We start from the raw sequence: 113,596 nt of genomic DNA on the forward strand, positions 1-113,596 counted from the left end.
CTTCCAGGGCGGCGTCGTGCTCAATGCCGGCGGCCTGGTGGTGGGCAGCAACACTGCCCTGGGCCTTGGCACCCTGACCGTAGCCGGCGCTTCGATACTCGACAGCAGTGCCTCGATCATTCTTGCCAACCAGGTCGCCCTCAACAGCGACCTGACCATCGGCGGCAGCAACAACCTGGGGCTGAGCGGCACCCTCACCGGCACCGGCAACCTGATCAAGAACGGCGCGGGCAACCTGCTGCTGAACGGCACCAACACCGGCTTCACCGGCAATACCACACTCAACGCCGGTCGTATCGTGGTCGGCACCAACAGCGCCCTGGGTTCGGGCACCGTGACTGCGGCCGACGGCACTGCGCTTGATGCGGCGGGTGCGGTCAACCTCGCCAATGCGATCACCGTCAATGGCGCGTTGTCCCTGGGCGGCACCGGCAACCTCGGCCTGACCGGCGCCATCACCGGCGCCGGCAGCCTGGTCAAGACCGGCAACGCCACCCTGACCCTGTCCGGCAACAACAACTACGCCGGCGGCACCACGCTCAACGCCGGTGCCCTGAACATCGGCAGCGCCACCGCCATCGGCGCGGGCGACCTGACCGTCGGCGGCGCAGCCAGCCTGACCACCACGGGCGCGCAGAGTCTCGCCAACGCGGTGCACCTGAATGCCGGCCTGATCCTGCCGGGTAGTGCCAACCTGACCCTCAACGGTGTAATCGACGGTATCGGCGGCCTGACCAAGACCGGCACCGGCAGCGTCACCCTCAACGGCGCCAACACCTACGGCGGCGGCACCCTGCTGTCCGGTGGCACCCTGGTGGCAGGGTCGAACACTGCCTTTGGCAGCGGCACACTGACCGCGAATGCTGGCACTTCGTTGGACGCCAACAAAGCCGTGAGCCTGGCCAACGCCGTGGCCCTGACCGGCAACGTCAACGTCCTGGGCAGCAGCGACCTGGCCCTGACCGGCGACATCGCCGGCGCTGGTGGCCTGACCAAGACCGGCAGCGCCAAGCTGACCCTCTCCGGCAACAACACCTTCACCGGCCCGGTCAACCTCAGCGGCGGCACCCTGAGCGTGGGCAGCAACACCGCCCTCGGCCTCGGCGCGCTGAATGCCAGCGGCAATGCGATCCTCCAGGCCGCCACTGCCGCCAGCCTCAACAACCTGATCAACCTCAACGGTGGCCTGGTCCTGGGCGGCAGCGCCGCGCTGTCGCTGAACGGCCTGATCACTGGCACCGGTGGCCTGACCAAGCAAGGCACCTCGACCGTCACCCTGAACAGCGCCAACACCTACACCGGCGGCACCACCCTGGCCAACGGCACCCTGGTGCTCGGCAACAGCCTGGCCCTGGGCAACGGTGCAGTGACCGTGACCGGCCCTGGCACCCTCGACAGCCTCACCGCGATCAACCTGGGCAACAACATCACCCTGAACGGTGCCCTGAGCATGGGCGGCACTGCCGACCAGACCCTCAGCGGCGTGATCAGCGGTGCCGGCAGCCTGACCTCCAATGGGCAGAGCAACCTGACCCTCACCGGGGTCAACACCTACACCGGCGGTACCACCCTTAGCGCCGGTACCCTGACCCTCGGCAATGCCGGCGCCATCGGCAGCGGTCGCCTGAGCGTCACCGGTGCGTCGAGCCTGAACACCAACTCGGCGTTCGCCCTGGCCAACGCCATCACCCTCGGGGCCGGCCTGAACCTCACCGGCCACAGCGACCTGACCCTCAATGGCGTCATCGACGGCGCTGCCGGCCTGACCAAGAGCGGTGCGGGCAACCTGACCCTGAACGGCGTCAACACCTATGTCGGCGGTACCACGCTGGCGGGCGGCACCCTGACCCTCGGCAACGGCAGCGCCCTGGGCAACGGCGCCCTGAGCGTGACCGGCGCGGCGACCCTGGACAACAGCGCGGCCTTCGCCCTGGGCAATGCCATCGCCCTCGGCGCCGACCTGACCCTGGCCGGCACCAACGCCCTCAACCTGGGCGGGGTGATCAGCGGGACCGGCGGCCTGGTCAAGACCGGCGCGGCCGACCTGATCCTCGCTGGCGCCAACACCTTCAGCGGCGCGGTGGACATTCTCTCCGGCAGCCTGACCACCCTGAACACCGGCTCCCTGGGCAATACCTCGGGCGTCAACGTCGCCACCGGCGCGCTCTCAACCTCGGTGCCAGTTCCGCCATCGGCGGCCTGAACGGCGGCGGTGCGGTCGCCCTGGGCAACAACACCAGCCTGAGCGTCGGCGGCAGCAACCTCAGCAGCCTGTTCAACGGCGTGATCTCCGGCAACGGCAGCCTGGTCAAGGCCGGCAGCGGCAGCCTGACCCTGGCGGGTAGCAACACCTACACCGGCAACACCCAGGTCAACGGCGGCACGCTGAATGTCAGCGGCGCCCTGGCCGGCGGCCAGGTCCAGGTGAATACCGGCGCGACCCTGACCGGCGGCGGCTCCATCGCCGGTCCGGTGAACATCGCCGACGGCGGCCACCTGGCGCTGAACAGCGGCTTCAAGCTCAGCACCGGTGCACTGACCCTCAATGGCAACTCGAACCTCGACGTCGGCCTCGGCTCGCCGTCTACCGGCGGCAATGCGCTGCTCGCCGTGGGCGGCAACCTGACCCTCGACGGCAACCTGAATGTCAGCGATATCGGCGGCTTCGGCGCCGGTATCTACCGTCTGATCGACTACACCGGGGCCCTGACCGACAACGGTCTGGTGATCGGCTCCGTACCGGGCAGCGTCCAGCCGAGCGACCTGCAAGTGCAGACCGCGATCGGCGCGCAGGTCAACCTGCTGGTCGGCGGCGCCAACGGCAGCGTGCTGTTCTGGGATGGCAGCAGCACCGTCAGCGACGGCGTGATCCAGGGCGGCAGCGGCACCTGGGATGCGACCACCACCAACTGGACCACGGTCAACGGCACCGGCAACCGTGACTGGAGCAGCAACTTCGCGGTGTTCCAGACCCCGGCTGGCAGCGTCACCGTCAATGGCACCCAGGCGATCACCGGTCTGCAGTTCACCGTGGACGGCTATGTGCTCAACGGTCCTGGCGCCCTGGAACTGGTCAACAACGGCAACGGCACCGCGACCTTCCGGGTCGATCCGAATGCCACCGCGACCCTCAACCTCGGCCTGAGCGGCAGCGGCACGCTGAACAAGGTGGACAGCGGCACCCTGGTGCTCAACGGCGCCAACAGCTACACCGGCGGCACCGTGCTCAATGGCGGCACCCTGGTGCTCGGCAACAACGCGGCATTGGGTAACGGTACCCTGGTCACTGCGGCCAACACCACCCTGGACAGCAACACCGCCATCACCCTGGGCAACAATATCGGCACCTTCGGCGCCCTCAACCTGACCGGCAGCAATGCCCTGACCCTCAACGGTCTGGTCACCGGTGGCGGCAGCCTGGTCAAGAACGGCACCGGCACCCTGACCCTGAATGGCGCCAACGCCTACGTCGGCGGCACCACCATCAACAGTGGCGCGCTGGTCCTGGGCAACGACAGCGCCCTCGGCACGGGTGCCCTGCATGTGGCAGGCACCGGCATCACCCTGGACAACACCCCGGCACTGTCCCTGGCCAACGCCATCGACCTGGGCAACAGCCTGACCCTGCTGGGCACCAGCGACCTCGCCTTGAACGGCGTAGTCAGCGGCGCTGGGAGCCTGGTCAAGAATGGTCTGGGCAACCTGACCCTGGGTGGCCTCAACACCTACTCCGGTGGCACCACCTTGGCCGCCGGCAGCCTGACCGTCACCAATGGCGCGGCACTGGGTAGCGGCGCGCTGAACGTCACCGGCGCTTCCAGCCTGAACAACAGCGGCGCGGTGACCCTGGGCAACAACGTCAACCTTGGCGCCGACCTGACCCTGCCAGGCACCGCCAGCCTGACCCTGAACGGTGTGCTCGCCGGTACCGGCGGCCTGAACAAGACCGGCTCCGGCACGCTCACCCTCAACGGCGCCAATACCTACGGGGGCGCTACCAGCCTTGCCGGTGGCACGCTGGTGGTCGGCAACAACACCGCGCTGGGCACCAGTCACCTGACGGCTGCGGACGGCACCGCGTTCGACAGCAGCACAGCCCTCAGCCTGGCCAACGGCATCACCCTGCTGGGCGGCCTGAACGTCATCGGCAGCAACAACCTGACCCTGAGCGGTGTCATCGATGGCGCTGGCGGCCTGACCAAGAACGGCGCCGGTGTCCTGACCCTGACCGGCAACAACGGCAACACCGGCGACACCACCCTGAACGGCGGCACCCTGGTGGTCGGCAGCGACACCGCGCTGGGCGCCGGTGCCCTGAACACCGCCGATGGCGTGACCCTGGGCACCCTCGGCACGACGTCGCTGGTCAACGCGCTGAACCTGGGCGGCAACCTCAACCTGATCGGCAATTCCGACCTGACCCTGGCCGGCCTGGTCAGCGGCGCAGGCGGCCTGACCAAGAACGGCAATGGCAACCTGACCCTGCTCGGTGTCAACACCTACACCGGGCCGACCAACCTGAACGGCGGCACCCTGACTATCGGCAACGATGCCGCCATCGGCACTGGCGCCCTGAATGTCGGCGCCGCCTCCAACCTGGCCGGCACCAGCACCTTCAGCCTGGCCAACACCATCAACCTCGGTGCGCTGCTGACCCTCGGTGACAACAACGACATCACCCTGAACGGCAACGTGGCCGGTACCGGCGCACTGCTCAAGGGCGGCGCGGGCACCCTGACCCTGAATGGCGCCAACAGCTACAGCGGTGGCACCACCCTGGCCAATGGCAGCCTGCTGGTCGGCAACAACGCGGCGCTGGGCAGTGGCACGCTGAACATCACCGGGGCCGGGACCTTCCTCGACGCGGCCAACAACACCGGCGTGGCCATTGCCAACGCCATCGCCCTGGGTGCGAACACCCTGACCTATACCGGCAGTAACGCACTGGCCCTGAATGGCAACATCAGCGGCACCGGCAGCCTGCTCAAGAGCGGCCTGGCCACGCTGACCCTGGGTGGCAACAACACCTTCAGCGGTGGCGTGCGCCTGAACGCCGGGGTCCTGGTTCTGGCCTCGGCCACCGGCCTGGGCAGCGGCGCCCTGACCGCAGCGGGCGGCTTGCTCAACAACACCGTCAGCGCCAGCCTGAACAACGCCGTGCACCTGCTCGGCACCCTGACCCTGACCGGCGCCCAGAGCCTGGCGCTCAACGGCGTGATCGACGGCAGCGCCAACCTGGCCAAGACCGGCATCGGCAACCTGCTCCTGACCGGCAACAACACCTACACCGGCAACACCTTCCTGCTCGGCGGCACCACCACCGTCGGCAGCAACACCGCCTTCGGTACCGGCAACATCACCACCGGCAGTGCTGGCCTGGATAGCTCCACCGCGGTGGCCCTGGCCAACAACTTCAGCGTGCTCGGAACCCTGGTCATCGGCGGTACTTCCGACCTGACCCTGAACGGCGCGCTGACTGGCGCAGGCGGCAGCCTGATCAAGAACGGCGCGGGTACCCTGACCCTGAACGGCAGCAACAACTTCGCCGCCGGCGTCACGCTCAATGCCGGTACCCTGGCCGTGGGCCAGAATGGCTCGCTGGGCTCGGGCAACCTGACCGTCGCCGGATCGTCCACCCTGGTGGCGGCCAACAACGGCGTGGCCCTGACCAACGGCATCCAGACGGACAGCCGCCTGACCGTCGGTGGCGCCAACAACCTGACCCTGAACAGTGTCATCAGCGGCAACGGCAGCCTGATCAAGACCGGCACCAGCACCCTGACCCTGACCGGCGCCAACACCTACAACAACGGCACCACCCTCAACGGCGGCGTTGTGGTGGTCGGCAACAACAGCGCCTTCGGTACCGGTTCGGTGGTTGCCAACGCCGGCAACACCGCGACCACCGTGCGCAACACCGTGCTTCGCACCCTCAGCAACACCTTCGTGGTCGACGGCAACATGACCCTGGATACCCCTGCCGAGCTCCGGTTCACGGGCGCGCTCAATGGCAGCGGCACCCTGACCAAGACCGGCAGCAACGAAGTGCTGCTGCTCTCCGCCGGCAACTTCAACGGTGACATCGATGTACTGGCCGGTTACGTCACCGCAGTCGTTACCAATGCCCTCGGCGACCTGAGGTCCGCCAGCCTGGCGGCAGGGTCCGGGCTGACCGTCGATGGCAATATCAACATCGGCAGCCTGACCGGCCAAGGCGTCATGCGCATCACCAACGGCAATGTCAGCGTCGGTGGCAACAACCTCGATGGCGTGTTCGCCGGTACGGTGACCCAAAGCGGCGGCTTGAACAAGGTCGGCGCCGGGGTGCTGGAACTGACCGGCACCAGCGACAACACCGGGCTCAACACCGTCAGCGCCGGTACCCTGAAAGTCACCGGCAGCCTGAGTGGCAGCGGCGGCCTGAACGTCGACCCCGGTGCAATCCTGACCGGTAGCGGCAGCATCGGCGGCACCACCACCATCGCCGACGGCGCCACCCTGGTGGGCTACAGCGGCCAGAAGCTGACCTTCGACAACCTGGTGCTCTCGCAGGCCAGCAACGTCGACTTCAACCTGGGCTCGTTGACCACCAGCGCTGATGCGCTGTTCAACGTGAACAGCGACCTGACCATGGCGGGTACCTTCAACATCGCCGACTTCGGTGGCCTGGGCAACGGTGTCTATCGCCTGTTCGATTACGGCGGCGTCCTGATCGACAACGGCATGACCTTCGGCGACCTGCCCACGGGTGTGACGTACAGCGATCTGACCCTGCTCACGGGTACGAATAGCCAGGTCAACCTGATGGTGAGCTCCCCGAACCTGGTCATCCAGTTCTGGGATGGTGTCGATACCACCAGCAATGGCCTGGTCGAAGGCGGCAGCGGCGTGTGGGACAACACCACCGCCAACTGGGCCGAGTACGACGGCTTCGGCAACCTCGACTGGCAGGGCCAGTTCGCGGTGTTCCAGGGTGCTACCGGCACCGTTACCGTGGACGGCCAGCAGAACATCAACGGCATGCAGTTCATGACCGACGGCTACCAGTTGGTCTCCGGGACCAACGGCTCGCTGAACATCAGCAACCGTAACGGCTCCTACTTCGCCGTGCGGGTGGACAATGGCGTCACCGCCACCCTCGACCTGCCGCTGGAAGGCGACGGCATCCTGACCAAGCTGGACGTCGGCACCCTGGTGCTCAACGGCGTCAACAGCTACACCGGCGGCACCGCGCTGAACGGCGGCACCCTGGTGCTAGGCAATGACAGCGCCCTGGGCCAAGGTGCTCTGACCACCGCGGCCGGCACCACCCTGGACAGCAACCAGGCCGTGTCGATCGTCAACGACGTTACCGTGAACGGTGCGCTCAACCTGGCCGGCAGCAACGACCTGACCCTCAACGGCGTGGTCGGCGGCAATGGCAGCCTGGTCAAGAACGGCAACGGCTTCCTGACCCTGAACAACGTCAACACCTTCCTTGGTGGTCTCAACCTGAATGCCGGTCGCCTGATCCTGGGCGCCAACGGAGCACTGGGCGCTGGCGCCCTGACCGCTGCCAACGGCACCTCGCTGGACAACTCCAGCGCGCTGACCCTGGGCAACACCGTCAACCTGGCCGGCAACCTGCTGCTCGTCGGCAACAACGACCTGACCCTGAACGGTCCGGTCAACGGTGTCGGCAGTCTGACCAAGCAAGGCATCAGCACCCTGACCCTGAACGCCGTCAACGCCTTCACCGGCGGCACGAACCTGGCGGCCGGCAAGCTGAAACTGGGCAATGCCGCCGCGTTGGGCAGCGGCGCCCTGACCGTGAGTGGTGCGTCCGAGCTGGACACCAGCAGCGCCATGAGCCTGGCCAACAACATGCTGCTGAACGCCGCCCTGACCCTCGACGGCACGACCGACCTGGCGCTGGATGGTGCGATTTCCGGCGGCGGTAGCCTGATCAAGAACGGTCTGGGCAACCTGACCCTGAATGGCGTCAACGGCTTCGGCGGCGGCCTGACCCTGAACAGCGGCAACCTGACCCTGGGCAATGCGGGTGCGCTGGGTACTGGCCAACTGCGCGTTACCAGCAACTCGCGGCTGAGCAACACCAGCGCCATGGTGCTGGGCAACGATGTGGATATCAGCGGTACCCTGGCGATCGCCGGCAACAGCGACCTGACCCTGAACGGCGTACTCAGCGGCGTCGGCACCCTGGACAAGAACGGCCTGGCCACCCTGACCCTGGGCGGTACCAACACCTTCACCGGTATCTTCAACGTCCTGGCCGGTACCCTGAGAACCACCAGCAGCGGCGCCCTGGGCAACCCGACGCAGCTCAATGTCAGCAGCGGTGCCAACCTCGACCTGGGCGGCAACCTGGCGCTGACCAACCTGACGGGCAGCGGTGGCGTGGACGTCGACAGCGGCGTCACCCTGGCGGTTGCCGGCGGCACCTTCGACGGTGGACTGAGCGGTACCGGCAACCTGAACAAGGTCGGCAACACCACCCTGACCCTGACCGGCACCAACACCATCACCGGTGCCACCACCGTCAGCGGCGGCAACCTGGTGGTTGATGGCAGCCTGGCGAGCAACACCGTCAGCGTCGGCGCCAACACCGGCCTGTCCGGTACCGGCGACCTTGCCGGCGCCGTCACCGTGGCCAGCGGCGGCAACCTGAACCTGCAAACCGGCAATACCCTGAACGTCGGTTCGCTGGTGCTGGACAGCGGTTCCAACCTCAATACCAACCTGGGCGTGGCGCTTTCGGGCGATCCTTCGCTGCTGAGCGTGGCTGGCGACCTGACCCTGGGCGGCAACCTCAATGTGAGCGACGGCGGCGGTTTCGGCCGCGGTGTCTATCGCCTGGCCTACTACGCCGGCAACCTGGTCAACAACGGCCTGGTCATCAACTCCCTGCCGGGCACTGTCGATCCGAGCAACGTCGTGTTGCAGACCTCGGTCAGCAACCAGGTCAACCTGGTGGTGGGTGGTACCGACACCGTCTTGTTCTGGGACGGCAACCAGACTTCGGGCAACGGCGCCGTGGATGGTGGCTTCGGTGTCTGGGATAGCACCAACACCAACTGGACCAGCAGCGACGGCAGCATCAACCAGGCCTGGAATAACACCTTCGCGGTGTTCCAGGGCACTGGCGGCACCATCACCGTCAACGGCTCGCACGCCATCACCGGCCTGCAGTTCATGGACAACGGCTACACCCTCAACGGTGGTATCGGTGGCGAGCTGCTCCTTGGCACCAGCGCCGACATCCTGCGGGTCGATACCGGCGTGACCGGAACCCTGGGCCTGGCGGTCAATGGCACCGGGACCCTGAACAAAGAGGGGAACGGCACCCTGGTGCTCAACGGCGCCAATGGCTACACCGGCGGTACCGTCCTCAACGGCGGCACCCTCGTGGTGGGCAACGACGGCGCACTGGGCACGGGCGACCTGACCGCTGCAGCCGGCACCACCCTGGACAGCAACAGCGCGGTCACCCTGGCCAACAATGCCGTGCTCAATGGCGGCCTGACCGTCGCTGGCAGCAACGCCCTGACCCTGAATGGCGTGGTCAGCGGTGCCGGCAGCCTGACCAAGGCCGGCAATGCCAACCTGACCCTGAACGGCGTCAACACTTACACCGGCGGCACCGTGCTCAACGGCGGCAGCGTGACCCTGGGCAACAACGGCGCCCTGAGCAGCGGCACGGTCAGCGTCACCGGCGCCTCGCTGCTGGACAGCACCGGCGCCCTGCAACTGGCCAACGCCCTCAACCTGACCTCGCAACTGACCCTGGCCGGCAGCCAGGACACCACCCTGAGTGGTGTCGTCTCCGGCACCGGCAGCCTGGTCAAGAACGGCAACGGTTCGCTGCTGCTGAGCGGCGCCAACACCTACAGCGGCGGCACCACCATCAACGCGGGTAGCGTCACCGGTGATACCACCAGCCTGCAGGGCGCCATCCTCAACAACGGCGCGCTGACCTTCGCGCAGAACGCCGACGGCACCTACAGCGGCGCCCTGACCGGCGCGGGCACCCTGACCAAGTCCGGTACCGGCCAACTGTTGCTTACCGGCAACAGCGGCTTTACCGGCAACACCCTGGTCAGCTCGGGCAGCCTGGTCAACAACGGCACCCTGGCCAGCGCCAACGTGCAGGTCGCCAGCGGCGCCAGCCTCGGTGGCAGCGGCACCTACAGCGGTACCGTGACCATCGCCGACGGGGCCAACCTGAACGCCGGCACTGCGACCGCACCGCTGAGCGTGGGCAACCTCAACCTGTCCTCGGGCAGCAACCTGAACTTCGCCCTCGGCGCGCCAGGCGGTTCCACCACCGTGGTTTCGGTGGCAGGCAACCTGGTTCTGGATGGCACGCTGAACATCAGCAACGCCGGCGGCTTCGGCCAGGGGGTGTACCAGCTATTCAGCTACGGCGGCAGTGTCACCGACAACGGCCTGGTCTACGGCAGCCTGCCAACCGGTACCACGCTGGCGGACCTGACCCTGCAGACCGCCATCGCCAACCAGATCAACCTGGTGGTGGGTAGCGACCTGCTGTTCTGGAACGGCAGCAAGACCACCGGCGACGGCACCATCAGCGGCGGCACCGGCACCTGGGCCAGCGGCACCACCAACTGGACCAACACCGCCGGTACCGGCAGCAATGCCTGGAACAACACCTTCGCCGTGTTCGGCGGTGATTCCGGTACTGTCACCGTGGCCGGCAAGCAGTCCTTCACCGGCCTGCAGTTCCTCACTGATGGCTATACCGTGCAAGCAGGCACCGGTGGCGAGCTGGAGGCGGTCAACTCCGCCAGCGGTGACCTCGCGGCGGTCCGCGTCGGCACCGGTACCGCAGTCATCTCGGCGCCGCTGGTCGGCACCGGCGGCATCGAGAAACTGGATGCCGGCACCCTGTACCTCACCGGCGCCAACACCTACACCGGCGGCACCACCGTCAGTGGCGGCACGCTGATGGGCAACACCACCAGCCTGCGCGGCAGCATCACCAACAACGCCAACCTGGTGTTCGCACAAGGCACCAATGGGCAGTTCAGCGGCATCCTCAGCGGCACCGGCACCATCAGCAAGCAAGGTACTGGTGACCTGCTGATCGTTGGCAGCCAGCCGTTCAATGGCGCCTTCAGTGTCGACCAGGGCAGCGTGACCGTCGGCAACGCGGCCAACCCGGGTACGGTGTTCGGCGCCCAGGTCACCGTCGGCAGCGATGGCAGCCTGGCCGGCACCGGCAGCGTCGGTTCGCTGGTCAACAACGGCACCGTGGTCACCGGCCTGGATGGCGGCAACCTCTCTGTAGCCGGCAACTTCAGCAACGCCGGGACCCTGGCCATCAGCCTGGCCCCAAGCCTGACCAACTACCTCAACGTAGGCGGCACGGCGAACCTGGGCGGCACGCTGAACGTGGTCAACCTCGGCTCGTACACCGGCGACAGCCAGTACACCCTGGTCACGGCCACCGGTGGCGTCACCGGCACCTTCGCCAGCAATAACCTGGAGAGCCTGACGTTCCTCGACACCACGCTGAACTACGGCGCCAACAACGTGACCCTGGATGTGGCACGCAACGGCACCTCGTTCGCCAGCGTGGCGCAGACCGACAACCAGCGTGCGGTGGCGAATGCCCTGGACAGCGCCTCGGCGCCGGCCAGCTTGCGCAACACCATCATCAGCTCCACGGCCAGCAGTGCTGCGGCGGCCTTCGAAAGCCTGTCCGGCGAGATCTATGCCAGCACCGCGACCGTGCTGATCGAGGACTCGCGCTACGTCCGTGACGCGGTCAACGACCGTATGCGTGATGCCGGTTGCAGCGACGACCAGGACCCACGCCGTGCCCTGACGCCTAACAGCAACCAGCAGACCACCGGTCGCGGTTGCAGTGGCGAAGGGGTGGGCTGGATCCGTGCCGTGGGCGGCTGGGGTGATTTCGACGGCGGCCACAACGCGGCCAACGTCAAGCGTGACCTGTCCGGCTTCCTGATCGGTTTCGACAACCACCTCAACGACCAGGTGCGTGCCGGTATCGCTGCCGGTTACACCAACAGCAGCATCAGTGCCAAGGGTAAGCCGCAGGACGCCTCGGTGGACAGCTACCACCTGGCGGCCTACATGAGCTACCAGATGGACGCCTTCGCCGCACGGATGGGCGCCGGCTACACCTGGCACGACATCGACAGCAAGCGCTACGTCGAGGCCGGCAGCTACAACGAACGCCTGAAGTCCAGCTACAAGGCGCGTACCGCGCAGGTGTTCGGCGAAGTGGGTTATGCCATCGACGCGGGCGGCGTGGCGCTGGAGCCGTTCGCTGGCCTGGCCTACGTCAACTACGACAGTGATAAGGCCCGCGAGAAAGGCGGGGCAGGGCGTCTGGAGGCTGATACCCAGCAGGACAACGTGTTCTCCACCGTCGGTCTGCGTGCTGGCAAATCGTTCAAGCTGGACAACGGCAGCACCCTGACCCCGCGTGGCAGCATCGGCTGGCGGCATGCCTTCGGCGACACCAAGCCGGATGCGGACCTGCGCTTCATCGAAGGCGGTGCCGGGTTCAGCAACTCCGGTGTACCGATCGCCAAGGATGCGGCGGTGATCGAGGCCGGTCTGGACCTGAGCGTCGGGGCTGCCGGCAAGGTGGGCGTGGGTTACTCCGGCCAGTTGGCCAGAGAGAACCGCGACAACGCGGTGACCCTGAACTTCAGCATGGAGTTCTGATCCATCCACCCCGCCCGGGAGCGATGTTTTCTCGGGCGAAGTGGCTAAACCCCGGACAAAAAGAAATCCGCTTGGTGCGGATTTCTTTTTGTCCGGGGTTTAGTCGTTCAGCCCGTGGTGGACGCCTTATCGGCCGTGCCGTGCCTGCGCAATCTTGCGAGCAGACGCAGGGTCAGCTGCTTCGCTGGGCTTTCGAAGTAATTGAATATCAGCGCGCTGAGGGCCAAGGATATGCAGAAATAAAACAGACTGTAGTTGATATCATCTACCAGGGTTTGCGGAACTTCGGATTTGAAACGAATAAACTGACCGATCATGATCGAACTTTGATGGACCAGATAGAAGGCGAAGCTGGCCTTGCCAAGGTAAATCAGCGGACGGGTACTGATCGCCCGGGCCAGCGCGCCATTCTGGTACGCAAATGCAAAGATGATCAGCGCCAGCGGGCCGAGGTAGTAAAGGTCGAAACGATGGGCTGCGCTGACGCCGGGCGATAGCGCGATGAAAGCTGCCAACAATGCCAGCGACAGCGCCTGCAGGGCCGTTGCCTGGCCAGTCGACAGCGGCTTCAGCCCGTTGAACAGACGGTACAGAAGAATGCCCGCGAGAAAATCAGCCAGGCGCAGCGGCGCAAAGATGTACATGGTGAAGTGGTGAAGATGCTCGGGGAGTACTTCGGCAAGTCCCAGTTTACCGAGGATTACCACGCCCGCGACGAGCACCAGGACGCGGCTGCGCAACAATGTGAAGAGGGGGAACAGCAAGTAGAAGAACATCTCCACCGACAGACTCCAGGTTGGAGCGTTGAAGGAGAAGTAAGTCTTGGCTTCGGGGGAGAAGGCCTGGGTCAGGGTTACGTTGAACAGCAGGTTTACGAAATAGGCCAGGGTTCCGTCCGGCTCCGGGCGGATCAGGAACATGACATACAGTACGAGAACCAGAATATGCGCAGGATAGATCCTGGCGATACGTGAGGAAAGATAGCCGGCGTAGTTCGAACGGTTGATCTTCTGTCCAGCATGGGCGTAGGAAAGTATGAATCCGGATAATGCAAAAAAGAAGGTAACGCCCATGTATCCTTCATATAAAACATTGCTGTAGAGTGTCGATACTCCCGCGTTTGGGGTTGTTTTCAGAAAGTGCAGATGACTGAAAAATACAAATAGCGCGGCAAAGAATCGCAGCGACGTCAGAGCAGGTAATGGCGCTCGCATAGATGGACTCTGGAAGGTCTGGAAAGGAAAACATGGCAGCATACTTCAGGGTGCTGCTTCTCACAATGCATGTCGAGATTCTGGCGTCGCCTGTGTTGTTGCCGCGAGTTTCCAGGCAAAGAGGTCGCTAAATGGCGCGCTTGTACGTAACGCTCTCCCTGCTCCTTTATCTCCTGGCCCTGTGCCTCGACGCCGTGAACCTCAGCGGCGGCAATGTCGTGACTGCCCAGCAGGCGCTGTTCCAGGGACCCTGGGGCGTGGTCCTCGGCCTGTTCGGCTGGTTCGCCAATCCCCTGTTCGGTCTCGCCCTGCTGCTGCGTCGACGACTGCGCTGGCTGGCGCTGTTCCTCGGGGTCTGGGCCCTCTACCTGGCAGTCATGAGCTACGGCATCGAGCGCCTGCCGGACAACATCAACTACAGCTTCCATGACGTGATCGGCTTTGCTCCGGGCTATTACCTCTGGGCCCTGGCCATGGCCGCCTTCTGCATCGGCCAGGCCTGGTGGTGCAGCCGCGGGCGCAATGCCGAGGTGCCGCGCTGGAGCCTGCCGGAAGGCGCGCTGGCGTTGTTGCTGCTGGTGGTGATGGTGATCGGCCTGCGCGATGAAAACCTGCGCTTCGATCTCGACAAGCTGTTCGACATGCCGCCGTCGGTCTGGGAGATGCCGCCTCCAGCCCGGGACGAGTCGATCTGATGAGCCAGCTCACTGCCCAGGCCCTGATCGCGATGGCCATGAAGAACCCGCTCAATGCCCGGCTGATGGACATCTTGGTCGGTATGGAGTTGCCGCAGTGCATGCTCACCGCCGGCTGCCTGTTCCAGGCGCTGTGGAACCTGCGCATCGGGCGCGAGCCGGGCTGGGGGGTGAAGGATTATGACGTCATCTACTTCGACCACGACCTCTCATGGGAGGCCGAAGACCGGGTGATCCAGCGGGTCCGCGCGGCCTGTGGGTACTTTGCCGACAAGGTCGAGGTGCGCAACCAGGCGCGGGTGCATCTGTGGTACGAGGAGAAGTTCGGCGTGCCCTATGCGCCGCTGCGCAAGGTGACCGATGGCATTGATCGCTATCTGGTGCGTTCGACCTGCGTGGGCCTTGATGTGCGCAGCGGCGAGCTGTACAGCACCTGGGGGCTGGAGGATCTGCAGCACGGGGTGCTGCGCAGCAATCCGCTGAATGACCTGCCGGAGATGTTCCGGCGCAAGGCCGAGAGTTATCGTGAGCGCTGGGATTGGTTAAGGATCGAGGAGTGAGGGTGTTCTTTCGGGCCTCATCGCTGGCAAGCCAGCTCCCACAGGTCTCGCGTGCACCGCTGAACCTGTGGGAGCTGGCTTGCCAGCGATAGGGCCATCAGCTACATCACCAGCCTCAAGCCTTGCGCTTGAGCGGCTCACCCTCGAACTTCACCCCGGCCAGACCATGGGCGATCAGGGCGCGGATATTGCCGTGGTCGCTGCCTTCCGGCGTGGCGATTACCGAGCGGTAATGCTCGCCGAACGCCAGCAGTGCTTCCTGGTCGCTCAGGTCTTCCAGCAGGGCCAGGCCCAGGGTCTTGCACGAGCCTTCGTTCTGCCCGGCATTGCTCAGCAGGCCGCCATTGTCGAAGGCAGTCTGCTGGTAGTCGTAGTGCTCGGCAACGAACGCCAGGGTGTCGGCGAACAGGTGCTCGCCGCTGCTCAGGCTGGCACGCAGTTGAATCAGGTCAGTCATGGGTTTTTCCTTTGGCGAACGCGGCTTGCTGCTCGGCGCTGGCTTCTTTCTGGTATTGGCTTTTCCACTGGGCATAAGGCATGCCGTAGACCACCTCGCGGGCGTCATCCAGGCTTACCTCGATCTGGCGTTCGTCCGCCGCCGCCTTGTACCACTTGGACAGGCAGTTGCGGCAGAAGCCGGAAAGGTTCATCAGGTCGATGTTCTGCACGTCGGTCCGCTCGCGCAGGTGGCCGACCAGGCGACGGAAGGCCGCCGCTTCGAGTTCGAGTTGTTCTTGCGGGGTCATGGCGTTCTCGTTATCAGGCGATTCGGTTCTTCAGGTGGCGGCCACCGTTGATGACCACGTTGCTGCCGGTGCTGTACTGGCTTTCGAGCAGGAACAGCACCGCGTCGAGCAGCGGCTGGGCGCCGGGTTCGAACTCCAGCAGGGCCTTCTTCAGGGTCTGCTGGCGGTACTGTTCGTCGCCGCCTTCCTTGAGGATCAGCAACCCCGGGAGGATGCCGTTGACCCGCACCGACGGCGCGTACTTCTCGGCGAACGACAGCACCATGTTCTGCAGCGCGGCCTTGGTCGCGGCGTAGCCGATATGGCTCTTGCTGCCGCGGGACGAGGTTTCGTCGCAGATATGGATGATGTCCGACTTGTCCAGCTTCAGCAGTTGCTCGCCCAGGGCCAGGTTCAAGTGGTAGGGCGCCTCGACGTGCAGCTTGAACATCGTGTTCAGGTTGTCGAGGTCATCGTCCAGCCACAGCGAGGCGTTGTGGACGATGGCGCGCAGGCCGTCGTAGTGCGTGCGCAGGTGATCAATCAGCGCTTCGCGGTCGCGTTCGCTGCACAGGTCGGCCTGGAACGGGATGATGTTCGGGTGCGCCGGGGTGGTGATCTTGCTGCGGCTGGCGCTGACCACCGTGTGGCCGGCCTGCGCCAGTCGCGTGGCCAGCGCCAGCCCGACTCGCTGGCTGCCACCGGTAACTAGGATTGGGCTGTTCATATGCGGGGACGATCAACTTTTTCAGGTTCGCGGTCAGTTGCCAGCATACCCGAACTCGCCCGCGTTGGCCGCCCCCGGCCGGTCAGCGGCTTTCCAGGGATTCCCGGCGGTTTTCCCGGGTCGGGGATGGCCGCGCAGGTGCATTCAACCAGCCGGCCAGGCAGCGGGTCGACAGGGGAATGAAGAAATAGACCATCAATGGCGTCAGGCCGAGGGTGCTGAGGAGGATGCGCGGCAGCAGGCTCAACTCTGCCAGCCAGTGGCCGAACAGCAGGTTGAAGGCCAGCGACACCGGAAAGAAGGCCAGCCAGATTGCCACCGCCTGCTTCCAGCGCGGCGGGCGCTGTGCGGCATTGGCGCCGAACCAGCCTTCGATACCGCTGACGCGCTGCTCGGTGGGCTGCTGGAACAGGCCGTTGCCGCGGGCCAGCCAGGCGCTGCGCGAGGCGGAGAACTCCCAAGCGTGCAGGGTCTTTTCGTCGACGAAGCGGAAGATGATCTGGAATTCATCGCCCTGGGGCGGTGGCGCCAGTACGCCGGAGCCGAGGTAGCCGGGGAAGTCGGTGGCGAGCTGCTCGCCTTCGTGCAACCAGGCGATCATGTCCTGGTAACGACCTTCGGCAACGCGCCGGGCGACCATCAAGGTGACGGGATGGGTAGACATCGTGTATCTCCTGGCAAGCGGGTCGCGGCGGGTAGCCCCGACCCTTGGATGCCACCCGGGGTGTTGGGTGGCGTCCGAAATCAAGCAAGGATTATTCCGTAAATTATGTGACCCGTCAGTGTCAGTTTTTTCTGAAGTTGACCGGGCGGTTGGCTCCCGTCGTTGATCGACGGGTTAGAATGCGGGACTTTTTCCTACAACCCATAGCGTACACGGCGATGATCGAGCTTCCCCCGGCGTCACTCAGCGAACGCGGCCTGGACCACGAGGAACTGTTTCCCATCCGTGAAGTGGCGCGGCTGACCGGCATCAACCCGGTGACCCTGCGCGCCTGGGAGCGCCGTTATGGGTTGGTGCAGCCGACACGCACCGAAAGTGGGCATCGTTTGTACTCTCGCGCCGATATTGACGAGGTCCGCCATATTCTTGGCTGGATCGAGCGCGGCGTGGCGGTGAGCAAGGTTGGCAAGATCCTCGCCCGTGATCGCGCGGCGCATGTTCACCCTCCGGAAGTCGCCCAGCCCGAGGTGGCCAAGGACCACGAGCATTGGCAGCACCTGCTGCGCCAGGCCGTGCAGGGGTTCGACGAAGCGCGACTGGAGCGGGTCTACGGGCAGGTGTTCGCCAGTTATCCACTGGGCGTGGTATTCCAGGACATCCTCATGCCGCTGTGGCAGGAGCTGCGCATCGCCCATGACGGCTTTGGCCGCCTGAGCGACTGGCTGTTCCTCGACACCTTCCTGCGCGCCCGCGCCTGGCAGCGCCTGCAACTGGCCCGGGAAGAACAGGACACGCGCATTCTCCTGGCCGGATTGCCAGAGCAGTGTCGTGAGCTGGAGTTGCTGGTCTGCGCCCTGTTGCTGAGCAGCAGCGAGGTCGCGGTGTCGGTGCTGGGGACAGGGCAACCGCTGGAGGAGCTGAGCCTGATCTGCGAACGGGTGGCGCCGGATGCGCTGGTGCTGTTCTCCAATCACGCCCCGGCGACTGACCTGCCCAAGCGCCTGGCGCGACTGGCCCTGGGCCTGGACTGCCCGCTGCTGTTCGCCGGCGAAGCGTCGGAAATGGCCCATGACGCCCTGGTCGGTTCGCAGATCGTCTGTCTGGGCGGGGAAGGGCGCCTGATGCGCAGGCGCTTGCAGCAGTGCCTCGACGGGCACCTCGACACTTAGCTGGTGTGCACTTCAGGATGCGCCCGGCGGTGTTGCTGGAGCATGTACTGGCGCAGCCGCTCGATCTCTTCCGGCTGGCGCTGGCTCAGCTTGTAGGCCGCCAGACCCTCGGCGGTGATGCGTTGCAGGGTGCCGCGCAGGGCGATCGGGGCGATGCCGTCCGGCGCGAACCACAGGCTGAAGGACTTCGGCGCCTTCCTGCCTTCCGGTAGCTCCAGCAGCACACCCTTGAAGGAAATCTCCCGGACTTTCAGGCCGCTGCTCAGGCCCAACTGGTCTTCCAGCATCACCGGCTGGTCGAGGGTCATGCGCCAGGGCCGGACCACCGCCCCTTCTTCATAGATGCTCGGCGCGCCCAGTTGCAGGTGCAGGGCATGAAACTCGTCTTCCACCAGCAACAGCGGAAAACTCATCTGCTGATTGTCCAATTGCGCGTGCACGGTCACCTGCTCGCTGGCCACCAGCCGGGTGAGCAACTGCTGCAGGTCTCTGTGACCATTGAGGCGCAGGCTGGAGATGGCGTCCAGGCGGTTGAGCTGGGGCGAGCGGTGCACGCTCTGGATAAAGTCCAGTTCGTCCTGGGTCAGAAGGGCATCGGCTTGCATGATCGTGGATGCTGCGCGTTTCCGGGGGTGATGAGTGGACCGCGAATCGGTGCCTTTGTTAAGACCGCTGGTCGTTTTCCAGGTCGCGAATTCGCGCCCGGGCGTCGGCCAGTTCCCGCTCCAGCTCCGTGACCCGCTGTTCGGCTTCGACCTGGCGGGTGACATCCTTCTGGATACCGACGAAATACGTGAGCTGATCGGCCTCGTTGAACACTGGGGTGATCGACAGCTCGTTCCAGAACACGCTGCCGTCCTTGCGGTAGTTGCGCAGCACTTCGCGGCACGGCTGGCGGCTGTCCAGGGCCTGGCGGATCCGCGCCCGCGCCGGCTGGTCACGGTCGTCGCCCTGGAGGAAGCGGCAGTCGCGATAAAGGATTTCGTTGGCCTCGTAACCGCTCAGGCGCTCGAACGCCGGGTTCACGTAGATCAGGATGGTGTCTTCGTCGCCTTCCTGTTCGGCGACCACGATACCGTCGTTGGAGGCATCGATCATGCGTTGCAGCAGTGTGGCGTTGATCATCGGGGCAACCGGGGCGGAGACGACTGAGAGCGCGATTCTAGTGCATGTACGGCCAAGGGATAAGGCCTTTTGCCAGCCATCGATGCTAGTATCCTACGCTTTTGCTCAACTACGGAATCCGTCATGAAAGTGGTCATCCTGTCCGGTTCGGTCTATGGCACCGCCGAAGAAGTCGCCCGTCACGCCCAGTCGCTGCTCAAGGCCGAGGGTTTCGAAGCCTGGCACGCCGCCCGGGCTACCCTCGCCGACATCCAGGCGTTCGAGCCCCAGGCGTTCCTGGCCGTGACCTCGACCACCGGCATGGGTGAACTTCCCGACGGGCTGATGCCGCTGTACAGCGAAATCCGCGACATCCTTCCCGCTGCCTGGCGCGGCCTGCCGGGTGCGGTGATCGCCCTGGGCGATTCCAGCTACGGCGACACCTACTGCGGCGGCGGCGAGCAACTGCGTGAGCTGTTTGGCGAACTGGGCGTCAACGAAATCCAGCCGATGCTGCGCCTGGATGCCAGCGAAACCGTGACCCCGGAGGTCGATGCCGAGCCATGGATCGCCGAGTTCGCCGGCAAGCTGCGCGGCTGATTCACTCCGGTGGCTGCGGATATTCCTTCAGCAGTTCCAGCCAGGCCCGGGCCGCCGCCGACAGGTAGGCGCCCCGGCGCCAGATAAAGGCGATGTCCCAGCGCAGGTCCTGTGGTTCGCTCAGGGCCAGGCGCACCACGCCGGGGCGCTCCAGCGCCTTGGCCACGATTCTCGGCAACAGCACCACCCCTTGCCCGGCGGCCACCAGCGCGGCGAGGAAGTCCGCCTGGCCGCTGCGGCCGCCTTCCTTCGGGGTAAAGCCCAGGGCCTGGCAGGCACTCAACAAACGGTCGTTGAGCACGAAGCTGCGCTGATAGAGCAGGAAGGGGGTGTCCGCCAGTTCTGCCAGGTGCACGCTGGCCTTGCCGGCCAGTGGATGATCCAGCGGCAGCAGGGCGTCCATCGGCTCGTTGCAGAAGGGTTGCGAATCGAACGCCGGATCGTTCGGGGTCAGGCTGCCGCCCAGTTCCAGCTCACCGCTGAGCACCGCCTGCTCGATGGTGCGGCTGCCGCCTTCGAGCATCTGCACGCTGATATTCGGATAGCGTCGCCGGTATTCGGCAAACAGGCCGGCGAACAGCGCATCGCTGCCCAGCAAGGGCAAACCCAGGCTGAGTTCGCCACGGGCCAGCTGGCTGAGGTCGTCCAGTTCGTTCTGCAGGGCCTGGCGCAGATGCTGCATCGCCTCGCCACGCTCCAGCACCACCTTGCCGGCCGCCGTCAGGTGCAGGCGCGAGGCATGGCGTTCCAGGAGGACCACGCCAAGGTCCTGTTCCAGCTGGGCGACCTGCTTGCTCACCGCCGACTGGCTGATATGCAGGGTCTGCGCGGCCTGGGTGAAACCGCCGCGGTGCACCACTTCGATGAAACTGCGCAGTTGCTTGAAGTCCATGGTCTGGATTCCAGTTTGGAATGGAGTCCAGTCTAACAATTCGCTTTTTGCATGCGTGACCGAAATTTTACAATGGGCGCCCCTGAGGACCCCTTCGATGACCTTCGTGAACCTGAAATGCCTTGCGCGCCTGCTTGCCGAGCTGGGCGTGCTGCTGGCGCTTTACCTGCTCGGCGGGCAACTGGCGAGCTGGTTGGGCTGGCCGATCCCCGGCGGCGTGATGGGCCTGGCCCTGCTGCTGGTGCTGTTCGCTTTTGGCTGGCTCAAGCCCACCGCCCTGCAACGCGGCGCCGGGATCCTGATGGCGGAAATGCTGCTGTTCTTCATCCCGGCGCTGATGAGCCTGCTGGACTACGGTGCGCTGATGCGCAACGACGGCTGGCGCATCCTCCTGGTGATCACCGTCAGCACCCTGCTGGTGATGGTGGTCACCGCCTTTACCGTGGAATGGGTCTGCCGCCGGAGCCTGCGCCATGAGTCTTGAGCCGATGCCGCTGTTCTGGCTGGCCCTGACCCTGCTGGCCTACCTCGGCAGCCGCTGGCTGTACCGGCGCACCGGGCGCTATCTGCTGTCGCCGCTGATCCTGGTGCCGGCGGTGTTGCTGGCCATTGCCGTACCGCTGCACACCGCCTACGCCGAGTATTCCCGGGACACCCACTGGCTGATGGCGGTGCTCGGCCCGGTCACCGTGGCCTTCGCCGTGCCGATCTGGCAGCAGCGGCGCCTGCTGGCGCGGCACTGGAAGGCGCTGTGCCTGGGCATGCTGATGGGCAGCGCGGCGTCCATCGCCAGCTCCTGGGCCCTGGCCCGGCTGCTGGCGCTGGACAGTTCGGTGAGCCTGTCGCTGTTGCCGCGGTCGATCACCACGCCGTTTGCCATGCCGCTGGCCGAGCAACTGGGCGGGGTTCCGGAACTGACCGCGGTGTTCGTGATGTTCACCGGCGTGCTCGGCGCGGTGTTCGGCGGCGTGCTGCTGCGCTACCTGCCGCTGCGCACGCCGCTGGCCCGGGGCGCGCTGTTCGGCGTCGGCGCCCATGGCGCGGGCGTCAGCCGGGCGCGGGAAGTCGGTGGCGAAGAGGGCTCGGTGGCGGGGCTGGTGATGGTCCTGACCGGCCTGCTCAATCTCTTCGCCGCTCCGCTGCTGACGATGCTGCTGTAAGCCGTTCGGCGCGTGACCCGCAAGGTCAGCAAGCTGGCTGCCAAGGCGACTACCGCCACCCCAGCGGCTGGCTATGCTCTCCCACAGAGCACCGACAGGTGCCGACCGTGACCAACACCTAAAACAACCACCAGCCGAGATCTCGCTATGCCTTTGGCAGAGATACCTCTGTGCGTCTGGCGGACACGGAGCCTGGGATTCACGTTCCGCGGCCAGAGCATTCGCTACTGGACGGCAGGGCAAGGAGAGCCACTGCTACTTATTCACGGATTCCCCACCGCCAGTTGGGACTGGCACTACCTTTGGCAACCGCTGGCCCAGCGTTTCCGGGTGATCGCCTGCGACATGCTCGGTTTCGGCGATTCGGCCAAGCCGGCGGAGCACCGCTACAGCCTGCTGGAGCAGGCCGATCTGCAGCAGGCGTTGCTCGCCCACCTGGCTATCCAGGCGCCTGTGCATGTGCTCGCACATGACTATGGCGGCAGCGTCGCCCAGGAATTGCTGGCCCGGCATCAGGAAGGGCTGGTCGATATCGCCAGTTGCGTATTCCTCAATGCCGGCCTGTTTCCCGAGTGCCATCGCCCGCTGTTGCTCCAGCGTCTGTTGATCAGCCGCCTGGGCTGGCTGGTGGCGCGGATCTTCGATCGCGATGACCTGGTGCGCAATGTCGGGCAGATCTACGGGCCCGGCACCCAGCCCAGCGAAAGCGCGCTGGATGACTGCTGGAGCCTGATCGTGGCCAATCGCGGCAATCGCATCCTGCACCGTCTGTCGGAGTACCTGGTCGAGCGTCAGGCCCATCGCCAGCGCTGGGTGGGGGCCTTGCAGGACGCACGCCTGCCGCTGCGTTTCATCAACGGCGCGGCGGACCCGCTGTCCGGCGCACATATGGTCGAGCGCTACGAGCAACTGATTCCTGAACCCGATACCGTGCTGCTCCACGGCATCGGCCACTACCCGCATACCGAATCGCCGGCCCAGGTGCTGCGCCACTACCTGGATTTCCGCCATCAACCGCTGAGCTGGACTCCGCAGAAAGTCGCCTGGAACTGACCGCAGCGTCACTTATCACCTGCCATTCAGCGCCCGCCCGGTTCGTTGCCCGGGGCCGGGCGCTGGCCGACACTGGCCACTCCGTTCCCTGTTCAGTAGGAGTTGAGCCATGACCGATTCGGTGCGCCTGGAAGATAGAGTGGTGATCGTCACGGGGGCCGGTGGCGGCCTCGGCCGGGCCCATGCCCTGTTGTTCGCCCGGCATGGGGCGAAGGTGGTGGTCAACGACCTGGGCGGCTCGACCCACGGCGAAGGGGCCAATGCTTCGGCGGCAGACCGCGTGGTCGCGGAAATACGCGAGGCCGGCGGTGAAGCGGTGGCCAACCATGACTCGGTGACCGATGGCCAGCGCATCGTCGAGCAGGCCCTGGACAGCTTCGGCCGCATCGACGTGGTGGTGAACAACGCCGGGATCCTGCGCGACAAGACCTTCCACAAGATGGAAGACGCCGACTGGGAGCTGGTCTACAAGGTTCATGTCGAGGGTGCCTACAAGGTCACCCGCGCCGCCTGGCCGCACCTGCGCGAGCAGAACTGGGGGCGGGTGATCTTCACCTCGTCCACCTCGGGCATCTACGGCAATTTCGGCCAGGCCAACTACGGCATGGCCAAGCTCGGCCTCTACGGCCTCACGCGCACCCTGGCCCTGGAAGGGCGCAAGAACGGCGTGCTGGTCAACGCCATCGCCCCGACCGGCGGCACGCGCATGACCGAGGGCCTGATCCCGCCGCAGGTGTTCGAACAGCTCAAGCCCGAGCTGATCAGCCCGCTGGTGGTGTACCTGGGTAGCGAGCAATGCCAGGACAGCGGCAATCTCTACGAAGTCGGCGGTGGCTGGATCGGCCAGGTGCGCTGGGAGCGCAGCCTGGGTGCCGGCTTCGATCCGCAGGAAGGCTTCAGTGTCGAGGACGTGGCGGCCAGTTGGGGGCGCATCGGCGACTTCGAGCATGCCGTGCATCCCAAGGACAGCCTTGAGGCCCTGCAGCAGATGATGAGCAACCTGCAACGCTTCGCCCGGCGCTGATTCCGGTGGTGATCGCGAATCTGGCCTAAGCTGGCAGGCCCGTGATCGCGACAAGGAGTGCGCACATGTACGAATCGAAAACCGAAGAGGTCATCTCCACCGGACAGTTTCGCAGCCGGCTGCTGCTGCATGCGCTGGGGGCCGTGTTGCTGCTGCTGGGCTCGATCCTGATTGGTGTGGTCGGGCACCTGCACTTCGAGGAGGGGGTGGCGTGGTATGACGCGGCGTTCAATGCCACTTTGCTGCTGGGCGGAATGGGGCCGGTGGACCTGCCGCAGACGCCAGGCGGCAAGCTGTTCTTTGCGGTGTATGGGTTGTATGTGGGGCTGATGTTCGTTGCGTGTATCGGGCTGATCCTGGCGCCGGTGGCGCATCGGCTGTTGCACCGGTTTCATTGCGATTGATGAGGTTGGTCTTTCGGGCCTCATCGCTGGCAAGCCAGCTCCCACAGGGATCGCGTGCACCGCTGAACCTGTGGGAGCTGGCTTGCCAGCGATAGGGCCATCAGCAACACCACAAATAAAAAAGGCCGCTGCAATCGCAGCGGCCAACAAGACGCAGATCAAGGAGCTTCAAAATCAACGTCGGTAGAACTGAAGGGTACGCATCGGAACAACAATCGAGAGCACTCTAGGGGGAGAGCATTAACCGACCGTTAAGGGGTCCGAAGCGTCAACTTCGCGCCCTGGCGAACACCGGATCGTCAGGGCAAGAGAAGGGTAGTCAGACGCAACCCACGGAAAAATAGCGCTTTCTGACATTCACTGTTGCATCGTTAGCAACAGTGCACCAATTCAGTTCACTGATGGCTGATAGCCCAAGCGCCAGCTGATGGCCTGGGCGGTGGCGAGCAGACGCTGCGCCGCCGGGCCCTGTTCGTCGGCGTGGAAGATCGAGGTCGGGCCGACTACGGTGATCACCGCGGCAATCTGGCCCATGGCGTTGAACACCGGCGCCGACAGGGCATCGACGCCCGGCATCAGCAGGCCATGCACATGGTGCAGGCCGTGTTCGCGGATGCTGGCGAACAAGGCCTCGTAATGCGTGAGATCATGCCCGCTCTGCGCCAGCTCGCGGTCCCGCAGTTCCACGGTTTCCCGCGCCGGCAGGTAGGCGCCGAACACCAGCCCGGTGGACGAACTGAGCAGCGGCAGCACCGAGCCGATCTGGGTCACCACGGTTACTGCACGCACCGCCGGCTCGATATTCACCACGGTCGCGCCCTGGTTGCCCCACACCGCGATAAAGCAGCTTTCATTCAATTCGTCGCGCAGCTCCGAGAGCGGCAGTGCCGCCACCTTCAGCACATCCATACCGCCCAGTGCCGCCAGCCCCACGCGCAATGCTTCGCGACCGAGGCCGTAATGGTTGGTGGCCGGGTCCTGCTCGGCGAAACCACTGGCGATCAGCGCCTGCAGGTAACGGTGCACCTTGCTCGCCGGCATCTCCACGTGCTCGGCCAGGCGCGACAGCGAGGTGGCGGGGGAGAGCTCCGCCAGTGCCTTGAGGATATCGGTACCGACCTCCGCCGAACGAACCTTCTGTTTGCCGTTTTCGGCGCTGGACGTGGTCTTGCTCATGGGCGCTGTTTTCTCTGTGGGAGCGAGCTTGCTAAGGACGGCAGCCTTTATAGCTTGACGTCCTCATGCGAGCAAATTACGTTATGCGTAATCCGTTTACGAATTAAAACAACGCAGAAGCACTTCCCTCTTGCATGGGCGACAGGGCGGTCAATCTGTCACCCATGGAGGCTCAATGAACATCGACACCCGGTCCGATCTCGCTTACCAAAGCGGTTTCGGCAATGAATTCGCCAGCGAAGCCCTGCCCGGCGCCCTGCCGGTCGGCCAGAACTCCCCGCAAAAAGCCCCTTACGGCCTGTACGCCGAACTGCTCTCCGGTACCGCCTTCACCATGAGCCGCCACGAACAGCGGCGCACCTGGCTGTACCGTATCCGTCCGTCGGCACTGCATCCGGCGTTCGAGCGCCTGGAACGGCAACTGGCCGGTGGTCCGCTGGGCGCGGTGACCCCGAACCGCCTGCGCTGGAGCCCGCTGGACATGCCCGGCGAGCCCACCGATTTCATCGACGGCTGGGTGACCATGGCCGCCAACTCGGCGGGTGAGAAACCGGCCGGTATCAGTATCCACATCTATCGCGGCAACCGCTCCATGGAGCGGGTGTTCTTCAACGCCGATGGCGAGCTGTTGCTGGTGCCGCAGCTGGGGCGCCTGCGCCTGGTCACCGAGTTGGGCGTGCTGGAGGTGGAGCCGCTGGAAATCGCAGTCATCCCACGGGGCATGAAATTCCGCGTCGAACTGCCGGACGGCGAGGCCCGCGGCTATATCGCCGAGAACCACGGCGCGCCGCTGCGCATCCCGGACCTCGGCCCGATCGGCAGCAACGGCCTGGCCAACCCGCGTGATTTCCTTGCCCCGGTGGCGCACTACGAAGAGTACGAAGGCCCGGTGCCGCTGGTGCAGAAATTCCTCGGCGAACTCTGGGGCTGCGAGCTGCAGCATTCGCCGCTGGACGTGGTCGCCTGGCATGGCAACAACGTGCCGTACAAGTACGACCTGCGCCGCTTCAACACCATCGGCACGGTCAGCTTCGACCACCCCGACCCGTCGATCTTCACCGTGCTGACCTCGCCGACCAGCGTGCCGGGCATGGCCAATATCGACTTCGTGATCTTCCCGCCGCGCTGGATGGTCGCCGAGAAAACCTTCCGCCCGCCGTGGTTCCACCGCAACCTGATGAACGAGTTCATGGGCCTGATCAAGGGCGAATACGACGCCAAGGCCGAAGGCTTCCTGCCCGGCGGCGCCTCGCTGCATGGCTGCATGAGCGCCCACGGCCCGGACGCCGAAACCTGCGCCAAGGCCATCGCCGCCGATCTGGCGCCGAACAAGATCGATAACACCATGGCCTTCATGTTCGAGACCGGCCAGGTGCTGCGTCCGACCCGCCATGCCCTGGACTGCCCACAGTTGCAGAACGACTACGATAGTTGCTGGGCCACGCTGCCGAGCACCTTCACCCCGAACCGGAGACAAGCATGAACCAGACCGCCATTGCCCGCAGTTGGGTCGAACACGCCAACGGGCATAGCGACTTCCCGCTGCAGAACCTGCCGCTGGGCGTCTTCAGCCGCGCCGGCGGCGAGCGCCGCAGCGGCGTGGCCATCGGCGACGCCATCCTCGACCTCGACGCGGTGCTGGCTGCCGGCCTGTTCGAAGGCGAAGCCAAGGCTGCCGCCGAAGCGACCCGCGGCGGCGCGCTGAACGCCTTCTTTGCCCTCGGCCGCAGTGCCCGCGTGGCCCTGCGCGAACGCCTGCTGGCGCTGCTCGGCGAAGGCAGCGAGCACCAGGCCGCACTGAAAAGTGCCTTGTATCCTGCCAGCGACTGTGAACTGCATGTGCCGGCGAAGATCGGCGACTACACCGACTTCTACGTCGGCATCCAGCACGCCATGAACGTCGGCAAGCTGTTCCGCCCGGACAACCCGCTGCTGCCCAACTACAAGTACGTGCCGATCGGCTACCACGGCCGCGCCTCGACCATCCGTCCGTCGGGCACCGACGTGCGCCGGCCGAAAGGCCAGACCCTGCCGGCCGGGCAGAGCGAGCCGAGCTTCGGCCCGTGCGCGCGGCTGGACTACGAGCTGGAACTGGGCATCTGGATCGGCCAGGGCAACGACATGGGCCAGGCCATTCCGATCGGGGATGCCGCCGAGCATATCGCCGGTTTCTGCCTGCTCAACGACTGGTCGGCGCGGGATATCCAGGCCTGGGAATACCAGCCGCTGGGTCCGTTCCTGTCGAAGAGCTTCATTTCCACCATTTCGCCCTGGGTGGTCACCGCCGAGGCCCTGGCGCCGTTCCGTTGCGCCCAGCCAGCCCGTCCGAACGGCGACCCGCAACCGCTGTCGTACCTTCTGGACAAGCGTGACCAGGCCGGCGGCGCCTTCGATATCGAACTGGAAGTGCTGCTGATCACCGAGCGCATGCGCGAGCAGAACCTGCCGGCGCACCGCCTGGGCCTGAGCAACACCCTGAGCATGTACTGGACCGTGGCGCAGCTGGTGGCTCACCACAGCGTCAACGGTTGCCAGCTGCAGCCGGGCGACCTGTTCGGTTCCGGCACCTTGTCCGGTGCGGAGCCTGGTCAGTACGGCAGCCTGCTGGAGATCACCGAGGGCGGCAAGCACCCGGTGCAACTGGCGTCTGGCGAGGTGCGCAAGTTCCTCGAGGACGGCGACGAAATCATCCTGCGCGCCCGCGCCACGCGCGACGGCGTGGCCAGCATCGGCTTCGGCGAATGCCGCGGCAAGGTCGTTGCGGCGAACTGAGAGGTCTCTGACGCATGGAACTGTTCACCTATTACCGCTCCACCTCGTCGTACCGGGTGCGGATTGCCCTGGCCTTGAAGCAACTGGAGTTCCAGTCGCTGCCGGTCAACCTGCTCAAGGGCGAACAGCGCGACGAGCATTACCTCGCGCTCAATCTCCAGGGCCGGGTGCCGGCGCTCAAGGCCGATTCCGGCGAACTGCTGGTGCAGTCGCCGGCGATCATCGAGTACCTGGAAGAGGTGTATCCACAGCCGGCGCTGTTGCCCCACGATCCGGTACAGCGCGCAAAGGTTCGCGGCGTAGCGGCATTGATCGGCTGCGATATTCATCCCTTGCACAACGTCAGCGTGCTGAATCGCCTGCGCGAGCTGGGGCAGGGCGAGGAGGCGGTGAACCAGTGGATCGCCCACTGGATCAGCCAGGGGCTGGAGGCGGTGGAACAGTTGATCGGTGACCAGGGCTTCTGCTTCGGCGATGAGCCGGGGCTGGCGGATGTGTACCTGATTCCGCAGGTGTATGCGGCCAGGCGCTTCAATATCGAGCTGGGCGGGTATCCGCGGATCCTGCGGGTGGTGGGGCTGGCGGAGGAGCATCCGGCGTTCGTGCTGGCGCATCCTGCGCGGCAGCCGGATACGCCTGCTGCAGGTTAGTTCTTTGTTGTTCTCTCGGGCCTCATCGCTGGCAAGCCAGCTCCCACAGTGACCGCGTCGATCACAAATCCTGTGGTCAGCACAAACCCTGTGGGAGCTGGCTTGCCAGCGATAGGGCCCGAGAGAACAACATCAATGCACTGATCTTTTCCCACTGGGCAAATGCCCCAACCGCTCCGTCAGCCGCAAGCGCTGGATCGGATCATCGGTCAGCAGCAGCGCATGCTCCAGGTCATAGCGCTCGGCCTGCGGGCATTCCAGATGCTGGTACAGGGTGGCCCGGGCCAGGTAGTCACTGGCCAGCGGCGCTCCCAGCTCCATCACCCGCTCGGCATCCTTCAACGCCGCGATATCGTCGCCATGGGTCGAATGCAACTGCCTCAGGTTGCGTGACAGGCGCTGGATCATCTCCCGCGCACTGGCTGTCTTCAGATGCTCCGCCGTCAACGCCACCTGCGGCCCGAACTGGCGCCCGAGCAATTCCCGGCAATCCGCCGGATACAGACGCCGCCCGCCACAAGGATCGAGCAGATGATCCGCCCCCGGCACGCGCAAGAGGAAATGCCCAGGAAAATTCACCCCCTCCAGCGGAATCGACAACCCCCGCGCCAGCTCCAGGCTCAGCAGGGCCAGCGCCAGCGGCTGGCCGCGACGGCGCCGCAGCAGGTGATCGAGCAGGGCCGCCTGGGGCCGCAGCGGGTGGTATTCGTCTTCCTGGAAACCCAGCGAGCACAGCTTGCGCAGCAGCGGCTGGGCCAGTTCGTTCAGTGGCAGCAGCGGCAGGTCATTGCTGACCTCACGCTGCAGGTCCCTGACCTCGCGCATCACCTGCGCCGGATCGACCTTGGCATCGTGCTCGGCAGCGATCCACAAACCGGCCTCGAACAAGGCCGGGGGCGTGCGTTCCAGACAGGCCAGGCAGGCGAGGCGTGGGTTCATGGCGATCTCCGTCGAGAGCTTCTGTTTTAGCCCTGGCACGGCGTTTCGTCCAGTGCTCCGGCAGGCCCGAAGGGGACACCTATACTGGATGCAGCACTGTTCAGGAGGGCCCGCAGATGTTCGCTCTCATGCAAAGCAGCCGTACCGGTTCGCTGCACCTGTGCACCGACCCGGCCACCGGCCTCAAGGCGGTGATCGCGATCCACAACGAGCAATTGGGCCCGGCGCTGGGCGGCTGTCGCTACCTGGCCTACCCGGACGACAACAGCGCCATGACCGACGCCATCCGCCTGGCCCAGGGCATGACCTACAAGGCCGCTCTGGCCGGACTGCCGTTGGGCGGCGGCAAGGCAGTGATCATCCGCAACCCCCATGTGGAAAACCGTGCCGCGCTGTTCGAGGCGTTCGGGCGCTTCGTCGAATCCCTCGACGGTCGTTACATCACCGCCATCGACAGTGGCACCTCGACCCTCGACATGGACTGCATCGCCCAATCCACCCGGCACGTCACCAGCACCACCCAGGCCGGCGACCCGTCGCCGCATTCCGCCTTGGGTGTGTTCGCCGGGATCCGCGCCACGTCCATGGCCCGCCTGGGCAGCGACAACCTGGAAGGCTTGCGGGTAGCGGTGCAGGGGCTGGGGAATGTCGGCTATGCCCTGGCCGAACAACTGCATGCGGCGGGGGCCGAATTGCTGGTCAGCGACCACGACCAGGGCCGGGTGCAACTGGCCATGGAACAGTTCGACGCCCAGCCGGTGGCCGCCGAAGCGATGGTGGGCACGCCCTGCGATATCTTCGCGCCTTGCGGCCTGGGGTCGATCCTCACCGGGCAGAGCGTGATGCAGCTACGCTGCGCGGCGGTGGCCGGCTCGGCCAACAACCAGCTGACCAGCCTGCAGGTGGCCGACCAACTGGAGAACCGCGGCATTCTGTATGCCCCGGACTACATCATCAATTCCGGCGGGCTGATCTACGTCGCGCTGATCCATCAAGGGCTCGCGCCCACCGCCATCACCGCGCACCTGGCGCGGATCCCCAGCCGGCTGACCGAGGTCTTTGCCCACGCCCAGGCGGAAAAACGCTCGCCGGCGCGGGTCGCCGAGCAACTGGCCGAGCGGCTGGTATACGGCGGCGGCTGAGGCTTATTCCGCCTCGGCCGGTGCTTCCAGCAGTTCGGACAGGGCGTCCGGCTGGCTCTTGAAGGCCTTGGCGAACACATCGCGGTTCTTCGCCATGTAGATGCCGATATCGTCGAGCTGCTGCTCGTCCAGGGACGGCACGGCTTTCTTCAGGACTTCGGCCAGCATCTCCGCCAGCTCGAGCATCTTGTCGTGACGGTCTGCTTCGGCTTTATCCATGAACAAACGCTCCAGGTCGCGGCTGCTGCGGTACACCACTTCGACGGCCATTCATCACCTCACGCCTTTTTCGAAAATTGATTGAATACGAATACTGGGTATTTATACAGTAATCATCCAGCGTTGGATAGTGGCCTTTTTATAGCCCAGATTTTGCAACCTGATGGCGTGGCGCGCGTGCCTTGCGGCAATCGGTCGCCTTCTCAAGCGGGGGCGCTGGCCTTTTTACTGCATGCAGGCATAGCCGTCATATGCCTGGCGCATCTTCTTCCAAGCCGTATCAGGGAATCTGCAACGTGAACATCAAATGGGCTGAAAAACTGCGCAAGGGCCTGCACGGCACTGCCGACTCGCTGGGCAACCTGTGCGTCGAGGCGTTCCACTACCTGGCCCTGTTCGGGATCGGGGCGATCACCGCCTACGCGGCGGTGGCGACCTTCATGGACATGATCAGCAAGGGCGGGGTCAGTGTCGACGATATCCTGCTGCTGTTCATCTACCTCGAACTGGGCGCGATGGTGGGGATCTACTTCAAGACCAACCACATGCCGATCCGCTTCCTGCTGTACGTGGCGATCACCGCGCTGACCCGCCTGCTGATCGGCGATGTATCGCACCACAAGGCGCCGGACGAGGGGCTGCTGTACCTGTGTGGCGGGATTTTGCTGCTGTCGTTCTCGATCCTGGTGGTGCGCTATGCGTCGTCGCGCTATCCGTCGAGCCGGGCGATCGATGCCAATGGCAAGGATGTCGAAGAGGGCAGGTAATTTTGCTTTGTTCTTGAGGGCCCTATCGCTGGCAAGCCAGCTCCCACAAGTCCAGCGGCGCACGCGGTCACTGTGGGAGCTGGCTTGCCAGCGATGAGGCCCTCAGGAACAACAAAAGATCCTGCCCTTTATAACCAATCGATCTGCAAGATTTTCCCGTCTCATCCCACAAGGGGGTATCCGCCATTTCAGGACCTCCGCCATGCCCCATTACCTCGACGACGCCCAGCGTGATGAAGTGCTGCGCCTGCACGCCAGCTTCCTCGGGCGCAGCGAGTGGCCGACCTGGCTGCTGCTGATCGGGGTGTATGCCGGCTGGTTCGCCCTGTTGCTGGGCAGTTCGGTCCTTGGCGTCGGGCTCACCACGGTCCTGCTGGTCCCGCTGCTGGTGCTGTGGCTGTCGCTGCAACACGAACTGCTCCACGGCCATCCGACTCGATATCTCTGGCTGAACAAGCTGCTCGGCTACGCCCCGTTCGCCGTCTGGTACCCCTACACCCTGTACCGCGACAGCCATCTGCTCCATCACCGTGACGAAGACCTCACCCTGCCGGGCCGCGACCCTGAAAGTCGCTACCTCGGCCAACAGGCTTGGCAACGCACCCCGATAGCAAACCGGGCCCTGCGCTGGCTCGACAAGACCGTCCCTGGACGCCTGCTGACCGGCGCCCCGCAAGCCCTGTTCGGCCTCGCCCGGGAAGAACTGACCCGCCTGAAACAGGGCGACCGCCAGGCCTGGCGCATGTGGCTGACACACGGTTTCTGCACCCTGCTGATGTTCACCTTCATCGCCGAATACAGCGCCCTGTCCATTGCCCAGTACGTGTTCCTCGCCAGCGTGCCGGCGTTGTCGGTGGCCATGCTGCGCTCCTTCTACGAGCACCGCCCCGCCGAACGCCCGGAGCAGCGTACCGTGCTCAACGAAGCCGGCTGGCCCTGGACCTGGCTGTTCCTGCACCTCAACCTGCACCTGGTGCACCACGACCTGCCGGGTCTGCCGTGGTACTTCCTGCCCACCGTCTACCGCCAGCGTCGCGAGCAATGGCTGGCGCGCAGCGGCGGCTATCTGGTGAACGGCTATGGCGAGCTGATCCGTGAGCACAGCCTGCGTCCCATCGACAGCCCCGAACATCCTTTCGCCTGATCCGGAGTGCCCATGGCCTACGCCGAACTGCTTATGTACGTGGCCCCCTCGCGGGTTCGCGCGGCCAGCGAATCCTGGCTGCAACAAACGCTGGAACTGCTTGGCGCGGTACGCGAGGACGCCAGCACCCTCGACCTGCCCACCTTGTGGCAATCGCCGAACCTGCTGTTCGCCCAGACCTGCGGCTACCCGCTGATGACCCTGCTGCGCGGCAAGGTCCGGGTCATTGGCCGCCCGGTCTACGAACTGCCCCACGCCAGCGCCGGCAACCATTGCAGCCTGCTGGTGGTGCGCGAGGATGACCCGCGTCTCACCCTGGCGGACTTCTTCGACAGCCGGGGCCTGCTCAACAGCCCCGACTCCAACTCCGGCATGAACCTCTTGCGCCATTGCCTGGAGCCCTTGCAGCGGGACAACCGTTTCTTCTGCGCCATCCAGTACACCGGCAGTCACCGCAACAGTCTCAAGGCCCTGAAGACAGGGCAGGGCGATCTGGCGGCGATCGACAGCATCACCTGGGATTACCTGGCCCGCGACCACAGCGAAGAAGTCAGCGGCCTGCGCATCCTCGACATCAGTGCGCCGAGCCCGACCTTGCCCTTCATCGGCCCGGCCCGCCTCGACGAGGCCGGCGCCGAACGCATCCGCCAGGCCCTGAACCAGACGCTGCCCGCCTTCGCCGACACCCTGGCGATCCGCGAAGTCCTGCCTGCCAGCGAGGCCGACTACCAGATCCTGCTCGACTATGAGCGTTCCGCCGCTAATTTCAAATTCGAATAATCGAATGCTTTTTAAATATTTTTAAAGAATAAGCCGTCCCTCTAGCATGGCGTCACCGGACCACCGGACATCTCAAGCAATCCTCCTTCTGGAGTCATTCATGTCCGGTCTCGACCACGCCCACCGCGAATACGTGGGCTCGCTGTTCCGCAACCATTACCAGTGGCTGTGCCTGCGCCTGCGCCGGCACCTGGGGGATGGTGGCGCGGAAGATATCGCCGCCGACACCTTCGTGCAGTTGCTCAGTGCCCCGGTCGCCGAGCCGATCCGCCAGCCGCGGGCGTTGCTGACCACCATCGCCCAGCGCCTGATGTACCAGCTCTGGCGGCGCCGCGACCTGGAGCGCGCCTATCTCGATGCCCTGCACCTGGACGATGAGGCACAGGCACCCTCGCCGGAGGAACTGGCGCAGATGCTCGAAGCCCTGCAGATCATCGACGAACTGCTCGACGGCTTGCCGGCCAAGGTCAAGGCAACCTTCCTGCTGTCCCAGGTCAACGGCCTGACCTACCCGGAAATCGCTGCGCAACTGGGCATCTCGCAACGCTCGGTGAGCGACTACATGGCCAAGGCCATCCACCGTTGTCTCAAGGCCAGCCTGGAGTGATATGAGCGCCGAACAGGAACGCCTGCTCGAACAGGCCACCCGCTGGATCGTCCTGCTGCGTTCGGGCCAGGCCAGCGATGCGGAGCATCAGGCCTTTCTTGCCTGGCGCGCCCGCGATCCCCGCCATGAAGAACTGTGCCTGCGCCTGGAGCGCACCCTCGGCGTGTTCCAGGTGCCGATTGCCCAGGGGGTCGATGGCGGCGTGCTGCAACGGGCGCTGGATGCCCCGTCGAGCCGGCGCAAGGTGTTGCAGCGGGCCTTGCTCGGTGCTGGCTTGATGATCGGCGGCGGCTGGAGCCTGACGCCGTCGTTCGACTCGCTGAGCGCCGACTTTTCCACGGGTATCGGCCAGCGCCAGACCGTGCACCTGGACGACGGCAGCGAGCTGGTGCTCAACGCGCAAAGCGCCGCCGACGTGCAGTTCGACAGCCAGCGCCGCCTGCTGAAATGGCGGGGTGGCGAAGGGCTGCTGCAGGTCGCCGCCGATCACCGCCCGTTCGTCCTGCAAACCAGTGGCGGCGAGGTGTATGGCCGCGATGCGCGGATTCTTCTGCGCGACCGCGATGACCAGTGCCGGGTCGGCGCCATGGAGACGCCGCTGCAGATCGTTACCCGTGGCGGCGACCGCCTGCAGCTGCAGCCCGGTCAGGAAGTTACGTTCGACCGTTTCCGCTTCGGCGCGCTCCAGACCTTGCGCAGCGGCGACAGCGCCTGGGTCAATGGCCTGCTGGAAGTGCGTGGCAGCCCGTTGCGCGAAGTGATCGAGGCCCTGCGCCCGTATCGCCATGGCGTGCTGCGCCTCGACCCGGCCATTGCCGATCTGCGGGTCAGCGGCCTGTACCGCCTTGACCAGAGCGACGTGGTCCTCGAAGCCCTCAGCCGGACCTTGCCGATCCGTATCAATCGGCGCAGCGATTACTGGGTCACGGTGACTGGGGCATAAGCCCATAACCAAACGATCTGCAAGATTTCCCCGGCCTGCGCCACACCCTTCCCACAAGCGCTGCCGAGAGAGCAGCGCGTTTGGATTCCGTGGGGGGAATCGTTTTGCGCAAGCATCAATACAACACGCAACGCAACAAAACATCCGTGGCCATTGCCTTCAGCCTGCTGTTGAGCGGCGCGGCCTTCGCCGACGAAGCGCGCCAGGCCTGGCATCTCGAATCCGGCCCGCTGGACGAGGTGCTGCTGAACATCAGCCGACAGAGCGGCCAGGTGATTTCCTTCACTCCGGAGCTGGGGCGTTATTCCTCGGCGCGGGTCGACGGTAACCTGTCTGCCGCCCAGGCCATCGAGGCGGCGCTGCGGGGGACCGGGCTGGCCCTGGAAGTCAGCCCGACCGGCGCCTTCATCATCAAGGACAAGACGCAAACTTCGTCGGCAACCGGCACTGCCAGTACCAACCGGATCGCCAGCCGCGAAACCTCCGCCGCCAGTGCGCCGACCCTGGATCGCGTGGTCGCCCTCGGCACCCGCCGCAGCGACGCCACCGCCCTGACCAGCGCCGCGCCGGTGGATGTGATCAACAGCGAGGAACTGGTGCAGACCGGTGCCACCACGCTGAACCAGGCGTTGTTCCAGTTGCTGCCGTCGTTCAACTTCCCGCAGAACCAGAGCGCCACCCGCGGGCAGAACCCCAAGGGCGCTTCGCTGCGCGGCCTGGCCCCGGACCAGACCCTGGTGCTGGTCAACGGCAAGCGCCGGCATGCCTCGGCAGTGGTGAACATTTCCGGCGGCGTGCCGTTCATTGGCGCGCAGCCGGTCGACCTGGACATGATCCCGATCAGCGCCATCGACCATGTGGAGGTGCTGCGTGACGGCGCATCCGCCCAGTACGGTTCCGACGCCGTGGCCGGGGTGGTCAACATCGTGCTGAAAGAGCGCGACAGCGGCGGCCAGCTCAATACCCAGGTGGGCAAGTACGCCCAGGGCGATGGCTTCAGCAAGAGCGCCGATGGCTGGTACGGCCTTGGGCTGCCGGGCGACGGCTTCCTCACCCTGAGCTTCAACGGGGTCAATACCAAACCCACCGATATCGGCGACAAGTACGAAGCCGGCGGTGTGTTGCAGGACCCGCGCTGGGGCGGTGCGTCCCGGGACAAATACAACCTTGCGGCCAACGCCGAGGTCGGCCTGAACGACCAGTGGCGCCTGTACAGCTTCGCCACTTTCGGGCAGGACAAGTCGATCAACAACACGCCACCGCTGCTGGCGTCCAACCCGAACAACGTCGCTGCCCTGTACCCCAACGGCACCATTCCCAAGTACCGCTATCGCTATGAGGACGCGTCGTTCACCGTCGGCTCGCGCTTCGAAGACGAGGCCATCGGCCGCTTCGATTTCAGCGCCACCTACGGCCGCGACAAGCATGACGAGCTGGCCTTCGATACGGTCAACCCGAGCTACGGGGTCAACAGCCCGACCAAGTTCGATGTCGCGACCCTGGTCAACGAACAGACCAACCTCGGCATCGACTACGCCAAGGACCTGGCCGTGGCCTGGTCGGACAACCCGCTGACGGTATCTGCCGGCGTGGCCTACCGGCACGAGCAGTACCGCCTAGAAGACGGCGACTACGACTCCTATTCGTTCGGCGGCATCGGTGGCGTGCAGGTCGGCGCGGTGCAGGCCTCGGGACTGATGCCGGACGATGCCGGGACCTACAAGCGCGATGTCGGCGGGGTGTATTTCGGCCTGGAAAACCAGGTCACCGAGAAATTCCAGGTGGGTATCGCCGGGCGTACCGAGCATTACTCGGACTTCGGCTCGGCCACCACCGGCAAGCTCTCGGCGCGTTACGAGCTGACCCCGCAGTTGGGCCTGCGGGCCACGGTCAACAGCGCCTATCGCGCGCCGACCCTGGGCCAGATCGGCACCTCCTGGACCACCACCACCAACGTCGATGTCAACGGCAACCCGGTACTGACCCGGATTCTCCCGGTCGACCACCCGGCCGCCCAGGCCCTGGGCGCCGAGGCGTTGAAACCTGAGAAGTCGACCAACTATTCCCTGGGGGTGGTGTTCCGGCCGAGCGAGCAGGCCTCGCTGACCATCGATGCCTACCAGATCACCATCCGTGATCGCCTGCTCTACAGTGGCGGGATTTCCGGGCCGGACGCCGAGCGCATTCTCGCGGCGGCGGGCTACGGCCAGTACAGCTGGGCGCAGTTCATGACCAATGCGGCCAATACCCGCACCCGGGGCGTCGATATCGTCGGCAAGTACAACCTCGACCTGGAGCGCTACGGCAACCTGGCGCTGTCGGCGGGCTACACCAAGGCGCGCACCCGCATCGAATCGGTCAACGCCAACCCCTACGGCTTCGACGTGCTGACCCGCGAAGCCCGCGGTTTCCTCGAACACGGTTACCCGGAAGACAAGCTGGTGCTCGGCGCGGTGCATCGCTACGGACCCTGGACCGTCAGCCTGTCCCAGGTGCGCTACGGCGAATACCGCAAGTACGCTGCGTCGGCCGCCAACGCCCAGTACGACCAGACCTTCTCGGCGCAATGGAACACCGACCTGGACGTGAACTACGCCTTCAACAAGCAGCTCAAGCTGTCGGTGGGTGCCAACAACCTGTTCGACAGCAAGCCGGACGACTTCAACCTGCGCCTGCGCCAGACTCCGGGGCAGCAATACAGCTACCTCGCGCCTTCGGCGCCCGAGGGGGCGTTCTACTACACCAAGCTCACTTACGACTTCTGATTCTCTGGGGCCGCTTTGCGGCCCTTCGCGGGCAAGCCACGCTCCTACAAAGCAACGCGATACCTGTAGGAGCGTGGCTTGCCCGCGAAGGACCGCAAAGCGGTCCCAATGGCCCGCGAGATCGACCATGAAACTCCTGAAAACCCTGTTAGGCACCTCCCTCATCACCCTCTCATTGCTCACCCACGCCGGCGACAAACCCCAGCCCATCCACTTCGGCGACATCACCTGGGAAAGCGGCAGCTTCATCACCGAGGTCCTGCGCGTGCTGGTGGAAAAGGGCTACGGCTACAGCACCGACACCCTGCCGGGCAGCACCGTCAGCCTCGAAGCCGCGTTGGCGAAGAACGACATCCAGGTGATCGGCGAAGAATGGGCCGGACGCAGCCCGGCCTGGGTCAAGGCCGAAGCCGAGGGCAAGGTCTTCGGCCTCGGCGATACGGTCAAGGGCGCCACCGAAGGCTGGTGGGTGCCGGAGTTCGTGATCAAGGGCGACCCCGAACGCAACCTGCCGGCATTGGCCCCGGAGCTGAAATCGGTGGCCGACCTGCCACGCTACGCCAAGGTCTTCCAGGACCCGGAAGATCCGCAAAAAGGCCGTTTCCTCAACAGCCCCACCGGCTGGACCTCGGAAATCGTCAACAGCCAGAAACTCAAGGCGTACGGCCTGAGCGAGAGCTTCGTCAACTTCCGCACCGGTTCCGGCGCGGCCCTGGATGCCGAGGTGGCATCGTCGATCCGCCGCGGCAAGCCGGTGCTGTTCTACTACTGGTCGCCGACCCCGCTGATCGGTCGCTACAAACTGGTCAAGCTGGAAGAGCCGCCTTTCGATGCCGACGCCTGGAAGACCCTGGCCGACGCCAGCAACCCCAACCCGCGCGGCACCCGCTCGCTGCCGGCGCGCCTGGCGATCGGCGTTTCCGCGCCGTTTCGCGCGCAGTACCCGGAGCTGGTGGCGCTATTCAGCCAGGTCGACCTGCCCATCGACCTGCTCAACCAGACCCTTGCCGGCATGAGCGAAAAACGCCTGCAGCCGCGTGCCGTGGCCCAGGTCTTCCTGCGTGATTACCCGGACGTCTGGAGCGCCTGGGTGCCGGCCGATGTCGCGGAAAAAGTGCGTGGGAGCCTGTGATGATCAAGCGAATACTCTCCTGCGCCGTGCTCGCCTTGCTGGGTGCCCAGGTCTTCGCCGCCGAGCCGCAGACGCTGCGTATCGGCTACCAGAAAAGCTCGGTGAACATGGTCCTTGCCCGTGAGCACAAGCTGCTGGAAAGCGCACTGCCGGGCACCCGTGTCGAGTGGATCGAGTTCCCCGGCGGCCCGCAGTTGGTCGAAGCGCTGAACGGCGGCAGCCTGGACATCGGCAATATCGGTGATATCCCGCCGATCTTTGCTCAGGTCGCCGGCATTGACCTGCGCTACATCGGCGTGGAACCAAGTGACGGGCGCACCGAGGCGATTCTGGTGCCGACCACCAGTCCGGTGAAGACCCTGGCTGATCTCAAGGGCAAGCGCGTGGCGCTGCTCAAGGGCTCCAGCGCCCACAACCTGTTTCTCAAGAGCCTGCTGCACGCTGGCCTGGAACTGCAGGACGTGAACCTGGTGTACCTGGCCGCCGCCGACGCCCGTGCCGCTTTCGAGCAGGGCAAGCTGGATGCCTGGGTGATCTGGGACCCGTACTACTCGGCGGCCCTGCTCGATGGCAGCGCGCGCCTGCTAAGCGATGGCCAGGGCCTGAACCCGGCCGGCACCTTCTACATCGCCAGCCGACGCTTTACCGAAGCGCACGGCGCCACCATCGCCACCTTCCTCGATACCCTGCGCCATACCCAGCGCCTGTCCATCGACCAGCCCGACGCCAGCATCGACACCATGACCCGTGTGCTGGGCCTGCAACGGCCGGTGGTGGAGCGCTATTTCAGCCATCGCTACAGCGCGCCGATCCGCGCCCTGGATGCCGAGACCATCGCCAGCCAGCAGCGCACCGCCGACCTGTTCTTCGCCAACCACCTGATCCCGCGGGCAGTGCGGGTGCAGGACATCGTTTTCCAGCCTTGAGGTGATTTTCATGCAGCCGATTTACATCGATTTTCTCAATGGCCTGGACGTTGCCGAACTGAACCTGGGCAACGATGAAATTCTCGCCGCCGTCGAAGCCGGCCTGGCCTTGCAGGGGCAGGGCCAGGCGGTGATCGAGCCGCGTACCCACCTGATTCCCGGTGGCGGGATCAACGGCCATTTCAACGTGCTGCGCGGCGTGCTCGGCGGCGAGATCGGCCGCGCCGGGGTCAAGGTCGTGGGAGACTTCGTCGACAACTATCGCCAGGGCCTGCCGTCGGAGCTGGCGATTCTCAACCTGCTGGACCCGGCCACCGGTGTGCCCAAGGCGATCCTCGATGCCTCGGCGATCACCGATATGCGCACCGGGGCGCTGACTGCCATCGGTGCCCGGCACCTGGCCAGGCCCGGCAGCAAGGTGCTGGGGCATATCGGCGCGCGGGGCACGGCGTACTGGAATGTGCGCCTGCTGGATCATCTGTTCGACTTCGACGAGATCCGCGTGCATTCGCGCCGGGCGGAGAGCCGCGAAGCCTTCGCCGAACGCCTGCGCCGCGACCTGGGCAAGCCGGTGATCGTCACCGAGGACTGGGAAAGCACGGTGCGCGATGCCGACATCGTGGTCGAGGCGTCGCGCCTGGAACGCCCCGAACCCTTGTTGCGTACCGAGTGGATCAAGCCCGGTGCCTTTGTCGTGCCCTACGGCACCATGAGCGCGGTGGAGCTGTCGCTGACCGACATCATGGACAAGCTGGTGGTCGATGACTGGGGGCAATGCAAGGGCGGCCAGTTCGGCTCGTTGCGGGCCCATGTCGAGACAGGGCGTCTCAGTGATCAGACCCTGCATGCCGAACTCGGGCAGATCGTCGCCGGGCTGAAGCCGGGGCGCGAGCATCCGGGGGAGACCATCCTGTTCTGGCATCGCGGCCTGAGCCTGAGCGACATTGCCCTCGGCCATGCCTTGCTGGACAAGGCCCGGCACCTGGGGATCGGCCAGCGGTTGCGTTGGGCATGAAGCCTATCGAGCGTTTGCTGGCAGTAGTGGATGGTGAGCTGTCGGCGCGACTGGATGAAGAGAGGCGAGGGCACATCGACGCGGGGCATGCCCTGTTGCTGGAGTTGATCGCGGCGGGCGAGCCCATCTATGGCGTGACTACCGGGCTCGGCGCTGCGGTGGACCAGGCACAGGGCGATGCCGGGTTCCAGCAGCGCATTGCTGCCGGCCGGGCGGTGGGTGTGGGGCGGCTGGCGTCGCGGCGGGAGGTGCGGGCCATCATGGCCGCGCGGCTGGCCGGAGTGGGCCAGGGGCGCTCGGGCATTTCTCTGGCCAGTGCCCTGGCGCTTGGGGACTTGCTGGATCACGGTATTCACCCCGAGGTGCCGCTGCTCGGTTCGCTCGGTGAAAGTGATCTGGCGCCTCTGGCCCATGTGACCCTGGCCTTGCAGGGGCAGGGCTGGGTCGAGTATCGCGGCGAGCGCTTGCCGGCGGATGAAGCCTTGCAGCGGGCCGGGCTGAAGTCGCTGGTACCACGGGACAAGGACGGTCTGGCACTGGTCTCGGCCAACTCGGCAAGCATCGGGCTGGGGGCTTTGCTGGTCAGTGAGACGGAGCGTTTGCTGGACAGGCAGCGCGGTGTGCTGGCGCTGTCATGCGAAGGCTATCGCGCTGGCGTGGCACCCTTTCAGGCGGCGCACTTGCGGCCTGCGTCGGGGCAGGCGGAGGAGTCAGCGGCGTTGCTGGCCTTGCTTGACGGCGGTGAGCGGCAGGCGCGTCGGTTGCAGGATCCCTTGAGTTTTCGCTGTGCCACGGTGGTACTGGGCGCGGTGCGTGATGCGCTGGCGCGGGCCCGGGAGATCGTCGGGATCGAACTGCAGAGCGGTGCGGACAACCCGGCGCTGGTCGTGGAACGCCGTGAGGTGCTGGTGACGGCGAACTTCGACAGTACCCATCTGGCGCTGGCGTTCGAAGGCCTGGGGCTGGCCTTGAGCCGGATGTCGGTGGCCAGTGCCGAGCGGACGGCGAAGCTCTTGTCACCCTCTTTCAGCGAGTTGCCGCGCTCCTTGAGCCCGCGTCCGGGGAGTGTCGGGCTGGCCGCCTTGCAGCGCACGGCGGCGGCGCTGGTGGCGGAGATCGTGCATCTGGCCAATCCCTTGCCGGCGCTCAGCGTGCCGGTGGCGGACCGGGTCGAGGATTATGCGGGGCAGGGGCTGGCGGTGGTGGAGAAGACCGCGCGGCTGGTGCAGCGGGTGGAGTGGCTGGTCAGGATCGAAGCGGTGGTGGCGGCGCAGGCGGTGGATCTGCGGACGGGAATCACGCTGGGCTCGGGGGCGGCCGAGGTCTACCGGCAGGTCAGGCGGGTGGTAGCGTTTGTCGATGAAGACAGGGCTATCGATGTGACCGGGGAATTCTGGGGCCGCTAGCGCGGCCCATCGTTCAGGCCTGCGCGGGCCCTGTGGGAGCTGCGGTTCGGCGCTCCGACTTGCCAGCGATGAGGCCCCAACGGCCACCACCATTTTGCTCGGTCATCGCCGCCAGAATATCCACCGCGCTATGCCCCTGCTCGATGGCAATCCCGAACCTGACGCTGTCGATCAACCGCTCCAGCCGTTTCGGGCAACCCCGTTGTTCACGGCTGATCAAGCGCTTGGCCACCACCCGACCCTGTTCATTGGACAGGGTCAACATGATGCTGCCGTCCAGGCGCTCGATACTGAGGTTGACCCGGTACTCGTCCGAGAAGGCATCGCTGATCTGCTGAAAGGGCTTGTGCATGGTGCTCACCTGACAATGACAGTGCATCGGTTGACTGGGCGTTCGATGGCTAGTTCCACAGGGTTGCAAGGCTCGGGCCGAGTGGTCATGAAATATTCAAGCGAGGTGTGTCGCCCCCACCAGCACCGGACACCCCACCTGATCGATCACCTTCCCGCTCACCGACGGATCCAGCAACCGCCCCAGCCGCGACAGATGCCGGTGGCCCATCACGATCAGTTCCACATTCAACTCCCGTGCCTTGCCGACGATCACCTCCACCGGACCACCCGCCACTAGGCTCCCGGTGCAGTCGCCGAACCCGGCCTCGCGCAACGCCCGCACCGCTTCACCCACCGCCCGCTCCGCAAGCTGTTGCTCGTCACACGCCGCCGGATATTCCTCCAGCTCGCCCCGGGTATAAGGCGCCGGGTGGTCATGCACCGCGAAGGTGCTGTCGATCGCCAGCAGCACATGCAGCCGGTGCAACTCAGGGCGGCAGTAGCGCCGCGCCAGATCGAGCAGGGCCGTGCAGGCAGGAGAAGCATCGATAGCGATCAGGACCGGACTGGACATGCGAATACCTTGGGGAAAAAAGGACAAGGCATTCTCGGCGCATTCCCCTGCCCTGATAAATGGCCTGCCGTGCACTGGATCGTTGCGTCCGGCGCAATCCACTGAGCTGCTAAGATCGCGTTTCCATCATTCGCCAAAGGGAACCCGGCCATGCAACTCCCGGACATGAACCTGCTCGTCGCCCTCGATGCCCTGCTCGACGAAGGCAGCGTGGTCGGCGCCGCCCAGCGCATGAACCTGAGCCCGGCGGCAATGAGCCGGACCCTGAGCCGGATCCGCGAAGCCCTTGGCGATCCGGTCCTGGTCCGCGCCGGCCGCGGGCTGGTGCCGACCCCACGGGCCCTGGCGTTGCAGGAGCAGGTGCGGGTCCTGGTGGAGCAGGCCGGGCAAGTGTTCCGCGGCGGCGACGAGGTGGACCTGGCCAACCTCGACCGGGCCTTCAATATCCGCACCAACGACCTGTTTATCGCCCTCTATGGCGCGCAACTGCTGCGTGCCATGCACGAACAGGCACCTAACACCGTGCTGCGCTTCGTCCCGGAAAGCGGCGGTGACGACGATGCGGTGCTGCGCGACGGGCGCACCGACCTGATCATCAGTTCGAGCATCGACCTCGGTCCGGAGATCAAGGTGCAGAGCCTGTTCAACACCATCTATGTGGGCCTGGCACGGCGCGATCATCCGATCTTCGAGGGCGAGATCACCCCGGAGAGCTTCGCCGCCTATCCGCAGATCAGCGTGTCGCGCCGCGGCCGGGCCAACGGGCCGATCGATGTGGAACTGGCCAACTACAAGGTGCAGCGGCGGGTCGCGCTGATCACCCCGAGCTTCCACTCGGCGATGTTCTCCCTGCCGGCTTCGGACCTGATCCTGCCGATGCCGGCCAATATCCTCAACAGCGTGCACCGCCTCGGCCTGCCGCTGCGCTCCTTCGAGATTCCGCTGCCGATGGAGCGGGTCACGGTGATGCAGGCCTGGCATCCGCGCTTCCATAACGATCCGGCCCACCGCTGGCTGCGCCAGACCCTGAAAACCTGCTGTGAAGTCGACCCGTGAACCACGGATTGCGTCTGGCGCAATCGTAAACTGCCCATAAGTCAGTTTTCGTCAGTAGTCGGGGTTTTTAAACTCCCTCCAGTCAATTTGTTGCTGGAGATTTCTGATGACTTCCCTGTCCGCGCCCCTTGCCGCGCCAGTCGCCCCCCAGGCGGCCGCCCCCGCGCAGCCGGCGTTCGGCCTGCAGGTGGTGGTCGGTCTGTTCGGCGTGCTGCTGGCGGTGCTCTGCGCCGGGCTCAACGAGATGGTGACCAAGGTCTCCCTGGCGGATATCCGCGGTGCCATGGGCATCGGCGCCGACGAGGGTGCCTGGCTGGTGGCGGTGTATGCCGCCGCCTCGGTGTCGGCCATGGCTTTTGCGCCCTGGCTGGCGACCACCTTCTCCCTGCGGCGCTTCACGCTGTCGGCCATCGGCGTATTCGCCGTGCTCGGCCTGCTCCAGCCCTACGCCCCGGACCTGTACAGCCTGATGCTGCTGCGCATCGTCCAGGGTCTGGCTTCCGGGGCGTTGCCGCCGATGCTGATGAGCGTGGCCCTGCGCTTCCTGCCGCCGGGGATCAAGGTCTACGGCCTGGCCTGCTACGCCCTGACCGCCACCTTCGGCCCCAACCTCGGGACGCCGTTGGCCGGACTGTGGACCGAGTATGTCGGCTGGCAGTGGTCGTTCTGGCAGATCATCGTGCCGTCGCTGCTGGCGATGTTCTGCGTCGGCTGGGGCCTGCCCCAGGACCCGCTGCGCCTGGAACGCTTCCGCCAACTGGACTGGCGCGGCGTGCTGCTCGGCCTGCCGGCGATCAGTTCGCTGGTCCTCGGACTGAGCCTGGGCGACCGCTGGGGCTGGTTCGACTCGCCGCTGATCTGCTGGCTGCTCGGCGGTGGCCTGGTGCTGCTGGTGCTGTTCATGTTCAACGAATGGTCCGAGCCGCTGCCGTTCTTCCAGTTGCGCATGCTGGGTCGGCGCAACCTCAGCTTCGCCCTGGTGACTTTGGCCGGGGTGCTGATCGTGCTGTCGGCGGCGATCAGCATTCCTTCGGCGTACCTGGCCCAGGTCCAGGGCTATCGCCCGGCGCAGACCAGCCCACTGATGCTGCTGGTGGCCATGCCGCAACTGATCTCGCTGCCGCTGGTGGCGGCGCTGTGCAATATCCGCGCAGTGGACTGCCGCTGGGTCCTGGCCTGCGGTCTCGGCCTGCTGGCCCTGGCCTGCCTCGGCGGCACCCAACTGACCTCGGAATGGATCCGCGACAACTTCTACGTCCTGCAACTGCTCCACGTGTTCGGCCAGCCGATGGCGGTGCTGCCGCTGCTGATGCTGTCCACCAACGGCATGAGCCCGCAGGAAGGGCCGTTCGCCTCGGCCTGGTTCAACACGGTGAAGGGCCTGGCGGCGGTGATCGCCGGCGGCCTGCTGGATGCCCTCGGCACCCTGCGCCGGCATTTCCACTCCACCCACCTCACCGACAGCCTGGGCAACGCCCCCTTGCTCGACGACACCGCTGCCGACCTGGCCAAGCGCATTCATGAACAGGCCCTGGTACTGACTTCGGCCGACCTCTACCTGGTCATGGCCTGCATTGCCGTGGCCCTGATCTGCCTGATTCCTTTCGTGCCTACACGGGTCTACCCACCGCGCGCGGTGGCCTGAGCCCGGATGAATTCGAGAATTTTCGACATGACCAACACCCGCAAGAACATCCTGATCGGCTCGGTGCTCGCCATCGCCGTCCTCGCTGCCATCGGTGCCCCGCACCTGCTGGGCAACGACCACCGGCAGAGCACCAACGACGCCTACGTCAGCGCCGACTACACCGTGGTCGCGCCGAAGGTGAGCGGTTTCATCAAGGAAGTGCTGGTGGAAGACAACCAGCAAGTCCAGGCCGGGCAACTGCTGGCGACTCTCGATGACCGCGATTACCAGGCCGCCCTCGATGCTGCCCAGGCGCAGTTGCTGGTGGCCCGGGCGCAGAGTGCCGATGCTCGCGCGACCCTCGAGCGCCAGGCCGCGCTGATCGCCCAAGCCGAGGCGGCGGTGAAGGCGGCGCAGGCGGAAGCGGCCTTTGCCGATCATGAAACCACCCGCTACAGCCGCCTGGCCGAGCAGGGTGCCGGCACCGTGCAGAACGCCCAGCAGGCGCGCAGCCGGGTCGACCAGGCCCGCGCCCGCCTGGCCAACGCACAGGCCGCACTGCTGGCGACGCGCAAGCAGGTAGATATCCTCCAGGCCCAGGTGGCCAGCGCCGACGGCCAGCTCAAGCGTGCCGAAGCCGGACTGGAGAAGGCCAACCTGGACCTGTCCTACACGCGCATCCTGGCGCCGGTGGACGGCATGGTCGGCGAGCGTGCATTGCGCGTCGGTGCCTACGTCAACCCGGGTGCCCGCCTGCTTTCGGTGGTGCCGCTCAACCACGCCTACGTCGTCGGCAACTTCCAGGAAACCCAGCTTACCCATGTCCAGCCTGGCCAGCCGGTGAGCATCAGCGTCGATACCTTCTCCGGCGAAACCCTGCGCGGCCACGTGCAGAGCATCGCCCCGGCCACCGGGGTGACCTTCGCTGCCGTCAAGCCGGACAACGCCACCGGCAACTTCACCAAGGTGGTCCAGCGCATTCCGGTGAAGATCGTCTTCGACGCCGACCAGCCGCTGCTGGAGCGCCTGCGGGTGGGCATGTCGGTGGAAGCGGTGATCGATACCCAGGGTGACACCCTCAACGGCAAGGAGATCAGCGCGCGATGAACAGCCTGTTTCGCTTGAGCCCGTTGCTGCTCGGCGTGGTACTCGCCGGCTGTACCCTGGGCCCGGATTTCCAGCGCCCGGACAGCCAGGCGCCGCAGCAGTGGGCCGGGTTGCAGGGCGAGGCGGCTGCCAGCCAGCCGGTTGCCGAGCCGCTGGAACTGCGCTGGTGGGAGAGTTTCCACGATGCCCGTCTCAGCGCCCTGATCGAAAAGGTCGCAGCCAACAACCTCGACCTGCGCATGGCCAGTGCGCGGCTGTTGCAGAGCCGCGCCTTGCGCAGCAGCATCGCCGCCGATGAAACGCCATCGGTGGGCGTCAGCGGTGGCTACAGCCGGGCGCGCAACAGCGCTGAAGGGCTGAGCGATCCGTCCGGGAATTCGGGCAAGGCGGCCTACAACCTGTGGCAGGGTGATCTGGTTGCTGGTTGGGAGCTGGACCTCTGGGGTCGGGTACGGCGTCAGGTCGAAGCGGCCGACGCTTCGGTGGAAGTGGCCGAAAACGACCGCCGTAGCGTGCTCCTGGCGCTGCTGGCGGAAACGGCGGGTGACTATATCCAGCTGCGCGCGGTGCAGCACAGCCTGGCGGTGACCCGCGACAACCTCAAGGTCGCGCAGCACAGCCTGAAACTGTCCAATGACCGTCAGGCCCAAGGGGTTGCCACCCGTCTCGATGTGGCCCAGGCCAGTGCCCAGGTGGCGTCCATCGAGGCGCGTTTGCCGACCCTGGAAGCGCGTCAGGCCGATCTGATCAATGCCATCGGCCTGCTTGCCGCCGAGCCGCCGCGCACGTTGCAGAGCGAGCTGCTGGAAAGCGCCGAACTGCCGGCGCCACAACAGCGCTTCGCGATTGGCGTGCCGTCGCAGCTGGCCGAGCGGCGGCCGGATATCCGTCAGGCTGAAGCGCGCCTGCACGCGGCGACGGCGAGCATCGGCGTGGCCAAGGCGGACTTCTATCCGAGCATCCGCCTGTCCGGCAATTTCGGTTTCCAGGCCATGCAGCTCAGTGATTTCGGCGCCTGGGATGCCCGGCGCTTCGCCATTGGCCCGCAGGTTTCCCTGCCGATCTTCGAGGGCGGGCGCTTGAGTGGTGTGCTTGAGCTGCGTGAGGCGCAGCAGCAGGAAGCGGCGCTGAACTACCGCAAGGTGGTACTCGGCGCCTGGCATGAAATCGACGATGTGCTACGCCTGTACAACGCCAGTCAGTTGCGTCGTGATCATCTGGCCGAGGCGGTCAGGCAGAACAGGATCGCGCTGGAGACGGCGCAGCGGCAGTACGTCGAGGGAGCGGTGGACTTCCTCAATGTGCTGAGTGTGCAGGGGGCGTTGCTGGCCAGTGAAGAGCAGTGGATCGACAGCTCGGCGGCGGTGTCCCAGGCGTTGGTGGGGTTGTACAAGGCGCTGGGGGGCGGCTGGCAGGCGTTCGATCTGGCTGAAACACCCCAAATGGCCCAGCACCACTAAACCCTGTGGGAGCTGGCTTGCCAGCGATTGCATTAGTGAATTCACCATGGCAATCGCTGGCAAGCCAGCTCCCACAGTGACCGCGTTGCTCTTTCGATTGATTTAACTCCAGGAGGCCCACATGCAAATCTCCCTCAACGGCAAGCGCGCCATCGTCAGCGGTTCCACCGCCGGCATCGGCCTGGCCATCGCCATCGGCCTGGCCGAGGCGGGTGCCGAGGTGGTGCTCAACGGTCGCAGCCAGGCCCGGGTCGACCAGGCCCTGAAGCAGGTCCGCGACAAGGTCCCGGCCGCCCGCATCATCGGCGTGGCCGCTGACCTCGGCACTGCCGAAGGCGCCCGGCAACTGTTCGAGCAGGTGCCGCAGACCGATATCCTGGTCAACAACCTCGGCATCTTCGAACCCAAGGGCTTCTTCGAGATCAGCGATGATGAGTGGCAGCGTTTCTTCGAGGTCAATGTGCTCAGTGCAGTGCGCCTGTCACGCCACTACGCGCCGGGGATGAAGGAGCGCAACTGGGGGCGGGTGTTGTTCCTGTCCAGCGAATCGGCGCTGCAGATCCCCACCGAGATGGTGCACTACGGCACCACCAAGACCGCACTGCTGGCCGTGTCCCGCGGTCTGGCGGAAACCCTGGCGGGCACCGGGGTGACGGTCAACGCCGTGCTGCCGGGCCCGACCCGCTCGGAAGGCGTGGGTGATTTCTTCGGGCAGATGGCCAGGGACCAGGGCGTGTCGACGGCGGAACTGGAAGCCAGCTTTATCGCCGAGCACCGGCCCAGCTCGATCATCCAGCGTCTGGCGACGGTGGAGGAAGTGGCGAACCTGGTGGTGTACCTGGCGTCGAAGCAGGCCAGTGCGACCACCGGGGCGGGGATGCGGGTGGATGGTGGGGTGGTGCGGTCGATTGCCTGATTGTTTGTGGTGTGCTTGAGGGCCCTATCGCTGGCAAGCCAGCTCCCACAGGGTTTTGTGGAGGGCTTGCCAGTGATGAGGCCCTCGAGGTCACAAGGCTCTGTTGAGTCCGAACTTCTTCTTCAGCACCCACTGCAACAACCGCGAAGGCAGCAGGGTCGCCAGCAACGGCAAGGCCCGGCTGCCATTGCCCAACCTCACCAGCCCCGGCACCGGCGACTTGCCCACCGCGGCCAGTACCCCCGCGGCAAACTCGCTGGCCGGCGTCGGCCTGTCCTGCGACGCGCGAGCCCTCGCCCGAACATGCTCGCGCAACGGCCACCAGGCCGATTCCGCTGTCAGCACCTGCTCGGCCTCATGCCCGGCATTGCTGGCGAAACTCGACTGGATTGCCCCCGGCTGCACTTCCATCACGCGAATACCGAACGGCGCCAGCTCCAGGCGCAGGGCATCGCTCAAGGCATGCACCGCCGCCTTCGATGCGCAGTACGCCCCGGCGAACGGCGTGACCAGCACCCCCGAGACACTGCCGATATTCACCACCAGCCCACGACTGCGCCGCAGCGCCGGGAACAGCGCGCGGGTTACCCCGACGACGGCGAAGACATTGGTTTCGAACTGGCGCTGCATGGCCTCGACCCCGCCATCCAGCAGAGGGCCCATGGCCCCATAGCCGGCGTTGTTGATCAGCAGGTCGAGGCCGCCGTGGGCCGCTTCGACAGCCTCGGCCAGCTGTTGCAGGGCCTGGGCGTCATTGACATCCAGCGGCCAGGCGCGGAACCCGGCGGCGGCGAGTTTTTCCACGTCCCCGGCCTTGCGTGCCGTGGCCCAGACGGTATAGCCGGCATCGCGGAAGGTGTCGGCAAGGGCGCGGCCAATGCCGCTGGAACAACCGGTGATCAGGGCGACAGGCATGCTGGACGGTCCTTCGTGATGAGGGGGAAGGACCGATGATACGGGATGCCGCCCGACTCAGTAGAGATCCTTCAGCGCCTTGCAGATTTCTCCGAGGCTGGTCTTGTTGATCGCCACCGGCGGACGGTTGCTCGGCAAGAGAATCTGTGCGGGCAGACCGTCGGCCTGCCATTCGCTGAGCAGGCGGGTGACGGCGAGGTCCTGGCCGGGAGCGCTGTAGTCGTCGATGTTGAGTTCGTAGAACACGAACTGCGGCAGGGCTGGCGCTCGGGCACGGATGTTGGCTTGCAGTTCGAGGCTCAGCGGACAGGTGGTAGAGCCGACGAGAATCATGCCGGGTGTATCGCGTTCATCGGTTTCCAGTAGTCGGGTCAGTGAGTCGAGTCCTTTCAGGCAACGGACGTCCATGGGCTACCTCCTTGGTGGTGAGCCTTCATGAACTTGATTGAATACCCGGATACGGTTTTGCGCACCTGACAAAAATGCTAGTTCGCAAAGCTTCCTTGCAGATGTTCCGCGCGGAACTCGAGGGTTTGCGGGCGATAGCCGGCGCGCAGTGGTGGCAGCGGCAGGCAGTCGCTCCAGTCGGCGCCGGCCTGGAGTTCGCCGGGGCCGCGGTAGCGTGGCGCGGCGTAGGTGTTCTCGGCGAGGTTGACGCTGTCGCCGGGCGCATAGGCGGCGACGCGCCAGCGCAGTTCGGTCAACGGCACGCCGTTGCCGTTGTTCATCCGCACGCGCAGCGGGCGGCCGGCGGGGCATTCCTGCGGCAGGTAGTCCAGACGCAGTTCCAGGCGTGCCAACTGGCGCGCCTCACGGGTGTCCAGCCACGCCACCCAGGCGCCGACCATGACCAGCCCGAGCAGCGCCGCCAGCGAGACCGGCAGCGCCTTGGCCGGATAGCGCAGGAGCAGGATCAGCCAGGTGAGGATAAGCAGGATGCCGATGAGCATGGTGGAAACCCCGGGAAAAGACGACTCCACGATCCTAGCGGCAAGGGCCCGACCTGTCATTTTTGCCAGCTGTGCCAGTGCGGGTTTGCGGTTATGTTGCAGCGATCAAAGACCAGCGCAAGGATTCCCGGCATGTCCCTCGCTGTCCATGCATTGACGCCTGTTCTGGTAGTTCGCGATGCCCGCGGCCTGGGGCTGCGCGAGGTGAATTACTGTCGTCGTGCGCCCGCCGATCCGTTGCAGCCGCGCATTCAAGGCAGCCAGTACGATGCCGCTGGACGCCTGCGGGCGTGCCGCGACCCACGCCTGTGGGCGCTGCATGAACAGGACGCCGCGACGCCAGCCAACCTGGGCCAGGCGCATTCCTTGTCTGGCCGGGTGGTATGGCGTGAGAGCGTGGACTCGGGAACTGTTTGCAGCCTGTTCGGCGAAGCGGGACAGGTGGTGCGGGCCGAAGATGGCAAGGGCGTTTGCCGTGAGTTCGACTACGACGCGATGCTGCGGCCCACTGCGCTGCATGAGCAGGCCAACGGTCAACCGCGAGCCTGTCGCGAGCGTCTTGGCTATGCCGATGCCGCCCCTGAGCACGCTGCGCAGAATGCCTGCGGGCGCCTGCTGCGCCACGACGACACGGCGGGAACCCGCGAATTGCGGGGTTACGCCCTGAATGGTGAGGTCCGCAGCGAGGTCCGCCGTTTCAGCCGTGATGCGCAATTGCCGGACTGGCCGGTGCCGATTGCGGAGCGGGAGCTGCTGTTGGAGTCTGATACCGCAGCGGTTCTCTATTGTCACGGCCCGCTCGGCGAGGTGCTGGAACAGACGGATGCCAGCGACAATCGCCAGTCGCTCGGGCTGACCCTGTGCGGTGAGCTGCGCGAAGTGCGGGTGCAGCTCAAGGGTGGCAGCCAGCACGTGCTGCTGGTGGCTGCCCGCTACAACGCCTTCGGCCAGATGGAAGAGGAAATCCTGGGCAATGGCGTGCGCCTGCAACGTCTTTATCGCGAGGAAGATGGCCGCCTGTCGCAGCTTGCTGCCCGGCGCAGAAACGGCGACCTGCTGCAGGAGTTGCGCTACGAATACGACCCGGCAGGTAATGTGCTGTCCATCGAAGACCGGGCCATGCCGGTGCGCCATTTCGCCAATCAGCAGGTCGAACCGCGTTGCGAGTACGGCTACGACAGCCTTTACCAACTGATCGAGGCGAAAGGCTGGGAAGCCGGCGCGGCCAGCAAGGGACCAGGTTCGCTGCTCGATCCCGTAGCGGTGAGCAATTATCGGCAAAGCTATGAATACGACGCCGGGGGCAACCTCCTGCACCTGGTGCATGCCGGCGCCCAGGCCCACGGTCGCACGCTGGTTGCGGCAAGACACTCCAATCGCTGCCTGCCGGCCAATGAAGACTTCGAGAGAGGCTTCGATGCCAACGGCAATCTGCTGTGCCTGCAACCGGGGCAGGCGTTGTCTTGGAACACGCGTAACGAACTGCGCGAAGTCCGGCCGGTGATCCGCGCAGGCGGCTCCGACGATTGGGAGCGGTATCTCTACGACGGTGCCGGCCGGCGCGTACGCAAGCTCGGCAGAGCGCAAGCCGCGAAGCGAACCCACAGCCGCGAGGTGCGGTATCTCTCGGGGTTGGAGCGGCATGACAACGGTAGCGAGCGTCTTGAGGTCATCACGGTCCAGGCCGGGACCTGCAGTGTGCGCATTCTCCACTGGCTGCAAGGGCGGCCTGCCGGCGTGGCGCAGGATCAGGTACGTCATGCGCTTGGCGATCATCTCGGCTCCGTCTGCCTGGAACTGGATGGCGAGGCCGCGCTGCTCGGTCGTGAAGTCTTTCATCCCTTCGGCAGCACCGCCTGGTGGGCGGGGCGCAACGAGGTCGAGGCGGGCTACAAGACGGTACGGTATTCGGGCAAGGAGCGGGATGCGAGTGGGCTGTATTACTACGGTGCCCGATATTACCGGGCCGATTGGCAGCGTTGGTTGAATCCGGATCCGCTAGGAGAGGTGGAGGGTTTGAACCTCTTCCGGTTTGTGCTTAATACGCCGATCGGATGGGTAGACATCGAGGGATATAGTGGTTTTCCATTTCAAGCGATCGAGTCAAGCGAGGTCGTGGCCTTGGCCCGAGCAGGAAATTACCTGGGCGCTCAGGCAGCGGCTCGACGGAAGCCTTCCAGAGACATCAGGGTTATCAACAATTGGATCCTGTCCCAGGTTCCGAGCATCGATTTTCAATCAATGACACTGTTCGACAACCGCCTGAACAATAGCCTCTACAAGGCATCATCGAAAGTTGAAGGCATTGATTTCATCGTAAAGAAAATGCACTCGCCTGAGCGGGCCCAGCGCGAGGAACTGGCTTACCAGATCAGCGAGGCGCTCGGTTTCCATGTCGTGCCGCCGGCCAAGGCCCGGGCCAAGTCGTTGGTTCAGCAGATGGTACCGAACATCAAGGATTCCCGGCGAAGCGAGAGGACGCCTTCTGCCCGGGACAGACTGTTCTATTTCCTTATCAACGAGTTCGACGATAACTCCGGTAATCAGCTATGGGATGATTCGGGTGGCGTGCAGTTGATCGATCATGAGGCTGCGTTCAGTACCCGAAAGAATGCCGTGTACAACTTGTCCACTATCGATTTGACCAGCGCCTTCGACCCGAGTAGCTGGGTGCGATTCAAAGCTATCGATGACTTGGAATGGAAATCCATCTTGGGTGGTGATACGCCGAAAATTTCCAAAGTGGAAGCCAAGGCGTTTATCGCACGGATCCACGACACCAAGAAAGCGGTGCAAAAAGGGATCGACAAGGGCGTGATGGGTTTTTCCATGAAGCAAGGTGCATCCCAGGCAATACGCTCAACGACCAGCGCGAGTCTTGCTTGGCGAAACGGTCTCACCAGCCCGTCACGGGGCTGGTGAGACAGCATTTGAACTTACTGCGCAATGGTCTTGATCGAAACCCCACGCTCCACCGGCGTCGAGCGCCCGTAGATATCCTCGAAGCGCTCGATATCGTCCTCGCCGAGGTAGCTGCCGGACTGCACCTCGATGATCTCCAGCGGGATCTTGCCCGGGTTGCGCAGGCGGTGGATCGAGGCGATCGGGATGTAGGTTGACTGGTTCTCGGTGAGCAGGAAGACGTTCTCGTCACAGGTCACTTCGGCCGTGCCGGAGACCACGATCCAGTGCTCGGCGCGGTGGTGGTGCATCTGCAGCGAGAGGCTGGCGCCGGGCTTGACTGTGATGTGCTTGACCTGGAAACGCCCGCCCATGTCCACCGAGTCGTAGGAACCCCACGGTCGGTACACCTCGCAGTGGGTCTGGGTCTCGCTGCGGCCTTGGGCATCCAGGGTGTTGACCAGTTGCTTGACCCCCTGAACCTTGTCCTTGTGGGCGATCATCATGGCGTCCTTGGTTTCGACCACGACGATGTTTTCCAGGCCGATCACCGAGACCAGCTTGCCGTTGCCATGGATCATGCAGTTGTGGCTGTCCTGCACCACCACGTCGCCCTTGGTGACGTTGCCGTTGTCGTCCTTGGGGTGCACGTCCCACAACGACGACCAGCAGCCGACGTCGCTCCAGCCGGCGGTCAGCGGCACCACGCAGGCGCGCTGGGTCTTTTCCATCACCGCGTAGTCGATGGAGTTGTCCGGGCAGCAGGCGAAGGTGGCTTCGTCGATGGTCAGGCTGTCGCCGTCTTCCTGGCTGCGCTCCAGGGTCAGCAGGCAGGTGTCGTAGATGTCCGGGTCGTGCTTTTTCAGCTCTTCGAGGAAGCGGCTGGCGCGGAACAGGAACATGCCGCTGTTCCAGAAGTAACCACCGGCCTGGACGAATTCCCGGGCGCGTTTTTCATCGGGCTTCTCGACGAACTGGGCGACCCGGCTGACGCCTTCCGGCAGCAGCGCATCCTGGCTGGAGCGGATATAGCCGTAGCCGGTTTCCGGCTTGGTCGCGGGGATGCCGAACAGCACCATCTCGCCGCGCTCGGCGGCCACGGTGGCCAGGGCCAGGGCGCGTTGCAGGGCTTTCTGGTCGTCGATCACATGGTCGGCCGGGAGCACCAGCATCAGCTCGTCGCGGCCTTCGTTGACCAGCTTCATGGCGCTCAGGGCCACCGCCGGCGCGGTGTTGCGGCCGAAGGGCTCCATGAGGATGGCCTGGGTCTCCAGGCTCAGGTTGCCGAGCTGCTCGTTGACGATGAAGCGGTGGTCCTTGTTGCACACCACGATGGGCGCGTCCATGCCTTCGAAGACCAGGCGCGACAGGGTCTGCTGGAACAGGGTGTCGTCACCGGTAAGGGCGAGGAACTGCTTGGGGAACTGTTTGCGCGACAGGGGCCACAGACGCGAACCGTTACCGCCGGACAGGATGACTGGAATCATGGTTGTACTCTCCGAAATATAAAGTTGGGCAGTGGATTAACGGGTCGCTACCGGGCGCTTGACCCAGACCGGGGACAGATTGCTGCCGGAGCCGGTGACGTAGAGCACGGCTGCTTCTCCGCGCTCGAGGGCGACCGGTTTCAGGTCGCTGACTTTCTTGTCGCCTTCATACAGGGCCAGGTTGACCTTGACCGGGTTGATCTCGCGCTCGCCGCGGCCGGCGGCGGCCACCGGCTTGACCACTTCGGTCTTGCCGTCGGCGGTCTTCAGGGTCAGGGCCTGGTCGCTGAGGTTCTGCACCCGCACCAGGGATTTCTGCTTGTTGCGGAATGGCGGTTCTTCCACCAGTTGCGGCTTGCCGTCGGCGTGGTTGACCAGGGTGTAGTAGTGGTCGGCGGAGAGCTTCACCGGCAGGCTCGCGTTGCCCACCTTGGCGCTGTAGTCGCCTTGCGGCATGAAGCTGAAGTCGCTGCTGGCCTGGGCCCCGACCTGATTGATCGGGGTGTTGCCGACGCTGGCGGCGACCGGCTGGCTGGAGGCGTTGTACAACCGCACGAAGGTCGAACCCTTCGGCGCGCTCGGGCCATACAGTGCGGCGTCGCCGCCGGCCCAGGCTTGCAGCGAGGCGAGGGTGAGGCCGGCAGCGAGGGCGCAGGCTTTGGCGATACGGTGCTTGGACGTTTGCATGTGCATTTCCTCTTAGTGTTCGGTCCGGATGGACGTCAGGGCCAGCTCTTGATCGGAGTTGCGGGTTTTCTTCAGTTGCGCGATCCATTGCGGGTCGAAGCCGCTGAGGTCGTTCTTGATTGGCAGATAACGCTCGGGGAATTCCCAGACCACCAGTTGCGGCGGGCTGTTCTTGAACTCATCGCTTTGCAGGTACTTGAGCATCGGCAGGATCGGCCCGTGGCCGTCCTCGGCGTAGTTGGCGACATCGCTGTGCAGGGCCTGCTGCAGGGCGCCGAGGAAGTTCCAGTTGGGGTTGGCGCTGTAGCTGGTGCCGACCAGGGCCACGGGGATCTGCTTGTCGGCGAACAGGGCGTCGCCGCCGCCGTTGTCAGCCTCGACCGCGCGGGTGCTGCGTTTCTGCAACTGGTCCGGCTTGGGCAGCAGGTTGCTGAACAGCGGGTCCAGCGGCAGGAAGTTGGTCAGGTCGCCCTTGTACGGCGCCTGCTGCTGGTTCTCGGTGATGAAGGTCTGCGGCTCGCCGTTGAGCAGGGTCTGCCGGGCCACCGCCTCGGCCAGTTGCTGGGCGGCGACTTCGGCGCCCAGCGGCGTCCAGTGGCTGTCGGTCCGCAGGAACACCTGGCCGCGAGCCTTGGCCGCTTCCAGCGGGCCGAACAGGTCGGGGGCGAAGATGTTGGCCTGGCGCGCCTGGGCGTGGAAGCTGTTGTACAGATCATGGTGGACGCTGGCCGGGGCGCGCACGCCGATGTACTCGGGATACACCCGGGCCTTGGCCGGGATGATCGCCAGCACCAGTTCCACGCCCTGTTTGCGCAGGGTGTCGCGCACGCCGCGGAGCAGGGCCAGGTTTTCGTTGCGGGTCAGCTCGCCGTCGGCCGCCGGCTTGAACTCCTCGTCGCTGAACAGCCACTGGTCACGGCCCAGCACCACGCCGGGACGGCCTTCGTTGAACAGCTTGAAGTCCAGCGCCGCCCACAGGTTGGTGCCGATGCGCTTGAGCGGGAACTGCTCGTCGTAGTGGGTCTCGGCGGCCTTGGCCAGCTTGCCGTCGAGCAGGCTCATCTGCGCCGTGCGCTGGAACCCGGCGAGCCCGCCGAGGGACCAGATACCCAGCGCCGAAAGCAGGGCGAGGAACAGCAGCGAGTAGAAGATGCGAAGTGATCGGGTCATGGTCGGCTCGCTCAGAACTGGAAGTAGAGGAAGGGCGAGTAGCTCTGCGCGGAGAGCTTGAGGATCGACGCGACGAACAGCAGCAGGACCAGCACGCGGGTGGCGTACAGGCTCCAGTCGAGGCCGACGCTGCCGTCGTGGTGCACCACCACCGGGCTGGCCTTGGCGGTCGGCTTGGCATTGCGATAGAAGTCGCGCAGGCCGAACCAGGCCAGGGTGATGTAGGCCAGGATCAGGGTCGCCACCTGCAGGCCGGTGAGGCTGGCGCGGTTGAGCTCCGAGAGGTTCCAGTCACCGAGGCTGAACATGGCGGCGTACATGCGCCCGGCCACGTGCAGGTTTTCGGCGCGGAAGATCACCCAGCCGATCACCACCAGCAGGAAGGTGAAGGCCCATTTGACCGGGTTGAAGCGCTGCGGGTTGGTGTCCAGGCCCAGGGCCCGCTCGATCGCCAGCCACATACCGTGCCAGGCGCCCCAGATGATGTAGGTGAAGTTGGCGCCGTGCCACAGGCCGCCCAGGAGCATGGTCAGGAACAAATTGCGGTAGGTGGCGAAGGTGCCGCCGCGGTTGCCGCCGAGGGTGATGTACAGGTAGTCGCGCAGCCAGGTCGACAGGCTGATATGCCAGCGCCGCCAGAACTCGGTGATCGACTGGCTGATGTACGGCTGCTTGAAGTTCTCCATGAAGCGGAAGCCCATCATCAGGCCCAGGCCGATGGCCATGTCGCTGTAGCCGGAGAAGTCGAAGTACAGCTGCGCGGTGTAGGCCAGGGCGCCGAGCCAGGCGTCGCCGGTGCTGGGATTTTCCAGGGCGAAGCAATGGTCGGCGACCACCGCCAGGGTGTCGGCGATGAAGACCTTCTTGATGAAGCCCTGCATGAAGCGGGTGCAGCCCTCGGCGAACTTGTCGACGGTGTGGGTGCGGTGGTTGAACTGGTCGGCGAGGTCCTTGAAGCGCAGCACGGGGCCGGCGATCAGGTGCGGGAAGATCGCCACGAAGGCGGCGAAGTCGATCAGGTTGCGGGTCGCCGGGGTGTCGCCGCGGTACACGTCGATGATGTAGCTGATCGACTCGAAGATGTAGAACGAGATCCCGATCGGCAGCAGCACGTGGGTCAGGATGAACGGCTCCAGGCCGAACGAGGCCATGATCGCGTTGATGCTGTCGACGCCGAAGTTGGCGTACTTGAAGTAGCCGAGGATGCACAGGTCGACGGCGACGCCCAGCAGCAGCCAGCGCTGGGCCGATTTTGTGCGGACTCCGGCGGCACCGACCTTGAGGCCGATCCAGTAGTTCCACAGGGTGACCCCGGCGAACAGGGCGAGGAAGTCCACCCGCCACCAGGCATAGAACAGGTAGCTGGCCAGCAGCAGGAGCAGGTTGCGGTAGCGTTGCCCGCTCAGGTAGTACAGGCCGAGGAAGATCGGCAGGAACAGGAACAGGAACACGTTGGACGAGAAGACCATCCGGGTTCTCCTTGGTGGTCAGCTACGGGGCAACAGCGCCCCCCAAACCCCCCAGCCATCCGGTTGGGGGAAACCAATGAATCAGTGTCGCTGCGGTCCCTGTGGGAGCTGGCTTGCCAGCGATGAGGCCAGCAGGTTCAGCATCTGTGTCAGGTCTGGCCCTATCGCTGGCAAGCCAGCTCCCACAGGGGCCATGCAAAGGCTGCTATTTGCGCTCTGCCGCCGGGTCGTAGACCCGGGTTACATCCCCGCCGAGGCGGAAGCTGTTGAACGGCTGCATCCCGTGCCGGCGTTGCTGCACATCGCCACTGCACTGGTACAGGCTGCACCACGGCTCGAGCCAGGCGTACTTGCTGTCGACCTTGAGGTCGTCCATATCCTGCTTCTCGCCGTTCTTGCCCTTGAACGCCGAAGGATCCTTCGACCCACCCAGCACCCGCTCGCCCAGGCGCTTCAGGGCCTGGTGGTTTTCATCCTTCAGGTCTACGCCATTGACCTGGGCAAAGCTGGCGATCATCGCCAGCGGCGGCAGGGCGTAGTTGTGGTAGGCGAGGGCGCGCTGCTTGCGCTTGAGCTCGTTCGGCAAGAAGCCCTGGTCATCCACCTGGTTGGCGGCGACGCGGTACTCCTTCACCGACCAGTCGAACAGGTCGCGGCGGTCGGTGGCCACGGCCGTCGCCATCACCGACCAGGCCGCCCAGTAGCTGTGGTTGTTGATCTTCGCCAGCGGCAGATCGCTCCAGTCGGCAACCACCTGGTCGGCCACGCGGCCGAACCATTTCTCGATTTCCTCGGCCTGGGCCTGGTGCGCCGCCAAGGGCTTCGCGTTGGAGAACTTCAGGCGCAGCCACGAACCGCTGAGGCTGCCCAGGGCCCATTTGCGCATGGACTTGCCGGTGTGGTTGAAGTCCTTCGACAGCAAGGCATCGGCCCGCGCCCAACTGCCCATCCAGGTCAGGGCACAGTCGAGCTGCGCCGGACGCCCGTCGCGCATGTACTGGGTGACCAGCTTGGCCACCCCGCGCTCCAGGGTGGTGATGTCCTTGGTCGAGTCGCGGAAGGCCTGCTCGGACGCCTTGTTCAGGGTCGAGCGCGCCGAGTCCGAGCCCTCGTACTTGCTGCGGAATTGCAGGCTGCCGGTGTAGGGCGTCGGCACCGCTTCGCACTGGAAGTTGCCGTCGCCGGTCTTCTGTTTCTCGATGCCGGCATAGTAGCCCTGGGGCGGCACCAGCCCGGCGAACGCCTGGCTGGATAGCCCGAGCAATACCGCGCTGGCGAGCATGCTGAGTCTGTTCATGGGGTCCTCACAGTCCGGCCTGGGCGTTGCGCGGGGCATCGCCGACAGGGCCGCGTTTGCACAGGGTGGCCTGGACTTTCTGAGTGCCGTTCTCCGGACCTTGCAGCTCGACGGCGAGCAGGGTCTGGCTGGCCCAGTCCTCGTCTTCACGCAACTGGAAGGCGAAGCGGCCGTCGGTGTCGGAGGTGGTCGGCTTCTCGATCTTGATGTCCTCGTGGCGGCCATTGAGGTACCAGAGGGTGGCCTGCATGACCTTGACCGAGGTGTCTTCGAAGCGGATGTCGAGCTGGTGGTTGCGGTTGGTCAGGTCCTTGATCACGCCATCCCGGCCGTTGACCATCAGTTCGTTCTTGCCCGGCTTGATCGCGGTGCTGGCGCTCATCTGCGCCGGCTTGCCTTCGCAGCCGTTGTCGAGCAGGGCGAGCATCTGCCGCCAGATGGTTTCCTGGTTCAGCGGGTACAGCGGGGAGAATTCCCAGACCAGGATCTTCGGCGGGTTCTTCCTGAATTCCTCGCTGCCCAGGTACTGGATCATCGAGCCTTCCAGGCCACCGCCGGGGAAGGCGACGTTGAGCACGTCGGCGCCGATGTACTGTTCGAGGAAGCCGGAGAAGTTGTAGTTCTTGCCGCTGTGGCTGGTGCCGACCAGGGTGATCTGCGCATTGCCGGAATCACCGAAGAGGTCGTCGCTGCCGCCGCTGGAGCCCTTCGGTTCGGTGGCGAACTGATCCATGTACTGCACGGCGTAGCTGGTGCCGCAGAGCTGGCCGGCGACGTTGTGCAGGGTACCGGTCTTGCCCATGCGTCCGGATTTCTTCGTTTCGAACTCCTTGCGCGGAATGCCTTCGAAGGCCGGCATGGCGTGCACGGTGTCGGCGACGATCTTCGCCGCGCGCTCGGCGCCGTAAGGGGTCCAGTGCTGGTCGCCACGGAAGTAGAAATCCTTGCCCTGGTCGGCGGCGGCCAGTTGCTCGTTGGTCAGCGGCGACAGGTCGGGCACGTTGTAGCCCATGCCCTGGAAGCGCTTGAGCATGGCCTGGTAGTTGCCCAGGGCCTTCTGGTAATCGAACTTGGCTTTCTCTTCCGGGGTGAGCATGTTGCGGTTCACCAGGCCGCGGGTCGGCTGGTAGACGACGACCAGTTCGACGCCACGGGCCTTGAAGGCGTCGTGCAGTTGCTGCAGGCGCTTGTAGCCGGCGGGGGTGGTGTTGAACTCGGTGCGCAGGTCTTCCTTGGTACGGAACAGCCAGTCACCCTTGGCCTGCACCAGGGTGGTGAAGTTCTGCTGGTAGCGGGTGGTGTAGCGGCTGGCGTCGTGGGCCTCGGGGCACAGTTGGCAGCACGGTTCGGCGCTGAAGCTCGGCGCCGTGACCTGGTCGGCGCGCACGCCATTGCTGATCGCCAGCAGGGCGGCACTGAGGCCCAGGAGTTTGATCAGATGTGGAGTCATGTTCGGGCTTCCTCAGTCGGCCATTTCGGTCTGTCGTTCGACCGGGTCGATCAGCACGGCCTTCTGCTGGCGCACCATCAGGTCGAGGATCTCGTTCTGCCGTTCGCCCAGCACGCCGGACAAACTGATACCGCTGGCCTTGCTCGGCGCCAGCATCGATACGCGGTACAGCTCCACGCTCAGCGGCGAGTCGATGGACAGCGGGCCGCTGCCGTTGGCCGCCAGCTCGCCGCCGACCAGGATCAGCGAGACCTTGGTGTCGAAGGGGTCGAGGGCGATGTCGCGGTCGGTGTCGGAGAGGTCCTTGATATGGCCGTAGACGCCGACCAGGCCGTTGGCCATGGCGAGGTTTTCGTAGAGACGGATGTTCACGCTGTTGCGCACGCGGATGCCGTGGCGGCGGTTGCTGATCAGCTTGTTGCCCCAGATCAGGTTGTCGCCGCTTTCGTACAGGGTGATGCCGTCGGTGTGGTTGCGGTAGATCTCGTTGTAGGCGATCAGGTTGTTCACGCTGTTACGGTCGATCACCACGCCGGAGAGCTTGTTGTCGTAGCTCTTGTTGTTGATGATCCAGCTGTCGTTGACCTCGCGGGAAATGATGATCCCGTGCTTCTTCTTGGTCCCGTAGACCGTGTTGCCGGCGATGATCAGGCGGTGCGAACGGTCGTGGGGGTCGATGCCGTAGACGATGTTGTCGCTGTAGGTGCTGTCCTTGACCACGAAGTCGCTGGTCTCGTAGCAGTAGAAGCCGTACCACATGTCGCTGAAGGTCGAACCGATGATCCAGCCGGTGGGTTCGGCCCGGCCCATCTGCTTGGCCATGTTCGGCGTGTACTGCGAGATGCTGACCCCGTAGGACTTGCTTTTCGCGTAGCCGAAGTTGGCCATGGTGCTGTTGACGATGTAGGTCTCGGTACCGCCCCACGACAGCAGGAACGGGCGGAATTCATCCGGCTTGCGGAAGGTCGCCGGGCCGTTTTCCTTCTCGCGCCAGCCGATCACCCGGGTGTCGCTGACGAACAGCTTGCCGTCGTTGACCATGAACGAGCCGCCTTCCTGGGACAGGCGCAGTTCCTTGACCTTGCCGTCGATCTCCAGGGTCGCGCCGTGGCCGACCACGATCGGCAGGCGGGCCAGGTACACGCCGGGCGAGGTCTGGCGGAGGAAGCGCTCGGGGACTTTCTTCGCCAGTTCGGTGAAGTTCACATGGCCGCCATCGATGAAGATCGCCTGGGGAATGCCGCGCTGGCGGGCCACCCATTCGGCGCCTTTGTTGTCGCCGCCGATGAATTCCTTGAGCACGTCTTCCTGGAGCATGCGCCGCACCGAGACCTTGCCCGGCTTGCGGCGGTCGATCTTCTTCTGCACGGCCTCGGCGGTGTAGCCGGAGAGGTCAGGCAGCGTCGGCGGGTCGAGGTGCAGCGGCTCCACCGGCGCGGTGCTGACGGTGTAGGTCCTGGCCTGTTGCAGCTCCTTGGCCACCGACGGTGCCGGTTGCGGGTTGCTGGCCTGGGCGACGCTGGCGGCCAGCAGCAGGGCGCCGGTCAGCAGGGCGTGAAGCCTGTTCGCGTGAAGGTTCATGTCAGTGCTCTCCGCCCATCAGAAGCGCCAGACCACGTCGATGAAGGCGCGGTGCATGTACGAGTCGGCCTCTTTGCCGTAGGCGTCGCCCGGCTTGAACACGCCGCCGCGAAAACGCACCAGCGCCGAGGGTTCGTCGATGGATTTGCTCAGGGCTGCCGGCAGCAGGCCCTGCTTGAAGTACTTGGTGACCACCAGGTCCATCTCCTGCCCGACATCCTTCTCGCCCTGGACCAGCGGACGGTTGATGCCGCCGTCGTCGACCACTGCGTTGATGCCGCTGCCGCCAAGGTTCTGGTCACCGTCGACGCGCCAGAACTTGTGGTAGATCAGGCTGGCGTCGTAGTCGTCGCGCAGTTGCCAGGAGGTGAACAGGGTGGCCGCCTGCAGGTTGCCCAGCTCGCCGCGGAAGGCTTCGCCGAAGCGGTGCACGCGGGAGCGGGTGCCGGTCCAGTTGGAGCGGTTGGATTCCAGGCCGGTCTGCTCGTAGTTGTTCGAGCCGTCGCTGCCACCGCCGCCGCTGCCGCGGGCATAGGCCGCACCGACCTGCCAGTTGGGGTCGAGGCGCAGGCGGATGCCGAGGTCGGTGGCCCAGGCGTTGACGTCGCCGCTCTGCTTGCCGATGGCGACCTGGTCGCCACCCACCGTGGTGCTGCTCAGGGTGTCGCGGTCGCCGGTCAGCCAGGTCACGCTGCCCCAGTAGTTGAGGGTGTTCTGGTTGCGCCAGTTGTAGGCGTCGCTGTTGGCTTCCAGGCCCAGCCAGGTGAGGTCGCCGGTACGGGTCTTGTCGAGGGCGTCGAGGGTTTCGCCGGGGCTCTTGAGCTTGCCGTCGTCATGGGTATGGTGGGCGCGCAGGCCGACCCAGTGGCCCGGGGTCCACTGTGCGGCGATATCGCCGTAGACGTGCAGGCGGTCCTTGTCTTCGGCAGCCAGCTCGGTGAGGTCGGTGCGGTACTCGCTGAAGCGTTCGGCCACGCCCAGGTTGGCGCGCAGCAGGGTGGTGTCGAAGGTCCAGTTCAGCGCTTCGATATTGGTGTCGCGCCACATGCCGTCGTCGTTGCGCAGGCGTTGGCGGCCGAAGCGCAGCTCTTCGCCGGGGTAGGCGGTGAAGCCCTTGTAGCCGACCCAGAACTCGCGCATCGCCAGGTAGTTCTTCTTGGCTTCGCGGTCGTCATTCGAGCTGTTGGAGTCCTGGATCTCGCTGCCGTCGGCGGACTGGCGGCTGGTGTCGGTCTCGATGATGTCGGTGGCGGCCACCGCCTGGCCCATGGCGTAGGCGCTCCAGTCGCCGCGCTCGAAGTACACCCAGGGGCGCAGGTCGACACCGAGGCCGTTGACGTCGCCGCCATCGCGGGTGCCGAGGTCGCGGTCGTCTTCGGACTGGCCGGTGATCTTCACCTCCAGGCCGAAGTTCTTTTCAGCGGTTTCGGCGGCCAGGGTCGGGCACGCCCAGAACAACGCGAAACTCAGGCCGAGACCGGCTTTCATCCACGGGTTGAGCATCATAGGGAAGCGTCCTCACCTTGTTCTTCTTCAGGGCTTTTCACAGCTTGCAGGGCCAGCGCGCCAGGCCCTGGACCGAGGGCGCCACGGGCGGCGCGCTCCTGTTCCAGCAGGCGCTGGGCGGCGGCCTTTTGTTGCGGATTTAGTTGGGTGTCCAGCTCGCCGGCCAGGGCGGTGGACTGCTCGCTCGGGTTGGCCTGGGCCAGCTGGGCGAAGACCCAGGCATTCACCGGGTTCTGGCGGATGCCATGGCCTTCGCTGTACAGCTGGGCCAGGGCGTAGTCGGCGCTGAGCTGGCCACCGCGGGCGGCCTGGAGCAGGTGGTCGACCGCTTTCTGCGGCTCGACATTGCCCAGGTAGCCACGGCGATAGAGCTGGCCGAGGTAGTAATGGGCGCTGATCTCGCCGGCATCGGCGGCGGCCAGCAGATGGGTTTCGGCCTGTTTGGCGTCGGCCGGGAGGGTCTTGCCTTCGTAGTAGAGGCGACCCAGCAGCAGCTCGGCGCGGGGCTGTTCGGCGTCGCGGCCCTTGTCGATGTATTCCAGCAGCTTGTCGCTGTCGCCCAGCTCGGGGAAGTCGTAGAGCAGTTGCGCCAGGCTGACCCAGGAGGCCGGGTTCTGCGGGGCGATGTCTTCGAGCAGGGCCTGGGCGGTTTTTTCGTCGGTCTGGCCGAGGCTGCGGTCGGCGAGCACGCGGGCCACGCTGTCGACCCGGCTGGCGGGGATGGTGCCGCGCTTGTAGGCCGCTTTCAGCTGTTCCAGCAGCGCCGCCTGTTGTTCCGGCTGGGCGCGTTTCTGGTACACGGTGGCCAGTTCGACGTAGCAGATATCGGTGGTGTTCAGGGCGGCCTTACAGATCCGTTCGACCTCGGCCAGGTGCTGGTCGTAGGTGTTCTGGGTGCGATAGAGCAGGACCTGGGCCAGGCCGGCTTCCGGGTAACCGGCGGCGCGCCATTGGTCGATCTGCTGCTGGGCGTTGACCTTGGGGAAACTCTGCGGGTATTGCAGGTAGAGCATCGCCAGGGGGATCAGGGTGTTGCCTTCGCCGCTGGCGAAAGCCTGCTTGAGCAGGGCCTCGGCTTCGTGGCGTTCGGCTTCGCTGCTGTCGGGCTTGGCGACGAGCAGGCGGCCGAGGCGGGCCTGGGCGCGGGACGAAGTTGCAGCGGCATCACGGTAGGTGGCTTCGGCCTGCTTCAGCTTGGCCGGGTCGCCGGTTTCCACCTGGATATCGGCGAGGCCGACCTGGGCTTCGCTGTAGCCGAGGTCGGCGAGCTGCCGGTAGTTGCGCTCTGCGGTGGCGGTGTCGCCGTTTTTCAGGGCTTCGTTGGCCAGGCGCTGGTCGGGGAGGCCGGCGCAGCCGGTGAGGCTTATGGCCAGGGCCAGGGCACATATCAGGGGTGTGGCTGATGGCCTCATCGCTGGCAAGCCAGCTCCCACAGGGTTCGAGGCTGCCCACGATACCGAGTCCGACTCAGGTCCTGTGGGAGCTGGCTTGCCAGCGATTGCGGTCACCGCGGAATAACTGTTCATCAAGGAACCCTCTTCAGAGCCCATGCGCCATGGCGCTGTCGATCAGCCAGTCCAGGGACGGGCCGCGCTTGGCGTTGACGCTCGCCGGCAGGCCGACCATCTGGCTTGGCAGCGGTGCATCCGGCTTGATCTGCACGCGGATATCCGAGGACAGGTCGTCGCTGTTCAGGTTGGCGCTGCTGACGATGCGGCCAGTACGCTCTTCGCCGTCGCCGGCAATCTGGAAATTGACCCGGGTGCCTGGCTTGACGTCGTCGAACTGGCGGTAGCTGAAGCGCGCATCGATGGTTGGATTGCTGGTGCGCGGGATCAACTGGAAGATCACCGCGCCCTTGGCCGCGTACTGGCCGTCATCCACCAACTGGCGGGCCACGGTGCAGTCGCACGGGCTGGTCAGGGTGCCGCTCATCTGCTTGCCGAACAGCTCCTCGACCTTGGCCGGTTCCAGTTGCTCGTCGTCCAGATGACCCTTGAGCAGGTCGAGCATGCTGGTGCTGAACGAGGCCAGCGGCGCACCCTTGACCACCTCGGCGCCGTTTTCCACCAGGGCCTGCAGGGTGCCGTCGCGAGGCATGGTGACCTGGGTGGTCGGCACGCTGACCACGCCGGCTTCGGCATGGCTGACGAAGTACACGCCGTACACCGACTTGGCGATGAAGCCGAAGGCGGCCACGCCGACCACGAACACGCCAAGGCTGAAGGTCACCGCACGCAGGCGGCCCAGCGGGCTGAGGCCGCCGTCGTGTTTCTTCTGCTTGCGCGCCTTGGTGAAGTTGTCGCGCTGCAGGGTGCTGAGCACGTCGCCGATGCTGATCAGCTCGCCGGACAGGTGCGAGGTGATCAGGTGGCGCAGGGTGGCGATGTCGCGCTGCTCGAGGTTCTGGAACTGCGCGCCGGTCCGGCCGTTGGCCGGGTTATAGGCGCGGATCTGGAACTCGACGTCCATCGACAGGCCGAGGTTGTCGACGGTGAACTGCAGGCGCCCGCGCATCACCTCACCCACCGGCAACGGCTGCTTGGCGTGGAAGCTTAGGCCGCCGGCGGAGAGGTCGTCGACCTTCACTTCGACGGTCTCGCGGTTCTCGTTGAGGTAGCGCAGCTTGGCCGGGATCTTGACCCGGGCATGCTGGCGCTGGGTTTCGGACTCATGCACGACATTGACGTTCACGGCGGTATTCATGGCGATGTTTTCCTGTTGGATCCGTAGGGTTGCGGCGACTCACACGACCACGAACAGCACAGCCACGAAGATGCTGGCCGCCGAGAAGGTCATGGTCCGGGAGGACCAGGTGTTGAACCATTGTTGAAAGCTGGCGAGGTCGCGTTTGAGTGCGGTGGGCTGGCGGGTCCAGGACTGGCGGTCGAGGCGGAAGAACACGTAGATCTTCATCAGCGCGCCGACGATCTGGTTGTAATAGAGGATCAGCGGGTAGGCCGGGCCGATCTTGTGTCCGGAGCAGAGCAGCATGATGGTCAGGATCAGGCGGGTGATGCCGATCCACAGCAGGTAGGCGAGGAGGAACTTCGCGCCGAACTTGAAGCTGGCGATCATGGCGACGGTCAGGCCCAGCAGGCTGGTCCACATCGACACGCGCTGGTCGAACAGCACCACGCTGGTGAACAGGCCGAGGCGACGCATCCCCAGGCCCAGGGCGCGGGAGTTCTGCCGCAGGTTGTTGCCGTACCAGCGGTACATCAGCTTGCGGCTGGCCTTGAAGAAGCTCTTTTCCGGCGGGTGCTCGACGGTGTTGATGTCGGCATCCGGCACGTAGAAGGTGTCGTAGCCCAGGCGCATCAGGCTGAACCAGCTGGACTTGTCGTCACCGGTGAGGAACTTGAAGCGGCCGAGGCGCCAGTGGTACAGCGAGTCGCTCTCGACGTCGGCGATGAACTCGGGGTTGGTCACCACCGTGGCGCGGAACATCGACATGCGCCCGGTCATGGTCAGCACGCGCTTGGACAGGGCCATGGAGCACATGTTGATGTGGCGCTGGGCGAAGCGCAGCTTGTGCCATTCGCTCATCACGTAGCCGCCGCGTACTTCGCAGAATTCGTTGGTGGTCAGGCCACCGACATTGCCGAACAGCTTGAACCAGGGGACGGTCTTGCGCACCACGCCCTCACCGAGCACGGTGTCGCCGTCGATCACCGCGACCACGGCGTTCTCGTCCGGCAGGTGGCGGGAGATGGCGCGGAAACCGAAGGCCAGGCCGTCGCGCTTGCCGGTACCGGCGATGCGCACGAAGTCCAGGCTGACGTGTTCCGGCGGGTTGTACTTGGCCCACAGGCTCTTGATCAGCAGTTCGTCGGACATCTCCACCAGCGAGCAGACCACGGTGGTCGGGTAGCCGCACTGGATCGCTTCGCGGATCACCGAGCTGTAGACCTGGGCGGTGGTCAGGGCGTCGATGCGGAAGCTGGTGACCATCAGGTAGACGTGGGACGGGTCGGCCGCCTTGCCGAGTTTCTGCACCTTGCGGCGCAGGCGTGGGTAAACCACATACAGGAACAGCATGCCGCGCACGAAGTGCGTCGCGCCCATGGAGTAGCGCCAGATGCCGACCGCGCCGATCAGGAACAGGAAGTCCTTGGAATCGGGGTCGAACAGGGTGTTGGGCAGGGCCAGGGCGATCAGCATGAGCAGGCTCACGTAGAACAGCCAACCGGCGGCCTGCAGCAGGCCGTGCTTGAGGCTTTGCATGTTCAGCATCCGTATCGGTGACGGGACGTTCGAATAAGCGCGCGGGGCCGGACGGCCCCGCGCGGCCTGCTTACCAGCAGATACCTTCGGTACGGCTGGTGCTGCAGGTGGTCTTGCTCATGAAGCCGACCAGGTCGATCACCTGCTTGCCGGCCGGCGCCTGCTGGGCCAGGGCGCGGAACTGCTCGTCGCGGTTGCCGAGGACGATGATCTCGGCAGCGTCGATGACCTTCTGGAAATCGGCGTTGAGCAGGGAGGAGACGTGGGGGATCTTCGACTCGATGTAGTCCTTGTTGGCGCCATGGACCCGGGCGTATTCCACATTCTGGTCGTAGATGTTCAGCTCATAGCCCTTGCCGATCAGGCGCTCGGCCAGTTCCACCAGCGGGCTTTCGCGCAGGTCGTCGGTGCCGGCCTTGAAGCTCAGGCCGAGCAGGGCAACCTTGCGCTTGTCATGGCTTTCGATGATGTCGAAGGCGTTCTGCACCTGCGATTCGTTGCTGCGCATCAGCGAGTCGAGCAGCGGTGCCTTCACGTCGAGGCTGCTGGCGCGGTAGGTGAGGGCGCGCACGTCCTTGGGCAGGCACGAACCGCCGAAGGCGAAGCCGGGGCGCATGTAGTACTGGGACAGGTTGAGGGCCTTGTCCTGGCAGACCACGTCCATCACTTCGCGGCCATCGACGCCGACCGCCTTGGCGATGTTGCCGATCTCGTTGGCGAAGGTGACCTTGGTCGCGTGCCAGACGTTGCAGGTGTACTTGATCATCTCGGCGACTTCGATGTCCTTGCGGATGATCGGCGCGTCGAGTTCTTCGTAGAGGGCCTGGAGCACGTCGCCGCTGGCCTTGTCCAGTTCACCGATGACGGTCATCGGCGGCTGGTCGTAGTCCTTGATCGCGGTGCTTTCACGGAGGAATTCCGGGTTGACCGCGACGCCGAAATCGACGCCGGCCTTCTTGCCCGAGCAGTCCTCGAGGATCGGGATCACCACGTTCTTCACGGTGCCCGGCAGCACGGTGCTGCGCACCACGATGGTGTGGCGGCTGGCTTTCTCGCGGAGGACGAAGCCGATCTCGCGGCACACCGACTCGATGTATTCGAGGCCGAGGTCGCCGTTTTTCTTGCTTGGGGTACCGACGCAGATCATCGATACATCGCTGTCGCGGATGGCCTGGGAGAAATCGGTGGTGCCACGCAGCCGACCGTTGGCGATGCCCTGTTGCAGCAGGGTTTCCAGGCCGGGTTCGACAATCGGGGATTTGCCCTGGTTGATCAGGTCGATCTTGGTTGCGGAAACATCCACGCCGATGACCTCATGGCCCCGGGCAGACAGGCAACCGGCACAGACTGCACCCACATAACCCAAACCAAAGATGCTGATACGCATCGCATTCACCTCATGTAGTTAGCTACGCCGATTCCATTCAAAGAACCGGACCGGATTGGTTTACCAGCCGTTTTTCGGGCGTACGAATCCACGGCGAAAAGTTCGCGGATTTGCACGCAGGCATAAGTAAGTTGTGAGCGCTTAAATAAGTGCACTCTAATAAGGCAGCCAATGGCCATAAAACGGGGCATGCCCCAAACGCTAGCCGTCTTTATTGCAATACCGCTGCTTCAGTACTGCAGTGCTTGTTCTTTCAAGTGGATTAAATCCTTTGAAATCAACCACTAGGACGAATTTTGAGTGCGTCTTCTCCTGGGCGTGAGCCGCGCTCCGGACGGGTTCCGGGCGGTTGCTCGACAAGGTCCGTACAACTTCCACAATGGATTATTTCTGATGTAAGTCATTTCTCACATGTTGCAATGGAAAATCGTTACCGGTGGTATGAGCGGCGTTGCGGAGGGAAGTTCCTGAGGGCGTTCAGGGCTGGTGAAAGATTTTTTAATATTTTTACAAGATCAGATAGTTTCAATCTGATAGCACTTGTCAGTGTCACCCCTGTATATGCGGGGCGAACTTGGGGTGGGATGGTTATGTGCCAGTACGTGAAATTTTTTCAGGATTTTTCGTCAAAAAACTACGAACGGTCTTATGGCTTTTTGCGATAACGGAAGAAGGGTGGTTTTTTTGGCGCCGGGATGTTGGCGAAAAATTGTTGGCTTTATGCGATCCCGGTAGGAGCGTGGCTTGCCCGCGAAGGACCGCGCAGCGGTCCCAAAATGGTGGCAGCAATGAGATTTTGGGACCGCTGCGCGGTCCTTCGCGGGCAAGCCACGCTCCTACCGGGGGGCGGTGGCGTTTACTCGGCTGGATGATCCCGCAGGAACACCAGATTGTCCGGTTTCGACTGCTCGGCACTGTAGTAGTACCCCTGCACATCGAACTGCTTGAGCTGCTGCGGATCGTTGATCCGCTCCTGGATCACGAAGCGGCTCATCAGGCCGCGGGCCTTCTTGGCGTAGAAGCTGATGATCTTGTACTGCCCGTTCTTCTGGTCACGGAACTCGGTGTTGATCACCCGCGCGTTCAACGCACTGCGCTTCACCGCGCTGAAGTACTCGTTGCTGGCCAGGTTGAGCAACAGGTCGTCGCCTTGCTCGGCCAGCGCCTGGTTCAGCCATTCGCTGATCCGCGTGCCCCAGAAGGCATACAGGTCCTTGCCACGGGCGTTGGCCAGCTTGGTGCCCATTTCCAGGCGGTACGGCTGCATCAGGTCCAGCGGGCGCAGCAGGCCGTACAGGCCTGAGAGCATGCGCAGGTGGTCCTGGGCGTAGCTGAAGTCGTCTTCCTTCAGGCTTTCGGCATCCAGGCCGGTGTACACGTCGCCCTTGAACGCCAGCAGCGCCTGCTTGGCATTGGCCGGGGTGAAGTCCGGGGTCCAGCTGCCGAAGCGCGCGGCATTCAGGCCGGCGAGCTTGTCGGACAGGTGCATCAGCTCGCTGATCTGCGCCGGCGACAGGTCGCGCAGTTGCACGATCAGTTCCTGGGAGTCGTCCAGGTATTGCGGCAGGGTGAAGCGCGAGGTCACCGGCGGGGTGTCGTAGTCGAGGGTCTTGGCGGGGGAAATCACCGTCAGCATAAGGTCGGCTCCTTGAATCGTCGGGCGATTCTACGGGGCGGGGCCGATGTTCTCCAGCTATCGCGGCGATAGAGGCCAGCGCTGCTATAGTGCCCGGCGGATCCATGGAAGAGTGTTCACCGTGCGCAAAGCCCTCGTTGTCCTGACCGCCCTGCTGGCCTTCGGCGCCCAGGCCGCCCCGCAGCCGATCGCCGTGTTCGACCGCAGTTTCTGGCCGGAAACCCTGGATACCCCGGTGCTCTTCGATGTCGCCTCGCGGGCCGAGATCCTCTCCTTCGCCCGGGTGCTGAGCGAAACCGAATCCCTCGACGACGCGACCCTGACCGCCCGTCTGCAACTGCGCCAAGCCAATCTGCCGGTGATCCGCGAGGTGCGTGAGCGGCTGTGGGCCGCGTTGTGGCGCAACTACGACATGGCCCAGCAAAGCTGCGAGCAGGATGCGTCCTTCTGTTATGCGGTGGAGAACCTTGGCGACCTGCGCCGCACCGCTGCCACCTTCGCCGTCGCGGCCGATTCCTTTTATGCCGGCTGGGCCGAACCGAGCCGGCAGTTCCATATCGCCTACCTGAACGAGATCCTGCGCAAGGCCGCGCTGTTCCCGCAGACCGCCAGCGAGGTGGCATTCTTCTCGCCCCAGGAAGTCACCGGCGACCGGCTCAACGACCGCCTGTTCCTGTTCAGCTTCGACGGCGGGCCGAGCATGGTCCCCGGCAGTACCGAAGCGCTCACCACCTTCCTGCGCAAGCAGAAGCTGGAAGGGTTGTTCTTCGTGCTCGGGCAGAACCTGCAGACCCGCCGCGACAAGCAGCCGATGCAGGCGCTGCGCGACATGTACCGCGGACAATGCGTCGGTACCCAGGGCTGGCAGTACCGTTCCCATGCGCAGTGGAAGGATTGGGAGGATTCGGTGATTCGCGGCGTGTCACGGGCGCAGAGCGATCTGCCGGATCAGTACGTGCCCTTGTTCCGCCCGCCTTATGGCCAGCGCCGGGCCGACAGTCCTGCATTTTTCGCCAGCCAGAACCTCAAGGTCACCCTGTGGGATATCGACGCCCAGGACCTCAGCCCATTGACCGCCGAACAGTCGGCGCAGCGCACCCTGACCTTGATGCTGTTGTGGCGTCGCGGGCTGATCCAGCTGAACGACAGCCAGCCGAAAGCCCTGGAAGTGGTGACGTGGTTGTTGACCAAGACAGCGCAGAGCGGGATCGGCTGGGAGGACTGCCGCGACTTTGTCAGGCAGTGATCGGACAGGGATTGGTGAAAGGTTTCAACGAGGTCCACTCCTGACTGTAGTCGTGCTTTCCCCCCTCGCCAAGGGCTATTCGTCAAAGCGAAAAATAAACTTCACCAACCGGTAAAAACGCTTTTTCCTGCAATGGTTTTTGCGGTATGTAGGAATCAGACGGCCGAATCCTGCAGCCAGGTGGCGTCTTTAAAAGGCCCCCTTATGCAGGTGCACCTCCCGCCCGTAACGACGCGGATACGGGAAGGACGGCGTCACTCTGCGATGCAGCCGTAGCGCATCGTGTAGCTTCCACATAAGGTGACCGAGTATGGATGACCAAGGACGCACTTCTTCTTCCAACCAGCCAATCCTGTATGTGTTGGACACCAACGTCCTGATTCACGACCCCAACGCCCTGCTCAATTTCGAAGAACACCACGTCGCCATTCCGATGACGGTGCTGGAGGAACTCGACAAGCTCAAGACCGGTAAACATACAGTCGCCGCCGAATGCCGCCAGGCCATCCGCCTGATCGACCAGACCTTGGGTGATGCGACGCCTTCGGATGTCGAACTGGGTGTGCCCATCCAGCGCGGCAAGAATGGTCCGAAAGGATCGCTGTCGATCCTCATGACCGAGCGCGCCGAGCCCAATCGCCTGCTGCCGGAACATCTCAACGACAACATCATCATCAACCAGGTCCTGGACTTGCGCGCCAAGCACAAGGATCGCGACGTGGTGCTGGTGACCAAAGACATCAACATGCGCCTCAAGGCCCGGGCTTGTGGAATCGCGGCCGAGGACTACAGCACCGACCAACTGGTCGACGACGTCAGCCTGCTGTCCAAGGGCTATCACTCGGTAACCGGTTCCTTCTGGGATCGCGTGGCCAAGGTCGAGACCCGTCAGGAGCGCGGGCGCACCTGGCACCGGGTGCAACTGATCGACAACCTGCCGGCGGTCCACGTCAACGAGTTCATCATTGATGAACAGGGCTTCGTCGGCTGGATCAAGGGCATCAAGGACAGCGAGCTGCTGCTCCTCGATCTGCACCAGGAACCGCTGCTGCACCAGGAAGCCTGGGGGCTCAAGCCGCGTGATATCCATCAGGCCCTGGCGCTGTTCGCCTTGCTCGACCCGGATATCCACCTGGTCAACCTCACTGGCGCCGCCGGTTCCGGCAAGACCATCCTCGCCCTGGCTGCCGCCATCGAGCAGACCATGGTCAGCAAGCGCTATCGCCGTATCATCGCCACCCGCAGCGTGCAGGGCCTGGACCAGGAAATCGGCTTCTTGCCTGGCACCGAGGCGGAAAAGATGGAGCCTTGGCTTGGCGCCATCACCGACAACCTCGAAGCCCTGCACATGGACGACGAGAGCACGCATGGCAGTGTCGAATACATTCTCGAAAGGGTCCCGTTGCAGTTCAAATCTCTGAACTACATCCGCGGGCGCAGCTTCCAGCAAAGCCTGATCCTCATCGACGAATGCCAGAACCTCACCCCGCACCAGATGAAAACCATCATCACCCGTGCCGGTTCGGGTTCCAAGGTGATCTGCCTGGGCAACCTGGCGCAGATCGACACGCCGTACCTGTCGGCCACCAGCTCGGGCCTGACCTACCTCACCGAGCGCTTCAAGGACTTCCCGAACGGGGTGCATATCACGCTGCAAGGGGTACCGCGGTCGATTCTGGCGGAATACGCCGAATCCCATCTGTAAAACGACAAAGCCGGGCGGCCCAGTGCCGCCCGGCTTTTTTTCGCTGCCAGATCCTGACTCCCGGGTTTACAATCACTGCCCCCGATCAGGAGTTCCCTCTGTGCTGACTCATCTCGATTCCCAGGGCCGCGCCGCGATGGTCGACGTGACCGACAAGGCCGTGAGCTTCCGCGAAGCCGTGGCCGAAGCGCGGGTGCGCATGCTGCCGCAGACCTTGAGCATGATCGTCGACGGCGCCCACCCGAAGGGTGATGTGTTCGCCGTGGCGCGTATCGCCGGCATCCAGGCGGCGAAGAAGACCAGTGACCTTATTCCGCTGTGCCATCCGCTGATGCTGACCGGGGTGAAGGTCGAGTTGAGCGCCGAAGGCAGCGACTGCGTGCATATCGTCGCGCGCTGCAAGCTGTCCGGGCAGACCGGGGTGGAGATGGAAGCGCTGACCGCCGCCAGCGTCGCGGCGCTGACCATCTACGACATGTGCAAGGCGGTGGACCGCGGCATGACCATCGAGAGCGTGCGCCTGCTGGAGAAGCTCGGCGGCAAGAGCGGGCATTACCAGGCGGATGCGCAATGAAGATCAACGTGGTGTATTTCGCCCGCTACCGCGAGGTGCTGGGGCGTGATGGCGAGCGGCTGGACGGCGATTTCGCCCGCATTGAAGATGTACGCCAGGCCTTGCTCGGCAAGGGCGAGGCCTATGCCGTGCTGGCCGAACAGAACCTGATGTGCGCGCGCAACCAGGACCTGTGCAAGCCGGACGAAGCCCTGGAGGACGGCGACGAAGTGGCCTTCTTCCCGCCGGTTACCGGAGGTTGAGATGAGCGTCAGGGTGCAGGCCGCGGCCTTCGATCCGGGAGCGGAAACCAATGCCATGCATGCGGCCAATGTCGGGGTCGGTGCGGTGGTGGTGTTCGTCGGGTATGTCCGCGATTTCAATGACGGGCTGGACGTGGCCGGGATGTTTCTCGAGCACTATCCGGGGATGACCGAGAAAGCCCTGGAGAAGATCGTGGTCGAGGCCGGGCAGCGCTGGCCGTTGCTCAAGGTCGACGTGCTGCATCGGGTCGGGGCCCTGGAGCCAGGGGAGCCGATCGTTTTCGTCGGCGTTGCCAGTGCCCATCGCCAGGCGGCGTTCGACGCCTGCAACTTCATCATGGATTACCTCAAGACCCGCGCGCCGTTCTGGAAGAAGGAACAGACCAGTGAAGGGGAGCGCTGGGTCGAGGGGAAACAGAGCGATACCGATGCGGCGGGGCGTTGGTAGACACCAATCCTGAATACTGTGCAAAACCCTGTGGGAGCTGGCTTGTCGGACCGCCGAACCGCAGCGATGACGATGGTGAATTCACTATCGCAATCGCTGGCAAGCCAGCTCCCACAGGGTTTTGTGTTGTCCTCGAAAATTGTGGTTGTTGTGTTTCCATACGATAAAGTCCAGTATGGATTAACAAGTACAAAACAACGACAGGCCCCCGCGCCTGACTCCTTTCCTCTGTCTTGTCACCCCCAACACAACAACGAGCGAGAGAGCCCCATCATGAAGACCACCCACCTGATCGCCGGTCTGGCCCTGGGCCTGCTGGCCAGCAGCCCGCTGTTCGCCGCTGAGAAGACCCTGCGCATCGGCATCGAGGCGGCCTATCCACCGTTCGCCTTCAAGACCCCGGACGGCAATATCGCCGGCTTCGACTACGACATCGGCAACGCCCTGTGCGCCGAGATGAAGGTCGAGTGCACGTGGACCGAACAGGAATACGACGGCCTGATCCCGTCGCTGAAGGTGAAGAAGATCGACGCGGCACTGTCCTCGATCACCATTACCGAGGACCGCAAGAAGTCCGTGGACTTCAGCCACAAGTACTACTTCACCGGCGCGCGCCTGGCGATGAAGGAAGGCACCCAGGTCGATGACCAGTACGAAGCCCTGAAAGGCAAGCGCATCGGCGTGCAGCGCGCGACCACCACCGACCGTTATGTCACCGCGGTGCTGGTGCCCAAAGGCGTGGAAGTGGTGCGCTACACCACCAACGAAGAGATCTTCATGGACATGGCCTCCGGCCGTCTTGATGGCGTGTTCGCCGATACCATTCCGCTGCAGTTGGGCTTCCTCGACAGCGACAAGGGCAAGGGCTTCGCGTTCGCCGGCCCCGAGCTGAAGGATCCGAAGTTCGTCGGTGAAGGTGCCGGTATCGCCGTGCGCAAGGGCAATACCGAGCTGGTCGCGGAACTGAACAAGGCCATCGATGCGATTCGCGCCAATGGTGAGTACCAGAAGATCCAGGCCAAGTACTTCAAGACCGATATCTACGGCGACTGATCTGTCGCCCCGACTCAAGGCCTGAAGCTTCTCAGGCCTTGAGTTCCTTCAGGTGCTTGTACACCGTCGCCCGCCCCATGTTCAGCACATTGGCCACATAGTTGGCCGCACTCTTGCCCTTGAACGCGCCCTCGGCATGCAGCGCCAGGACCAGCTCGCGCTTGTGGTCGCGGCTGAGCACGTTGAGGCTCAGCTGACGCTGTCGCAGCCAGCTGTTGAGGAAGGTGTTGATACGCTCCTGCCAGTCATCGCGGAACAGCGCATCCGGCTGCGGGATCAGTTTGCTCGGCGAGAGGAACAGGTCCAGCGCCGCCTTGACGTTCTCGAACAGGGAAATGTTCAGGTTGATGCACAGCACCGCCAGCGGCTGGCCGGCCGGATCACGCAGCACCGTGCTCAGCGAGCGGATCTTCTGCCCGTCCCAGTTGAGCTTTTCATAAGGCCCGATATTGGTCTCGTCGGTGCCGTCCTCGAACATGTCCTCCAGCGCCGCGTCGTCGCCGATCTCGCGCTTGGACAGGTTGTTGGCGATGTAGTCGATCTTCTGCGTGCGCAGGTCGTGCAGGACCACCTCGGCGTGGGGGAAGAACAGCGTGGCGATGGCGTCGGCGATCGCCCGGTAGTTCTGCAGGAAAGGATCGGGGGTGGGCATTCGGGCGGGCTCCGCAATGGGGTCGGCGCCCTGCAGGCAGGGCGCTGGGAGTGTGCCGCAATCCGGCGCGGGCGTCATCCGCCGAGGCGCGACGGCGACAGTTGCGCGGCGCTCAGGCCGAAGCTGCGCAGTTCTTCGGACAGGTCTTCGCCACGCACCAGTGCGGCGCTGGCCTGGCCCATGGCCGGCGAGGTCTGGATGCCATAGCCACCTTGCGCGGCGACCCAGAACAGGCCGCTCACCTGCGGATCGAAACCGGCTACCAGGTCACCGTCGGCGACGAAGCTGCGCAGTCCGGCCCAGGTGCGGAACGGGCGACGGATGGTCAGGCTGGTGGCTTCCTCGATCTGGTAGATGCCCAGGGCGATATCCAGCTCTTCCGGCTGCACATCGTGAGGCTCGACCGGGTCGGCATTGCACGGCGAGCCGAGGAGCATGCCGGCGTCGGGCTTCATGTAGAAGGACTCATCCAGGCTGACCAGCATTGGCCAGGCATGGGTATCGAGGTCCGCCGGGCCTTCGAAGATGAAGGCGGCACGGCGCTTCGGTTGCAGGCCCAGCGCTTGCGCGCCCGCCAGCTCACCGATCCTGTCGGCCCAGGCCCCGGCTGCGTTGATCAGCACCGGTGCGCGGAACTGACCGCGGGAGGTTTCGACCAGCCACTGGCCTTCCGCGTCCTTGGTCAGCCCGAGGACTTCGCAATCGCCATGGATTTCGCCCTGCTGGCGACGGATCCCGCGCAGGTAGCCCTGGTGCAGGCCATCGGTATCGATGTCGCTGGCGCTGGGGTCGTACAGGGCGCCGTGGACCTTTTCCCGCTTGAGCACCGGAATCCGCGCACAGGCTTCATCGGCACTGAGCAGCTGCATGTCCGGCACGCAGGCGCGGGCGCTGTCGAACTGGCGCTGGAGCTCTTCGGCATCGCCTTCGAAGTCCACGGTCATTTCGCCGCGCGGGGTCAGTAATGGATGTTCGGCGAAACCGGCCGGTGGCTGGTCGAAGAAGGCCCGGCTGGCGAGGGTCAGGGCACGCACCTGCGGGGTGCCGTAGGCGGCGGTGTACAGCGCCGCCGAGCGGCCAGTGGAGTGGTAGCCCGGCAGGGTTTCACGCTCCAGCAGCACGACCTTGCCGTGGTGCGCCAGCCAGTAGCCGGTGGACGCGCCGGCGATACCGGCGCCGATGATGAGGTAGTCGGCCTGTTGCATGACGGTCTCCGCGACTCAGTGGTTGCACTGCAGGTGGTAGAGGGCATTGGCCAGGGCGATATCTTCCAGGCCGAGGCCGATGGAGCGGAAGAACGCGTGGCGCTTGTACTCGGGACGGGCGGCGTGGCCGCTGACCAGTTCCGGCAGGTCGCCGACGATGGCCGCTTCGTTCCAGCCATGCTGCTCGGCGGCCAGGCGCATCTCGCCGGCGCTGCCGGGGGTGGTCTTGCGGTAGTCGCAGTAGACGTCCATGTCCGCCAGGCTGGCCGGTGGCACTTCGTGGGCGCGCACGGCATTGGTGCTGATCGAGGTGATCAGGGCCGGTTTGCCCAGGCGCGCCGGGTCGATCACCGGCTTGGCCGAGGAGGTGCAGAGCAGGATGACGTCGGCGTCGTGCAGGGCGCTGTCGAGGTCGTCTTGCAGGCTGAGGCGGCTGTCCAGGGCGAGAAGGGCGTTGCGCTGCTCGGCGCTTTTGCCTGGCAGGGACGGCGAATGCAGGCGGATGTCCTGCCATTCGCGCAGTTCGCGGATGTAGTGCAGGTGGGCGCGGGCGATGGCGCCGCTGCCGATGATCGTCAGGCGGCGGGCGTCGCTCGGCGCCAGGGCATCGACGGCCACGGCGGTGGTGGCGGCGGTGCGCGCGGTGGTCAGTTCACCGGCGTCGCAGAGCAGCAGGGGCTGGCCGCTGTCCATGGACATCAGCAGGGTCCAGGCGGTGACCAGGGCGCCTTGCTCGCGAACGATGTAGGGCGAGGTCTTGACCCCGTAGACCCGGTCTTCGGCGAGGACGCCGCCGTAGTTGATGAAGTCGCCCTGGCCGGACGGGAATTCCACCAGTTGCTGGGGCGGCTGCACCGCCTGGCCGGCGGCGAGGTCGCGGAACAGGTCGCGCAACACCCGGGGGACATCCACCTGGGCGAGCAGTTGACGGGCTTGCTGCTGATCGAGGACTAGAGGCGCGGCCATTCGGTGGGACTCCCGGGGTTCGGTTTTAAACTAATTTTTCCATTATGGACTTTTAGTTTAAGAATTTGCCATCCCCCGGGTCGGAAATTTGTGCTGTTGCTCAGGGCCCTATCGCTGGCAAGCCAGCTCCCACAGGTACTGCACATGACTTGAGATGTGCAGGGACCCTGTGGGAGCTGGCTTGCCAGCGATGAGGCCCTGAAGAACACCAAAAAATCCCAGGCATAAAAAAACGCAGTCCGAAGACTGCGTTCCTTCCAATCACCCGTGTTTCTTCGGCACCGGCTTGAGCAACTCCGTAGGCGGCATCTCGCAACTGATCTTGCGCCCCAGCAGTTCCTCGATCGCCGGCAACTGGTAGGAGTCATCCTCACCGGCAAAGCTGATCGACACCCCACTGGTCCCGGCCCGGCCGGTCCGGCCGATACGGTGCACGTAGTCGTCCGGGTCTTCCGGCAGGGTGAAGTTGATCACGTGGCTGATGCCATCGATGTGAATCCCGCGACCCGCCACGTCGGTGGCGACCAGCACGGTAATCCGGCCTTCACGGAAGTTCTCCAGGGTGCGAATGCGCTTGTGCTGCGGCACATCGCCGGACAACTGTGCGGCATTCACGCCATCACGCACCAGGCGCTCTTCGATCCGCCGCACTTCGTCCTTGCGGTTGGCGAAGACGATGACCCGCTCCCACTTGTTCTCGGTGACCAGGTTGTACAGCAACTTGTACTTGTCGCTGCCGGCCACGGCGTAGACGTGCTGTTCCACGGTTTCGCTGGCGACGTTCTCCGGCTCGATCTCGACGATCGCCGGGTTGGTGGTCCACTGCTTGGCCAGGTTCATCACGTCTTCGGTGAAGGTGGCGGAGAACAGCAGGGTCTGGCGCTCGCTCTTCGGCGGGGTCTGGCGAATGATCTGGCGCACCTGCGGGATGAAACCCATGTCGAGCATGCGGTCGGCTTCGTCCAGGACCATCACCTCGACCATGTCCAGGTGCACCTCACCGCGCTGGTTGAAGTCCAGCAGGCGGCCCGGGGTGGCGACCAGGATGTCGCAGTGGCGGGCTTCGAGGGCCTTGAGCTGCTTGTCGTAGTCCATGCCGCCGACGAAGGTCATCACGTTGAGGCCGGTGTACCTGGTCAGTTGCTCGGCGTCCTTGGCGATCTGCACCACCAGCTCGCGGGTCGGAGCGATGATCAGCGCCCGTGGCTCACCCATGTAGCGCTCTTTCGGCGGCGGGGTCTGCTGCAACTGGGTGATGATCGAGATCAGGAAGGCCGCAGTCTTGCCGGTACCGGTCTGGGCCCGGCCGATGGCGTCCTGGCCGCGCAGGGTGAAACCCAGCACCTGGGCCTGGATCGGCGTGCAATACGGGAAACCGAGGTCATGGATGGCGTGCATCAGCTCGGGGGAGAGCTTGAAGTCGTGGAAACGGGTCTTGCCTTCCTGCGGCTCGACCACGAAGTCTTCCAGCTTCCAGGTCGAGGCCTGGGGTTTCGGCTTGCGCTCGCGGCGCGGCTTGGCGGCAGGTGCAGGCTCGCTGCGGGCAGGTTTGGCCGCTTCCTTGACCTCGGCGCGGGCAGGCGCTTCGGGCTTGCGCGGGGCGACGGGCGTGGGGGCGGGAGCGGGTGCCGGGGCAGGTGGCTGCATCACGGGAGCAGCGCTTTCGGCGACGAGTTGCTCAACCTCGCCTTTGCCGAACATCTTCTTGAGTGCTTTGAGCACGATCTTCTCATCGATTGGTTAAGGAATGTACGCCGGGCAGTGTAATGCAAGATTCGGGCTCGGCGTAGTGGATTGATCCGACAACTACAGGTAATGCGACATTCAGCGCAGACGCTCGCTCAACCAGTGATAGATGTCGCGGATTTCGTCCTGCACCACCTCGTGCTCCATCGGGTACTCCTGCCAGTTGGCGCTGACGCCCCACTGCTTGAGGTATTCGAAGGCGGTACGACCCATGGAGGTCAGGACCACCGGGTCGTGCATGCCATGCAGGCACAGCGCCGGGATGCGCTGCTGGCTGGCGCTGAGCTGGGTGTCTTGCTGGAAGGTCGGGGCGTAGGTGGAGAGGGCCAGTACCCCGCCGAGGGCACTTTGCCACCTTCTATAGGCAGTGTGCAGCACCACGGCACCGCCCTGGGAGAAACCGGCGAGAACGATGCGCGTCGGGTCGATGCCGGCGGCGCGTTGTTCCTCGATCAGGGCGATGACCTGCTCGGCGGACTCTTCCAGTTGCGCCTCGTCGATGGCCCTGGCCGGGCTCATGGCCTTGATGTCGTACCAACTGGGCATTTCATAGCCACCGTTGATCGTCACCGCACGACTCGGCGCCTGGGGCATAACGAAACGGGTACTGAGCAGGTGTTCCTGCAACGCTTCGGCCACCGGCATGAAGTCGTAGCGATCGGCGCCCAGGCCGTGCAACCAGATCACACAGGCGTCGGCGGTGTTCTGGGGTTCGAGAATCAAAGGCTTGGTCATGACTGCTCCGAAGTAGTGCACGCGATCTCAATGCGGTGCATGAAAAAAAGGCACGCGAGGGCCACAGGGAAAAAAGATGTCGCATTGCTATAACTTTGCCAGTTGCCAAAGGCTGAACCGCTTTAGCCGGGCGATGTGGTACGCGCTTTGCTACACCCCCTTCGACATGATGCGGCGTGTTTCCTCGGTAACACCTTCTCATGGGAAAACCAAGGCTGTCACAGAACAGCGAATTGCGCCAATTGACCCAATAACAAGCCGAAACGGGTCGGATGCGCCTCATAAGGGTGCGGTGCAAGCCGGCTCAACACAATAAGAGCGAACTGGAGGTTTTAATGAAGATGTTGAAGTCCACCCTGGCAGTCATGACGGCTGCCGCAGCGCTGGGCCTGAGTTCCTTTGCCCAGGCGGGTGCAACCCTGGATGCGGTGCAGAAGAAAGGCTTCGTTCAGTGTGGCGTGAGTGACGGTCTGCCGGGCTTCTCGGTACCGGACGCCAAGGGCACCATCATCGGCATCGACGCTGATGTCTGCCGCGCGGTTGCTGCAGCCGTGTTCGGCGATGCGACCAAGGTCAAGTTCAGCCAGCTGAACGCCAAGGAGCGTTTCACCGCCCTGCAATCCGGTGAAGTCGACGTGCTGTCGCGCAACACCACCTGGACCAGCTCCCGCGACGCGGGCATGGGCCTGGTCTTTGCCGGTGTCACCTACTACGACGGCATCGGCTTCCTGGTGAACAAGAAGCTCGGCGTTTCCAGCGCCAAGGAACTGGACGGTGCAACCATCTGCATCCAGGCCGGTACCACCACCGAGCTGAACGTCTCCGACTACTTCCGCGCCAACGGCCTGAAGTACACCCCGATCACCTTCGACACCTCCGATGAAAGCGCCAAGTCGCTGGAATCCGGTCGTTGCGACGTCCTGACCTCGGACAAGTCGCAGCTCTACGCACAACGCTCCAAGCTGGCTTCGCCGACCGACTACGTCGTGCTGCCGGAAACCATTTCCAAGGAGCCGCTGGGCCCTGTGGTGCGCAAAGGCGACGAAGAGTGGTTCGCCATCGTCAAGTGGACCCTGTTCGCCATGCTCAACGCCGAGGAAATGGGCGTGACCTCGAAGAACGTCGAGGCCGAAGCCAAGTCCACCAAGAACCCGGACGTGGCCCGTATGCTCGGCGCCGACGGCGAGTACGGCAAGGACCTGAAACTTCCGAAGGACTGGGTAGTGAAGATCGTCAAGGAAGTGGGTAACTACGGCGAAGTGTTCGAGCGCAACCTTGGCAAGAGCACCCCGCTGCAGATCGATCGCGGTCTGAACGCCCTGTGGAACCAAGGCGGCATCCAGTACGCGCCACCAGTGCGCTGATTGGCCGGGCCCGCGGTGACGCTTCCGTCATCGCGGGCTGTTTCGTTCCTTACCATCGGGGCATTTCATGCACAATCCACCCAGGGGCTTGTCCCTTAGCGATCCACGCGTTCGCGCGTGGCTGTTCCAGATCCTCACGATCATCTTCGTGGTCGGTCTGGGCTGGTATCTGTTCCACAACACCCAGACCAACCTGCAGCACCGGGGCATCACCTCGGGCTTCGACTTTCTCGAGCGCAGCGCCGGCTTCGGCATCGCCCAGCATCTGATTCCCTACACCGAATCCGACTCCTATGCGCGGGTCTTCGTCATCGGCCTGCTCAACACGCTGCTGGTGACCTTCATCGGCATCGTCCTGGCGACCCTGCTCGGCTTCATCATCGGTGTGGCGCGGCTGTCGCCGAACTGGATGATCAACAAGCTGGCCACCGTCTACGTCGAGACGTTCCGCAACATCCCGCCGCTTTTGCAGATCCTCTTCTGGTACTTCGCGGTGTTCCTGACCCTGCCGGGACCGCGGGGCAGCATCAACATCAACGACACCTTCTTCATCAGCAACCGCGGGCTGAACATGCCCGGGGCCTCGGCTGCCGAGGGCTTCTGGCCGTTCGCCGTCGCCGTGCTGCTGGCGATCGCCGCCGTGGTGTTCATGGTGCGCTGGGCCAACCGCCGCTTCGAGGCGACCGGCGAGCCGTTCCACAAGTTCTGGGCCGCCCTCGGCCTGCTGCTGGTGATCCCGGGCCTGAGCGTGCTGCTGTTCGGCAACCCGCTGAGCTGGGAACTGCCGGAATTGAAAGGATTCAACTTCGCTGGCGGCTGGGTATTGATCCCCGAGCTGCTGGCGCTGACCCTGGCCCTGACCATCTACACCGCGGCGTTCATCGCCGAGATCGTCCGCTCCGGGATCCGCTCGGTGAGCCACGGCCAGACCGAAGCCGCCCGTTCCCTCGGCCTGCGTGAAGGCCCGACCCTGCGCAAGGTGATCATTCCCCAGGCCATGCGGGTGATCATTCCGCCGCTGACCAGCCAATACCTGAACCTGGCGAAGAACTCCTCGCTGGCGGCCGGTATCGGCTACCCGGAAATGGTTTCGCTGTTCGCCGGCACCGTGCTCAACCAGACCGGGCAGGCCATCGAAGTGATCGCCATCACCATGAGCGTGTACCTGGCCATCAGCATCAGCATTTCCCTGCTGATGAACTGGTACAACAAGCGCATTGCGCTGATCGAGCGGTAAGGAGACGCGCATGAGTACCCATGTTTTCAAACCCGACATGCCGCCACCGGTGAAAACCGTCGGCGTCGTTGCCTGGCTGCGGGCCAACCTGTTCTCCAGCTGGCTCAACACCCTGCTGACCCTGTTCGCCCTCTACCTGGTCTGGCTGATCGTGCCGCCGCTGCTGCAGTGGTCGATCTTCGACGCCAACTGGGTCGGCACCACCCGCGCCGACTGCACCAAGGAGGGCGCCTGCTGGGTGTTCATCCAGCAGCGCTTCGGCCAGTTCATGTATGGCTACTACCCCACCGAGTTGCGCTGGCGCGTGGACCTGACGGTCTGGCTGGCGGTGATCGGCGCGGCGCCGCTGTTCATCTCGCGCTTCCCGCGCAAGGCGGTCTACGGCCTGTGCTTCCTGGTCGCCTACCCGATCATCGCCTACACCCTGCTGCATGGCGGGCACTTCGGCATGACCACCGTACCGACCAGCCAGTGGGGCGGCCTGATGCTGACCCTGGTGATCGCCACCGTTGGCATCGTCGGCGCCTTGCCGCTGGGCATCCTCCTGGCACTCGGGCGGCGCTCGAAAATGCCGGCGGTGAAGGTGGTCTGCGTGACCTTCATCGAGTTCTGGCGTGGCGTGCCGCTGATCACCGTGCTGTTCATGTCCTCGGTGATGCTGCCGTTGTTCCTGCCGGAAGGCATGAGCTTCGACAAGCTGCTGCGGGCCATGATCGGGGTGATCCTGTTCCAGTCGGCCTATATCGCCGAGGTGGTGCGCGGTGGTCTGCAGGCCATTCCCAAGGGGCAATATGAAGCCGCTGCGGCCATGGGCCTGGGCTACTGGCGCGCCATGGGCCTGGTGATCCTGCCACAAGCCCTGAAGCTGGTGATTCCCGGCATCGTCAACACCTTCATTGCCCTGTTCAAGGACACCAGCCTGGTGATCATCATCGGCCTGTTCGACCTGCTCAACAGCGTCAAGCAGGCGGCCGCCGACCCCAAATGGCTGGGCATGGCGACCGAGGGCTACGTGTTCGCGGCCCTGGTGTTCTGGATTTTCTGTTTCGGTATGTCCCGCTACTCCATGCATCTGGAGCGCAAGCTGGATACAGGCCACAAGCGTTAGGAGAGATTTTGATGAGCGAAGCGATCAAACAGCCTGTAGGCCCTGAAGGCATTATCCAGATGCAGGGCGTGAACAAGTGGTACGGCCAGTTCCACGTACTCAAGGACATCAACCTGAACGTGCGCCAGGGCGAGCGTATCGTTCTCTGCGGGCCGTCCGGCTCGGGCAAGTCGACCACCATCCGCTGCCTCAACCGCCTGGAAGAGCACCAGCAGGGGCGTATCGTGGTGGATGGCGTTGAGCTGACCAACGACCTCAAGCAGATCGAAGCGATCCGCCGTGAAGTCGGCATGGTGTTCCAGCACTTCAACCTGTTCCCGCACCTGACTATCCTGCAGAACTGCACCCTGGCACCGATGTGGGTGCGCAAGATGCCCAAGCGCAAGGCCGAGGAAATCGCCATGCACTACCTGGAGCGGGTACGGATTCCGGAGCAGGCGCACAAATTCCCGGGGCAGTTGTCCGGTGGCCAGCAGCAACGCGTGGCGATTGCCCGGGCGCTGTGCATGAAGCCGAAGATCATGCTGTTCGACGAGCCGACCTCGGCACTCGATCCGGAGATGGTGAAAGAGGTACTGGACACCATGGTCAGCCTGGCGGAAGACGGTATGACCATGCTCTGCGTAACCCACGAAATGGGCTTCGCCCGGACCGTGGCGAACCGGGTGATCTTCATGGACAAGGGAGAGATCGTCGAGCAGGCCGCGCCGGATGACTTCTTCGACCGGCCGCAGAATGACCGGACCAAGCTGTTCCTGAGTCAGATTCTGCATTGATGGAGGTGGCTGGCAGATCCTGGTCTGTCAGCCATTCTCGTGTTGTTTTTGAGGGCCTCATCGCTGGCAAGCCAGCTCCCACAGGTTATGCGATCCCTGTGGGAGCTGGCTTGCCAGCGATGAGGCCCTCAAGAGCAATAAAGCTCTGGGATCAGTTCCCTTCTTCCTGCGCCGCCGGCGCCGGTGGCGGCCGCAGCCCCACTTCAGCCATCAGCTTCAGCTGCTTGCCATTGCGCATGACCTCGATGGCCACCTTCTCGCTCGGCTTGATCCGCGCCACCTGGTTCATCGAGCGCCGACCATCCCCGGCCGGTTCGCCATTGATGCTCAGGATCACATCCCCCAGCTGCAGGCCGGCCTTCTGCGCCGGACCATCGCGGAAGATCCCCGCCACAACGATCCCCGGACGCCCCTGCATGCCGAACGACTCGGCCAGTTCCGCGCTCAGCGGCTGCACCTCGATCCCCAGCCAGCCACGAATCACCTGGCCATGCTCGATGATCGACTTCATCACCTCCAGGGCCAGCTTGGTCGGAATGGCGAAGCCGATGCCCTGGGAACCGCCGGACTTGGAGAAGATCGCCGTGTTGATCCCGGTCAGGTTGCCGTTGGCATCCACCAGCGCACCGCCGGAGTTGCCCGGGTTGATCGCCGCGTCGGTCTGGATGAAGTCTTCGTAGTTGTTCAGGCCCAGCTGGTTGCGCCCGGTGGCACTGATGATGCCCATGGTCACGGTCTGGCCGACCCCGAACGGGTTGCCGATGGCCAGGGCGACGTCGCCGATGCGGATACTGTCGGAACGGCCGATGGTGATCGCCGGCAGGTTCTTCAGGTCGATCTTCAGTACCGCGAGGTCGGTTTCCGGGTCGCTGCCGATGACCCGGGCCAGGGTTTCGCGGCCGTCCTTCAGCGCCACCACGATCTGGTCGGCACCGGAGGTCACGTGGTTGTTGGTCAGCAGGTAGCCTTCCGGGCTCATGATCACCGCCGAACCCAGGCTCGACTCCCAACGGCGCTGCTTGGGCAGGTTGTCGCCGAAGAAGCGGCGGAACTGCGGGTCTTCGAACAGCGGATGGGCAGCCTTGTTGACCACCTTGGTGGTGTACAGGTTGGCGACGGCGGGGGCGGCATGGGTCACGGCGTCGGCGTAGGACACCGGGCCCTGGACCACGGCCGTGGTCTGCGGTGCCTGCTGCAGGTTGACGTCCTGGCTGGGCAGGCCGACCCACTCGGGAAAACGCTGGATGACCAGCATGGCGATCAGCACGCCGGTGAACAGCGGCCAGCCGAAATAACGCAAAGCCTTGAACATTGAACGAATCCTGGGGAGTTGGCCCGAGCCGGTGACGCGATGGGGAAGTGTTTGAAGCGCGCGATGATACTGCGGCAATGACCGGGCAGGAACCGCTAAATCGCTCGGCCCGTGATGCAGTTGGCCGAATGCCGCCAGGTCGTTGCCGGCGGTTTCCCCGAAACCGTCGACGGCCCATAATGGCCGGCATTATACGGGGCCTTGCGCCGTGCTGAACTGCTGAATTGAGGAGTCTTTCCATGGCTGTTGCCCTGACTACCCTGGTCGAGGAAGCCGACCGTTATCTCGGTAGCGCGAAAATCCAGGACTACTGCCCCAACGGCCTGCAGGTCGAGGGCCGTCCGCAGGTGACCCGCATCGTCAGCGGCGTCACCGCCAGCCAGGCGCTGCTGGACGCGGCGGTGGAGGCGGGGGCCGACCTGGTGCTGGTCCACCACGGCTATTTCTGGAAGGGCGAGAACCCCTGCATCACCGGGATGAAGCAGCGCCGCCTGAAAACCCTGCTCAAGCACGACATCAGCCTGCTGGCCTATCACCTGCCGCTGGATGTGCACCCGGAAGTGGGCAACAACGTGCAACTGGCGCGGCAACTGGATATCACCGTCGAAGGCCCGCTGGACCCGAACAATCCGCGGGTGGTGGGCCTGGTCGGCTCGCTGGCCGAACCGGTGTCGGCGCGGGACTTCGCCCGGCGGGTCAGTGAAGCGATGGGCCGCGAGCCCCTGCTGGTGGAAGGCGAGGAGGTCATTCGTCGGGTCGGCTGGTGCACCGGCGGTGGCCAGGGCTACATCGACCAGGCGATCGAAGCCGGGGTCGACCTGTTCATCAGCGGTGAAGCCTCCGAGCAGACCTACCACAGCGCCCGGGAAAACGGCGTCAGCTTCATCGCCGCCGGGCACCACGCTACCGAGCGTTATGGCGTGCAGGCCCTGGGCGACTATTTGGCCCGGCGTTTTGCCCTGGAACACCTGTTCATCGACTGTCCGAACCCGGTCTGAGCCCAAACGCACGGGCATATCCATAGATTGTTTCGTTCTAGCCACCCTCCTAAATAGAAGCGGGCGCTGTGATAGAGTGGCCCGCTCGAACACGGCCCGTTTGGCCGTCCACAAGATCGTTTTTCCCGTGAGTAGCCATGGTCGACAAACTGACGCATTTGAAACAGCTGGAGGCGGAAAGCATCCACATCATTCGTGAGGTGGCCGCCGAGTTCGACAACCCGGTGATGCTGTACTCCATTGGCAAGGACTCGGCCGTGATGCTGCATCTGGCACGCAAGGCCTTCTTCCCTGGCAAGCTGCCGTTTCCTGTGATGCACGTCGACACCCAGTGGAAATTCCAGGAGATGTACCGCTTCCGCGACAAGATGGTCGAGGAAATGGGCCTGGAGCTGATCACCCACGTCAACCCGGAAGGTGTGGCGCAGGGCATCAACCCCTTCACCCACGGCAGCTCCAAGCACACCGACATCATGAAGACCCAGGGCCTCAAACAGGCGCTGGACAAGCACGGCTTCGACGCCGCCTTCGGTGGCGCGCGCCGCGACGAAGAGAAATCGCGGGCGAAAGAGCGCGTGTATTCCTTCCGCGACAGCAAGCACCGCTGGGACCCGAAGAACCAGCGTCCGGAGCTGTGGAACGTCTACAACGGCAAGGTCAACAAGGGCGAGTCGATCCGCGTCTTCCCGCTGTCGAACTGGACCGAGCTGGACATCTGGCAGTACATCTACCTCGAAGGCATCCCGATCGTGCCGCTGTACTTCGCCGCCGAGCGTGAAGTCATCGAGAAGAACGGCACCCTGATCATGATCGACGACGATCGCATCCTCGAGCACCTGAGCGACGAGGAAAAGGCCCGTATCGTCAAGAAGAAGGTGCGTTTCCGTACCCTCGGCTGCTACCCGTTGACGGGTGCCGTCGAATCGGAGGCCGAGACCCTGACGGACATCATCCAGGAGATGCTCCTGACCCGTACGTCCGAGCGTCAGGGCCGTGTCATCGACCACGATGGCGCAGGCTCGATGGAAGACAAAAAACGTCAAGGCTACTTCTAATTTCAGGGTTACTCCATGTCGCACCAATCCGAATTGATCAGCGAAGACATCCTCGCTTATCTGGCTCAACACGAGCGTAAAGAACTGCTGCGTTTCCTCACTTGCGGCAACGTGGACGACGGCAAGAGCACCCTGATCGGTCGCCTGCTGCACGATTCCAAGATGATCTACGAGGACCACCTCGAGGCCATCACCCGTGACTCGAAGAAAGTCGGCACCACCGGCGAAGAGATCGATCTGGCGCTGCTGGTCGACGGCCTGCAGGCCGAGCGCGAGCAGGGCATCACCATCGATGTCGCCTACCGCTACTTCTCCACCGCCAAGCGCAAGTTCATCATTGCCGACACCCCGGGCCACGAGCAGTACACCCGCAACATGGCCACCGGCGCGTCCACCTGCGACCTGGCCATCATCCTCGTCGACGCCCGCTACGGCGTGCAGACCCAGACCCGTCGGCACAGCTACATCGCCTCGCTGCTGGGCATCAAGCACATCGTCGTCGCCGTCAACAAGATGGACCTGAAGGGCTTCGACGAGCAGGTCTTCGAGTCGATCAAAGCTGATTACCTGGCCTTCGCCGAGGGTATCAACCTCAAGCCGAGCAGCCTGCACTTCGTGCCGATGTCGGCGCTCAAGGGCGACAACGTGGTCAACCGCAGCGAGCGTTCGCCGTGGTACACCGGCCCTGCGCTGATGGAAATCCTCGAGACCGTCGAAGTCGCCGCCGACCGCAACTTCACCGACCTGCGCTTCCCGGTGCAGTACGTCAATCGTCCGAACCTGAACTTCCGCGGCTTCGCCGGCACCATTGCCAGCGGCCTGGTGCACAAGGGCGACGAAGTGGTCGTGCTGCCGTCGGGCAAGAGCAGCCGCGTCAAGTCCATCGTCACCTACGAAGGCGAACTGGAAAGCGCAGGCCCTGGCCAGGCCGTGACCCTGACCATGGAAGACGAGATCGACATCTCCCGTGGCGACCTGCTGGTCCACGCCGACAACGTACCGTCGGTGACCGACCAGTTCGACGCCATGCTGGTGTGGATGTCCGAGGAGCCGATGCTCCCGGGCAAGAAATACGACATCAAGCGCGCCACCAGCTACGTGCCGGGCTCGATTGCCAGCATCACCCACAAGGTCGATGTGAACACCCTGGAGCAGGGCGCTGCCAGCGCGCTGCAACTGAACGAGATCGGCCGGGTCAAGGTCGCCCTGGACACCGCGATCGCCCTGGACGGTTACGACAGCAACCGCACCACCGGCGCCTTCATCGTCATCGACCGCCTGACCAACGGCACCGTTGGTGCCGGCATGATCATCGCGCCGCCCGTCCTGCCGCATGGCAGCACCGGCCAGCATGGCAAGCAGGCGCACGTCTCCACCGAAGAACGCGCCCTGCGCTTCGGCCAGCAGCCGGCCACCGTGCTGTTCAGCGGCCTGTCCGGCGCTGGCAAGAGCACCCTGGCCTATGCCGTCGAGCGCAAGCTGTTCGACATGGGCCGTGCGGTCTACGTGCTGGATGGCCAGAACCTGCGGCATGACCTGAACAAGGGCCTGCCACAGGACCGCGCCGGTCGCACCGAGAACTGGCGTCGTGCCGCCCACGTGGCGCGTCAGTTCAACGAAGCCGGCATGCTCACCCTGGCGGCGTTCGTCGCGCCGGATGCCGAAGGCCGCGAGCAGGCCAAGGCGCTGATCGGCAAGGACCGTCTGGTCACCGTCTACGTCCAGGCTTCGCCGCTGGCTTGCCGCGAGCGTGACCCGCAAGGTCTGTACGCGGCCGGTGGCGACAACATCCCGGGCGAAAGCTTCCCGTACGATGTGCCGCAGAACGCCGACCTGGTCATCGACACCCAATCCACCAGCGTGGAAGAGGGTGTGAAGCTGGTGCTGGATGTGCTGCGTGCGCGTGGTGCGATCTAAGCGTTATTGCTGACAACAAAAACCCCGCTTCGGCGGGGTTTTTGTTTTCTGACTCGATGGCCTCATCGCTGGCAAGCCAGCTCCCACAGGGTCCGCGGCGCCGCTGAACCCTGTGGGAGCTGGCTTGCCAGCGATGAGGCCCGGATGAGCACCACAACATTTAGATGTGCTTCTCCGAGACCGGAATCACCCGCTTCTCTTTCACCGCCTTGTACGAAAAGCTCGAATAGATCTCCTTCACCCCTGGCAGCGACTGCAAGGTTTCCCGGGCGAACTCCCCGAACGACTCCAGATCCCGGGCCAGCACCTCAAGCAGAAAGTCGTAACGTCCTGAAATGTTATGGCAGGCCACAATCTCCGGAATCTCCATCAAACGCTGCTCGAATGCTCGGGCAATCTCCTTGGTGTGCGAGTCCATCATGATGCTGACGAACGCCGTCACCCCGAAGCCCAGCGCCTTGGGCGACAGGATCGCCTGATAGCCGGTGATATGCCCGCTTTCCTCCAGCAGCTTGACCCGCCGCCAGCACGGCGAGGTGGTCAGGGCCACGCTGTCGGCCAGTTCGGAAATGGTCAGGCGCGCGTTGTCCTGCAAGGCGCCGAGCAGGGCGCGGTCGGTGCGGTCGAGGGCGTTGGGCAAGATTTGCCCGGCCTTGGCTGGATCGTGGAATTTCATGCCCGGAAAGCCCCGTGGTGGTGGTCATATTTGGAAAAATATTAGTTCATCACTGGCATAAGCTTATGGCAATCCAACAAGAGGGCATCGCCATGAGCGGCTCCAGCAAACAACAGGGATTTGCCACCCGGGCCATTCACCATGGCTACGACCCGCAGGCCCACGGAGGGGCGCTGGTGCCGCCGGTTTATCAAACGGCGACCTACGCGTTTCCCACTGTCGAGTACGGCGCGGCCTGTTTTGCCGGTGAAGAAGCCGGACATTTCTACAGCCGGATCTCCAACCCCACCCTGGCCCTGCTGGAAAGCCGCATGGCGTCACTGGAAGGTGGCGAGGCGGCCCTGGCCCTGGCGTCGGGTATGGGCGCCATTACCGCAACGTTGTGGACCCTGTTGCGCCCGGGTGATGAAGTGTTGCTCGGCAGCACCCTGTACGGCTGCACCTTCGCCTTTCTGCACCACGGCATCGGCGAGTTCGGGGTCAAGCTCAAGCACGTCGACATGGCCGATCTGAAGGCCGTCGAGGCGGCGATTTCCCCGGCGACGCGGATGATCTACTTCGAATCCCCGGCCAACCCCAACATGCACCTGGCGGATATCGCCGGGGTGGCGAAGATCGCCCGGCGCCATGGCGCGACGCTGGTGGTGGACAACACCTACTGCACGCCCTACCTGCAACGTCCGCTGGAGCTGGGTGCCGACCTGGTGGTGCACTCGGCGACCAAATACCTCAGTGGTCACGGCGATATCACTGCCGGGCTGGTCATTGGCGCGAAGACCCTGGTGGACCGGATTCGTCTGGAGGGCCTGAAGGACATGACCGGAGCGGTGCTGTCGCCCCATGACGCGTCGCTGCTGATGCGCGGGCTGAAGACCCTTAACCTGCGCATGGAGCGGCATTGTTCCAATGCCCTGGCGCTGGCGGAATTCCTCAGGAAGCAGCCGGAGGTCGAGGTATTGCATTACCCCGGGCTGCCGTCATTCCCGCAGCATGTGCTGGCGAAGAAGCAGATGGCCTTGCCGGGCGGCATGCTGGCGTTCGAACTGAAAGGCGGGATCGTTGCCGGGCGGCGTTTCATGAATGCCCTGCAACTGTTCTCGCGGGCGGTCAGCCTGGGCGACGCGGAGTCGCTGGCGCAGCATCCGGCGAGCATGACCCATTCGAGCTACACGCCGGAGGAGCGGGGGCGCTACGGGATTTCCGAGGGGCTGGTGCGGTTGTCGGTGGGGCTGGAGGATATCGATGACTTGCTGGGGGATGTGCGCCAAGCATTGAGGGCCTGTTCGCCAGGATAGTTCTCACACGGATTTACCGCTCCACTGTAGTCCTCCTACAAAAACGCGGTTTTTCCAAGGATTTGTCTGTCGCGATTTGAAGAAGCAGCATGATTTTTCTCACCGCTGAATGAGCCTAGTTTCCGGGACAACGATTTCCCGGATCATGGAGCGCTCAGGATGGCGGCAGACAATCAGCATCAAGGCGAAATGCCCGACTCCGGCCTGGCCTGCCTGGTCATGCTGGCGCGGTACCACAACCTGGCGGTCAACCCGGAGCAATTGCTCCATCGCTTCGCGATCGGCAACGGCCGTTTCTGCACGAGCCTGATCCTCCAGGCGTTCAAGCAGCTCGGACTCAAGGCGCGGGTTTCCGACTGCCCTGTCGAGCGTCTGCACCATCTGCCGTTGCCGGCCATCGCAGTGGACGAGGAGGGCAGGTATTTCATCATCGCCCGGGTGGATGGCGATCAGGTTCTGCTTCAGGACCCTCGACTATCAAGCCCGCAGGTGTCGACGCTTGAGGCGTTAGGCAAGCGCTGGAGTGGCGAGGTCATTCTGGTGCGGTCCTGGGCCCACCTGCCCGGGGCGGTGGCGCGCTTCGACCTGTCCTGGTTCATCCCTGCTGTCGTCAGGCACCGGCGCCTGCTGGGTGAGACTTTGCTGGTGTCGTTTGTCCTGCAACTGTTCGCCTTGCTCACGCCACTGTTTTTTCAGGTGGTGATGGACAAGGTCCTGGTGCATCGGGGGCTGACCACGCTGGATGTCATCGTGATCGGCCTGCTGGTGATCACCCTGTTCGAAAGCCTGCTGGGCATGCTGCGAACCTACGTTTTCGGTCATACCGCGTGCCGCATGGACGTGGAGCTGGGCAAGCGGTTGTTTCAGCACTTGGTGGACCTGCCGCTAGCGTACTTCCGCGCCCGCAGAGTGGGGGATTCGGTCGCCCGGGCCAGAGAGCTGGAAAACATCCGCAGTTTCCTCACCGGCAACAGCATCACGGTGGTGCTGGACGTGCTGTTTTCCGGGGTGTTCATTGCCGTGATGTTTGCCTACAGCGGCTGGTTGACCCTGGTCGTTGTGCTATCGCTGCCGTTCTACGTGCTGGTTTCCTTGCTGGTCACACCGCCGTTGCGGGCGCGTCTGGAGCAGAGCTTCAACCGCGGCGCGGAAAACCAGGCCTTCCTGGTCGAGACCATCACCGGCATCGACACCCTCAAGTCGATGGCGGTGGAGCCGCAGGTCACCCGCCGCTGGGATGATCATCTGGCCGCCTATGTCGCGGCCAGCTTCAAGACCCAGAACCTGTCGGCACTGGCCCATGAGAGCGCCAGCCTGATCGGCAAACTGGTCACTGTCGTCACCCTGTGGCTGGGCGCGCGACTGGTGATCGAAGGCGAGCTGACCGTTGGCCAGTTGATCGCCTTCAACATGCTGGCGGGTCGGGTTTCGCAGCCGATCCTGCGGCTGGCGCAGCTGTGGAGCAGCTTCCAGCAAGTCGGGGTGTCCATCCAGCGCTTGGGGGACATCTTCAACACCCGTACCGAAGCCAATCACGGTAACGCCAGCACAATGCCGAGGCTGGGTGGGCAGATCGAACTTGACCAGGTGAGCTTCCGTTATCGCGCCGACGCCAGCGAGGTCTTGCGTGGTGTCAGCCTGCGGATTGCGCCGGGGGAGGTCATCGGCGTGGTGGGGCGCTCCGGATCGGGCAAGAGCACCCTGACCCGTCTGGTCCAGCGTCTTTATGCGCCCGAGCGTGGCCGGGTACTGCTCGACGGCATGGACCTGGCCCTGGTGGACGTCTCGTCCCTGCGCCGCCAGATCGGCGTCGTGCTGCAGGAAAACATGCTGTTCCGCCGCAGTGTCCGCGACAACATCGCCCTGGCTGATCCCGGTGCGCCGCTCGAGGACATCATCGAGGTGGCGAAGCTGGCAGGTGCCCACGAATTCATCCTGGAATTGCCCGAAGGCTACGACACCCTGGTGGGGGAGCAGGGCGCTTCGCTGTCGGGAGGCCAGCGGCAGCGCCTTGCCATCGCCCGCGCGCTGATGGGCAATCCGCGCATCCTCATCCTCGACGAAGCCACCAGCGCCCTCGACTACGAGTCGGAGCGGATCATCCAGCAGAACATGGCGCGGATCTGCCGCGACCGCACGGTGATCATCATTGCTCATCGACTCTCTGCGGTGCGCCATGCCGACCGGATCCTGGTCATGGAGCGCGGGCAGATCGTCGAACAGGGCCGCCACGACCAACTGCTGCAACAGCCTGACGGGGTCTACAGCCACTTGCACCGCTTGCAGCAAGGCGGTGGCGAATGACGGCCTGGCGCCTGTTGCTGGAGCGCTACCGCGACGCCTGGGGCGATGCCTGGCGCCGGCGCCGGGTGATGGACGGGCCGCGCCGGACGCAGGACGAACTGGAATTCCTGCCGGCAGCGCTGGCACTCCAGGAAACCCCGGTGCATCCCGCGCCGCGCGTGCTCCAGTGGAGCTTGCTGCTGTTCACGGCGCTGGCCGTTGCCTGGGCCTGTATCGGCGAGGTGGATGTGGTCGCCAGTGCGACCGGGAAAGTGGTGCCCAGCGGGCGCAGCAAACGGATCCAGGCCAGCGAAGGTGCGGTGGTGCGGGCGATCCACGTCAGTGATGGACAAGCGGTCCGGGCCGGAGACTTGCTGGTGGAACTGGACGACCGGATCACCGCCGCCGAGGTCGAGCGCCTGGGGGGTGAGCTGCTGGCGGCGCAAATCGACAAGGCCCGGGCCCAGGCCTTGCTCCGGGCCATCGAGCAGCAACGCGAACCGGAACACCTGGCAGCGCTGATTCCCCAGGCCTCGCCCCAGCAGCAACAGGCAGCACAGCGCTGGCTGCTGGGCCAGCACGAGGAGTTGCGTGCCGCGCTGGACCAGGCCACGGCTGAAATCCAGCAACGCGGTGCCGAAGCCCGTTCTGCCGAGGCGCGGGTCGATTCGCTGGTGCAACTGCTGGTCATCACCCGTCAGTTGGCCGCCGACTACCGGCAACTGTGGCAGGAGTCGGCCATGGCCAAGCACCGCTACCTGGAAAAGGAACAGATGCGCCTCGACCAGGAGCGCGAGTTGGCTACCCAGCGCCTGCGGGTGGAAGAGCTGATGGCGGCGAAGGAAGCCGCCGGCCATCGCCATGCCGGCGTCATCGCCCAGACCCGGCGAGCCATGCTGGATCTGCACGGTGAGGCCAGCAAGCGGGCGGGCGGCCTGACTTTGGAGTTGAGCAAGGCCGAGCAGCGGCATCGCCTGAAGCGGCTGGTCTCGCCGGTCGACGGCACGGTACAGCAATTGGCGATTCATACCCGTGGCGGTGTGGTGACCGAAGCACAGACGTTGATGGTGATCGTCCCGGTCGAGCAACCGGTGGAAGTCGAAGTGCAGTTCGAGAACAAGGATATCGGCTTTGTGTTCCCCGGGCAGTCGGTGGAAATAAAGGTCGAGACATTCACGTTCACGCGATACGGAGTTATTCCCGGCGTTGTTCAGAGTATTTCCAGTGATGCCATCGAAGATGAGCGGCGGGGGCTGGTGTATAGCGCCAGGGTGAAACTTGAGCAACGACATATTCGGGTTGATGAGCGGGATATTCCTTTGTCCGCGGGTATGGCGGTGCGGGCCGAAGTGATAACGGACAGGCGCAAGGTGATCAGTTATTTCCTGAGTCCGTTGCAGCGGCATGTTAGGGAAAGTCTGGGGGAAAGATAAGACATGGATTTGGTTCTGGGCTTGACAGTGAAAGTTGCATTTTTTCTTCTGAAATGGTCTTGGAGTTTTCTCAGGTTGATCGCGCTTTTTCTTATTTTACTAGTGGGGGCTTGCTGTGTACGGACAATTGTCGAAGTGGTGAAGGCGCCTGAGTCCGTTCGGTACTTTCCAGATCCCTATGTATGCGGCCAAATTTCAGGATATGTCCTGAGGTTCTCAAATAAGTATGTTCCATACTGGGCTGAGTACGAAGGCAAAAGTTCGTGGGAGCCTGGTTTCACGAAAAACAAGAAAGGGTGTGGCGCAAACCTGACCGAGCTTACGCTGATTGCCTCATGGCCAGATATGAAACCTGATGTTAGCGCCTATTTTGCTACCAGTTTTAAATACGATTATGAAGGATTGAGTATATCGATACAGCCGTCGTCGAGAGTGGTGAAGGATATGCAGGGGCTGATGGACTTCAGACTTAGACACCTTTCTCTTGGGCAGCGACGCGCTATTGAATATGTTGAAAGTATGGATCTTTACCATGTTCGGGGCTTTGGCCCCCTTGGGCAAGAACGTGTATCGGACTTCTATTGGAATAAGAAGGATGGGCAAGTGATGTATATGATCTCTTGCCGCTGGTTACCCATACAGAAAAGAAGCGACTCCTGTGAGGTTGAGTTTTTCTATCCGGGGCTTGACGCTTTCGTGAAAATTGATTTTCAAGTTGAAAAAATAGCGCGCTGGCAGGAGGTTGTCCGTGCATCTGTGGGCTTTCTTAATGAAGGTTTGATAGGGAGTGAATGATGAATAAATTGACCGAGTTTGATCTTGATCATGCCGAAATTCTGCTCAAGGCTGAAGGTCCGGCATCTATGTATAAATATTTGATTTCCAAAGGGGACCGCTATTCAGCGTTGGCTATAGGTGTGGTGGAGCGAGAGTCATTGTCGGGCATCGCAGCGTCAGCTTACCTGGATTTGACTGCAGAGAAATATGGTAAGGAGTTATCGATAGCTGATAAAGAAACGATCATGAGGAGTATGGCGGGGTACTTCTTGAAAGATAGGCGGTCGAATACGGAGTTATTCTCGACGTTGTCCAGAGTATTTCCAGCGATGCCATTGAAGATGAGCGGCGCGGCTTGGTGTATAGCGCCAGGATAAAACTTGAGCAACGGCGTATTCGGGTTAATGAGCGGGGCATTCCTCTGCCTGCGGGTATGGCAGTGCGGGCCGAAGTGATAACGGACAGGCGCAAGGTGATCAGTTATTTCCTGAGTCCGTTGCAGCGGCATGTTCGGGAAAGTCTGGGGGAGAGATAAGTTATGAATGTTGCGCTGGGTTTGCTGCTGAAAACTGCACTCGTGATGATGGTGTGGTTTTGGAATTCTCTGCGGTTGTTTGCGCTGTTGCTGATTGTCCTGCTCGGAGCTTTGAGTGTGTGGAATATTGTTGAGGTCGTCAGGTGGCCTGCTCCAATTCGTTACTTCCAAGATCCTTATGTGTGTGGGCAGATCTCTGGTTATGTGCTCAGGTTTTCAAGGAAGTATGTGTTTCGCTGGCCGGAGTATGAGGGTCTGAGCTCGTGGGAACCTGGGTTTCACAAAAATAAGAGCGGGTGCGATGCAAATTTGAGGGCGCTTAAGTTGATTGCCTCTTGGCCGGAAATGAAACCTGACGTGAATTCATATGGTTCTGCTGGTTTTAAATATGATTTCCAAGGCTTGAGCATATACATAGTGCCGGCGTCGAACGCGGTAACAGACATGCAGCGTTTATTGATGCTGACGCTGGAAGGCCTAACTCCTGAACAGCGCCGCAGTATTAAATATATTGATAGCTTGGGACTTTATCACGTCCGTGGATTTGGCCCGATGAGCCGAAAAGACATCGCTGATCTTTACTGGAGTGAGAAAGATGGAGAAGTGATACATGTGGCTTATTGCCCATGGTTACCTATTCAGAAAAGATTAGGAGAGTGTGGTTTCAGGTTTTTTTTACCGGAGCTAGGGGCTTTTGTCGAAGTTGAGTTTCAAGTTGAAAAGTTAGGGCGCTGGCGCGAGATTGTTCGTGCAGCTATAGATTTTCTTAACGAAGGGCTGGTGGGGAGTTGATTATGAGTAAATTGACAGATGCTGATCTGGTGCATGCTAGGGGGTTGCTTGAAAATGAAGGGCCTGCATCAATGTATGAGTATCTTGGGGGAAAAGGAGATCGATACTCAAAGTTGGCCGCTGGGGTGGTCGAGCTAAAATCTTTGTCAGGTATCGCAGCGTCTAGCTATATGCATTCGATTGCCGCTAAACATGACAAGCAGCTTTCGAAGACAGACGTAGAGGTGATCATGCGTGGCATGGCGGACTCCTACCTTCAGGATATGAATTCGAGGTTGCAGGGCGGAGTGGTTAATACAGAAATAGACCATGTGGCGGCGTCGGAATTTCATAGTAGAACATTCCGGAGGAGTGGCTTGCCTGATGAGGCCTGGACTCTCTACCCTGTTTTAGACGTGCTGACTGAACAAGGCAAGGTAGCCTACTGGAATGCCTTGCGCGGGTTCCGACAGGGTATCGACAAGATCGACCTGAGCCAGACGGGTATCGAAAGCTTCGAAGCGCTGGAACTGTCCAAGGTGCAGCGGGCAACCATCAACGGGCTGGCGCAGATCCATGGGGTTTCGGTGAAGTCCAGCGCCTTGGGGAGCGACGGCAAGCCTGTCGAGTTGCTGTACCTGGATGCTCTGGACCTTGTCCAGGTTACCCGTGACGACTTCATCTTAGCCCAGGCGGGGCAATCGCCCGCCACTCCGGACCCGACGCCGCCCGAAGCGCCTGGAGCCACGCTGCTGGCGTCGCTCGCAGTGCCTGATATCGGTCACCTGATCGATTCGATGGCAGCCTTCGCGCCCCAGGCTCAGCCGGGGTTCCTGCCGATGGATGACGGGCACCGGAATATAGCGGCGATGATGGCGGTGGGCGCGTAAGGGAATGCCGGCCCAATAAAAAGCCCCGCGGTTAGCGGGGCTTCTGGCTCAGTTGCGTTTCAGACCGTAGCTCTCATCGAGCATCCCCGGGCTGTTCGGCGTTTTCGGCGCGTAGTCCCGCGGCACTTCGGTATCCCGTGGCGGGGTCAGGCGATCGCGCTGGCCTTGGCCGGCATCGGAGTGCAGGGCGGCCAGCAGGCGTTGGCGGGTCAGGTCGTCCAGGGCCAGGCGGTTGGCGCCATCGGCCAGGTGATCCTGCACTTCCTGGTAGCTTTGCGTGAGCTTCTTGACCAGGGCCGCAGTGCTGTTGAAGTGGGTGACCACTTCATTCTGGTAGCTGTCGAAGCGCTCCTGGATATCGTCCAGTTGCCGCTGGGTGCTGCTCGGCGCGGCATTGGGCAGAAGGCGGGCTACCAGGAAACCAACGACGACACCCACTGCCAGGGCCAGGGTCGGCAACAACCAAACTAAGAGCGAGAGTTCCACGAGTCCTTCCTCTATAAACGGCTTTGCTTTACGTTAACGGCTCGGACCTGCGCTGTATACCGCGAAGCATCGCAAATATCTCAGAACAGAATCAATCAGCTAGACGAGTCGACCCTTGCCGGGGTCACGGAGTTTAATGCCTTGCTTACCCGCGAATCCCCCGTACTGATCGACGGCCCGGTCGGCCAACTGGAAGCCCTGTATCAAGAGGTTGCCGATGCCCATGGCCTGGTGCTGATCTGCCATCCCAACCCGGTACAGGGCGGGACCATGCTCAACAAGGTGGTGTCGACCCTGCAACGCACCGCGCGGGATGCCGGGCTGATCACCTTGCGCTTCAACTATCGCGGGGTCGGCGCCAGTGCCGGCAGCCACGACCTGGGCAGCGGTGAAGTGGACGATGCCCAGGCGGCTGCTGCCTGGTTGCAGGCGCAGCACCCGGAGTTGCCGCTGACCTTGATCGGCTTCTCCTTCGGCGGTTTCGTCGCGGCGGCCCTGGGTGGGCGGCTCGAAGGGCAGGGCGTGGCGCTGAAACAGTTGTTCATGATTGCGCCCGCAGTAATGCGCCTGACCGGTGCGGAAGCCGCGCCGCGGAACGTGCCGCTGACCATCGTCCAGCCCGACGCCGACGAAGTGATCGAGCCCGGGATCGTCTACGACTGGTCCGCCGCGTTCCCGCGCCCCCATGAGCTGCTGAAAGTGGCAGAATGCGGACACTTTTTTCATGGCAAGCTGACCGACCTCAAGGATCTGGTACTGCCGCGTCTTTCGAACTGAGCCAAGCCTGATAAGCGAATACCCATGACTACGCGCATCCTCACCGGCATCACCACCACCGGCACCCCGCACCTGGGCAACTACGCCGGTGCCATTCGCCCGGCGATCCTCGCCAGCCGCCAGCCCGGTGCCGACTCCTTCTATTTCCTCGCCGACTACCACGCCCTGATCAAATGCGATGACCCGCAGCGCATCCAGCGCTCGCGCCTGGAAATCGCCGCGACCTGGCTGGCCGGTGGCCTGGACCCGGAGCAGGTGACTTTCTATCGCCAGTCCGACATCCCCGAGATCCCGGAACTGACCTGGCTGCTGACCTGCGTCGCCGCCAAGGGCCTGCTCAACCGTGCCCACGCCTACAAGGCCTCGGTGGACAAGAACCTGGAAAACTGTGAAGACCCGGATGCCGGCGTGACCATGGGCCTGTACAGCTACCCGGTGCTGATGGCGGCGGACATCCTGATGTTCAACGCGCACAAGGTGCCGGTCGGCCGCGATCAGATCCAGCACGTGGAAATGGCCCGTGATATCGGCCAGCGCTTCAACCACCTGTTCGGCAACGGCAAGGACTTCTTCGTCCTGCCGGAAGTGGTGATCGAGGAGAGCGTGGCGACCCTGCCGGGCCTGGACGGTCGCAAGATGTCCAAGAGCTACGACAACACCATCCCGCTGTTCAGCAGCGCCAAGGACATGAAGGACGCGATCTCGCGCATCGTCACCGACTCCCGCGCGCCGGGCGAGGCGAAGGATCCGGACAACTCGCACCTGTTCACCCTGTACCAGGCGTTCTCCACCAGCGAACAGTCCGCCGCCTTCCGCGACGAACTGTTGCAGGGCCTGGGCTGGGGCGAAGCCAAGCAGAAGCTGTTCCAGCTGCTGGACGGGCAGTTGAGCGAATCCCGCGAGCACTACCAGCAACTGATCGCCCGTCCGGCCGATCTGGAAGACATCCTCCTGGCCGGCGCGCAGAAAGCCCGCAAGGTGGCCACGCCGTTCCTTGAGCAACTGCGCGAGGCGGTTGGCCTGCGTTCGTTCCGCGCCATCGCCCAGGGGCCGGTCGAGACCAAGAAGAAGGCTGCGAAAGCCGCGCGCTTTGTCAGCTTCCGCGATGAAGACGGCAGCTTCCGCTTCCGCCTGCTGGCGGCCGATGGCGAGCAACTGCTGCTGTCGCGCAACTTCGCCGACGGCAAGGCCGCCGGTGCGGTGACCAAGCAGTTGCAACAAGGCCAGGAACTGGACGTGCGCGCCGAAGGCCTGGGCTTCAGCCTGTGGCTGGACGGCGAGGCCGTGGCCGAAGGCGCCCAGTTCGCCGACGCTGCCGCCCGCGATGCCGCCATCGAGGCCCTGCGTGCCGCCCTGGCACCTCAACAGGACTGACGGCTTATCGGAAGTCTGATTGCCATTACCCGGGGCCGTCGCTACAGTGACGGCCCGCTTTTGTTGCCTTGCTAACGAATTATGACGCCCCTAGAACGATATCAAGCAGATCTGAAACGTCCCGACTTCTTCCATGATGCGGCGCAGGAAACTGCGGTGCGCCATCTGCAGCGCCTGTACGACGATCTGATCGCGGCGCAGAACAACAAGCCGGGCATGTTCGGCAAGCTGTTCGGCAAGAAGGAGCAGGCGCCGGTAAAAGGTCTGTATTTCTGGGGCGGGGTAGGCCGGGGCAAGACCTATCTGGTCGATACCTTCTTCGAAGCGCTGCCGTTCAAGGAAAAGTCGCGCACGCACTTCCACCGTTTCATGAAGCGTGTGCACGAGGAGATGAAGGGCCTGAAGGGTGAGAAGAACCCGCTGACCCTGATCGCCAAGCGTTTCGCCGAAGAGTCGCGGGTGATCTGCTTCGACGAATTTTTCGTCTCCGACATCACCGACGCGATGATCCTCGGCACCCTGATGGAAGAGCTGTTCAAGAACGGCGTGACCCTGGTGGCGACCTCCAACATCGTCCCGGACGGCCTGTACAAGGACGGCCTGCAGCGGGCGCGCTTCCTGCCGGCCATCGCCCTGATCAAGCAGAACACCGAGATCGTCAACGTCGACAGCGGCGTCGACTATCGCCTGCGTCACCTGGAGCAGGCCGAGCTGTTCCACTTCCCGCTGAATGAAGAAGCCCACGAAAGCCTGCGCAAGAGCTTCCGTGCGCTGACCCCGGAATGCACCCAGGCGGTGGAAAACGATGTACTGATCATCGAGAACCGCGAGATCCGTGCCCTGCGCACCTGTGATGACGTGGCCTGGTTCGACTTCCGCGAGCTGTGCGACGGCCCGCGCAGCCAGAACGACTACATCGAGCTGGGCAAGATCTTCCATGCCGTGCTGTTGAGTGGCGTGGAGCAGATGGGTGTGGCCACCGACGATATCGCCCGGCGCTTCATCAACATGGTCGACGAGTTCTATGACCGCAACGTCAAGCTGATCATCTCCGCCGAGGTCGAGCTGAAGGACCTGTACACCGGTGGACGCCTGACCTTCGAATTCGCCCGGACCCTCAGCCGCCTGCTGGAAATGCAATCCCACGAATTCCTGGCGCGGGCGCACAAGCCTTAACCACTCTCGAAAGCACAACACCGACCCTGTGGGAGCTGGCTTGCCAGCGATGACTATGGTGAATTCACCATCGCTATCGCTGCGGTTCGGCGGTCCGACAAGCCAGCTCCCACAGGTTTTTTATCGGCAGGGAGATGTGTGCTCGAGGCTCAGGCTTCCTGCATGAACTGCTGCCGATACTGGTTCGGCGACAGCGCCGTATGCTGCCGGAACAGCCGTGCGAAGAAGCTGGCATCGTCGTAGCCGACTTCGTAGCTGATGGTCTTGATGCTCTTGCGCGTGCCGGAGAGCAATCCCTTCGCCGTTTCGATCCGCAGCCGCTGCAGGTAATGCAGGGGCTTGTCGCCAGTGGCGGTCTGGAAGCGCCGCATGAAATTGCGGATGCTCATACCGTGGTTGCGCGCCACGTCCTCGAAGCGGAACTTGTCGGCGAAATGCTCTTCGAGCCAGTGCTGGATCTGCAGGATGATCACGTCCTGGTGCAATTTCTGCCCGCCGAAGCCCATGCGCCCCGGGGTGTAGTTGCGCTGCACTTCGTAGAGGATGTCGCGGGCCACGGCCTGGGCGACGTTGGCCCCGCAGAAGCGCTCGATCAGATAGATGTACAGGTCGCAGGCCGAGGTGGTGCCGGCGGCGCAGTACAGGTTGTCGGCGTCGGTGAGGTGCTTGTCCTGGTTCAACTGGACCTTGGGGAAACGCTCGGCGAACTGATTGAAGAAGCGCCAATAGGTGGTCGCCTCCTTGCCATCCAGCAAGCCGGCCTCGGCCAGCCAGAACACCCCGCTGGCCTCACCGCAGAGTACTGCGCCGCGTGCATGCTGCTGGCGCAGCCAAGGCAGGACCTGGGGGTAACGCTCGCAGAGCGCGGAGAAATCGTCCCAGAACGCCGGCAGGACGATCACGTCGGCTTCTTCCAGGCCGCTGTCGACCGGGACCAGCACATCGCTGAAACTGCGCACCGGCTCGCCATCGGGGCTGACCAGGCGCGTCTCGAACATGGGCTGCAGGCTCAGGCCCAACTGCTTGGCATAGCGCAGGCTGGCCAGGTGGAAGAAGTCCTTGGCCTGCATCAGGGTGGACGCGAACACCTTGTCGATCGCGAGGATGCTGACGCGCCGCAGGGGCACGTTGGGTTGGGTAAACATCATTTTCTTTATTCTTATAGGTCAGAGTGGTCAATCACCGGCTGGATCGTCTTATTTTTTGGCGATTGTGTCCAGCTTCCCGTCCCAGGGCCCTGGTACGGGCGTGCACGGGGTCACGCCGCAGGCGGTCGGGGCAGGGGAGGTGGAAAATCCGCTTGATATTTCTCTGGTAATCCGGATAATCCGCCGTCTCTTTCTACGGTGGAAGTGATGCCCCGCCGCTGAAAAAGAACCCCGCCGAGTATTGAACGCGCTGACCCGAGCCCCCGAAAGCGTTCGTATGCGGCTGCCTTTGACCTTGTCAAAGTAAGCACTATTCAGTAAGATTCGCCGTCTATTTTTTGCAGGGCGGCCTCTGAGGCTTATAAAGAATGAAAACTTTTACTGCTAAACCGGAAACAGTAAAACGCGACTGGTTCGTCGTTGACGCTGCTGGTCAGACCCTGGGTCGTCTGGCCACTGAAATCGCGAGCCGTCTGCGTGGCAAGCACAAGCCAGAATACACCCCTCACGTTGACACCGGCGACTACATCGTCGTCATCAACGCCGAGCAGGTACGTGTCACTGGTGCCAAGACTTCGGACAAGATGTACTACTCCCACTCCGGCTTCCCGGGCGGTATCAAGGAAATCAACTTCGAGAAGCTGATTGCCAAGGCCCCAGAGCGCGTGATCGAGACCGCGGTAAAAGGCATGCTGCCGAAGAACCCGCTGGGTCGCGACATGTACCGTAAGCTGAAAGTCTATGCGGGCGCTACTCACCCTCATACTGCTCAGCAGCCCCAAGAACTGAAGATTTAACGGAATAGTTCATTATGTCGGCGACTCAAAATTACGGCACTGGCCGTCGCAAGACTGCAACCGCTCGCGTTTTCCTGCGTCCGGGCACTGGCAACATCTCCATCAACAACCGTTCTCTGGACGTGTTCTTCGGTCGTGAAACCGCGCGCATGGTCGTTCGCCAGCCGCTGGAACTGACCGAAACCGTCGAGAAGTTCGACATCTACGTCACCGTTGCCGGTGGTGGTGTCAGCGGTCAGGCCGGTGCGATCCGTCACGGTATCACCCGCGCTCTGATGGAGTACGACGAGACTCTGCGTGGCGCTCTGCGTCGTGCTGGCTACGTCACTCGCGACGCTCGTGAAGTCGAGCGTAAGAAAGTGGGTCTGCGTAAAGCACGTAAGCGTCCACAATACTCGAAGCGTTAATTCGCTCAGAGTTTCAAAAAAAGCCCGGTTCCAAGTGGAACCGGGCTTTTTTTATGTCTTGAATAAAGGGGGTCGGCCATTTGTGTGACAACTTGCCGCATAGACGCAGATCAAGATCTGCGTGGGATGCAGGCCTTTGGCCAGGGTAATAACCTTGCCAGTCATGGGTCTTTTCTTTACCATGCGGCAAATTTTTAGCGCTTCAGAAAATATCTAGTAGATGCCTGTTTCAACAGGCCACAGAGCTGATGGGAGAGGACTGAATGAGCAATGACGGCGTCAATGCAGGCCGGCGTCGCTTCCTGGTTGCAGCCACATCCGTTGTGGGTGCTGCAGGGGCGGTGGGGGCTGCGGTCCCGTTCGTAGGGTCATGGTTTCCCAGTGCGAAGGCGAAGGCAGCTGGTGCACCGGTGAAGGTCAATATTGCCAAGGTCGAACCTGGGCAGCAGATGGTGGCCGAATGGCGCGGTCAGCCGGTTTTCATCGTCCGTCGTACCGAGGAGATCCTTGGTAATTTGAAGAAGATCGTGGGAGATCTCTCCGATCCGGAGTCAAAGGCTTCGGTCCAGCCTGCCTACGTCGATCCCTCCAATCGCTCGATCAAGCCGGAAATCCTGATTCTCGTCGGCCTCTGCACCCACCTCGGCTGCTCGCCGACCTTCCGCCCTGAAGTCGCTCCAGCTGACCTGGGTCCCAAGTGGGTGGGTGGTTATTTCTGCCCCTGCCACGGCTCCCACTACGACCTCGCCGGCCGCGTCTACAAGTCCCAGCCCGCGCCGCTCAATCTGCCGGTGCCACCGCATTCGTATGAGTCGGATGACGTCATCGTCGTCGGCGTCGATCAGGAGAAAGCGTGATGAGCAAGTTCATGGAATGGGTTGACGCCCGCTTCCCCGCCACGAAGATGTGGGAAGACCACCTGAGCAAATATTACGCACCGAAGAACTTCAACTTCCTGTACTTCTTCGGTTCCCTGGCGCTGCTGGTGCTGGTCAACCAGATCGTCACCGGTGTCTGGCTGACCATGAGCTTCACCCCTTCGGCCGAAGAGGCGTTCGCCTCGGTCGAATACATCATGCGTGACGTCGAGTACGGCTGGATCCTGCGCTACCTGCACTCCACCGGCGCGTCGGCGTTCTTCATCGTCGTCTACCTGCACATGTTCCGCGGCCTGCTCTACGGTTCCTACCAGAAGCCCCGCGAACTGGTATGGCTGTTCGGCATGCTGATCTACCTGGCGCTGATGGCCGAGGCCTTCATGGGCTACCTGCTGCCGTGGGGCCAGATGTCCTACTGGGGTGCCCAGGTGATCATCTCGCTGTTCGGTGCCATCCCGGTGATCGGCGATGACCTGACCCAGTGGATCCGTGGTGACTACCTGATTTCCGGCATCACCCTGAACCGCTTCTTCGCCCTGCATGTGATCGCCCTGCCGATCGTCATCCTCGGCCTGGTCGTCCTGCACATCCTGGCGCTGCACGAAGTGGGTTCGAACAACCCCGATGGTGTGGACATCAAGAGGAAAAAGGACGAGAACGGCATTCCTCTGGACGGGATTCCGTTCCACCCGTACTACACCGTGAAAGACATCGTCGGCGTGGTGGTCTTCCTCTTCGTGTTCTGCGCCGTGGTGTTCTTCTTCCCGGAAATGGGTGGCTACTTCCTGGAGAAACCGAACTTCGAACAGGCCAACGCCTTCAAGACCCCTGAGCACATCGCCCCGGTCTGGTACTTCACCCCGTTCTACGCAATCCTGCGGGCGGTTCCGGACAAGCTCTTCGGCGTTATTGCCATGGGTGCGGCGATCGCGGTGCTGTTCGTCCTGCCGTGGCTGGACCGCAGCCCGGTGCGCTCGATGCGCTACAAGGGCTGGCTGAGCAAGATCTGGCTGCTGGTGTTCTGCATCGCCTTCGTGATCCTTGGTGTGCTCGGTGTTCTGGCGCCGACTCCAGGCCGCACGCTGCTGTCGCAGGTATGTACCTTCCTGTATTTCGCCTACTTCATTCTGATGCCGTTCTACACCAGGCTCGAGAAGACCAAACCGGTTCCGGAAAGGGTGACTGGCTGATGAAAAAGCTATTTGCAGTATTGATTCTGGCAGTGATGCCTGCCCTGACCTTCGCCGCCAGCGAGCACGGTCCGGAACTGGACAAGGTCGATATCGACCTGACCGACAAGGCTGCCATGCAGGACGGCGCGCGTACCTTTGCCAACTATTGCATGGGTTGCCACAGTGCCAAGTTCCAGCGTTACGAGCGTGTTGCCGATGACCTGGGGATCCCCCACGAGCTGATGCTCGAGAAGCTGGTGTTCACCGGTGCCAAGATTGGCGACCACATGAACATCGGCATGCAGCCGGCCGATGCCAAGGTCTGGTTCGGCGCTGCGCCGCCCGACCTGACCCTGGTTGCCCGGGTGCGGGGTACCGACTGGCTGTACAGCTACCTGCGCGGCTTCTATGAGGATCCGGCGCGTCCATGGGGCGTGAACAACAAGATCTTCCCGAACGTCGGCATGCCGAACGTGCTGGTCGGCTTGCAAGGTCGCCAGGTGGTGGGCTGCAAGCAGATCCAGACCGTGGTCGATGGCAAGAAGCAATTCGACCCGCTCACCGGTGCTCCCCTGACCCACGAAGCCTGTGACCAGCTGACCATCGTGCCGAAATCCGGTACCCTGAACGAAGAGCAGTTCGACGAGAAGGTCAAGAACCTGGTGACCTTCCTGGCCTACTCGGCCAACCCGGTCAAGCTGGAAAGCCAACGCATCGGTACCTATGTACTGCTGTACCTGGCCTTCTTCTTCGTATTCGCCTACCTGCTCAAGCGCGAATACTGGAAGGACGTGCACTGATCACGCAGTAATTTCTGGTAGTTGAACGCGCGCCCTGGGGCGCCTCCGGAGTCCGGAGGTGGCCCCAGGGCGCGTTTGCGTTTATAGCTTTTATTATTCCATGCGAGGAGGAGCTCTATGGGCATGACCAATCGGTTGGCCTGCTATTCCGACCCCGCTGACCACTATTCTCACCGGGTACGCCTTGTGCTCGCCGAGAAAGCTGTCAGTGTCGAGATCATCGACGTCGTTGCCGGCAGCCAGCCGGCCAAGTTGCTGGAGGCCAACCCGTACGGCAGCCTGCCGACCCTGGTCGACCGTGATCTGGCGTTGTACGAATCCACCGTGGTAATGGAATACCTCGACGAGCGTTACCCTCATCCGCCGCTGCTGCCGGTGTATCCGGTGGCGCGGGCGAACAGCCGCCTGCTGGTACATCGCATCCAGCGTGACTGGTGTTCCCTGGTGGACCAGATCCTCGATCCGCGGGGCAAAGATGCCGCCCGGGCGGTGGCCAGGAAGGAGCTGCGCGAGAGCCTGACCGGAGTGTCCCCGCTGTTCGCCGACAAGCCCTGTTTCCTCAGCGAGGAGCAAAGTCTGGTGGATTGTTGTCTACTACCCATCCTGTGGCGTTTGCCGATCCTGGGTATCGAATTGCCACGGCAGGCCAAACCCCTGCTGGACTATATGGAGCGACAGTTTGCCCGTGAGCCTTTCCAGGCGAGCCTGTCCGCTGCTGAACGAGAAATGCGCAAGCTTTAAGGAGCTGTTGATGAACTCCAGTCGCCCCTACCTGGTGCGTGCACTGTACGAGTGGATCGTGGATAACGATTGCACGCCTCATATCCTGGTGAATGCCGAGTATCCTGCGGTGCAGGTGCCCCAGGGTTTCGCCAGCGACGGTCAGATTGTCCTGAATATCTCGCCGAACGCCGTGCGCGGTCTGCAGATGGAAAACGATGCGGTGAGTTTCGAAGGGCGTTTCGGTGGCGTGGCCCACAGCCTCTACGTACCGACCGGCGCCATCCTCGGCATCTATGCCCGTGAGAACGGTCAGGGCATGGTGTTCGAGCTCGAGCCGCCGATGGCCGAAGACGAAGAGGATGACGAAGTCGAGCCGGATGACGATGGTCCGCCGGATGGCGGGCAGCCGCCGCGCCCTAGCGGTCGGCCGAGTCTGAAAGTGGTGAAGTAACGCTCTCCCAAGCTACAAGCCCCAAGCCGTAAGCGGTAAGAAAAAGCAGTTGGCGTCACCGCTGCTTTTTTCTTGCCGCTTATAGCTTGGGGCTTGTGGCTTTCTTAATCGATGTATTCGAACAGTCTGACGATCTTCTGCACGCCAGAGACGCCCTGCACCAGGTTGGTGGCGCGGTTGGCCTCCGCCTGGGTCAGCAGGCCGAGCATGTAGACGATGCCGTTCTCGGTGATGACCTTGATCCGCGAGCCGGGGATGCTCGAGTCGGCCAGCATCTGGGTCTTGATCTTGGTGGTCAGCCAGGCGTCGTTGTTGCGCGCCAGCAGCGAGGAGGGCTGCAGTACCTGCAGTTCGTTGTGGACCTTCTTGACCTTCTGCACCTGGCCGGCAGTCTGCTCGGCGAGGCTCTTCAGGTCGGCGCGTGGGGTCTGGCCGGCCAGCAGGACAACGCCGTTGAAGCTGCTGACGACGATGTGCGAGTTCTGGTCCAGGTCAGGGCTGGCCTTGGCCACGTTGACGGCCACCTTGGTCTCGATCAGCGAGTCGTCGATCTTGCTGCCCAGGGTGCGGGTGCCGCGGTCGTCATCGATCGGAGCTTCGCGGCTGGCGTTGATCACCGAGCTGCAACCGCTCAGGCTCAGGCACAGGGTCAGGGCCATCAGGCCGAGGCGTCTTGGGGTCATTCTTCACTCCCGAACAATTGGCTGTCGATCAGATCGCAGAGGCAGTGGATCGCCAGCAGGTGGACTTCCTGGATACGTGCAGTGACATTGGACGGTACGCGAATCTCGACATCCTCGGGCAGCAGCAGCGAGGCCATGCCGCCGCCGTCGCGTCCGGTCAATGCTACGACAATCATTTCGCGATCATGTGCGGCCTGGATCGCCTGGATGATGTTCGCCGAGTTGCCGCTGGTGGAAATCGCCAGCAGGACGTCGCCCGGCTGGCCGAGGGCGCGGATCTGCTTGGAGAAGATTTCGTTGTAGCTGTAGTCGTTGGCGATCGAGGTGATCGTTGAAGTGTCGGTGGTCAGGGCGATCGCCGGCAAGCTCGGGCGTTCGCGCTCGAAGCGGTTGAGCAGTTCCGAGGAGAAATGCTGGGCATCGCCGGCCGAGCCGCCATTGCCGCAGGCGAGCATCTTGCCCTCGTTCAGCAGGGCATTGACCATGATCTGGCTGGCTTGCTCGATGTGGGGTGCAAGAACTTCCATCGCCTGTTGCTTGGTGTTGATGCTGGCCTGGAAAAGCTGGCGAATTCGGGATTGCATGTCCATCAGTGTGACCTTAAATGGGGCTGGCCGGGCGGGGATTGAAAGGCTCCCGGCACATGTCTGTGCAGCCCGCGAAGCAAAGAGCAAAAAATTGAATGGGTAAAGGTGCGTCCGTCGGCGCGGGGTCAGCTGTCGAAGGCATTCTGCAACCAGTCGAGCGGTTGTCCCGAATGGCCACTGCCTTGTAATGCGATGACATCGAAGCGGCAGGGGTGATTGGCCCAGCGTGGTTCCTCCATCAGGAAATGCTGCGCGGCGAGCGTCAGTTTTTCCTGCTTGCGGGCATCGATGCTGCCGAGGGCGCCGCCAAA

102 protein-coding genes (2 of these 102 running past the window's edge) are annotated in these 113,596 nt (G+C 63.8%); 61 read left to right on the forward strand and 41 right to left on the reverse strand.

Annotated features, from left to right (window positions below; translation table 11 throughout):
• Together PSEMO_RS34445 and PSEMO_RS29245 are read left to right on the forward strand one after the other, a co-directional pair.
• A protein-coding gene (locus tag PSEMO_RS34445) for a beta strand repeat-containing protein (protein WP_372239148.1) crosses the window boundary here: on the forward strand, positions 1-2,203 show its 3' portion. It extends 902 nt beyond the left edge of the window; 2,203 of the gene's 3,105 nt are visible here — the last part of the coding sequence; its start codon lies off the left edge, out of view; the stop codon is at positions 2,201-2,203.
• 80 nt (positions 2,204-2,283) lie between these two features.
• Entirely contained in the window at positions 2,284-12,717 is a 10,434-nt protein-coding gene (locus tag PSEMO_RS29245) for an autotransporter-associated beta strand repeat-containing protein (RefSeq protein WP_178392076.1), read from the forward strand.
• Positions 12,718-12,824: 107 nt separating this feature from the next.
• Here PSEMO_RS29245 and PSEMO_RS29250 read toward each other — a convergent pair whose 3' ends face one another.
• Positions 12,825-13,973 (reverse strand): acyltransferase family protein, encoded by a 1,149-nt coding sequence (locus PSEMO_RS29250; RefSeq protein ID WP_081430363.1) that lies wholly within the window; start codon positions 13,971-13,973, stop codon positions 12,825-12,827.
• Between the two features lie 89 nt (positions 13,974-14,062).
• Between PSEMO_RS29250 and PSEMO_RS29255 the strand changes: the two genes are divergently transcribed.
• Positions 14,063-14,626: a hypothetical protein gene (locus tag PSEMO_RS29255; RefSeq protein WP_075806348.1), complete on the forward strand. Its 564-nt coding sequence runs from the start codon at positions 14,063-14,065 to the stop codon at positions 14,624-14,626.
• Positions 14,626-15,186: a nucleotidyltransferase family protein gene (locus PSEMO_RS29260; RefSeq protein ID WP_075806349.1), complete on the forward strand. Its 561-nt coding sequence runs from the start codon at positions 14,626-14,628 to the stop codon at positions 15,184-15,186. The genes PSEMO_RS29255 and PSEMO_RS29260 overlap by 1 nt, the downstream gene beginning before the upstream one ends.
• 115 nt (positions 15,187-15,301) lie before the next feature.
• Here PSEMO_RS29260 and PSEMO_RS29265 read toward each other — a convergent pair whose 3' ends face one another.
• From PSEMO_RS29265 to PSEMO_RS29280, 4 genes are all read right to left on the reverse strand, one after another.
• The gene (locus PSEMO_RS29265; protein WP_075806350.1) at positions 15,302-15,643 is read right to left on the reverse strand and encodes a HopJ type III effector protein; all 342 of its coding nucleotides are present in this window, start codon (positions 15,641-15,643) and stop codon (positions 15,302-15,304) included.
• Entirely contained in the window at positions 15,636-15,932 is a 297-nt protein-coding gene (locus PSEMO_RS29270) for a DUF1244 domain-containing protein (RefSeq protein WP_075806351.1), read from the reverse strand. Before PSEMO_RS29270 ends, PSEMO_RS29265 begins: the two co-directional genes overlap by 8 nt.
• Positions 15,933-15,945: 13 nt before the next feature.
• Positions 15,946-16,638, reverse strand: a complete 693-nt coding sequence (gene folM, locus PSEMO_RS29275) for a dihydromonapterin reductase (RefSeq protein ID WP_075806352.1) — start codon at positions 16,636-16,638, stop codon at positions 15,946-15,948.
• Between the two features lie 82 nt (positions 16,639-16,720).
• Positions 16,721-17,302 carry an antibiotic biosynthesis monooxygenase gene (locus PSEMO_RS29280; protein ID WP_075806353.1) on the reverse strand — a complete coding sequence of 194 codons (582 nt, stop codon included), beginning with the start codon at positions 17,300-17,302 and terminating at the stop codon, positions 16,721-16,723.
• A 218-nt stretch (positions 17,303-17,520) separates the two neighbouring features.
• On the opposite strand from PSEMO_RS29280, the gene PSEMO_RS29285 reads away from it, so the two are divergent.
• Positions 17,521-18,471, forward strand: coding sequence for a MerR family transcriptional regulator (locus tag PSEMO_RS29285; RefSeq protein ID WP_075806354.1), 951 nt, complete (start codon positions 17,521-17,523; stop codon positions 18,469-18,471).
• Here the strand turns inward: PSEMO_RS29285 and PSEMO_RS29290 are convergent.
• Together PSEMO_RS29290 and PSEMO_RS29295 are read right to left on the reverse strand one after the other, a co-directional pair.
• Positions 18,468-19,076, reverse strand: a complete 609-nt coding sequence (locus PSEMO_RS29290; protein ID WP_075806355.1) for a hypothetical protein — start codon at positions 19,074-19,076, stop codon at positions 18,468-18,470. The genes PSEMO_RS29285 and PSEMO_RS29290 overlap by 4 nt on opposite strands.
• Positions 19,077-19,134: 58 nt before the next feature.
• Positions 19,135-19,596, reverse strand: coding sequence for a PAS domain S-box protein (locus tag PSEMO_RS29295; RefSeq protein ID WP_075806356.1), 462 nt, complete (start codon positions 19,594-19,596; stop codon positions 19,135-19,137).
• Positions 19,597-19,719: 123 nt separating this feature from the next.
• On the opposite strand from PSEMO_RS29295, the gene PSEMO_RS29300 reads away from it, so the two are divergent.
• Entirely contained in the window at positions 19,720-20,175 is a 456-nt protein-coding gene (locus PSEMO_RS29300; protein WP_075806357.1) for a flavodoxin, read from the forward strand.
• Position 20,176: 1 nt separating this feature from the next.
• Here PSEMO_RS29300 and PSEMO_RS29305 read toward each other — a convergent pair whose 3' ends face one another.
• Positions 20,177-21,067, reverse strand: coding sequence for a LysR family transcriptional regulator (locus PSEMO_RS29305; protein ID WP_075806358.1), 891 nt, complete (start codon positions 21,065-21,067; stop codon positions 20,177-20,179).
• Between the two features lie 97 nt (positions 21,068-21,164).
• Here PSEMO_RS29305 and PSEMO_RS29310 point away from each other — a divergent pair, with 97 nt between their 5' ends.
• The 5 genes from PSEMO_RS29310 (at position 21,165) to PSEMO_RS29330 (ending at position 24,708) form a co-directional block, all read left to right on the forward strand.
• Positions 21,165-21,551, forward strand: a complete 387-nt coding sequence (locus PSEMO_RS29310) for a CidA/LrgA family protein (protein WP_075806359.1) — start codon at positions 21,165-21,167, stop codon at positions 21,549-21,551.
• On the forward strand, positions 21,541-22,227 hold the full coding sequence (locus PSEMO_RS29315; protein WP_075806360.1) for an LrgB family protein: 687 nt from the start codon (positions 21,541-21,543) through the stop codon (positions 22,225-22,227). Before PSEMO_RS29310 ends, PSEMO_RS29315 begins: the two co-directional genes overlap by 11 nt.
• Before the next feature lie 147 nt (positions 22,228-22,374).
• The gene (locus tag PSEMO_RS29320; RefSeq protein WP_075806361.1) at positions 22,375-23,280 is read left to right on the forward strand and encodes an alpha/beta fold hydrolase; all 906 of its coding nucleotides are present in this window, start codon (positions 22,375-22,377) and stop codon (positions 23,278-23,280) included.
• A gap of 109 nt (positions 23,281-23,389) precedes the next feature.
• Positions 23,390-24,304: an SDR family oxidoreductase gene (locus tag PSEMO_RS29325; protein ID WP_075806362.1), complete on the forward strand. Its 915-nt coding sequence runs from the start codon at positions 23,390-23,392 to the stop codon at positions 24,302-24,304.
• 65 nt (positions 24,305-24,369) lie between these two features.
• Entirely contained in the window at positions 24,370-24,708 is a 339-nt protein-coding gene (locus PSEMO_RS29330; protein WP_075806363.1) for a hypothetical protein, read from the forward strand.
• A 390-nt stretch (positions 24,709-25,098) separates the two neighbouring features.
• Here the strand turns inward: PSEMO_RS29330 and PSEMO_RS29335 are convergent, their stop codons facing one another.
• Positions 25,099-25,884: an IclR family transcriptional regulator gene (locus PSEMO_RS29335; RefSeq protein WP_075806364.1), complete on the reverse strand. Its 786-nt coding sequence runs from the start codon at positions 25,882-25,884 to the stop codon at positions 25,099-25,101.
• A gap of 175 nt (positions 25,885-26,059) precedes the next feature.
• Between PSEMO_RS29335 and hmgA the strand changes: the two genes are divergently transcribed.
• Genes hmgA through maiA form a run of 3 tightly spaced genes read left to right on the forward strand, consistent with a single transcriptional unit; the run spans position 26,060 to position 29,306 of the window.
• A complete protein-coding gene (gene hmgA, locus PSEMO_RS29340) occupies positions 26,060-27,367 on the forward strand; it encodes a homogentisate 1,2-dioxygenase (protein WP_075806365.1) in 1,308 nt (435 codons plus the stop codon).
• Positions 27,364-28,656 (forward strand): fumarylacetoacetase, encoded by a 1,293-nt coding sequence (fahA, locus tag PSEMO_RS29345; RefSeq protein ID WP_075806366.1) that lies wholly within the window; start codon positions 27,364-27,366, stop codon positions 28,654-28,656. Before hmgA ends, fahA begins: the two co-directional genes overlap by 4 nt.
• 14 nt (positions 28,657-28,670) lie before the next feature.
• Positions 28,671-29,306 (forward strand): maleylacetoacetate isomerase, encoded by a 636-nt coding sequence (gene maiA / locus PSEMO_RS29350; protein ID WP_075806367.1) that lies wholly within the window; start codon positions 28,671-28,673, stop codon positions 29,304-29,306.
• 132 nt (positions 29,307-29,438) lie between these two features.
• Here maiA and PSEMO_RS29355 read toward each other — a convergent pair whose 3' ends face one another.
• Complete coding sequence (locus PSEMO_RS29355; RefSeq protein WP_075806368.1) at positions 29,439-30,245, reverse strand: transglutaminase family protein; 807 nt, start codon at positions 30,243-30,245, stop codon at positions 29,439-29,441.
• Positions 30,246-30,361: 116 nt separating this feature from the next.
• Between PSEMO_RS29355 and PSEMO_RS29360 the strand changes: the two genes are divergently transcribed.
• Complete coding sequence (locus PSEMO_RS29360; RefSeq protein WP_075806369.1) at positions 30,362-31,387, forward strand: Leu/Phe/Val dehydrogenase; 1,026 nt, start codon at positions 30,362-30,364, stop codon at positions 31,385-31,387.
• A 3-nt stretch (positions 31,388-31,390) separates the two neighbouring features.
• Here the strand turns inward: PSEMO_RS29360 and PSEMO_RS29365 are convergent, their stop codons facing one another.
• Positions 31,391-31,657: a YebG family protein gene (locus tag PSEMO_RS29365; RefSeq protein WP_075806370.1), complete on the reverse strand. Its 267-nt coding sequence runs from the start codon at positions 31,655-31,657 to the stop codon at positions 31,391-31,393.
• Between the two features lie 245 nt (positions 31,658-31,902).
• Here PSEMO_RS29365 and PSEMO_RS29370 point away from each other — a divergent pair, with 245 nt between their 5' ends.
• The 10 genes from PSEMO_RS29370 to PSEMO_RS29415 all read left to right on the forward strand — a co-directional run bounded on the left by PSEMO_RS29370 (position 31,903) and on the right by PSEMO_RS29415 (position 43,091).
• Positions 31,903-32,373 (forward strand): phosphate-starvation-inducible protein PsiE, encoded by a 471-nt coding sequence (locus PSEMO_RS29370; RefSeq protein WP_075806371.1) that lies wholly within the window; start codon positions 31,903-31,905, stop codon positions 32,371-32,373.
• Positions 32,374-32,575: 202 nt separating this feature from the next.
• Positions 32,576-33,517 (forward strand): fatty acid desaturase, encoded by a 942-nt coding sequence (locus tag PSEMO_RS29375; RefSeq protein WP_075806372.1) that lies wholly within the window; start codon positions 32,576-32,578, stop codon positions 33,515-33,517.
• A 12-nt stretch (positions 33,518-33,529) separates the two neighbouring features.
• A complete protein-coding gene (locus PSEMO_RS29380; RefSeq protein ID WP_075806373.1) occupies positions 33,530-34,297 on the forward strand; it encodes a phosphate/phosphite/phosphonate ABC transporter substrate-binding protein in 768 nt (255 codons plus the stop codon).
• Positions 34,298-34,397: 100 nt separating this feature from the next.
• The gene (locus PSEMO_RS29385) at positions 34,398-34,904 is read left to right on the forward strand and encodes a sigma-70 family RNA polymerase sigma factor (RefSeq protein ID WP_009395135.1); all 507 of its coding nucleotides are present in this window, start codon (positions 34,398-34,400) and stop codon (positions 34,902-34,904) included.
• A gap of 1 nt (position 34,905) precedes the next feature.
• On the forward strand, positions 34,906-35,847 hold the full coding sequence (locus PSEMO_RS29390; protein ID WP_075806374.1) for a DUF4880 domain-containing protein: 942 nt from the start codon (positions 34,906-34,908) through the stop codon (positions 35,845-35,847).
• A 104-nt stretch (positions 35,848-35,951) separates the two neighbouring features.
• Entirely contained in the window at positions 35,952-38,612 is a 2,661-nt protein-coding gene (locus PSEMO_RS29395; protein WP_075806375.1) for a TonB-dependent receptor, read from the forward strand.
• A 127-nt stretch (positions 38,613-38,739) separates the two neighbouring features.
• The gene (locus PSEMO_RS29400; RefSeq protein WP_075806376.1) at positions 38,740-39,744 is read left to right on the forward strand and encodes an ABC transporter substrate-binding protein; all 1,005 of its coding nucleotides are present in this window, start codon (positions 38,740-38,742) and stop codon (positions 39,742-39,744) included.
• Positions 39,744-40,670, forward strand: a complete 927-nt coding sequence (locus PSEMO_RS29405) for an aliphatic sulfonate ABC transporter substrate-binding protein (protein WP_075806377.1) — start codon at positions 39,744-39,746, stop codon at positions 40,668-40,670. The genes PSEMO_RS29400 and PSEMO_RS29405 overlap by 1 nt, the downstream gene beginning before the upstream one ends.
• A 10-nt stretch (positions 40,671-40,680) precedes the next feature.
• Entirely contained in the window at positions 40,681-41,685 is a 1,005-nt protein-coding gene (locus PSEMO_RS29410) for an ornithine cyclodeaminase family protein (protein WP_075806516.1), read from the forward strand.
• Positions 41,682-43,091, forward strand: a complete 1,410-nt coding sequence (locus PSEMO_RS29415; RefSeq protein WP_075806378.1) for an HAL/PAL/TAL family ammonia-lyase — start codon at positions 41,682-41,684, stop codon at positions 43,089-43,091. The genes PSEMO_RS29410 and PSEMO_RS29415 overlap by 4 nt, the downstream gene beginning before the upstream one ends.
• A 13-nt stretch (positions 43,092-43,104) precedes the next feature.
• Here PSEMO_RS29415 and PSEMO_RS29420 read toward each other — a convergent pair whose 3' ends face one another.
• Both PSEMO_RS29420 and PSEMO_RS29425 read right to left on the reverse strand, forming a co-directional pair.
• Positions 43,105-43,443, reverse strand: coding sequence for a DUF3509 domain-containing protein (locus PSEMO_RS29420; RefSeq protein ID WP_075806379.1), 339 nt, complete (start codon positions 43,441-43,443; stop codon positions 43,105-43,107).
• 96 nt (positions 43,444-43,539) lie between these two features.
• Positions 43,540-43,998 (reverse strand): universal stress protein, encoded by a 459-nt coding sequence (locus tag PSEMO_RS29425; protein WP_075806380.1) that lies wholly within the window; start codon positions 43,996-43,998, stop codon positions 43,540-43,542.
• 150 nt (positions 43,999-44,148) lie between these two features.
• Here PSEMO_RS29425 and PSEMO_RS29430 point away from each other — a divergent pair, with 150 nt between their 5' ends.
• The 5 genes from PSEMO_RS29430 (at position 44,149) to PSEMO_RS29450 (ending at position 50,164) form a co-directional block, all read left to right on the forward strand.
• Positions 44,149-45,054, forward strand: a complete 906-nt coding sequence (locus PSEMO_RS29430; protein WP_075806381.1) for a LysR family transcriptional regulator — start codon at positions 44,149-44,151, stop codon at positions 45,052-45,054.
• 106 nt (positions 45,055-45,160) lie between these two features.
• Entirely contained in the window at positions 45,161-46,699 is a 1,539-nt protein-coding gene (locus tag PSEMO_RS29435) for an MFS transporter (protein WP_075806382.1), read from the forward strand.
• Positions 46,700-46,726: 27 nt separating this feature from the next.
• Positions 46,727-47,788: an HlyD family secretion protein gene (locus PSEMO_RS29440; RefSeq protein WP_075806383.1), complete on the forward strand. Its 1,062-nt coding sequence runs from the start codon at positions 46,727-46,729 to the stop codon at positions 47,786-47,788.
• Positions 47,785-49,248: an efflux transporter outer membrane subunit gene (locus tag PSEMO_RS29445; RefSeq protein WP_075806384.1), complete on the forward strand. Its 1,464-nt coding sequence runs from the start codon at positions 47,785-47,787 to the stop codon at positions 49,246-49,248. Before PSEMO_RS29440 ends, PSEMO_RS29445 begins: the two co-directional genes overlap by 4 nt.
• Before the next feature lie 121 nt (positions 49,249-49,369).
• Positions 49,370-50,164, forward strand: coding sequence for an SDR family NAD(P)-dependent oxidoreductase (locus PSEMO_RS29450; protein WP_075806385.1), 795 nt, complete (start codon positions 49,370-49,372; stop codon positions 50,162-50,164).
• Between the two features lie 90 nt (positions 50,165-50,254).
• Here the strand turns inward: PSEMO_RS29450 and PSEMO_RS29455 are convergent, their stop codons facing one another.
• From PSEMO_RS29455 to PSEMO_RS29465, 3 genes are all read right to left on the reverse strand, one after another.
• Positions 50,255-51,079 carry an SDR family oxidoreductase gene (locus PSEMO_RS29455; protein WP_075806386.1) on the reverse strand — a complete coding sequence of 275 codons (825 nt, stop codon included), beginning with the start codon at positions 51,077-51,079 and terminating at the stop codon, positions 50,255-50,257.
• A gap of 57 nt (positions 51,080-51,136) precedes the next feature.
• On the reverse strand, positions 51,137-51,487 hold the full coding sequence (locus PSEMO_RS29460) for a hypothetical protein (RefSeq protein ID WP_075806387.1): 351 nt from the start codon (positions 51,485-51,487) through the stop codon (positions 51,137-51,139).
• 77 nt (positions 51,488-51,564) lie between these two features.
• On the reverse strand, positions 51,565-52,029 hold the full coding sequence (locus PSEMO_RS29465) for a multidrug transporter (protein ID WP_075806388.1): 465 nt from the start codon (positions 52,027-52,029) through the stop codon (positions 51,565-51,567).
• Positions 52,030-52,161: 132 nt separating this feature from the next.
• Here PSEMO_RS29465 and PSEMO_RS29470 point away from each other — a divergent pair, with 132 nt between their 5' ends.
• Complete coding sequence (locus PSEMO_RS29470) at positions 52,162-54,951, forward strand: RHS repeat domain-containing protein (protein ID WP_075806389.1); 2,790 nt, start codon at positions 52,162-52,164, stop codon at positions 54,949-54,951.
• Between the two features lie 14 nt (positions 54,952-54,965).
• On the opposite strand, the gene PSEMO_RS29475 is transcribed toward PSEMO_RS29470, so the two are convergent.
• The 13 genes from PSEMO_RS29475 to yaaA form a co-directional block, all read right to left on the reverse strand.
• The gene (locus PSEMO_RS29475; protein WP_075806390.1) at positions 54,966-56,417 is read right to left on the reverse strand and encodes a mannose-1-phosphate guanylyltransferase/mannose-6-phosphate isomerase; all 1,452 of its coding nucleotides are present in this window, start codon (positions 56,415-56,417) and stop codon (positions 54,966-54,968) included.
• Positions 56,418-56,453: 36 nt separating this feature from the next.
• A complete protein-coding gene (locus PSEMO_RS29480; protein ID WP_075806391.1) occupies positions 56,454-57,110 on the reverse strand; it encodes an alginate O-acetyltransferase AlgF in 657 nt (218 codons plus the stop codon).
• 6 nt (positions 57,111-57,116) lie between these two features.
• Positions 57,117-58,274: an alginate O-acetyltransferase gene (locus PSEMO_RS29485; RefSeq protein ID WP_075806392.1), complete on the reverse strand. Its 1,158-nt coding sequence runs from the start codon at positions 58,272-58,274 to the stop codon at positions 57,117-57,119.
• Positions 58,275-58,285: 11 nt separating this feature from the next.
• Entirely contained in the window at positions 58,286-59,743 is a 1,458-nt protein-coding gene (locus tag PSEMO_RS29490) for an MBOAT family O-acyltransferase (RefSeq protein WP_075806393.1), read from the reverse strand.
• 205 nt (positions 59,744-59,948) lie between these two features.
• Positions 59,949-61,040, reverse strand: coding sequence for a mannuronate-specific alginate lyase (locus PSEMO_RS29495; protein ID WP_075806394.1), 1,092 nt, complete (start codon positions 61,038-61,040; stop codon positions 59,949-59,951).
• A gap of 7 nt (positions 61,041-61,047) precedes the next feature.
• Positions 61,048-62,490 (reverse strand): alginate O-acetyltransferase, encoded by a 1,443-nt coding sequence (locus PSEMO_RS29500; protein ID WP_075806395.1) that lies wholly within the window; start codon positions 62,488-62,490, stop codon positions 61,048-61,050.
• A gap of 12 nt (positions 62,491-62,502) precedes the next feature.
• The gene (gene algG / locus PSEMO_RS29505) at positions 62,503-64,071 is read right to left on the reverse strand and encodes a mannuronan 5-epimerase AlgG (protein WP_075806396.1); all 1,569 of its coding nucleotides are present in this window, start codon (positions 64,069-64,071) and stop codon (positions 62,503-62,505) included.
• 18 nt (positions 64,072-64,089) lie between these two features.
• The gene (locus tag PSEMO_RS29510) at positions 64,090-65,577 is read right to left on the reverse strand and encodes an alginate export family protein (protein ID WP_075806397.1); all 1,488 of its coding nucleotides are present in this window, start codon (positions 65,575-65,577) and stop codon (positions 64,090-64,092) included.
• Complete coding sequence (algK, locus tag PSEMO_RS29515) at positions 65,574-66,989, reverse strand: alginate biosynthesis TPR repeat lipoprotein AlgK (RefSeq protein WP_075806398.1); 1,416 nt, start codon at positions 66,987-66,989, stop codon at positions 65,574-65,576. The genes PSEMO_RS29510 and algK overlap by 4 nt, the downstream gene beginning before the upstream one ends.
• A 127-nt stretch (positions 66,990-67,116) precedes the next feature.
• On the reverse strand, positions 67,117-68,283 hold the full coding sequence (locus tag PSEMO_RS29520) for an alginate biosynthesis protein Alg44 (protein WP_075806399.1): 1,167 nt from the start codon (positions 68,281-68,283) through the stop codon (positions 67,117-67,119).
• 39 nt (positions 68,284-68,322) lie between these two features.
• Positions 68,323-69,804 (reverse strand): mannuronan synthase, encoded by a 1,482-nt coding sequence (alg8, locus tag PSEMO_RS29530; protein WP_075806400.1) that lies wholly within the window; start codon positions 69,802-69,804, stop codon positions 68,323-68,325.
• A 70-nt stretch (positions 69,805-69,874) separates the two neighbouring features.
• A complete protein-coding gene (gene algD, locus PSEMO_RS29535; protein ID WP_075806401.1) occupies positions 69,875-71,191 on the reverse strand; it encodes a GDP-mannose 6-dehydrogenase in 1,317 nt (438 codons plus the stop codon).
• 856 nt (positions 71,192-72,047) lie between these two features.
• On the reverse strand, positions 72,048-72,827 hold the full coding sequence (gene yaaA, locus PSEMO_RS29540) for a peroxide stress protein YaaA (protein WP_075806402.1): 780 nt from the start codon (positions 72,825-72,827) through the stop codon (positions 72,048-72,050).
• Positions 72,828-72,948: 121 nt separating this feature from the next.
• Here yaaA and PSEMO_RS29545 point away from each other — a divergent pair, with 121 nt between their 5' ends.
• The 6 genes from PSEMO_RS29545 (at position 72,949) to PSEMO_RS29570 (ending at position 78,095) form a co-directional block, all read left to right on the forward strand.
• A complete protein-coding gene (locus tag PSEMO_RS29545) occupies positions 72,949-74,073 on the forward strand; it encodes a polysaccharide deacetylase family protein (protein WP_075806517.1) in 1,125 nt (374 codons plus the stop codon).
• A 310-nt stretch (positions 74,074-74,383) separates the two neighbouring features.
• Positions 74,384-75,778 carry a PhoH family protein gene (locus tag PSEMO_RS29550; protein WP_075806403.1) on the forward strand — a complete coding sequence of 465 codons (1,395 nt, stop codon included), beginning with the start codon at positions 74,384-74,386 and terminating at the stop codon, positions 75,776-75,778.
• A gap of 100 nt (positions 75,779-75,878) precedes the next feature.
• Positions 75,879-76,352 (forward strand): cyclic pyranopterin monophosphate synthase MoaC, encoded by a 474-nt coding sequence (moaC, locus tag PSEMO_RS29555; protein WP_075806404.1) that lies wholly within the window; start codon positions 75,879-75,881, stop codon positions 76,350-76,352.
• Positions 76,349-76,594 carry a MoaD/ThiS family protein gene (locus PSEMO_RS29560; RefSeq protein ID WP_075806405.1) on the forward strand — a complete coding sequence of 82 codons (246 nt, stop codon included), beginning with the start codon at positions 76,349-76,351 and terminating at the stop codon, positions 76,592-76,594. Before moaC ends, PSEMO_RS29560 begins: the two co-directional genes overlap by 4 nt.
• A gap of 1 nt (position 76,595) precedes the next feature.
• A complete protein-coding gene (moaE, locus tag PSEMO_RS29565) occupies positions 76,596-77,042 on the forward strand; it encodes a molybdopterin synthase catalytic subunit MoaE (protein ID WP_075806406.1) in 447 nt (148 codons plus the stop codon).
• Positions 77,043-77,315: 273 nt separating this feature from the next.
• A complete protein-coding gene (locus PSEMO_RS29570) occupies positions 77,316-78,095 on the forward strand; it encodes an ABC transporter substrate-binding protein (protein ID WP_075806407.1) in 780 nt (259 codons plus the stop codon).
• A 31-nt stretch (positions 78,096-78,126) separates the two neighbouring features.
• Here the strand turns inward: PSEMO_RS29570 and PSEMO_RS29575 are convergent, their stop codons facing one another.
• The 5 genes from PSEMO_RS29575 to PSEMO_RS29595 form a co-directional block, all read right to left on the reverse strand.
• Positions 78,127-78,747 (reverse strand): helix-turn-helix transcriptional regulator, encoded by a 621-nt coding sequence (locus PSEMO_RS29575; protein ID WP_075806408.1) that lies wholly within the window; start codon positions 78,745-78,747, stop codon positions 78,127-78,129.
• A 74-nt stretch (positions 78,748-78,821) separates the two neighbouring features.
• Positions 78,822-79,952: an NAD(P)/FAD-dependent oxidoreductase gene (locus PSEMO_RS29580; protein WP_075806409.1), complete on the reverse strand. Its 1,131-nt coding sequence runs from the start codon at positions 79,950-79,952 to the stop codon at positions 78,822-78,824.
• 15 nt (positions 79,953-79,967) lie between these two features.
• Positions 79,968-80,918, reverse strand: a complete 951-nt coding sequence (locus PSEMO_RS29585; protein ID WP_075806410.1) for an ornithine cyclodeaminase family protein — start codon at positions 80,916-80,918, stop codon at positions 79,968-79,970.
• Positions 80,919-81,179: 261 nt separating this feature from the next.
• Positions 81,180-82,640, reverse strand: coding sequence for an ATP-dependent RNA helicase RhlB (gene rhlB, locus PSEMO_RS29590; protein ID WP_075806411.1), 1,461 nt, complete (start codon positions 82,638-82,640; stop codon positions 81,180-81,182).
• 102 nt (positions 82,641-82,742) lie between these two features.
• Complete coding sequence (locus PSEMO_RS29595) at positions 82,743-83,399, reverse strand: alpha/beta hydrolase (protein ID WP_075806412.1); 657 nt, start codon at positions 83,397-83,399, stop codon at positions 82,743-82,745.
• A 335-nt stretch (positions 83,400-83,734) separates the two neighbouring features.
• Between PSEMO_RS29595 and PSEMO_RS29600 the strand changes: the two genes are divergently transcribed.
• From PSEMO_RS29600 to PSEMO_RS29615, 4 genes are all read left to right on the forward strand, one after another.
• Positions 83,735-84,763: an amino acid ABC transporter substrate-binding protein gene (locus PSEMO_RS29600; protein WP_075806413.1), complete on the forward strand. Its 1,029-nt coding sequence runs from the start codon at positions 83,735-83,737 to the stop codon at positions 84,761-84,763.
• 67 nt (positions 84,764-84,830) lie between these two features.
• Entirely contained in the window at positions 84,831-86,000 is a 1,170-nt protein-coding gene (locus PSEMO_RS29605) for an amino acid ABC transporter permease (RefSeq protein ID WP_075806414.1), read from the forward strand.
• 10 nt (positions 86,001-86,010) lie between these two features.
• Positions 86,011-87,108, forward strand: coding sequence for an amino acid ABC transporter permease (locus tag PSEMO_RS29610; protein ID WP_075806415.1), 1,098 nt, complete (start codon positions 86,011-86,013; stop codon positions 87,106-87,108).
• Between the two features lie 11 nt (positions 87,109-87,119).
• A complete protein-coding gene (locus PSEMO_RS29615; RefSeq protein ID WP_009408188.1) occupies positions 87,120-87,884 on the forward strand; it encodes an amino acid ABC transporter ATP-binding protein in 765 nt (254 codons plus the stop codon).
• A gap of 151 nt (positions 87,885-88,035) precedes the next feature.
• Here PSEMO_RS29615 and algW read toward each other — a convergent pair whose 3' ends face one another.
• Positions 88,036-89,196, reverse strand: coding sequence for a Do family serine endopeptidase AlgW (algW, locus tag PSEMO_RS29620; protein ID WP_075806416.1), 1,161 nt, complete (start codon positions 89,194-89,196; stop codon positions 88,036-88,038).
• Positions 89,197-89,435: 239 nt separating this feature from the next.
• Between algW and PSEMO_RS29625 the strand changes: the two genes are divergently transcribed.
• The 3 genes from PSEMO_RS29625 (at position 89,436) to cysN (ending at position 93,166) form a co-directional block, all read left to right on the forward strand.
• Positions 89,436-90,194 (forward strand): Nif3-like dinuclear metal center hexameric protein, encoded by a 759-nt coding sequence (locus tag PSEMO_RS29625; protein WP_075806417.1) that lies wholly within the window; start codon positions 89,436-89,438, stop codon positions 90,192-90,194.
• Between the two features lie 137 nt (positions 90,195-90,331).
• On the forward strand, positions 90,332-91,249 hold the full coding sequence (cysD, locus tag PSEMO_RS29630; RefSeq protein ID WP_009408193.1) for a sulfate adenylyltransferase subunit CysD: 918 nt from the start codon (positions 90,332-90,334) through the stop codon (positions 91,247-91,249).
• Between the two features lie 15 nt (positions 91,250-91,264).
• Positions 91,265-93,166: a sulfate adenylyltransferase subunit CysN gene (gene cysN, locus PSEMO_RS29635; protein WP_075806418.1), complete on the forward strand. Its 1,902-nt coding sequence runs from the start codon at positions 91,265-91,267 to the stop codon at positions 93,164-93,166.
• 160 nt (positions 93,167-93,326) lie between these two features.
• Here cysN and PSEMO_RS29640 read toward each other — a convergent pair whose 3' ends face one another.
• Entirely contained in the window at positions 93,327-93,806 is a 480-nt protein-coding gene (locus PSEMO_RS29640; RefSeq protein ID WP_075806518.1) for an Lrp/AsnC family transcriptional regulator, read from the reverse strand.
• A 128-nt stretch (positions 93,807-93,934) separates the two neighbouring features.
• Between PSEMO_RS29640 and PSEMO_RS29645 the strand changes: the two genes are divergently transcribed.
• The 7 genes from PSEMO_RS29645 (at position 93,935) to PSEMO_RS33645 (ending at position 101,826) form a co-directional block, all read left to right on the forward strand.
• Positions 93,935-95,137, forward strand: coding sequence for a methionine gamma-lyase (locus PSEMO_RS29645; RefSeq protein WP_075806419.1), 1,203 nt, complete (start codon positions 93,935-93,937; stop codon positions 95,135-95,137).
• A gap of 159 nt (positions 95,138-95,296) precedes the next feature.
• Positions 95,297-97,441: a type I secretion system permease/ATPase gene (locus tag PSEMO_RS29650; protein WP_075806420.1), complete on the forward strand. Its 2,145-nt coding sequence runs from the start codon at positions 95,297-95,299 to the stop codon at positions 97,439-97,441.
• Positions 97,438-98,853: an HlyD family type I secretion periplasmic adaptor subunit gene (locus PSEMO_RS29655; protein WP_075806421.1), complete on the forward strand. Its 1,416-nt coding sequence runs from the start codon at positions 97,438-97,440 to the stop codon at positions 98,851-98,853. Before PSEMO_RS29650 ends, PSEMO_RS29655 begins: the two co-directional genes overlap by 4 nt.
• 3 nt (positions 98,854-98,856) lie before the next feature.
• Positions 98,857-99,648, forward strand: coding sequence for a hypothetical protein (locus tag PSEMO_RS29660; RefSeq protein ID WP_075806422.1), 792 nt, complete (start codon positions 98,857-98,859; stop codon positions 99,646-99,648).
• Positions 99,648-100,007: a hypothetical protein gene (locus tag PSEMO_RS29665; protein ID WP_075806423.1), complete on the forward strand. Its 360-nt coding sequence runs from the start codon at positions 99,648-99,650 to the stop codon at positions 100,005-100,007. The genes PSEMO_RS29660 and PSEMO_RS29665 overlap by 1 nt, the downstream gene beginning before the upstream one ends.
• A 161-nt stretch (positions 100,008-100,168) precedes the next feature.
• On the forward strand, positions 100,169-100,957 hold the full coding sequence (locus PSEMO_RS29670) for a hypothetical protein (RefSeq protein WP_075806424.1): 789 nt from the start codon (positions 100,169-100,171) through the stop codon (positions 100,955-100,957).
• A gap of 2 nt (positions 100,958-100,959) precedes the next feature.
• On the forward strand, positions 100,960-101,826 hold the full coding sequence (locus PSEMO_RS33645; protein ID WP_178392078.1) for a hypothetical protein: 867 nt from the start codon (positions 100,960-100,962) through the stop codon (positions 101,824-101,826).
• 48 nt (positions 101,827-101,874) lie between these two features.
• Here PSEMO_RS33645 and PSEMO_RS29680 read toward each other — a convergent pair whose 3' ends face one another.
• Entirely contained in the window at positions 101,875-102,312 is a 438-nt protein-coding gene (locus PSEMO_RS29680) for a YhcB family protein (protein ID WP_075806425.1), read from the reverse strand.
• A 141-nt stretch (positions 102,313-102,453) separates the two neighbouring features.
• On the opposite strand from PSEMO_RS29680, the gene PSEMO_RS29685 reads away from it, so the two are divergent.
• The 3 genes from PSEMO_RS29685 to zapE all read left to right on the forward strand — a co-directional run bounded on the left by PSEMO_RS29685 (position 102,454) and on the right by zapE (position 105,639).
• A complete protein-coding gene (locus PSEMO_RS29685; RefSeq protein ID WP_075806426.1) occupies positions 102,454-103,089 on the forward strand; it encodes an alpha/beta hydrolase in 636 nt (211 codons plus the stop codon).
• 24 nt (positions 103,090-103,113) lie between these two features.
• Positions 103,114-104,463, forward strand: coding sequence for a tryptophan--tRNA ligase (locus PSEMO_RS29690; protein ID WP_075806427.1), 1,350 nt, complete (start codon positions 103,114-103,116; stop codon positions 104,461-104,463).
• An 81-nt stretch (positions 104,464-104,544) separates the two neighbouring features.
• Positions 104,545-105,639 (forward strand): cell division protein ZapE, encoded by a 1,095-nt coding sequence (gene zapE, locus PSEMO_RS29695; RefSeq protein WP_075806428.1) that lies wholly within the window; start codon positions 104,545-104,547, stop codon positions 105,637-105,639.
• A 149-nt stretch (positions 105,640-105,788) separates the two neighbouring features.
• On the opposite strand, the gene PSEMO_RS29700 is transcribed toward zapE, so the two are convergent.
• Positions 105,789-106,685, reverse strand: coding sequence for a GlxA family transcriptional regulator (locus tag PSEMO_RS29700; RefSeq protein ID WP_178392079.1), 897 nt, complete (start codon positions 106,683-106,685; stop codon positions 105,789-105,791).
• 470 nt (positions 106,686-107,155) lie between these two features.
• Between PSEMO_RS29700 and rplM the strand changes: the two genes are divergently transcribed.
• From rplM to PSEMO_RS29735, 7 genes are all read left to right on the forward strand, one after another.
• Positions 107,156-107,584 (forward strand): 50S ribosomal protein L13, encoded by a 429-nt coding sequence (gene rplM / locus PSEMO_RS29705; protein WP_009404632.1) that lies wholly within the window; start codon positions 107,156-107,158, stop codon positions 107,582-107,584.
• A gap of 14 nt (positions 107,585-107,598) precedes the next feature.
• Entirely contained in the window at positions 107,599-107,991 is a 393-nt protein-coding gene (gene rpsI, locus PSEMO_RS29710; RefSeq protein ID WP_009404633.1) for a 30S ribosomal protein S9, read from the forward strand.
• Positions 107,992-108,254: 263 nt separating this feature from the next.
• Positions 108,255-108,848, forward strand: coding sequence for a ubiquinol-cytochrome c reductase iron-sulfur subunit (gene petA, locus PSEMO_RS29715; protein WP_075806429.1), 594 nt, complete (start codon positions 108,255-108,257; stop codon positions 108,846-108,848).
• Entirely contained in the window at positions 108,848-110,059 is a 1,212-nt protein-coding gene (locus PSEMO_RS29720) for a cytochrome b (protein ID WP_075806430.1), read from the forward strand. Before petA ends, PSEMO_RS29720 begins: the two co-directional genes overlap by 1 nt.
• Positions 110,059-110,841 (forward strand): cytochrome c1, encoded by a 783-nt coding sequence (locus tag PSEMO_RS29725; protein WP_075806431.1) that lies wholly within the window; start codon positions 110,059-110,061, stop codon positions 110,839-110,841. Before PSEMO_RS29720 ends, PSEMO_RS29725 begins: the two co-directional genes overlap by 1 nt.
• Before the next feature lie 117 nt (positions 110,842-110,958).
• Positions 110,959-111,582, forward strand: a complete 624-nt coding sequence (locus PSEMO_RS29730) for a glutathione S-transferase N-terminal domain-containing protein (protein ID WP_075806432.1) — start codon at positions 110,959-110,961, stop codon at positions 111,580-111,582.
• 10 nt (positions 111,583-111,592) lie between these two features.
• The gene (locus PSEMO_RS29735; protein WP_075806433.1) at positions 111,593-112,015 is read left to right on the forward strand and encodes a ClpXP protease specificity-enhancing factor; all 423 of its coding nucleotides are present in this window, start codon (positions 111,593-111,595) and stop codon (positions 112,013-112,015) included.
• 104 nt (positions 112,016-112,119) lie between these two features.
• On the opposite strand, the gene PSEMO_RS29740 is transcribed toward PSEMO_RS29735, so the two are convergent.
• The 3 genes from PSEMO_RS29740 to PSEMO_RS29750 form a co-directional block, all read right to left on the reverse strand.
• Positions 112,120-112,698, reverse strand: coding sequence for a BON domain-containing protein (locus tag PSEMO_RS29740; RefSeq protein ID WP_075806434.1), 579 nt, complete (start codon positions 112,696-112,698; stop codon positions 112,120-112,122).
• Positions 112,695-113,288, reverse strand: a complete 594-nt coding sequence (locus tag PSEMO_RS29745; protein WP_075806435.1) for a phosphoheptose isomerase — start codon at positions 113,286-113,288, stop codon at positions 112,695-112,697. Before PSEMO_RS29745 ends, PSEMO_RS29740 begins: the two co-directional genes overlap by 4 nt.
• A 122-nt stretch (positions 113,289-113,410) precedes the next feature.
• Positions 113,411-113,596, reverse strand: partial view of a YraN family protein gene (locus PSEMO_RS29750; RefSeq protein WP_075806436.1) — the end only. It continues 186 nt past the right edge of the window; 186 of the gene's 372 nt are visible here — the last part of the coding sequence; its start codon lies beyond the right edge, outside the window — the gene reads right to left on this strand; it ends in the stop codon at positions 113,411-113,413.

It is taken from the genome of Pseudomonas putida (assembly GCF_001941965.1).
In the GTDB taxonomy this organism is placed as follows: domain Bacteria; phylum Pseudomonadota; class Gammaproteobacteria; order Pseudomonadales; family Pseudomonadaceae; genus Aquipseudomonas; species Aquipseudomonas putida_L.

What these genes read in the sequence shown, in the direction of transcription:
- PSEMO_RS29645 (WP_075806419.1), top strand. Translation starts at nt 93,935, where the DNA reads ATGAGCGGCTCCAGCAAACAACAGGGATTTGCCACCCGGGCCATTCAC.
- PSEMO_RS29385 (WP_009395135.1), top strand. Translation starts at nt 34,398, where the DNA reads ATGTCCGGTCTCGACCACGCCCACCGCGAATACGTGGGCTCGCTGTTC.
- cysN (WP_075806418.1), top strand. Translation starts at nt 91,265, where the DNA reads ATGTCGCACCAATCCGAATTGATCAGCGAAGACATCCTCGCTTATCTG.
- PSEMO_RS29400 (WP_075806376.1), top strand. Translation starts at nt 38,740, where the DNA reads ATGAAACTCCTGAAAACCCTGTTAGGCACCTCCCTCATCACCCTCTCA.
- cysD (WP_009408193.1), top strand. Translation starts at nt 90,332, where the DNA reads ATGGTCGACAAACTGACGCATTTGAAACAGCTGGAGGCGGAAAGCATC.
- PSEMO_RS29295 (WP_075806356.1), bottom strand. Translation starts at nt 19,596, where the DNA reads ATGATCAACGCCACACTGCTGCAACGCATGATCGATGCCTCCAACGAC.
- algG (WP_075806396.1), bottom strand. Translation starts at nt 64,071, where the DNA reads ATGAACCTTCACGCGAACAGGCTTCACGCCCTGCTGACCGGCGCCCTG.
- PSEMO_RS33645 (WP_178392078.1), top strand. Translation starts at nt 100,960, where the DNA reads ATGAGTAAATTGACAGATGCTGATCTGGTGCATGCTAGGGGGTTGCTT.
- hmgA (WP_075806365.1), top strand. Translation starts at nt 26,060, where the DNA reads ATGAACATCGACACCCGGTCCGATCTCGCTTACCAAAGCGGTTTCGGC.
- PSEMO_RS29730 (WP_075806432.1), top strand. Translation starts at nt 110,959, where the DNA reads ATGGGCATGACCAATCGGTTGGCCTGCTATTCCGACCCCGCTGACCAC.
- PSEMO_RS29600 (WP_075806413.1), top strand. Translation starts at nt 83,735, where the DNA reads ATGAAGATGTTGAAGTCCACCCTGGCAGTCATGACGGCTGCCGCAGCG.
- PSEMO_RS29490 (WP_075806393.1), bottom strand. Translation starts at nt 59,743, where the DNA reads ATGGTCTTCTCGTCCAACGTGTTCCTGTTCCTGTTCCTGCCGATCTTC.
- PSEMO_RS29325 (WP_075806362.1), top strand. Translation starts at nt 23,390, where the DNA reads ATGACCGATTCGGTGCGCCTGGAAGATAGAGTGGTGATCGTCACGGGG.
- PSEMO_RS29455 (WP_075806386.1), bottom strand. Translation starts at nt 51,079, where the DNA reads ATGCCTGTCGCCCTGATCACCGGTTGTTCCAGCGGCATTGGCCGCGCC.
- PSEMO_RS29745 (WP_075806435.1), bottom strand. Translation starts at nt 113,288, where the DNA reads ATGGACATGCAATCCCGAATTCGCCAGCTTTTCCAGGCCAGCATCAAC.
- PSEMO_RS29470 (WP_075806389.1), top strand. Translation starts at nt 52,162, where the DNA reads ATGTCCCTCGCTGTCCATGCATTGACGCCTGTTCTGGTAGTTCGCGAT.
- PSEMO_RS29415 (WP_075806378.1), top strand. Translation starts at nt 41,682, where the DNA reads ATGAAGCCTATCGAGCGTTTGCTGGCAGTAGTGGATGGTGAGCTGTCG.
- PSEMO_RS29270 (WP_075806351.1), bottom strand. Translation starts at nt 15,932, where the DNA reads ATGACCCCGCAAGAACAACTCGAACTCGAAGCGGCGGCCTTCCGTCGC.
- PSEMO_RS29430 (WP_075806381.1), top strand. Translation starts at nt 44,149, where the DNA reads ATGCAACTCCCGGACATGAACCTGCTCGTCGCCCTCGATGCCCTGCTC.
- PSEMO_RS29720 (WP_075806430.1), top strand. Translation starts at nt 108,848, where the DNA reads ATGAGCAAGTTCATGGAATGGGTTGACGCCCGCTTCCCCGCCACGAAG.
- PSEMO_RS29440 (WP_075806383.1), top strand. Translation starts at nt 46,727, where the DNA reads ATGACCAACACCCGCAAGAACATCCTGATCGGCTCGGTGCTCGCCATC.
- PSEMO_RS29625 (WP_075806417.1), top strand. Translation starts at nt 89,436, where the DNA reads ATGGCTGTTGCCCTGACTACCCTGGTCGAGGAAGCCGACCGTTATCTC.
- algW (WP_075806416.1), bottom strand. Translation starts at nt 89,196, where the DNA reads ATGTTCAAGGCTTTGCGTTATTTCGGCTGGCCGCTGTTCACCGGCGTG.
- PSEMO_RS29365 (WP_075806370.1), bottom strand. Translation starts at nt 31,657, where the DNA reads ATGGCCGTCGAAGTGGTGTACCGCAGCAGCCGCGACCTGGAGCGTTTG.
- PSEMO_RS29255 (WP_075806348.1), top strand. Translation starts at nt 14,063, where the DNA reads ATGGCGCGCTTGTACGTAACGCTCTCCCTGCTCCTTTATCTCCTGGCC.
- PSEMO_RS29420 (WP_075806379.1), bottom strand. Translation starts at nt 43,443, where the DNA reads ATGCACAAGCCCTTTCAGCAGATCAGCGATGCCTTCTCGGACGAGTAC.
- PSEMO_RS29690 (WP_075806427.1), top strand. Translation starts at nt 103,114, where the DNA reads ATGACTACGCGCATCCTCACCGGCATCACCACCACCGGCACCCCGCAC.
- yaaA (WP_075806402.1), bottom strand. Translation starts at nt 72,827, where the DNA reads ATGCTGACGGTGATTTCCCCCGCCAAGACCCTCGACTACGACACCCCG.
- PSEMO_RS29605 (WP_075806414.1), top strand. Translation starts at nt 84,831, where the DNA reads ATGCACAATCCACCCAGGGGCTTGTCCCTTAGCGATCCACGCGTTCGC.
- rpsI (WP_009404633.1), top strand. Translation starts at nt 107,599, where the DNA reads ATGTCGGCGACTCAAAATTACGGCACTGGCCGTCGCAAGACTGCAACC.
- PSEMO_RS29320 (WP_075806361.1), top strand. Translation starts at nt 22,375, where the DNA reads ATGCCTTTGGCAGAGATACCTCTGTGCGTCTGGCGGACACGGAGCCTG.
- PSEMO_RS29305 (WP_075806358.1), bottom strand. Translation starts at nt 21,067, where the DNA reads ATGGACTTCAAGCAACTGCGCAGTTTCATCGAAGTGGTGCACCGCGGC.
- PSEMO_RS29665 (WP_075806423.1), top strand. Translation starts at nt 99,648, where the DNA reads ATGAATAAATTGACCGAGTTTGATCTTGATCATGCCGAAATTCTGCTC.
- PSEMO_RS29405 (WP_075806377.1), top strand. Translation starts at nt 39,744, where the DNA reads ATGATCAAGCGAATACTCTCCTGCGCCGTGCTCGCCTTGCTGGGTGCC.
- algD (WP_075806401.1), bottom strand. Translation starts at nt 71,191, where the DNA reads ATGCGTATCAGCATCTTTGGTTTGGGTTATGTGGGTGCAGTCTGTGCC.
- PSEMO_RS29250 (WP_081430363.1), bottom strand. Translation starts at nt 13,973, where the DNA reads ATGCTGCCATGTTTTCCTTTCCAGACCTTCCAGAGTCCATCTATGCGA.
- PSEMO_RS29725 (WP_075806431.1), top strand. Translation starts at nt 110,059, where the DNA reads ATGAAAAAGCTATTTGCAGTATTGATTCTGGCAGTGATGCCTGCCCTG.
- PSEMO_RS29655 (WP_075806421.1), top strand. Translation starts at nt 97,438, where the DNA reads ATGACGGCCTGGCGCCTGTTGCTGGAGCGCTACCGCGACGCCTGGGGC.
- PSEMO_RS29550 (WP_075806403.1), top strand. Translation starts at nt 74,384, where the DNA reads ATGGATGACCAAGGACGCACTTCTTCTTCCAACCAGCCAATCCTGTAT.
- PSEMO_RS29510 (WP_075806397.1), bottom strand. Translation starts at nt 65,577, where the DNA reads ATGATGCTCAACCCGTGGATGAAAGCCGGTCTCGGCCTGAGTTTCGCG.
- PSEMO_RS29465 (WP_075806388.1), bottom strand. Translation starts at nt 52,029, where the DNA reads ATGCTCATCGGCATCCTGCTTATCCTCACCTGGCTGATCCTGCTCCTG.
- alg8 (WP_075806400.1), bottom strand. Translation starts at nt 69,804, where the DNA reads ATGCAAAGCCTCAAGCACGGCCTGCTGCAGGCCGCCGGTTGGCTGTTC.
- PSEMO_RS29260 (WP_075806349.1), top strand. Translation starts at nt 14,626, where the DNA reads ATGAGCCAGCTCACTGCCCAGGCCCTGATCGCGATGGCCATGAAGAAC.
- PSEMO_RS29520 (WP_075806399.1), bottom strand. Translation starts at nt 68,283, where the DNA reads ATGAATACCGCCGTGAACGTCAATGTCGTGCATGAGTCCGAAACCCAG.
- moaE (WP_075806406.1), top strand. Translation starts at nt 76,596, where the DNA reads ATGAGCGTCAGGGTGCAGGCCGCGGCCTTCGATCCGGGAGCGGAAACC.
- PSEMO_RS29335 (WP_075806364.1), bottom strand. Translation starts at nt 25,884, where the DNA reads ATGAGCAAGACCACGTCCAGCGCCGAAAACGGCAAACAGAAGGTTCGT.
- PSEMO_RS29460 (WP_075806387.1), bottom strand. Translation starts at nt 51,487, where the DNA reads ATGGACGTCCGTTGCCTGAAAGGACTCGACTCACTGACCCGACTACTG.
- PSEMO_RS29740 (WP_075806434.1), bottom strand. Translation starts at nt 112,698, where the DNA reads ATGACCCCAAGACGCCTCGGCCTGATGGCCCTGACCCTGTGCCTGAGC.
- PSEMO_RS29435 (WP_075806382.1), top strand. Translation starts at nt 45,161, where the DNA reads ATGACTTCCCTGTCCGCGCCCCTTGCCGCGCCAGTCGCCCCCCAGGCG.
- maiA (WP_075806367.1), top strand. Translation starts at nt 28,671, where the DNA reads ATGGAACTGTTCACCTATTACCGCTCCACCTCGTCGTACCGGGTGCGG.
- PSEMO_RS29615 (WP_009408188.1), top strand. Translation starts at nt 87,120, where the DNA reads ATGAGCGAAGCGATCAAACAGCCTGTAGGCCCTGAAGGCATTATCCAG.
- PSEMO_RS29580 (WP_075806409.1), bottom strand. Translation starts at nt 79,952, where the DNA reads ATGCAACAGGCCGACTACCTCATCATCGGCGCCGGTATCGCCGGCGCG.
- PSEMO_RS29315 (WP_075806360.1), top strand. Translation starts at nt 21,541, where the DNA reads ATGAGTCTTGAGCCGATGCCGCTGTTCTGGCTGGCCCTGACCCTGCTG.
- PSEMO_RS29380 (WP_075806373.1), top strand. Translation starts at nt 33,530, where the DNA reads ATGGCCTACGCCGAACTGCTTATGTACGTGGCCCCCTCGCGGGTTCGC.
- PSEMO_RS29650 (WP_075806420.1), top strand. Translation starts at nt 95,297, where the DNA reads ATGGCGGCAGACAATCAGCATCAAGGCGAAATGCCCGACTCCGGCCTG.
- zapE (WP_075806428.1), top strand. Translation starts at nt 104,545, where the DNA reads ATGACGCCCCTAGAACGATATCAAGCAGATCTGAAACGTCCCGACTTC.
- PSEMO_RS29280 (WP_075806353.1), bottom strand. Translation starts at nt 17,302, where the DNA reads ATGTCTACCCATCCCGTCACCTTGATGGTCGCCCGGCGCGTTGCCGAA.
- PSEMO_RS29375 (WP_075806372.1), top strand. Translation starts at nt 32,576, where the DNA reads ATGCCCCATTACCTCGACGACGCCCAGCGTGATGAAGTGCTGCGCCTG.
- PSEMO_RS29660 (WP_075806422.1), top strand. Translation starts at nt 98,857, where the DNA reads ATGGATTTGGTTCTGGGCTTGACAGTGAAAGTTGCATTTTTTCTTCTG.
- PSEMO_RS29485 (WP_075806392.1), bottom strand. Translation starts at nt 58,274, where the DNA reads ATGACCCGATCACTTCGCATCTTCTACTCGCTGCTGTTCCTCGCCCTG.
- PSEMO_RS29290 (WP_075806355.1), bottom strand. Translation starts at nt 19,076, where the DNA reads ATGCAAGCCGATGCCCTTCTGACCCAGGACGAACTGGACTTTATCCAG.
- PSEMO_RS29480 (WP_075806391.1), bottom strand. Translation starts at nt 57,110, where the DNA reads ATGCACATGCAAACGTCCAAGCACCGTATCGCCAAAGCCTGCGCCCTC.
- PSEMO_RS29390 (WP_075806374.1), top strand. Translation starts at nt 34,906, where the DNA reads ATGAGCGCCGAACAGGAACGCCTGCTCGAACAGGCCACCCGCTGGATC.
- PSEMO_RS29450 (WP_075806385.1), top strand. Translation starts at nt 49,370, where the DNA reads ATGCAAATCTCCCTCAACGGCAAGCGCGCCATCGTCAGCGGTTCCACC.
- PSEMO_RS29330 (WP_075806363.1), top strand. Translation starts at nt 24,370, where the DNA reads ATGTACGAATCGAAAACCGAAGAGGTCATCTCCACCGGACAGTTTCGC.
- PSEMO_RS29265 (WP_075806350.1), bottom strand. Translation starts at nt 15,643, where the DNA reads ATGACTGACCTGATTCAACTGCGTGCCAGCCTGAGCAGCGGCGAGCAC.
- PSEMO_RS29300 (WP_075806357.1), top strand. Translation starts at nt 19,720, where the DNA reads ATGAAAGTGGTCATCCTGTCCGGTTCGGTCTATGGCACCGCCGAAGAA.
- PSEMO_RS29475 (WP_075806390.1), bottom strand. Translation starts at nt 56,417, where the DNA reads ATGATTCCAGTCATCCTGTCCGGCGGTAACGGTTCGCGTCTGTGGCCC.
- PSEMO_RS29355 (WP_075806368.1), bottom strand. Translation starts at nt 30,245, where the DNA reads ATGAACCCACGCCTCGCCTGCCTGGCCTGTCTGGAACGCACGCCCCCG.
- PSEMO_RS29670 (WP_075806424.1), top strand. Translation starts at nt 100,169, where the DNA reads ATGAATGTTGCGCTGGGTTTGCTGCTGAAAACTGCACTCGTGATGATG.
- rplM (WP_009404632.1), top strand. Translation starts at nt 107,156, where the DNA reads ATGAAAACTTTTACTGCTAAACCGGAAACAGTAAAACGCGACTGGTTC.
- PSEMO_RS29570 (WP_075806407.1), top strand. Translation starts at nt 77,316, where the DNA reads ATGAAGACCACCCACCTGATCGCCGGTCTGGCCCTGGGCCTGCTGGCC.
- PSEMO_RS29360 (WP_075806369.1), top strand. Translation starts at nt 30,362, where the DNA reads ATGTTCGCTCTCATGCAAAGCAGCCGTACCGGTTCGCTGCACCTGTGC.
- PSEMO_RS29595 (WP_075806412.1), bottom strand. Translation starts at nt 83,399, where the DNA reads ATGACCAAGCCTTTGATTCTCGAACCCCAGAACACCGCCGACGCCTGT.
- fahA (WP_075806366.1), top strand. Translation starts at nt 27,364, where the DNA reads ATGAACCAGACCGCCATTGCCCGCAGTTGGGTCGAACACGCCAACGGG.
- algK (WP_075806398.1), bottom strand. Translation starts at nt 66,989, where the DNA reads ATGAGGCCATCAGCCACACCCCTGATATGTGCCCTGGCCCTGGCCATA.
- PSEMO_RS29310 (WP_075806359.1), top strand. Translation starts at nt 21,165, where the DNA reads ATGACCTTCGTGAACCTGAAATGCCTTGCGCGCCTGCTTGCCGAGCTG.
- PSEMO_RS29445 (WP_075806384.1), top strand. Translation starts at nt 47,785, where the DNA reads ATGAACAGCCTGTTTCGCTTGAGCCCGTTGCTGCTCGGCGTGGTACTC.
- PSEMO_RS29495 (WP_075806394.1), bottom strand. Translation starts at nt 61,040, where the DNA reads ATGAACAGACTCAGCATGCTCGCCAGCGCGGTATTGCTCGGGCTATCC.
- PSEMO_RS29575 (WP_075806408.1), bottom strand. Translation starts at nt 78,747, where the DNA reads ATGCCCACCCCCGATCCTTTCCTGCAGAACTACCGGGCGATCGCCGAC.
- PSEMO_RS29500 (WP_075806395.1), bottom strand. Translation starts at nt 62,490, where the DNA reads ATGACTCCACATCTGATCAAACTCCTGGGCCTCAGTGCCGCCCTGCTG.
- PSEMO_RS29610 (WP_075806415.1), top strand. Translation starts at nt 86,011, where the DNA reads ATGAGTACCCATGTTTTCAAACCCGACATGCCGCCACCGGTGAAAACC.
- PSEMO_RS29410 (WP_075806516.1), top strand. Translation starts at nt 40,681, where the DNA reads ATGCAGCCGATTTACATCGATTTTCTCAATGGCCTGGACGTTGCCGAA.
- PSEMO_RS29585 (WP_075806410.1), bottom strand. Translation starts at nt 80,918, where the DNA reads ATGGCCGCGCCTCTAGTCCTCGATCAGCAGCAAGCCCGTCAACTGCTC.
- PSEMO_RS29735 (WP_075806433.1), top strand. Translation starts at nt 111,593, where the DNA reads ATGAACTCCAGTCGCCCCTACCTGGTGCGTGCACTGTACGAGTGGATC.
- PSEMO_RS29425 (WP_075806380.1), bottom strand. Translation starts at nt 43,998, where the DNA reads ATGTCCAGTCCGGTCCTGATCGCTATCGATGCTTCTCCTGCCTGCACG.
- folM (WP_075806352.1), bottom strand. Translation starts at nt 16,638, where the DNA reads ATGAACAGCCCAATCCTAGTTACCGGTGGCAGCCAGCGAGTCGGGCTG.
- PSEMO_RS29560 (WP_075806405.1), top strand. Translation starts at nt 76,349, where the DNA reads ATGAAGATCAACGTGGTGTATTTCGCCCGCTACCGCGAGGTGCTGGGG.
- petA (WP_075806429.1), top strand. Translation starts at nt 108,255, where the DNA reads ATGAGCAATGACGGCGTCAATGCAGGCCGGCGTCGCTTCCTGGTTGCA.
- PSEMO_RS29285 (WP_075806354.1), top strand. Translation starts at nt 17,521, where the DNA reads ATGATCGAGCTTCCCCCGGCGTCACTCAGCGAACGCGGCCTGGACCAC.